Origin of the sequence: Aeromonas sp. XH, from assembly GCF_033348475.1 — a bacterium.
Taxonomy (GTDB): domain Bacteria; phylum Pseudomonadota; class Gammaproteobacteria; order Enterobacterales; family Aeromonadaceae; genus Aeromonas; species Aeromonas sanarellii.
The window spans coordinates 3,406,970-3,495,000 of record NZ_CP137630.1 but is presented as its reverse complement, the minus strand read 5'-3'; the positions used below and the strand labels follow the sequence as shown (position 1 = coordinate 3,495,000).

Annotated in this window: 75 protein-coding genes, 2 rRNA genes, 1 pseudogene and 1 riboswitch (2 of these 79 running past the window's edge); of the genes and pseudogenes, 47 read left to right on the top strand and 31 right to left on the bottom strand. The window is 63.2% G+C overall.

The features are described from left to right. From R2B70_RS16015 to R2B70_RS15990, 6 genes are all read left to right on the top strand, one after another. Positions 1 to 2,374: ribosomal RNA gene (locus tag R2B70_RS16015) — 23S ribosomal RNA — on the top strand; it begins 515 nt to the left of the window's first position. Between the two features lie 124 nt (positions 2,375 to 2,498). Beyond that, a 5S ribosomal RNA gene (gene rrf, locus R2B70_RS16010) occupies positions 2,499 to 2,613 on the top strand. Between the two features lie 290 nt (positions 2,614 to 2,903). After that, positions 2,904 to 3,356 carry a pullulanase gene (locus R2B70_RS16005; protein WP_042078267.1) on the top strand — a complete coding sequence of 151 codons (453 nt, stop codon included), beginning with the start codon at positions 2,904 to 2,906 and terminating at the stop codon, positions 3,354 to 3,356. A 207-nt stretch (positions 3,357 to 3,563) separates the two neighbouring features. Then, positions 3,564 to 5,711, top strand: coding sequence for an adenosylcobalamin-dependent ribonucleoside-diphosphate reductase (locus R2B70_RS16000; protein WP_042078339.1), 2,148 nt, complete (start codon positions 3,564 to 3,566; stop codon positions 5,709 to 5,711). Between the two features lie 9 nt (positions 5,712 to 5,720). After that, the gene (locus R2B70_RS15995) at positions 5,721 to 6,404 is read left to right on the top strand and encodes an NrdJb (RefSeq protein WP_318161967.1); all 684 of its coding nucleotides are present in this window, start codon (positions 5,721 to 5,723) and stop codon (positions 6,402 to 6,404) included. 206 nt (positions 6,405 to 6,610) lie between these two features. Continuing rightward, entirely contained in the window at positions 6,611 to 7,981 is a 1,371-nt protein-coding gene (locus R2B70_RS15990) for a PhoH family protein (protein WP_042078269.1), read from the top strand. Between the two features lie 69 nt (positions 7,982 to 8,050). On the opposite strand, the gene thiQ is transcribed toward R2B70_RS15990, so the two are convergent. The 3 genes from thiQ to thiB all read right to left on the bottom strand — a co-directional run bounded on the left by thiQ (position 8,051) and on the right by thiB (position 11,403). Next, entirely contained in the window at positions 8,051 to 8,755 is a 705-nt protein-coding gene (gene thiQ / locus R2B70_RS15985; protein WP_219142777.1) for a thiamine ABC transporter ATP-binding protein, read from the bottom strand. A 63-nt stretch (positions 8,756 to 8,818) separates the two neighbouring features. Next, a complete protein-coding gene (thiP, locus tag R2B70_RS15980; RefSeq protein WP_318161966.1) occupies positions 8,819 to 10,447 on the bottom strand; it encodes a thiamine/thiamine pyrophosphate ABC transporter permease in 1,629 nt (542 codons plus the stop codon). Then, positions 10,423 to 11,403, bottom strand: a complete 981-nt coding sequence (thiB, locus tag R2B70_RS15975; RefSeq protein WP_318161965.1) for a thiamine ABC transporter substrate binding subunit — start codon at positions 11,401 to 11,403, stop codon at positions 10,423 to 10,425. Before thiB ends, thiP begins: the two co-directional genes overlap by 25 nt. A 99-nt stretch (positions 11,404 to 11,502) precedes the next feature. Continuing rightward, positions 11,503 to 11,593: riboswitch (TPP riboswitch) on the bottom strand. A gap of 91 nt (positions 11,594 to 11,684) precedes the next feature. On the opposite strand from thiB, the gene R2B70_RS15970 reads away from it, so the two are divergent. Next, positions 11,685 to 11,975, top strand: a complete 291-nt coding sequence (locus R2B70_RS15970; protein ID WP_042078273.1) for a PilZ domain-containing protein — start codon at positions 11,685 to 11,687, stop codon at positions 11,973 to 11,975. 87 nt (positions 11,976 to 12,062) lie between these two features. On the opposite strand, the gene R2B70_RS15965 is transcribed toward R2B70_RS15970, so the two are convergent. The 5 genes from R2B70_RS15965 to leuA form a co-directional block, all read right to left on the bottom strand. Then, entirely contained in the window at positions 12,063 to 12,992 is a 930-nt protein-coding gene (locus tag R2B70_RS15965; protein WP_318161964.1) for a transglutaminase domain-containing protein, read from the bottom strand. Positions 12,993 to 13,148: 156 nt separating this feature from the next. Beyond that, positions 13,149 to 13,748: a 3-isopropylmalate dehydratase small subunit gene (gene leuD / locus R2B70_RS15960; protein ID WP_318161963.1), complete on the bottom strand. Its 600-nt coding sequence runs from the start codon at positions 13,746 to 13,748 to the stop codon at positions 13,149 to 13,151. 99 nt (positions 13,749 to 13,847) lie between these two features. Further along, positions 13,848 to 15,245: a 3-isopropylmalate dehydratase large subunit gene (leuC, locus tag R2B70_RS15955; RefSeq protein ID WP_318161962.1), complete on the bottom strand. Its 1,398-nt coding sequence runs from the start codon at positions 15,243 to 15,245 to the stop codon at positions 13,848 to 13,850. A gap of 27 nt (positions 15,246 to 15,272) precedes the next feature. Then, positions 15,273 to 16,358 carry a 3-isopropylmalate dehydrogenase gene (leuB, locus tag R2B70_RS15950; RefSeq protein WP_318161961.1) on the bottom strand — a complete coding sequence of 362 codons (1,086 nt, stop codon included), beginning with the start codon at positions 16,356 to 16,358 and terminating at the stop codon, positions 15,273 to 15,275. 106 nt (positions 16,359 to 16,464) lie between these two features. Beyond that, positions 16,465 to 18,027 (bottom strand): 2-isopropylmalate synthase, encoded by a 1,563-nt coding sequence (gene leuA / locus R2B70_RS15945; RefSeq protein ID WP_318161960.1) that lies wholly within the window; start codon positions 18,025 to 18,027, stop codon positions 16,465 to 16,467. Between the two features lie 405 nt (positions 18,028 to 18,432). On the opposite strand from leuA, the gene R2B70_RS15940 reads away from it, so the two are divergent. The 6 genes from R2B70_RS15940 to ilvN all read left to right on the top strand — a co-directional run bounded on the left by R2B70_RS15940 (position 18,433) and on the right by ilvN (position 23,580). Further along, positions 18,433 to 19,056, top strand: a complete 624-nt coding sequence (locus R2B70_RS15940; protein ID WP_042078279.1) for a TetR/AcrR family transcriptional regulator — start codon at positions 18,433 to 18,435, stop codon at positions 19,054 to 19,056. A 126-nt stretch (positions 19,057 to 19,182) separates the two neighbouring features. Further along, positions 19,183 to 19,686, top strand: a complete 504-nt coding sequence (locus R2B70_RS15935) for a phosphatase PAP2 family protein (RefSeq protein WP_042078280.1) — start codon at positions 19,183 to 19,185, stop codon at positions 19,684 to 19,686. After that, the gene (locus R2B70_RS15930) at positions 19,683 to 20,789 is read left to right on the top strand and encodes an MJ1255/VC2487 family glycosyltransferase (RefSeq protein WP_042078281.1); all 1,107 of its coding nucleotides are present in this window, start codon (positions 19,683 to 19,685) and stop codon (positions 20,787 to 20,789) included. The genes R2B70_RS15935 and R2B70_RS15930 overlap by 4 nt, the downstream gene beginning before the upstream one ends. Positions 20,790 to 20,824: 35 nt before the next feature. Continuing rightward, positions 20,825 to 20,977: a hypothetical protein gene (locus R2B70_RS15925; protein WP_084202933.1), complete on the top strand. Its 153-nt coding sequence runs from the start codon at positions 20,825 to 20,827 to the stop codon at positions 20,975 to 20,977. 390 nt (positions 20,978 to 21,367) lie between these two features. Further along, positions 21,368 to 23,086 carry an acetolactate synthase 3 large subunit gene (locus R2B70_RS15920; RefSeq protein WP_042078282.1) on the top strand — a complete coding sequence of 573 codons (1,719 nt, stop codon included), beginning with the start codon at positions 21,368 to 21,370 and terminating at the stop codon, positions 23,084 to 23,086. After that, positions 23,086 to 23,580 (top strand): acetolactate synthase small subunit, encoded by a 495-nt coding sequence (ilvN, locus tag R2B70_RS15915; protein ID WP_010673160.1) that lies wholly within the window; start codon positions 23,086 to 23,088, stop codon positions 23,578 to 23,580. Before R2B70_RS15920 ends, ilvN begins: the two co-directional genes overlap by 1 nt. Before the next feature lie 467 nt (positions 23,581 to 24,047). On the opposite strand, the gene pta is transcribed toward ilvN, so the two are convergent. Together pta and R2B70_RS15905 are read right to left on the bottom strand one after the other, a co-directional pair. Further along, positions 24,048 to 26,201, bottom strand: coding sequence for a phosphate acetyltransferase (gene pta / locus R2B70_RS15910; protein ID WP_043758167.1), 2,154 nt, complete (start codon positions 26,199 to 26,201; stop codon positions 24,048 to 24,050). Between the two features lie 70 nt (positions 26,202 to 26,271). Next, positions 26,272 to 27,474 carry an acetate kinase gene (locus R2B70_RS15905; protein ID WP_318161958.1) on the bottom strand — a complete coding sequence of 401 codons (1,203 nt, stop codon included), beginning with the start codon at positions 27,472 to 27,474 and terminating at the stop codon, positions 26,272 to 26,274. Positions 27,475 to 27,775: 301 nt separating this feature from the next. Here R2B70_RS15905 and yfbV point away from each other — a divergent pair, with 301 nt between their 5' ends. Beyond that, positions 27,776 to 28,216: a terminus macrodomain insulation protein YfbV gene (gene yfbV, locus R2B70_RS15900; protein WP_042078286.1), complete on the top strand. Its 441-nt coding sequence runs from the start codon at positions 27,776 to 27,778 to the stop codon at positions 28,214 to 28,216. Between the two features lie 48 nt (positions 28,217 to 28,264). Here the strand turns inward: yfbV and R2B70_RS15895 are convergent, their stop codons facing one another. From R2B70_RS15895 to R2B70_RS15885, 3 genes are all read right to left on the bottom strand, one after another. Further along, positions 28,265 to 28,765 (bottom strand): YfbU family protein, encoded by a 501-nt coding sequence (locus R2B70_RS15895; RefSeq protein ID WP_318161957.1) that lies wholly within the window; start codon positions 28,763 to 28,765, stop codon positions 28,265 to 28,267. Positions 28,766 to 28,962: 197 nt separating this feature from the next. Further along, complete coding sequence (gene bcp / locus R2B70_RS15890) at positions 28,963 to 29,427, bottom strand: thioredoxin-dependent thiol peroxidase (protein ID WP_042078289.1); 465 nt, start codon at positions 29,425 to 29,427, stop codon at positions 28,963 to 28,965. A gap of 17 nt (positions 29,428 to 29,444) precedes the next feature. Then, positions 29,445 to 29,978 (bottom strand): glycine cleavage system protein R, encoded by a 534-nt coding sequence (locus tag R2B70_RS15885; protein ID WP_042078290.1) that lies wholly within the window; start codon positions 29,976 to 29,978, stop codon positions 29,445 to 29,447. A 200-nt stretch (positions 29,979 to 30,178) separates the two neighbouring features. Here R2B70_RS15885 and dapA point away from each other — a divergent pair, with 200 nt between their 5' ends. From dapA to R2B70_RS15870, 3 genes are all read left to right on the top strand, one after another. After that, positions 30,179 to 31,066, top strand: a complete 888-nt coding sequence (dapA, locus tag R2B70_RS15880; protein ID WP_042078292.1) for a 4-hydroxy-tetrahydrodipicolinate synthase — start codon at positions 30,179 to 30,181, stop codon at positions 31,064 to 31,066. Then, positions 31,059 to 32,183, top strand: coding sequence for an outer membrane protein assembly factor BamC (gene bamC, locus R2B70_RS15875; protein ID WP_318161956.1), 1,125 nt, complete (start codon positions 31,059 to 31,061; stop codon positions 32,181 to 32,183). The genes dapA and bamC overlap by 8 nt, the downstream gene beginning before the upstream one ends. Before the next feature lie 150 nt (positions 32,184 to 32,333). Beyond that, a complete protein-coding gene (locus R2B70_RS15870; protein ID WP_042078295.1) occupies positions 32,334 to 33,437 on the top strand; it encodes a phosphoribosylaminoimidazolesuccinocarboxamide synthase in 1,104 nt (367 codons plus the stop codon). Between the two features lie 117 nt (positions 33,438 to 33,554). On the opposite strand, the gene R2B70_RS15865 is transcribed toward R2B70_RS15870, so the two are convergent. Next, complete coding sequence (locus R2B70_RS15865) at positions 33,555 to 34,157, bottom strand: short chain dehydrogenase (protein WP_209794617.1); 603 nt, start codon at positions 34,155 to 34,157, stop codon at positions 33,555 to 33,557. A 99-nt stretch (positions 34,158 to 34,256) separates the two neighbouring features. On the opposite strand from R2B70_RS15865, the gene R2B70_RS15860 reads away from it, so the two are divergent. The 4 genes from R2B70_RS15860 (at position 34,257) to R2B70_RS15845 (ending at position 37,197) form a co-directional block, all read left to right on the top strand. Beyond that, positions 34,257 to 35,159, top strand: a complete 903-nt coding sequence (locus R2B70_RS15860; RefSeq protein WP_219142769.1) for a LysR family transcriptional regulator — start codon at positions 34,257 to 34,259, stop codon at positions 35,157 to 35,159. Between the two features lie 76 nt (positions 35,160 to 35,235). After that, positions 35,236 to 35,868, top strand: coding sequence for a DUF2057 domain-containing protein (locus tag R2B70_RS15855; RefSeq protein ID WP_318161955.1), 633 nt, complete (start codon positions 35,236 to 35,238; stop codon positions 35,866 to 35,868). Between the two features lie 70 nt (positions 35,869 to 35,938). Further along, complete coding sequence (locus R2B70_RS15850; protein ID WP_042078340.1) at positions 35,939 to 36,385, top strand: HIT domain-containing protein; 447 nt, start codon at positions 35,939 to 35,941, stop codon at positions 36,383 to 36,385. Positions 36,386 to 36,504: 119 nt separating this feature from the next. Continuing rightward, positions 36,505 to 37,197 carry a DUF3334 family protein gene (locus tag R2B70_RS15845; protein ID WP_042078301.1) on the top strand — a complete coding sequence of 231 codons (693 nt, stop codon included), beginning with the start codon at positions 36,505 to 36,507 and terminating at the stop codon, positions 37,195 to 37,197. A gap of 66 nt (positions 37,198 to 37,263) precedes the next feature. Here R2B70_RS15845 and R2B70_RS15840 read toward each other — a convergent pair whose 3' ends face one another. Then, positions 37,264 to 38,262, bottom strand: a complete 999-nt coding sequence (locus R2B70_RS15840; RefSeq protein ID WP_318161954.1) for a DUF2860 family protein — start codon at positions 38,260 to 38,262, stop codon at positions 37,264 to 37,266. Between the two features lie 202 nt (positions 38,263 to 38,464). On the opposite strand from R2B70_RS15840, the gene arcB reads away from it, so the two are divergent. From arcB to R2B70_RS15810, 6 genes are all read left to right on the top strand, one after another. Further along, complete coding sequence (arcB, locus tag R2B70_RS15835) at positions 38,465 to 40,777, top strand: aerobic respiration two-component sensor histidine kinase ArcB (protein ID WP_042078304.1); 2,313 nt, start codon at positions 38,465 to 38,467, stop codon at positions 40,775 to 40,777. A 33-nt stretch (positions 40,778 to 40,810) separates the two neighbouring features. Then, positions 40,811 to 42,187, top strand: a complete 1,377-nt coding sequence (gene dgt, locus R2B70_RS15830; RefSeq protein WP_042078306.1) for a dGTPase — start codon at positions 40,811 to 40,813, stop codon at positions 42,185 to 42,187. A 291-nt stretch (positions 42,188 to 42,478) separates the two neighbouring features. Next, the gene (locus R2B70_RS15825; protein WP_042078308.1) at positions 42,479 to 42,682 is read left to right on the top strand and encodes a hypothetical protein; all 204 of its coding nucleotides are present in this window, start codon (positions 42,479 to 42,481) and stop codon (positions 42,680 to 42,682) included. Positions 42,683 to 42,826: 144 nt separating this feature from the next. Beyond that, positions 42,827 to 47,095: a transporter substrate-binding domain-containing protein gene (locus R2B70_RS15820; RefSeq protein WP_318161953.1), complete on the top strand. Its 4,269-nt coding sequence runs from the start codon at positions 42,827 to 42,829 to the stop codon at positions 47,093 to 47,095. After that, positions 47,088 to 48,299 (top strand): EAL domain-containing response regulator, encoded by a 1,212-nt coding sequence (locus R2B70_RS15815; protein WP_318161952.1) that lies wholly within the window; start codon positions 47,088 to 47,090, stop codon positions 48,297 to 48,299. The genes R2B70_RS15820 and R2B70_RS15815 overlap by 8 nt, the downstream gene beginning before the upstream one ends. Before the next feature lie 37 nt (positions 48,300 to 48,336). After that, complete coding sequence (locus tag R2B70_RS15810; RefSeq protein ID WP_318161951.1) at positions 48,337 to 50,313, top strand: methyl-accepting chemotaxis protein; 1,977 nt, start codon at positions 48,337 to 48,339, stop codon at positions 50,311 to 50,313. Between the two features lie 151 nt (positions 50,314 to 50,464). Here R2B70_RS15810 and R2B70_RS15805 read toward each other — a convergent pair. From R2B70_RS15805 to metN, 5 genes and pseudogenes are all read right to left on the bottom strand, one after another. After that, positions 50,465 to 50,557: pseudogene (locus R2B70_RS15805) on the bottom strand (transcription/translation regulatory transformer protein RfaH); the annotation flags it as partial. Positions 50,558 to 50,801: 244 nt separating this feature from the next. Then, positions 50,802 to 51,302 carry a transcription/translation regulatory transformer protein RfaH gene (rfaH, locus tag R2B70_RS15800; protein ID WP_202211660.1) on the bottom strand — a complete coding sequence of 167 codons (501 nt, stop codon included), beginning with the start codon at positions 51,300 to 51,302 and terminating at the stop codon, positions 50,802 to 50,804. 97 nt (positions 51,303 to 51,399) lie between these two features. Then, entirely contained in the window at positions 51,400 to 52,200 is an 801-nt protein-coding gene (metQ, locus tag R2B70_RS15795; protein WP_318161950.1) for a methionine ABC transporter substrate-binding lipoprotein MetQ, read from the bottom strand. Between the two features lie 26 nt (positions 52,201 to 52,226). Then, a complete protein-coding gene (locus R2B70_RS15790; RefSeq protein WP_318161949.1) occupies positions 52,227 to 52,880 on the bottom strand; it encodes a methionine ABC transporter permease in 654 nt (217 codons plus the stop codon). 58 nt (positions 52,881 to 52,938) lie between these two features. Continuing rightward, positions 52,939 to 53,982: a methionine ABC transporter ATP-binding protein MetN gene (metN, locus tag R2B70_RS15785; protein WP_042078318.1), complete on the bottom strand. Its 1,044-nt coding sequence runs from the start codon at positions 53,980 to 53,982 to the stop codon at positions 52,939 to 52,941. A gap of 474 nt (positions 53,983 to 54,456) precedes the next feature. On the opposite strand from metN, the gene R2B70_RS15780 reads away from it, so the two are divergent. Continuing rightward, entirely contained in the window at positions 54,457 to 54,912 is a 456-nt protein-coding gene (locus R2B70_RS15780) for a hypothetical protein (RefSeq protein WP_209794630.1), read from the top strand. A gap of 51 nt (positions 54,913 to 54,963) precedes the next feature. Here R2B70_RS15780 and ppgK read toward each other — a convergent pair whose 3' ends face one another. Together ppgK and queG are read right to left on the bottom strand one after the other, a co-directional pair. Next, positions 54,964 to 55,707, bottom strand: a complete 744-nt coding sequence (gene ppgK / locus R2B70_RS15775; RefSeq protein ID WP_209794631.1) for a polyphosphate--glucose phosphotransferase — start codon at positions 55,705 to 55,707, stop codon at positions 54,964 to 54,966. Between the two features lie 83 nt (positions 55,708 to 55,790). After that, entirely contained in the window at positions 55,791 to 56,945 is a 1,155-nt protein-coding gene (queG, locus tag R2B70_RS15770) for a tRNA epoxyqueuosine(34) reductase QueG (RefSeq protein WP_318161948.1), read from the bottom strand. 99 nt (positions 56,946 to 57,044) lie between these two features. Here queG and R2B70_RS15765 point away from each other — a divergent pair, with 99 nt between their 5' ends. The 10 genes from R2B70_RS15765 (at position 57,045) to R2B70_RS15720 (ending at position 67,685) form a co-directional block, all read left to right on the top strand. Continuing rightward, entirely contained in the window at positions 57,045 to 58,547 is a 1,503-nt protein-coding gene (locus tag R2B70_RS15765) for an NAD(P)H-hydrate dehydratase (RefSeq protein WP_318161947.1), read from the top strand. A gap of 17 nt (positions 58,548 to 58,564) precedes the next feature. Then, positions 58,565 to 59,038 (top strand): tRNA (adenosine(37)-N6)-threonylcarbamoyltransferase complex ATPase subunit type 1 TsaE, encoded by a 474-nt coding sequence (gene tsaE, locus R2B70_RS15760; RefSeq protein WP_202211656.1) that lies wholly within the window; start codon positions 58,565 to 58,567, stop codon positions 59,036 to 59,038. Beyond that, positions 59,029 to 60,591, top strand: a complete 1,563-nt coding sequence (locus R2B70_RS15755) for an N-acetylmuramoyl-L-alanine amidase (RefSeq protein ID WP_042078324.1) — start codon at positions 59,029 to 59,031, stop codon at positions 60,589 to 60,591. Before tsaE ends, R2B70_RS15755 begins: the two co-directional genes overlap by 10 nt. A 109-nt stretch (positions 60,592 to 60,700) precedes the next feature. Beyond that, complete coding sequence (gene mutL, locus R2B70_RS15750; RefSeq protein ID WP_318161946.1) at positions 60,701 to 62,587, top strand: DNA mismatch repair endonuclease MutL; 1,887 nt, start codon at positions 60,701 to 60,703, stop codon at positions 62,585 to 62,587. A gap of 96 nt (positions 62,588 to 62,683) precedes the next feature. Further along, positions 62,684 to 63,601, top strand: coding sequence for a tRNA (adenosine(37)-N6)-dimethylallyltransferase MiaA (gene miaA / locus R2B70_RS15745; RefSeq protein ID WP_084202939.1), 918 nt, complete (start codon positions 62,684 to 62,686; stop codon positions 63,599 to 63,601). A gap of 72 nt (positions 63,602 to 63,673) precedes the next feature. Further along, on the top strand, positions 63,674 to 63,937 hold the full coding sequence (hfq, locus tag R2B70_RS15740) for an RNA chaperone Hfq (RefSeq protein WP_005304228.1): 264 nt from the start codon (positions 63,674 to 63,676) through the stop codon (positions 63,935 to 63,937). A 63-nt stretch (positions 63,938 to 64,000) separates the two neighbouring features. Then, positions 64,001 to 65,287, top strand: a complete 1,287-nt coding sequence (gene hflX / locus R2B70_RS15735) for a ribosome rescue GTPase HflX (RefSeq protein WP_042078327.1) — start codon at positions 64,001 to 64,003, stop codon at positions 65,285 to 65,287. Positions 65,288 to 65,380: 93 nt separating this feature from the next. Then, the gene (gene hflK, locus R2B70_RS15730) at positions 65,381 to 66,532 is read left to right on the top strand and encodes an FtsH protease activity modulator HflK (RefSeq protein ID WP_042078329.1); all 1,152 of its coding nucleotides are present in this window, start codon (positions 65,381 to 65,383) and stop codon (positions 66,530 to 66,532) included. Between the two features lie 3 nt (positions 66,533 to 66,535). Continuing rightward, complete coding sequence (hflC, locus tag R2B70_RS15725; RefSeq protein WP_025328124.1) at positions 66,536 to 67,420, top strand: protease modulator HflC; 885 nt, start codon at positions 66,536 to 66,538, stop codon at positions 67,418 to 67,420. 76 nt (positions 67,421 to 67,496) lie between these two features. Then, complete coding sequence (locus tag R2B70_RS15720) at positions 67,497 to 67,685, top strand: DUF2065 domain-containing protein (RefSeq protein WP_209794635.1); 189 nt, start codon at positions 67,497 to 67,499, stop codon at positions 67,683 to 67,685. A gap of 67 nt (positions 67,686 to 67,752) precedes the next feature. Here R2B70_RS15720 and ispB read toward each other — a convergent pair whose 3' ends face one another. Next, positions 67,753 to 68,724, bottom strand: coding sequence for an octaprenyl diphosphate synthase (ispB, locus tag R2B70_RS15715; RefSeq protein ID WP_290436401.1), 972 nt, complete (start codon positions 68,722 to 68,724; stop codon positions 67,753 to 67,755). Positions 68,725 to 68,966: 242 nt separating this feature from the next. Between ispB and rplU the strand changes: the two genes are divergently transcribed. The 4 genes from rplU (at position 68,967) to R2B70_RS15695 (ending at position 72,684) form a co-directional block, all read left to right on the top strand. Then, on the top strand, positions 68,967 to 69,278 hold the full coding sequence (gene rplU / locus R2B70_RS15710) for a 50S ribosomal protein L21 (protein WP_005304210.1): 312 nt from the start codon (positions 68,967 to 68,969) through the stop codon (positions 69,276 to 69,278). A 17-nt stretch (positions 69,279 to 69,295) separates the two neighbouring features. After that, positions 69,296 to 69,553 (top strand): 50S ribosomal protein L27, encoded by a 258-nt coding sequence (gene rpmA / locus R2B70_RS15705; protein ID WP_010673199.1) that lies wholly within the window; start codon positions 69,296 to 69,298, stop codon positions 69,551 to 69,553. A 189-nt stretch (positions 69,554 to 69,742) separates the two neighbouring features. Further along, positions 69,743 to 70,945, top strand: a complete 1,203-nt coding sequence (gene cgtA / locus R2B70_RS15700) for an Obg family GTPase CgtA (RefSeq protein WP_209794637.1) — start codon at positions 69,743 to 69,745, stop codon at positions 70,943 to 70,945. Between the two features lie 368 nt (positions 70,946 to 71,313). Continuing rightward, positions 71,314 to 72,684, top strand: coding sequence for a YjiH family protein (locus R2B70_RS15695; RefSeq protein ID WP_042078336.1), 1,371 nt, complete (start codon positions 71,314 to 71,316; stop codon positions 72,682 to 72,684). A gap of 73 nt (positions 72,685 to 72,757) precedes the next feature. Here R2B70_RS15695 and R2B70_RS15690 read toward each other — a convergent pair whose 3' ends face one another. Then, positions 72,758 to 75,640, bottom strand: coding sequence for an HD domain-containing phosphohydrolase (locus R2B70_RS15690; protein ID WP_318161945.1), 2,883 nt, complete (start codon positions 75,638 to 75,640; stop codon positions 72,758 to 72,760). 236 nt (positions 75,641 to 75,876) lie between these two features. On the opposite strand from R2B70_RS15690, the gene R2B70_RS15685 reads away from it, so the two are divergent. Together R2B70_RS15685 and R2B70_RS15680 are read left to right on the top strand one after the other, a co-directional pair. Then, a complete protein-coding gene (locus R2B70_RS15685; protein ID WP_318161944.1) occupies positions 75,877 to 76,866 on the top strand; it encodes a luciferase-like monooxygenase in 990 nt (329 codons plus the stop codon). Positions 76,867 to 76,995: 129 nt separating this feature from the next. After that, positions 76,996 to 77,475, top strand: a complete 480-nt coding sequence (locus tag R2B70_RS15680) for a 2TM domain-containing protein (RefSeq protein WP_318161943.1) — start codon at positions 76,996 to 76,998, stop codon at positions 77,473 to 77,475. Between the two features lie 74 nt (positions 77,476 to 77,549). On the opposite strand, the gene R2B70_RS15675 is transcribed toward R2B70_RS15680, so the two are convergent. Genes R2B70_RS15675 through lptD form a run of 6 tightly spaced genes read right to left on the bottom strand, consistent with a single transcriptional unit; the run spans position 77,550 to position 84,297 of the window. Further along, positions 77,550 to 78,371, bottom strand: coding sequence for a symmetrical bis(5'-nucleosyl)-tetraphosphatase (locus R2B70_RS15675; protein ID WP_318161942.1), 822 nt, complete (start codon positions 78,369 to 78,371; stop codon positions 77,550 to 77,552). Positions 78,372 to 78,377: 6 nt separating this feature from the next. Then, positions 78,378 to 78,740 carry a Co2+/Mg2+ efflux protein ApaG gene (gene apaG / locus R2B70_RS15670; RefSeq protein WP_318161941.1) on the bottom strand — a complete coding sequence of 121 codons (363 nt, stop codon included), beginning with the start codon at positions 78,738 to 78,740 and terminating at the stop codon, positions 78,378 to 78,380. 4 nt (positions 78,741 to 78,744) lie between these two features. Continuing rightward, positions 78,745 to 79,557, bottom strand: a complete 813-nt coding sequence (rsmA, locus tag R2B70_RS15665) for a 16S rRNA (adenine(1518)-N(6)/adenine(1519)-N(6))-dimethyltransferase RsmA (RefSeq protein ID WP_042074239.1) — start codon at positions 79,555 to 79,557, stop codon at positions 78,745 to 78,747. After that, positions 79,547 to 80,542 (bottom strand): 4-hydroxythreonine-4-phosphate dehydrogenase PdxA, encoded by a 996-nt coding sequence (gene pdxA / locus R2B70_RS15660; protein WP_216990908.1) that lies wholly within the window; start codon positions 80,540 to 80,542, stop codon positions 79,547 to 79,549. The genes rsmA and pdxA overlap by 11 nt, the downstream gene beginning before the upstream one ends. Beyond that, positions 80,542 to 81,834 (bottom strand): peptidylprolyl isomerase SurA, encoded by a 1,293-nt coding sequence (gene surA, locus R2B70_RS15655; RefSeq protein WP_042074237.1) that lies wholly within the window; start codon positions 81,832 to 81,834, stop codon positions 80,542 to 80,544. Before surA ends, pdxA begins: the two co-directional genes overlap by 1 nt. Positions 81,835 to 81,864: 30 nt before the next feature. After that, complete coding sequence (gene lptD / locus R2B70_RS15650) at positions 81,865 to 84,297, bottom strand: LPS assembly protein LptD (protein ID WP_318161940.1); 2,433 nt, start codon at positions 84,295 to 84,297, stop codon at positions 81,865 to 81,867. 174 nt (positions 84,298 to 84,471) lie between these two features. On the opposite strand from lptD, the gene R2B70_RS15645 reads away from it, so the two are divergent. Genes R2B70_RS15645 through djlA form a run of 3 tightly spaced genes read left to right on the top strand, consistent with a single transcriptional unit; the run spans position 84,472 to position 86,985 of the window. Next, positions 84,472 to 85,485 (top strand): aminoglycoside phosphotransferase family protein, encoded by a 1,014-nt coding sequence (locus R2B70_RS15645; RefSeq protein ID WP_318161939.1) that lies wholly within the window; start codon positions 84,472 to 84,474, stop codon positions 85,483 to 85,485. Continuing rightward, positions 85,482 to 86,150, top strand: coding sequence for an N-acetylmuramate alpha-1-phosphate uridylyltransferase MurU (murU, locus tag R2B70_RS15640; protein ID WP_318161938.1), 669 nt, complete (start codon positions 85,482 to 85,484; stop codon positions 86,148 to 86,150). Before R2B70_RS15645 ends, murU begins: the two co-directional genes overlap by 4 nt. Before the next feature lie 19 nt (positions 86,151 to 86,169). After that, on the top strand, positions 86,170 to 86,985 hold the full coding sequence (gene djlA, locus R2B70_RS15635; protein WP_042074232.1) for a co-chaperone DjlA: 816 nt from the start codon (positions 86,170 to 86,172) through the stop codon (positions 86,983 to 86,985). Positions 86,986 to 87,055: 70 nt separating this feature from the next. On the opposite strand, the gene R2B70_RS15630 is transcribed toward djlA, so the two are convergent. Continuing rightward, on the bottom strand, positions 87,056 to 88,031 hold the 3' portion of the coding sequence (locus tag R2B70_RS15630; protein WP_042074230.1) for an NCS2 family permease. The gene runs 380 nt beyond the window's last position; the window shows 976 of its 1,356 coding nt (coding positions 381-1,356); its start codon lies beyond the right edge, outside the window; its stop codon occupies positions 87,056 to 87,058.

The following is an 88,031-nucleotide window of genomic DNA, read 5'->3' as shown; positions in this document are numbered from 1 at the left end:
CGTACAAGCAGTGGGAGCCCTTCGGGGTGACTGCGTACCTTTTGTATAATGGGTCAGCGACTTACATTTTGTAGCGAGGTTAACCGTATAGGGGAGCCGTAGGGAAACCGAGTCTTAACTGGGCGTCTAGTTGCAAGGTGTAGACCCGAAACCGGGTGATCTAGCCATGGGCAGGTTGAAGGTTGAGTAACATCAACTGGAGGACCGAACCCACTAACGTTGCAAAGTTAGGGGATGACCTGTGGCTGGGGGTGAAAGGCCAATCAAACTCGGAGATAGCTGGTTCTCCCCGAAAGCTATTTAGGTAGCGCCTCGGACGAATACTACTGGGGGTAGAGCACTGTTTGGGCTAGGGGGTCATCCCGACTTACCAACCCCATGCAAACTCCGAATACCAGTAAGTACTATCCGGGAGACACACGGCGGGTGCTAACGTCCGTCGTGAAGAGGGAAACAACCCAGACCGCCGGCTAAGGTCCCAAAGTTCTGGTTAAGTGGGAAACGATGTGGGAAGGCTCAGACAGCTAGGATGTTGGCTTAGAAGCAGCCATCATTTAAAGAAAGCGTAATAGCTCACTAGTCGAGTCGGCCTGCGCGGAAGATGTAACGGGGCTCAAACCAGGCACCGAAGCCGCGGATTCACACTAAGTGTGAGTGGTAGGGGAGCGTTCTGTAAGTCTGCGAAGGTGTGTCGAGAGGCATGCTGGAGATATCAGAAGTGCGAATGCTGACGTAAGTAACGATAAAGGGGGTGAAAAGCCTCCTCGCCGGAAGACCAAGGGTTCCTGTCCAACGTTAATCGGGGCAGGGTGAGTCGACCCCTAAGGCGAGGCCGAAAGGCGTAGTCGATGGGAAGCAGGTTAATATTCCTGCACGACTTGTAATTGCGATGGGGGGACGGAGAAGGCTAGGTGGGCCAGGCGACGGTTGTCCTGGTGAAAGTGCGTAGGTGGTGTTTCTAGGCAAATCCGGAGACACAACACTGAGACACGAGACGAACGCACCACGGTGCGGAAGCCATTGATGCCCTGCTTCCAGGAAAAGCCTCTAAGCTTCAGATTACAAGTCATCGTACCCCAAACCGACACAGGTGGTCGGGTAGAGAATACCAAGGCGCTTGAGAGAACTCGGGTGAAGGAACTAGGCAAAATAGAACCGTAACTTCGGGAGAAGGTTCGCTCTTGTTGGTGAAGTCCCTTGCGGATGGAGCTGACGGGAGTCGCAGTGACCAGATGGCTGGGACTGTTTATCAAAAACACAGCACTCTGCAAACACGAAAGTGGACGTATAGGGTGTGACACCTGCCCGGTGCCGGAAGGTTAATTGATGGGGTTAGCGCAAGCGAAGCTCTTGATCGAAGCCCCGGTAAACGGCGGCCGTAACTATAACGGTCCTAAGGTAGCGAAATTCCTTGTCGGGTAAGTTCCGACCTGCACGAATGGTGTAACCATGGCCATGCTGTCTCCACCCGAGACTCAGTGAAATCGAATTCGCCGTGAAGATGCGGTGTACCCGCGGCTAGACGGAAAGACCCCGTGAACCTTTACTACAGCTTGGCACTGAACATTGAACCTACATGTGTAGGATAGGTGGGAGGCTTTGAAGGCGTGACGCCAGTTGCGCTGGAGCCGTCCTTGAAATACCACCCTTGTATGTTTGATGTTCTAACGCAGGGCCCTGAATCGGGCTCGCGGACAGTGCCTGGTGGGTAGTTTGACTGGGGCGGTCTCCTCCCAAAGAGTAACGGAGGAGCACGAAGGTTGGCTAATCCTGGTCGGACATCAGGAGGTTAGTGCAATGGCATAAGCCAGCTTAACTGCGAGACGGACAGGTCGAGCAGGTACGAAAGTAGGTCATAGTGATCCGGTGGTTCTGAATGGAAGGGCCATCGCTCAACGGATAAAAGGTACTCCGGGGATAACAGGCTGATACCGCCCAAGAGTTCATATCGACGGCGGTGTTTGGCACCTCGATGTCGGCTCATCACATCCTGGGGCTGAAGTCGGTCCCAAGGGTATGGCTGTTCGCCATTTAAAGTGGTACGCGAGCTGGGTTCAGAACGTCGTGAGACAGTTCGGTCCCTATCTGCCGTGGGCGTTGGATGATTGAAGGGAGTTGCTCCTAGTACGAGAGGACCGGAGTGAACGAACCTCTGGTGTTCGGGTTGTCACGCCAGTGGCACTGCCCGGTAGCTAAGTTCGGAATCGATAACCGCTGAAAGCATCTAAGCGGGAAGCGAGCCCTGAGATGAGTCATCCCTGACCCCTTGAGGGTCCTAAAGGGCCGTTGGAGACCACAACGTTGATAGGTGGGGTGTGTAAGCGCGGCGACGTGTTGAGCTAACCCATACTAATTACCCGTGAGGCTTAACCATACAACACCCAAGAAGTGTTCGAAGACTTGTAGCAAGTGCATGAACTACTTACAAATTCAGTGGTAATGACAAAGCAAACTAGCCGAGTTGTTATTCACGTCAGCTTTCTGGATTGAAGAATTTGCCTGGCGGCAATAGCGCAGTGGAACCACCTGACCCCATGCCGAACTCAGAAGTGAAACGCTGTAGCGCCGATGGTAGTGTGGCATTCGCCATGCGAGAGTAGGACACTGCCAGGCACCCAACACGAAAAACCCCGCTCATTTGAGCGGGGTTTTTTATTGTTTCAGAATCAGCCAGATTGGCTGGTCTTGGCCCTTCGCACTCCCCATCACTCTTGCTGCGTACCATCTGCGATCCAATAACCTACCTGGTTTTCTGTTCGATATTTATCCATTGACGCCGTGTGCTGGATATAAAAAGCACAGAATGTGATACCCCTACCTTTCTTGCCGGTCCCGCTCTGCTTTAATTCGTCTGCCCACATTCGATTGGGCCAAGGAATCACAATAATATGAGGAATGGACACATGTTCAAAAGAACAGTAACGATGATGCTGGCGGCGGGAACCCTGGTATTAGGCGGTTGCGCATCCAATGGTGGTGCAGAGCAGGCAGCGGCGGACAACAGCGACTTCGGCGGCAAGTCCATCTACCTTCGTGGTGAGATGAACGACTGGATGGCGACCGATGAGAGCAAGGTGGTCAAGGTTGCCGACAAGCTCTACATGGCCAAGGGCACACTCAAGAAAGAGTGGGCTCCTTACAAGTTCAAGTTTGCCGACTCCGGCTGGAGCTGCGGCACCAACTTCGGTTACAAGAGCCCGAGCGATGGCGTTGCCGTGCTCGGCGGGGAACCTGTACCGGTCAACCCGTGCTCCAAGTATGAGGACATGAAGTTCTCACCGGATGCGGATGGCGTCTACGAGTTCTATCTGAATATGGCTGGTGAGACACCGAGCGTATACGTCAAGAAACCCTGAGATAGCCCTTCGCGTTAAATCTCTCGGGAATTGAACCGGTTGAATGCCCTGGCCCAGAAATCTGCTGGCCGGGGCATTTTTTTAGGATAGAATCTGCGCCCTTATCACGACAGAATTACTATATATTGTGTTTGTGGTGTAAATGTTCACTATTAGTAGTGTTTTTGACATCGAGATGCTGCTGCATTCATATGAGGTTGATTGAACATGGCCAAATCCATCCCTGTGCTGGAGGGGGTCACCGCCGCCCGCCAGATCCCCCTGCAGGAGACGTCCCTCGAGATCTGGGACAGCAAGTATCGCCTCAAGAGCAAGGACGGTACGCCCATCGACGGCTCCATCGACGAGACCTACCAGCGGGTCGCCCGTGCCTTGGCGGCGCAAGAGCGTGAACCTGACGCCTGGTATGAGCCCTTTCTCTGGGCCCTGCGCAACGGCGCCATCCCGGCGGGCCGCATCACCTCCAACGCCGGCGCCTTCGAGCACAAGCCGGCGACCTCCACCATCAACTGCACCGTGTCCGGCACCATTGAAGATTCGATGGACGATATTCTCGGCAAGGTGCACGAGGCGGGGCTGACCCTGAAGGCGGGTTGCGGCATCGGTTACGACTTCTCGACCCTGCGACCGCGCGGAGCCTTCGTCTCGGGAGCGGGGGCCTATACCTCGGGGCCGCTCTCCTTCATGGATATCTACGACAAGATGTGTTTCACCGTCTCCTCTGCCGGTGGTCGTCGTGGCGCCCAGATGGGCACCATGGATATCCGTCATCCCGACGTGGTCGAATTCATCCAGGCCAAGCGGGAGGATGGTCGCCTGCGCCAGTTCAACCTCTCCCTGCTCATCACCGAAGAGTTCGTGAACGCGGTGAAGGCGGATGCCCCCTGGCAACTGATCTTCCCCTACACCGCCAAGGAGGTGGAGCAGGACGGCATCGCGCTGGATGACCCCGCGAGAGTGATCTGGGCGGACTGGCCCAACAAGGAGGGGGTGGTCATCAACGAGCTGGGCCAGGTGGCCTGCAAGGTCTACAAGACCCTGCCTGCGCGCAAGCTCTGGAACGTCATCATGACCTCCACCTACGACTATGCGGAGCCCGGCTTCATCCTGATCGACAAGGTCAACGAGATGAACAACAACTGGTTCTGCGAGGAGATCCGTGCCACCAACCCCTGCGGCGAACAGCCCCTGCCGCCCTATGGCGCCTGTCTGCTCGGCTCGGTCAATCTGACCACCTTCGTGCGTGACCCCTTTACCGAACAGGCAGCCTTCGACTGGCCCGCGTTTCGCAAGGTGGTGGCCATCTTCACCCGCATGCTCGACAACGTGGTGGAGATCAACCAGCTGCCCTTGCCTCAGCAACGCGAGGAGATCCTCAGCAAGCGCCGCCATGGCATGGGCTTCCTCGGCCTGGGCTCGACCCTCACCATGCTGCGGCTCACATACGGCTCCGCGGCTTCCATCGCCTTCACCGAGCAGGTCTCCCAGGAGCTGGCCATGACCGGCTGGCAGGAGTCTCTGCGTCTGGCGAAGGAGAAGGGCCCGGCGCCCATCATGGAGCAGGAGTTCGAGGTGACCGGCAAGATGCTGCGCCTGCGCCCCGAGATGGCGGCGGACGGCATCAAGCTCGGCGACAAGGTGAAGGGCAAGGTGCTGCACGCCCGCTACAGCCGCTACATGCAGCAGGTGGCCGAGGTGGATCCCGCCCTGGTGGCCGAGCTGGCCGAGGTGGGCGGGCGTTTCACCCACCACAGCAGCATAGCGCCGACCGGAACCATTTCCCTGTCGCTGGCCAACAACGCCAGCAACGGCATAGAGCCGAGCTTCGCCCACCACTACAGCCGCAACGTCATCAAGCCGGGCAAGAAGAGCAAGGAGAGTGTGGACGTCTACTCCTTTGAGCTGCTCGCCTATCGCGAGCTGGTGAACCCGGGGGCCATGCCCTATGGGGAGGATGAGGGGAGCCGGTTGCCGGATTACTTCATCACCGCCGACGACATCAGCCCGACCGGGCACGTGGACATCCAGGCCGCCGCCCAGCGCTGGATTGACTCCTCCATCTCCAAGACCGCCAACGTGCCGACCGATTTCCCGTTCGAGCAGTTCAAGGATATCTATCTCTATGCCTCGGACTCGGGCCTCAAGGGCTGCACCACCTTCCGCTTCAACCCCGAGGCCTTCCAGGGGGTGCTGGTGAAGGAGCAGGATCTGGAGAACACTCAGTACGAGTTCACCCTGGAGGATGGCTCCGTCATCACGGCGAAAGGGAACGAAGAGATCGAATACGATGGCGAGCTGCACACCGCCGCCAACCTCTACGACGCCTTGAAAGAAGGCTATTACGGCAAATTCTGAGAACGACACATGGTCAAGAAGATCGACAGGAAAATCGTCGCCTACAAGGTGAAAACCAGGGATGAGCCGCAAGAAGCGCCGGCCCCCAAGGATGACGTGGTGCATATGCACGAGACGGTGCTGCGCCCTGAGCGGCTGATGGGCACCACCTACAAGCTGAAGACGCCGGAGCATGTCTCCGAGCACTCGCTGTTCATCACCATCAACGACATCATTCTCAACGAGGGCACGGTGCACGAGACGCGCCGTCCGTTCGAGATCTTCATCAACTCCAAGAGCCTGGAACACTACCAGTGGATAGTGGCGCTGACCCGCATCATCTCGGCGGTGTTTCGCAAGGGGGGGGATGTCACCTTCCTGGTGGAGGAGCTGAGGTCCGTGTTCGATCCCAAGGGGGGCTACTGGAACAAGGGCAAGTACGTGCCGTCGCTGATTGCCGAGATTGGCAACGTGATCGAAACCCACCTCACCGAGATCGGCATGCTCAAGGTGCCCGGGCTGGACGAGCACCAGCAGGCGTTTCTGGCCGAGAAGCAGGCGGAACTGCAGGCACAGCAACAGGCAGAAGAACAGCAGGCGGGCAGCGGTTTCCCGCCCGGTGCGGCGCTCTGCTACAAGTGCCACACCAAGGCGCTGGTGCTGAAGGATGGCTGCATGACCTGCCTCAACTGCGGCGATTCCAAGTGCGGTTGAGCCGCTGACAGCGAGAGAAGGCCGGCGCAATGCCGGCCTTTTCATTGCCGCTTTTATGTTCGAACGACGCCTATGGCGGCAGCGATTTGTTGCGTGCTGGTAAATTCGGGCGTAGCGTTGGGGGTAATAAAACTGTCACGGCCGTGTGGTTTCAATGACATCTGAGATTCACACACGTGGCACCTTCAGTGCCAAGGAGGATGCTTATGGACAACACGGACCGAAAGCTGTTTATCCTGGATACCAACGTTCTGCTTCACGAACCCCTCGCCATCTACTCCTTCAAAGAGCACGACGTGCTCATCCCCATGACGGTGCTGGAAGAGCTCGACAACATAAAGGATCGCCACAAGGACGTCAGCCGCGATGCCCGCATCGCCATCCGCGCGCTGGAGGACGTATTCCGTGACGCGACCCCCGAGCAAATAGTGCAAGGGGTAGCGCTGGCCGGTGAGGCGAGCGGCCATATCTCCATCTTCAGCGATCACCATCTGCCCCAGGATGCCGAGGTGTTCACCGACAAGGAGGCGGACAACCGCATCATCAACGCCGCCCTCTACCTGCAAAAACACGAGATGAAGCGCCAGGTGGTGCTGGTCACCAAAGACATCAACATGCGCCTCAAGGCCAAGGGGGCGGGACTTGCCCATGTGGAGGACTATCGCAGCGACCAGCTGATCGATGACATCCGTCTGCTGGCCAAGGGCTTCCAGGTGGTGCCCGGCAGCTTCTGGGAGCGGGTCGGCGAGTGCGACAGCGAGACCCATGGTCGCGATACGGTCCACGTCATCGACGCCAATCTGCTGGAGGGCGTGCACGTCAACCAGTACCTGCTGGACGAGGAGAACTTCTTTGCAGCCAGGGTGCTGAGCCACGACGGCAACAAGATCCGCCTGAAAGATCTCGGCCGCGAGCGGTTGATGTCCCGCAAGGCCTGGGGGGTGCACCCCAAGAACGTCTATCAGGGCATGGCGCTGGATGCCCTGCTGGATCCGCACATCGACCTGGTGATCCTGACCGGCCCGGCAGGCTGCGGCAAGACCCTGCTCGCCATGGCGGCGGCCCTTGAGCTGGTGATCGAGAAGGGGATCTACGAGAAGGTGATCGTCACCCGCAATACCCCGGAGATCGCCGAGAGTATCGGCTTCCTGCCCGGCACCGAGGAGGAGAAGATGATGCCCTGGCTGGCGGCGGTGACCGACACCCTGGAAGTGCTGCACAAGCAGGACGAGAACATGAGCGGGTCCCTGAGTTACATCATGGAGAAGGCCAATATCCAGTTCAAATCGGTCAACTTCATGCGCGGGCGCAGCATCCAGAACACCTTCGTGCTGCTGGACGAGTGCCAGAACCTGACCGCGTCCCAGATCAAGACCATCATCACCCGCTGCGGCGAGGGGACCAAGATCGTCTGCTCCGGCAACCTGGCCCAGATCGACTCCAACTACCTGAGCCCGGTGACCTCGGGTCTCACCTACATAGTCGAGCGTTTCAAGGACTTCGACGGCAGTGCCAACATCTTCCTGAACGGGGTGGTGCGCAGCCGGCTCGCCTCCTTCGCCGAGGAAAATCTCTGATTTAACGTAATCTCTGCATGAGAAAGGGGAAGCCGTCCGGCTTCCCCTTTTTTGATCCCCTTGGCCTCGTTATCCCTGCGCGCGACCTAGGTAGCGCAGCAGCCCCGGGTGATCGCTGTTTTGCAGTATGTCTGGAGTCCCCTGCAAGGCGATGCGCCCCTCGTCCACGAACAGTACCTGATCGGCAATCAGCTGGGCATCCTCAGGGTTGTGGGACACCATCAGCACCGTGATGCCCTGCTCGCAGGCGAGACGGGCGACTTCCGCCAGCATCTCCCGGCGCAGGGCGGGATCGAGCGCCGAGAAGGGCTCGTCCAGCAGCAGCAGGGGCTTGCCCCGCACCAGGGCGCGGGCAAGCCCGACCCGCTGCTGCTGGCCGCCGGAGAGCTGCTCAGGCAGGCGGCTCAGCATCTCGCCAAGACCGACCCGTCCGGCCGCATCGATCACCTGTGCCCGCTGGGCGGCACTCAGCCGCAGGCCGGGGTGCAGGCCGATAGCGATATTGTCGAATACCGACAGGTGCAGGAAGAGGTTGTGATCCTGGAACAGGGTGGTGACCGGGCGCTCGGCGGGGCCGAGCGGCAGCAGATCCTGGCCATCGAAGGCGAGGGTGCCGGACTCCACCGGGACGAAGCCCGCTATCATACCGAGCAGGGTGGACTTGCCGGCGCCGCTCGGACCGATGAGGGCGGTGATCTCTCCCCTGGGCAGGGTGGCGGTAAAGCTGACCCGCCAATCCGGGTAGCTGGTGATCAGCTCGTCAATGATCAGCATGCTTTCCTCCCGTCTTTCGTTCCACCAGCCAGAACGTAAGACATGGGAACACGGGACTGGGTATCAATGATCGACATTTCTTCCTCCTAGCCCCCGCTCCACCAGCCAGAACAGGGAGAAGCAGAGGGTGAGCAGCAGCAGGGCGGTGGCGGCCGCCTCGGTCAGCCGGTAGCTGCCGAGCTGCTGGTAGAGCAGCCAGGGCAGGGTGGTGAGGGTCTGGCTGCCGAACATGGCGATGGCGCCTAGATCCCCGAGGGACAGTATCATCGAGAGGGCCATGGCGAGCGCCAGCGGACGGCGCAGCAGGGGCCACTCCACCAGACGCAGGCGATGCAGGCCGCGCACCCCCAGGCTGTCCGCCAGCCGATCGTACTGGCGCACCACCAGCTGCATGGGGGCGCTCAAGGTACGCAGCACATAGGGCAGCGCCATCAGGGCGTTGACCAGCACCACCAGCCAGGGTCCCAGGGCGAAGACATCGGTGAACGGCATAAACAGGATAAAGAGGCCCGTGGAGAGCACCACCGCCGGGATCATCAGGATCATGGAGCCGCTGGCCTCCCACAGGGCGGCGGCCCGCCGCTTGCGATCCCGCACCCTCAGGTGACGGCTGGTGATCAGCAGGCCGGCGCCGAGCAGGGTCGCCAGGGAGCCGGCGGCGAGGGCGAGCATGAGCGACTGGCCCCCCGCCTGCCACAGCTGGTGTGACCCCAGCGCCGTCAGCAGGCCGGGATTGAACCCGGCGACGACGATGGCCAGCAGCGGCGGCAGGAAGATGGCAAGGCCGAGGCCGAGCGCGGCCAGATCCACCCAGAGGGTGCCCGCCTGGTGGCGATCCGGCCTCAGGCAGGGGCGGCGACTCTCGCTCCGGCTGGCCGGGGTGGTCTGCAACTTGTGCTGCAGCAGGAGCAGGACCAGGGTCAGCAGCAGCTGCACCAGGGCGAGTCCGCCGGCGGTGGCGAGATCGAAGTCAAAGCGCAGGGCCTGGTAGACGGCCACCTCCAGGGTGGTGGACTTGGGACCGCCGCCGAGGGCCAGCACTGTGGTGAAGCTGGTGAAGCAGAGCATGAAGATGAGGCTGGCCAGCCCCGGCAGTATGGCGCGGATGAGCGGCCACTCCAGCAGGCGGAAGATATGTGAGGAGCGCATGCCGAGCTGGCTGGCGAGGCGCCAGGATGACTCGGGGATGCTCTCTATGCTCTGCAGGATGAGACGTGCGGCCAGCGGCATGTTGAAGAAAACGTGGGCCAGCAGTATGCCGAACAGGCCGTACAGATAGTTGCCTGGATCCAGGCCCAGGCCCTGCAGCAGTTGCGGCAGCCACCCCTGGCGGCCGTGTACCGCCACCATGCCGAAGATGGCGATGATGACGGGCAGCACCAGGGAGAGGCCGAACAATTTCAGCAGCAGGCGGCGGCCGCGAAAACGGCGCCGCGCCAGGGCTCGCGCCACCGGGATGGCGATACCTAAGCTCAGCAGGGTGGAGAGCAGGGCCTGCCAGAGGCTGAAGCCCAGCACGTGGCGCAGGTAGGGATCGGCCATCAGGGTGCGGGGCGACAGGGTGCCGGCCTGCCACAGCAGGGCCACGAGCGGCCCCAGAGACAACAGCAGGATCAGGCTGGTGGCCGCACTGCCGGGCAGCCACCAGAGCGGGCGAGCGTGAGGTCTCACTGGGTGACGGCTTGCAGCCATTCGCGGATCCACCCCTTGCGGTTGGCGGCCACCTCATCGGCAGTGAAGGCGAGCGGCCTGGTAACGGTGATCATTTGCTCGAAACCCTTGGGCAGCGCCACGTCTGTCACCGGATACATCCAGTTGCCGGAGGGGATCTCGTTCTGGAAGGCGGGGCTGACCATGAACTGCAGGAACTGGTCCGCCAGCTTGTCCTGTTTGGTGCCCTTGAGCTTGGCGGCTACCTCCACCTGGCGATAGTGCCCCTCCTCGAACGCGGCAGCCCGGTACTGGGGCTTGTTCTCGGCGATCAGGTGATAGGCGGGGGAGGTGGTGTAGGAGAGCACCATGTCCGCCTCGCCATCGAGGAACATGCCGTAGGCCTCGGACCACCCCTTGGTGACGGTGACTGTCTTCTTGGCCAGCTGCGCCCAGGCGGCGGGTGCCTGGTCGCCATAGACGGACTTCATCCACAGCATCAGCCCCTGACCCGGGGTGGAGGTGCGGGGATCCTGGTAGATCACCTTGAGATCGGGGCGCTCCACCAGCTCCTTCAGGCTCTTGGGAGGCTGCTTGAGCTTGCCGCCGTCGTAGACGAAGGCGAAGTAGCCGTAGTCATAGGGGACGAAGATGTCGTCCTGCCAGCCACCGGGCACCTTGAGGGTGGCGAGTTCGGTCTTGTGGGGGGCGAACAGGCCGCTCTGCTTGGCTTCGCTGATGAGGGCATCGTCCAGCCCCAGCACCAGGTCGGCCTTGCTGTGCTGCCCTTCCAGCCGCAGCCGGTTGAGGATGGCGACGCCGTCTTCCAGCGCCACCAGGTTGAGGGTACAGCCGCACTCCTTCTCGAACGCTGGCTTGATCTTGGGACCCGGTCCCCATTCGGCGGCGAAGGAGCCGTAGGTGTAGACGGTGAGGGTGTCGGCGGCAAACGCCTGGGCAGAGAGCAGGCCGGTGGCGAGCAACAGCAAGGTCTTCATCAATGGCACTCCTGTGGGTCCTGAGGTGCCATGGGCAGCGGGCTGCTCATCGATGGCACGTCTCGTGTGGTGAGGGCCAGCGGATGAGGGCGCAAAAACGCGCGCCATGCCTCAAATTCCTCCGCCAGCATTATCTGGATCAGGTTCACGGGTATAATCTCAGCGGTAAACCGCACCCCGTTTGAGCAACACTCCGCATTGTATTGGCGTTCCTGGGGGGAGGCCAGCACTATGTTTCACGGGCCGCATCGTGCGCGCCACCACCGAGGAGGAAGCCCCAAGTGATTACCAGCACCAAGGAAAGACGAGCCTTCCAGCGCATGGTCATCAATGCCCCCGTCACCCTGTTCCAGCATGAACAGGTGCTGGAGGGGATCTGCCGGGATCTCAGCGCCAACGGCATGGGCGTCGAGGTGAATGAACACGGGTTCGATCCGGAGCAGCCCATCCGGGTGAGCCTGGCCACCAGCAGCAACCTGCTGCCCCCCTTCGAGGCCCAGGCCCGCATCGTGCGGGTGCTGGAGGAGGAGGATGGCCTCCTGCTGGCCCTGGAGTTCCAATCCCTGGCCTGAGGCGCCTGCCTCATCCTGCCCCCGTCATCGGCCAACCCCGTGCTGGCCGGTTTCCCCTGTTAACGTCAATGCCCGCGGGCAGATGCCTCACTGGCTGGCCAGCACCGGCTGTACGCTCAGCTGCCCGCTGTCGACCAGAACCCGGCTGGCGGGGGCGAGCTGGCCCATGGGGAGCTGGGCCGGGCCGGTCGGCTCCATCAGCAGATAGGTTTCACCCTCGTGGCTCAGGGTGGCATCCCCGGGCCCGGCCGGCAGGGCCACCCCCAGCAGGGCATGACCCGGCACGAACACCATGGCCTGCTTCAGTTCGGGGAAGAGCTGGGCAAGCAGGGCGGCCATCAGGGTCACCTTGCTGTCGCAATCCCCCCGGTTCTGCTCCAGCACCTGGCGCGGGCTTAAAAAGCCCTTGCCCGAGCGCCCCGACTGGCTGTCGAGCAGCTGATAGGGAATGGCCTGGATGAAGTCGAGGATGTACACCACCGTCTTCTGGCGCGCCTCGGTCTCCGTGGTGCCCTGCTGCTTGAGCTGATCGGCGAGCGGCGCCAGCTCGGACCGGCTCTCCAGGGCGATGCGCACATGATCCTGCTTGATGGCGGGGGCGCCGTCGGGAGTGGTGAACGGCTGGAAATAGTGTTGCTTGAGCCACTCCTGCTCCAGCCTGGCCTGCTCCGGCTTGACCCATTGGGAGGCTTCCCTCGCCTTGTCGGCGTTGCGGCTCTTGAGGCTCAGGGTCATGCCGGGGCGGACGAGGGAGAACTGCACCTCGGGAAATTCGGTGGCGGCCTGTTGCAGCAGGCGCTGCAACACTTCCTCCTGCATGCGGGCCGGGCGATAGGCGATGAGGGGTGGCAGCTTGCCCGGCTCCAGCCGGTAACCGAGCTGCTGCGCCTGGCCCTCCCTGTCCTGCCAGTCGACGCTGAGCAGGCCCCCATTGTTGCCAAAATGGGTCTGTCCTGCTCTGGCCGGCAGGGCAAGCAGCAGGCTGAGCAGCAGGGGGAGGGGGCGTCTCTTCATCATGCCTTCCTGAGCGGTGAACCCCAGTGGCGGGGTGGAAAATAGAACAGGGAGCCTGGGCTCCCTGTGGATTCTACTCGTTTTATGGCACCGGGTGCGTCAGGTCCCGTTCGGTTGTCTCACCTTGTCACGAAGGCACTTATGCCGGTCTTGAGCCCGTCAGATCCAGCTCGGCTGCTTCGCCTCGAAGGCACTGATGGCGGCCTCGTGCTGCAGGGTCAGGCCGATGGCATCCAGCCCGTTGAGCAGGCAGTAGCGGCGGAACTCGTCGATCTCGAAGCCGAACGTGAGGCTGCCTGCGCGCACCTGGTTGGCCTCCAGATCCACTTCGATCTCGATGCCCGGTTGGGCGGCGACGAGCTGGAACAGGGCCTCGACCTCCTCCTCCTTCAGACGCACCGGCACCATGCCGTTGTTGATGGCGTTGCCGTAGAAGATGTCGGCAAAGCTCGGGGCGATCATGGTCTTGAAGCCGTAGTCCGCCAGCGCCCAGGGGGCGTGCTCGCGGCTCGAGCCGCAGCCGAAGTTCTCGCGGGCCAGCAGGATGCTGGCACCGGCGAATTGCGGCTGGTTCAGCACGAACTCGGGGTTGGGCTGCTCCCCTGCATCGTCCAGGAAGCGCCAGTCGTGGAACAGGTGCTTGCCAAAGCCGATGCGGTTCACCTTCTGCAGGAACTGCTTGGGAATGATGGCGTCGGTGTCGACGTTGGCGCTGTCGAGGGGGACGACGATCCCTTTATGCTGTTTGAAACCTGTCATGTACGTTCCCTCTTACAGTGCACGAATGTCGGCGAAGATGATGTCGGTGACGGCGAAGGGCCGTCCGTGTTGTTTGAATGCTTTCATCCTCAACCCCTCTTACAGCGCGCGAATGTCGGCGAAACGGCCGGTGACGGCGGCGGCGGCAGCCATGGCCGGGCTCACCAGGTGGGTGCGGCCGGCGCGGCCCTGGCGCCCTTCGAAGTTGCGGTTGCTGGTGGAGGCGCAGCGCTCCCCCGGTTGCAGCCGGTCGTTGTTCATGGCCAGACACATGGAGCAGCCGGGCAAACGCCACTCAAAGCCTGCCTCGATGAAGATCTTGTCCAGCCCCTCGGCTTCGGCCTGGGCCTTCACCTGCTCGGAGCCCGGCACCACCAGGGCCTGTACCCCGGCGGCGACCTTGCGGCCACGGGCGATGGCGGCGGCAGCGCGCAGATCCTCGATGCGGCTGTTGGTGCACGAACCGATGAACACCTTGTCGATGGCGACGTCGGAGAGCTTCTGGCCTGGTTGCAGGTCCATGTAGGCGAGGGCCTTGCGGGCGGACTGCTGCTCTACCGGGTCGGTGAAGGATTCCGGCGCCGGGATGGGCTCATTGACGGCGATGACCTGGCCCGGGTTGGTGCCCCAGGTGACCTGAGGGGCGATGTCGGCGGCGTCCAGCACCACTTCGGCGTCGAACTTGGCATCGGCATCGCTCTTGAGGGTTTGCCAGTAGGCGATGGCCTGCTCCAGCACCTCGCCCTTGGGAGCGAACTCCTTGCCGCGGATGTAGTCGATGGTGGTCTGGTCGGGGGCAATCATCCCTGCCTTGGCGCCGAGCTCGATGGCCATGTTGCACACCGTCATGCGCCCTTCCATGGTGAGCCCTTCGATGGCCTCACCGGCGAACTCCACCACATAGCCGGTCCCGCCAGCGTGGCCGACCTTGCCGATAATGGCCAGCACCACATCCTTGGCGCTGATGCCTTCGGCCAGCTTGCCGTTGACCGAGATCCGCATGGTCCTGGCGCGACCCTGTTTCAGGGTCTGGGTGGCCATCACGTGCTCCACTTCGGAGGTGCCGATGCCGAACGCGAGCGACCCGAAGGCGCCGTGGGTGGCGGTGTGGGAGTCACCGCAGACGATGGTGGTGCCGGGCAAGGTGATGCCGAGCTCGGGACCCATCACGTGGACTATGCCCTGGTATTTGTGGTTCAGGTCATAGAGCCGGACCCCGAACTCCTTGCAGTTGGCGGCCAAGGTCTCCATCTGGATGCGGGCCATCTCGCCGGAGGCGGCGATGTCCTTGGTGGTGGTGGAGACGTTGTGATCCATGGTGGCCCAGGTCAGATCCGGGCGACGCAGCCGGCGGTTCATGGCCCGCAGGCCGTCGAACGCCTGCGGGCTGGTCACTTCATGCACCAGGTGGCGGTCGATGTAGATGAGGGGGGTTTCCCCTTCCACTTCCCGCACCACGTGGGCGTCGAACACTTTCTGATAGAGGGTCTTGGACATTGCTCTCTTCCTTGTTATCTGGTGGCGTCAGATGCGCGCGGCGATCTGGCTGCCCATGTCGGCGGTGCTCTGCACCGGGTGCTTGGCGCTCGCCTGGTGCAGGTCGGCGGTGAAGTAACCTTCTGCCAGCGTCTGGGCCACGGCCTGCTCGATGGCCTGGGCGGCGGCCTCCTGGCCGAGGCTGTAGCGCAGCATCAGGGCGGCGGAGAGGATCTGGGCGATGGGGTTTGCGATCCCCTTGCCGGCGATGTCCGGGGCGGAGCCGCCGGCCGGCTCGAACAGGCCGAAGCCGGATTCGTTCAGGCTGGCGGAGGGGAGCAGGCCCATGGAGCCGGTGATCATGGCGCACTCGTCGGAGAGGATGTCACCGAACAGGTTGGAGCAGAGCAGCACGTCGAACTGGGACGGATCCTTGATGAGCTGCATGGTGGCGTTGTCGATATACATATGGTTCAGTTCGACGTCGGGATAACCCTTGGCGACCTCGTTTACCACCTCGCGCCACAGGATGGAGGAGGCGAGCACGTTGGCCTTGTCGATGGAGGTGACCCTGGCCTTGCGCACCCGGGCCGATTCAAACGCTATCTTGGCGATGCGCTCGATCTCGAAGCGGTGGTACACCTCGGTGTCGAAGGCTTTCTCGGTGGCCCCTTCACCCTCGCGCCCCTTGGGCTGGCCGAAGTAGATGCCGCCGGTCAGCTCGCGCACGCAGGCGATGTCGAAGCCGCGATCCGAGATGTCGGCACGCAGGGGGGAGAACTGCTCCAGACCTGTGTAGATGCGGGCCGGGCGCAGGTTGCAGAACAGTTTGAAGTGGGCACGCAGGGGCAGCAGGGCACCGCGCTCCGGCTGATCGTTGGGGGGCAGGTGCTCCCACTTGGGGCCGCCCACCGACCCGAACAGCACCGCATCGGCCGCTTCGCAGCCTTTGATCGTGCTCTGGGGCAGCGGTGTGCCGTGATTGTCGATGGCGATGCCACCCACGTCGTGACGGTCATAGTCGAGGGAGAAGCCGAATTTGGTCTGCACCTTTCCCAGTACCTTGATGGCCTCTGCCATCACTTCCGGGCCAATGCCGTCACCCGGCAATACCGCGATCCGATAACTGCTCATACTCTCTCCGTCTTGATAGTGTTATTCCATTTCATCTGCGAGGCCCGGATGCTGCCCGGGCGGCTGTCGCTTTGATGTTGTGCTGTCATCTCGTCCGGCGGCGGGCTCAGACGGTTTCCGATCTGATGGTGTGGTTGCGTTCCATCTGCTCGGCCACCTGATCCGCGCGCCAGATGCTGTTGATCACGTGGACCAAGGCCTGGGCCGAGGATTCGATGATGTCGGTGGCCAGCCCCATGCCGTGGAACTTGCGCCCCTTGTACTCGGCGACTATGTCCACCTGGCCGAGGGCGTTCTTGCCCTCGCCCTTGCCCTTGAGTTCGTATTTGTCGATGCGGATGTCGTAGCCGGTGATGCGATTGATGCACTGGTAGACCGCATCCACCGGGCCGTTGCCGGTGGCCGCCTCGCACACCAGATCCTGGCCTACCTTCAGTTTCACCGAGGCGGTGGCCAGCACCGAGCTGCCGCTCTGCACCCCGAGGTACTCCAGCTTGAAGTGCTCGGGCTCCTCGTGGATCTGGCTGAAGAAGGCCAGCGCCTCGAGATCGTAATCGAACACCTGGCCCTTCTTGTCCGCCAGCACCAGGAACTTGCCGTAGAGATCATCGAGGTCGTAGCTGCTCTCGGCGTAGCCCATGGACTCCATGCGGTGCTTGATCACGTGGCGGCCGGAGCGGGAGGTCATGTTGAGGTTGTTCTGGGTGAGACCGATGCTCTCGGGGGTGATGATTTCGTAGGTGTTCTTTGCTTTGAGCACCCCATCCTGATGGATGCCGGAGCTGTGGGAGAAGGCGTTGGCGCCGACGATGGCCTTGTTGGGCTGCACCGGCATGTTGCAAATTTGACTGACGAGCGTGCTGGTGCGGTGGATCTCGCTGTGGCGGATGTTGGTGTGGACCCCGAGCAGGTCGGCGCGGGTCTTCAGGATCATCGCCACCTCTTCCAGGGAGCAGTTGCCCGCCCGCTCGCCGATGCCGTTGATGGTGCACTCGATCTGGCGGGCCCCCATCTGCACGGCGCCGATGGAGTTCGCCACCGAGAGGCCCAGATCGTCGTGGCAGTGCACCGAGATGATGGCCTTGTCGATGTTGGGTACCCGGTTGAACAGGGTGTGGATGATGCCGGAAAATTCGGTCGGCACCGTGTAGCCCACGGTGTCCGGAATGTTGATGGTGCGGGCGCCGGCCTTGATGGCGGCCTCCACCATGCGGCAGAGGTTGTCAATCGGTGTACGACCCGCATCCTCGCAGGAGAACTCCACGTCGTCGGTGTAGCGCAGGGCGTGCTTGATGGCGCCGACCCCCATCTCCAGCACGTCCTCGAAGCTCTTCTTCAGCTTGCTCTCCACGTGGATGGAGGAGGTGGAGATAAAGGTGTGGATGCGAAACGCCTCGGCCACTTTCAAGGCCTCGCCGGCGGCGTCGATGTCTTTTTGCAGGGCGCGAGCCAGGGCGCAGACCCGGCTGTTCTTGATGTGGCGGGCTATGGTTTGCACCGATTGAAAATCGCCGGGGGAGGAGACGGGGAAACCCACTTCCATGATGTCGACACCGAGCCGTTCCAGCGCCTGGGCAATCTGCAGCTTCTCCTTGACCGTCAAGCTGGCCGACAGCGCCTGCTCGCCATCACGCAAGGTGGTATCGAATATGATGACTCGATCTGACATGTGACTTCCCTCTTCCTAAGTTCGGTGCGTGCATCCTGCATGGCATAAAAAAACCCGTGCGGGGTGCACGGGTTTCTGTAAATTCCGGCTATGCCTTAGCCCGGCTACAAGGATCCCGCGCGAGGAGTCGCGATTAGGGAGAGCAGTAGTAGCGGGGCGGCAATACGCATGATGACTCAATCCTTCCAGTCGATAACGCTACTACCAATATCGAGATTTTTATGCTGTGTCAACCTGAACGGACAGGTTCAATTCACTGGGTTATTTAATCGGATTGTAAAGGAGTGCAAATTCTCTTGTCCCATATTCGGTTCATGCCTGATTATCTGGTCATTCCTGCTGTACTCGATCACCCGCACAATCAGATCGACTTATCAGCCCTTGCTGAATTATCTGAGGTATTCCATGGAAAAACGCAGACCTGGCCGTCCGGTCGGACGTTCCGACATTCGTGACAAGCTGCTTGCCGCCGCACGCGAACGTTTTCTCAACACCCCTTACAGCAAGGTGACGACCCGCGAGATTGCCGAGTTGGCCGGTTCCAATCTGGCGATGATCCACTACTACTTCGGCAGCAAGGAAGGCCTCTACAAGGCGGTGCTGGGGGATGTGGCCGAGCCGCTGGATCAGGCCTGGCACGACGAGAGCAGCAATCGCAGCCTGACCGATCTGCTCAACACCTATTACCAGGTGATGGCGCCGAACAGCGAGCTGACCTCCGCCATCTCCAGCGCATTGTCGACCGAGAAGAGCCCGGGGCGGGATTTTGTGCTGAACCGTCTACTGGAACGCCAGCTTCCCCAGTTCGATGCCCTGCTCGATACCATGCGTTCCAACGGCCAGCTGGCGGACAACCTGGATCCCGAGATGCTGAAGATCTCCTTCCTCAGCATGATGTGGCAGCCGTTCGTGATGAAGGATCTCTACGAGCAGGTGTTCGGTCTGACCGTGGACGAGAGCTTCATGAGCCGCTTGGCGGCCCACAACTGCCAGTTGATGGAGAACGGTCTGCGCGGTTCCCTGAACTGAGGTGTGCCGGAAATCGATGAAAACAGGGCCGCAGGGCCCTTTTTTCATCGATCTGTTATTTGAACGTCAATGAAGTGTCACGCCGCTCCCCTAGTCTGCATCCAAGACTCAAGGGAAGGGGGCGTGATGAACAAGATCCAGCAATGGGACCTGCGGGTGTGCCGTGTCTGCCTGCTCCATCCCTACAACCGGCCGCAGGCCAGTATCAGCCGGTTCGTCTCCCGTACCGGCGACGGTCCCCTCTATGGGGTACTGGCGGCCCTGCTCTGGTGGCAGGGAGAGAGCGGGCGAGCCGTGGTGCAGACGGCGCTGTGGGCCTTTGCCCTCGAGCTGCCGCTCTACCTGCTGCTCAAGAATGCCCTGAGGCGCCAGCGCCCGGCGGGCCTGCCTGTCTTCATCACTCCCTCCGATCGCTACAGCCTGCCATCCGGTCACACGGCGGCGGCCTTCCTGATGGCGACCGTGCTGGCCGCGGGCTTCCCAGGCTGGGCTCCATGGCTGTTCGTCTGGGCGACGCTGGTGGGCGCCTCCCGCCTGCTGCTCGGGGTGCATTATCTCAGCGATCTGGTGGCCGGTGCCCTGCTCGGCGGCGGTTGCGCCCTCTGGGCGCTCGGCTGGAGCCAGGGATGAGAATACTGTTCGGGGTGCAGGGGACCGGCAACGGCCACATCAGTCGCAGCCGTACGCTGGCCAGGGCGCTGAAAGCCAGGGGGATCGAGGTCGACTACCTGTTCAGCGGCCGTGCCGCCGACGGCTACTTCGAGATGGGGGAATTCGGGGACTATCGCACCTTTCCCGGTATCACCTTCGCCAGCCATCAGGGGCGCATCTCGGGCTGGCGTACCCTCAAGGGTCTCTCGCCCCTGCGTTTCTGGCAGGATCTGCACGCCCTCGACTGCCGCGACTACGATCTCGTCATCAGCGACTTCGAGCCGATCACGGCCCATGCCGCCCGGCGTTGGGGCAAGCCCAGCCTCACCATCAGCCATCAGGCCAGCTTCGACTGGCCCATTCCGCGTTGGGGAGAGAGCCGCTTCAATCACCAGCTGATGCGTCATTTCGCACCGGTGAGCCGGTCACTCGGCCTGCACTGGTTTCACTTCGGCCAGCCCCTGCTGCCGCCCATCATAGATCCTCTGGCGCCGACCCCAGACAACCAGCAGATCCTGGTCTATCTGCCGTTCGAGCAGACCGAGGCCATCGCGGCCCTGCTGTCGCGTTTCAGCCAGCAGCGCTTCGTCTGCTTTCATCCGGCCATTCGCAGTGCCAGCCAGTGGCGCAACATCCGCTTCGAGCCCCAGGCGAGGGAGGGGTTCAAACAGGCGCTGGCGGGTTGCCGCGGCGTCATCAGCAATGCGGGGTTCGAGCTGGCGTCCGAAGCCTTGTCGCTGGGCAAGAAACTGCTGGTCAAACCCCTGGTCGGCCAGTTCGAGCAGTTGACCAACGGCAGGACCCTGGAACTGATGGGGCTGGCCCAGCTGATGGAGGCGCTGGATGCCAATGGGGTGAGAGCCTGGCTGGATGCGCCAGCCCCCGGCAGGGTGTGCTATCCCGATGTGGCGGGGGAGCTGGCCGACTGGTTGGCCGCAGGGGCGGTGGAAGAAACCGAGTCACTCTCCCGCCGGTTGTGGGCCCGCACCCTCTTCCCGGAGGAGGTGTGCGATCGGCTCAGCGAATTGGCGGGCAACCCCCTGGCGCGACCCTGGTTATCCCAACTCAGCGCCTTTGACTAAACTGAGTTGATCCCATCACGGAGAGGACGGACAACATGCGCTTTACCAATGAAAACGGCGACACCATGACCCTGGCGGACAATCTGACGCTGCACGAGCTGATCGACATGGGCGTCAGCATCTCGGTCTGCGAAGAGACGGACCCAGATCAGCAGATCTGGCTGGCGGAGCCCGAAGACGAGCAGTGAAACTGACCTGTCTTTGACGGCCCACCCCCTGGGGGGGGGCCGTTTCTTTTGGTCTCTTCGCAGATTGGCAGCATGATCCTCTGGTTTGCTCCCCATACACCCCTCTTTGTTGCAGGTCGTCTGACCAAGTCACTGAATGTTAATGGCTGTTTGAAATTTCTGACTGTTCTCGCCAGACAAAGCCGTGGACAAGCGTTCACGGGCGGGTTAAGTTGGTTTTTCACCCGCTTTTCGGGTGAATGATGGAAAACCCCTACTTTTCTACTATCGACGGCTCCGAACTCGCCAGATCTGCCTGCAGACAACAACAAGACTCGGATCGGCGCTGCCGGGAAGCAGCGGACTGTCGATAGCTTTCGCTTAACGGAGCAAAGCCTGGAGGGCTTTATCATGGAGATGTTATCAGGCGCCCAGATGGTGGTTAGAGCGCTGGAAGATCAGGGAGTTGAGCACGTATTCGGCTACCCTGGTGGCTCAGTGCTCGACATCTATGACGCTCTCTTCGAAAACGGCAAGATGGAGCACGTCCTGGTGCGGCACGAGCAGGCCGCGGTACACATGGCGGACGGTTACGCCCGCTCCACCGGCAAGGTGGGCACTGTGCTGGTGACCTCGGGTCCCGGCGCCACCAACTGCATCACGGGCATCGCGACCGCCTACATGGACTCCATTCCCCTGGTGATCCTGTCCGGCCAGGTGCCGACCAGCATGATCGGGGAGGATGCGTTCCAGGAGACCGACATGATCGGGATCTCCCGCCCGGTGGTGAAGCACAGCTTCCTGTGCAAGAAAGCCAGCGACATTCCCGAGGCCATCAAGAAGGCCTACTACATCGCCGCCAGTGGCCGCCCGGGGCCCGTGGTGGTGGATCTGCCCAAAGACGTGCAGAATCCGAAAGAGAAGTTCCCCTATCAGTATCCCGAGTCCGTTTCCCTGCGTTCCTACAACCCGACCAAGGCCGGACACAAGGGCCAGATCAAGCGTGCCGCCAAGCTGCTGACCGAGGCGAGCCGTCCGGTGATGTACGTGGGCGGCGGCGCCATCAACGCCAATGCGGATCACCTGGTGACCAAGCTGGCGGAGCAGCTGAACCTGCCGGTGACCACCACCCTGATGGGGCTTGGCGCCTTCCCCGGTACCCACCCGCAGTTCATCGGCATGCTCGGCATGCACGGCACCTTCGAAGCGAACAAGAGTATGCACAACGCAGACCTCATCTTCGCCGTGGGAGCCCGCTTCGACGACCGCGTCACCAACAACGTGGCCAAGTTCTGCCCCAATGCCACCGTGGTGCACATCGACATCGATCCCACCTCCATCTCCAAGACGGTGCAGGCCCACGTGCCCATCGTCGGCTCGGTGGATACCGTGCTGGAGCAGATGCTGGAAGTGATCCGCGAGTGCGGCTTCGACAACGACAAGCAGGTGCTGGCGGACTGGTGGAGCCAGATCGATCAGTGGCGTTCCCGCCACTGCCTGGCCTACGAGACCCATCCCACCCTGATCAAGCCGCAGCAGGTCATCGAGGCGCTCTACAAGGTGACCAAGGGGGAGGCCTTCGTCGCCTCCGACGTGGGCCAGCACCAGATGTTCGCCGCCCTCTACTACCCGTTTGCCAAGCCGCGCCAGTGGATCAACTCAGGGGGCCTCGGCACCATGGGCTTCGGCATCCCGGCCGCCATGGGCGCCCAGTTTGCCAATCCGGATGCGGTGGTCTGCTGCGTCACCGGCGACGGCTCGGTGCAGATGAACATCCAGGAGCTCTCCACCTGCATGCAGTACGGGGTGCCCATCAAGATCATCTCCATCAACAACCGTGCGCTGGGCATGGTCAAGCAGTGGCAGAAGATGTTCTACGGCGGCCGTCACAGCCACTCCTACATGGAATCCCTGCCGGACTTCGTCAAGCTGGCGGAAGCCTATGGTCACGTCGGCATGGCGGTGAGCGATCCCGCCGAGCTGGAGAGTGCCATGGAGAAGGCCTTCGCCATGAAGGACAGGCTGGTGTTCATGGATATCTCGGTTGACCCGGACGAGCACGTCTATCCAATGCAGATAAAGTTCGGCGCCATGGACGAGATGTGGCTGAGCAAGACGGAGAGAACCTGATGAGACACATCATTTCAGTACTGCTGGAGAACGAATCCGGCGCCCTGAGCCGCGTGGTGGGCCTCTTCTCCCAGCGCGGCTACAACATCGAGACCCTGACGGTGGCCCCCACCGAGGATCCCACCCTGTCTCGCATGACCATCGTCACCATGGGGGACGAGCGGGTGCTGGAGCAGATCCAGAAGCAGTTGCACAAGCTGGTGGACGTGCTCAAGGTGTGCGACTTGAGCGAAGGGGAGCACATCGAGCGGGAGATCGCCCTGGTGAAAGCCCGCGCCGCCGGCGGGGCCCGTGACGAGCTGAAACGGCTGGCGGACATCTTCCGCGGCCAGATCGTGGACGTCACCCCCGAGCTCTACACGGTGCAGCTCGTCGGAACCAGCGAGAAGCTGGACGCCTTCATCAAGACCGCCGCCCAGACCAACGAGATCATCGAAGTGGTGCGTTCCGGCGTCTGCGGCATCTCCCGGGCGGACAAGTCACTGCGCCCCTGATCGGGAATCCGGTCCGATAGTATTCCAAAGGGCTCCTCGGAGCCCTTTGTCATGTCTGCCCCGGGCGTATCCTTCGGCCTGGCGAGTCCTCCCTGTTGCCCGAGAGGGGCATGCCTCGGCGTCATGCCCAAGAGGGGGCTGAGCGAATCTGTCATTTTCTTTCAAATGATCGGTAAACTATCCACAAAAGCTGTGGAAAACTCTGTAGATTAGCGGTGTTTCTGGCGTTAGTAGCTTGATCTTAAAGAGGTATTTCAAGTTGATCCCGGCTGGATCGCATTTGCGCAATCCTCTGGCGAGGGTGTGAGTGTTTGCTTATCGTCCGCGCCTTGCGGCAGGGGCTATGGGGATCCGCCCTTGGATCCCGGCGGGATCCTTTCCTGATCTTGCCGATCAACAGATCTTCCACCAGACATAAAAAAACCCGCCTCTCGGCGGGTTTTTCACGGGACAGGCAGAAAAGGCGATTACTCGGCCTGGGCTGCCTGGATACCGGTCAGGGCGATGGTGTAGACGATGTCGTCCACCAGGGCACCGCGGGAGAGGTCGTTGACCGGCTTGCGCATGCCTTGCAGCATGGGGCCGATGGAGACCAGCTCGGCGGAGCGCTGTACCGCCTTGTAGGTGGTGTTGCCGGTGTTCAGGTCCGGGAACACGAACACGGTGGCCTTGCCCGCTACCGGGGAGTTCGGGGCCTTGGACTTGGCGACGTTCTCCATGATGGCCGCATCGTACTGCAGCGGACCGTCGATGATGAGGTCGGGACGCTTGGCCTTGGCCAGCTCGGTCGCTTCACGCACCTTCTCCACGTCCGCGCCGGCGCCTGAGGTACCGGTGGAGTAGGAGATCATGGCCACGCGCGGCTCGATGCCGAAGGCGGCAGCGGAGTCAGCGGACTGGATGGCGATCTCGGCCAGCTGCTCGGCAGTGGGATCCGGGTTGATGGCGCAGTCACCGTAGACCAGCACCTGATCCGGCAGCAGCATGAAGAAGATGGAGGAGATCAGGGACGAGCCCGGTGCTGTCTTGATGATCTGCATCGGCGGACGGATGGTGTTGGCGGTGGTGTGCACCGCGCCGGAGACCAGGCCGTCGACCTCGTTGCGCTCCAGCATCATGGTGCCCAGCACCACGTTGTCTTCCAGCTGTTCGCGGGCCACTACTTCGGTCATGCCCTTGTTCTTGCGCAGCTCGACCAGACGGGCCACGTAGCGCTCGCGCACGGCCACCGGATCGATGATCTCGACGCGGTCGGTCAGGATCACACCCTGCTGTTCGGCGACGCGGCGGATCTCGTCCGGGTTGCCCAGCAGCACCGGACGGGCGATGCCACGCTCGGCACAGATGGCGGCGGCCTTAATGGTGCGCGGCTCTTCCCCTTCCGGCAGCACGACGCGCTTGTTGGCCTGGCGGGCCAGCTCGGTCAGCTGATAACGGAAGGCCGGCGGGCTCAGGCGACGGGAGCGGGTGGACTTGGCAGAGAGAGACTCGATCCAGTGCTTGTCGATGTGGCCAGCCACGTAGTCTTGCACCAGCTCGATCCGCTCGCGGTCATCTTCCGGGATATCGACGTTGAAGTTCTGCAGGCTGACGGCGGTCTGCCAGGTGTTGGTGCCGGTGATCATGATCGGCAGGCCGGTGGCCATGGCCTGTTGGCACAGGGCCATCACCTGGGGTTCCGGATGATAGTTGCCGGTCAGCAGCAGGGCTCCCAGCTTGACGCCGTTCATGGCGGACAGGCAGGCGGAGACGATGACGTCGGAACGGTCGCCGGAGGTGACCAGCAGGCTGCCCGGACGGAAGTGCTCGATCATGTTGTGGATGGAGCGGGCGCAGAAGGTCACGGTCTGCAGGCGGCGGCTCTCCAGCTCACCCTTGTTGATGATCTTGGCGGCCAGGTGCTTGGCGAGATCCTTGGCGCGGGGGGCGATCAGCTGGGTGTTCCAGGGGATGCAGCCCAGGATGCGCAGCGGGCTCTTGCCGAACACCTGCAACACTTCCAGGTTGTGGCCGGTGTCGGCGCCGTGGTGGTGCGCCTCGAACATCTCGGTCAGGTCGGGACGGGTCACGCCGTGCTCGTCAACCGGGGCACCCACCTTGTTGATGACGCAGCCCACGATGCGCGGGTTGCTGACGCCACCGAAGTTGGAGCAGGCCAGCTCGATGCGCTCTTTGAGCTTCTGGCTGGAGTCGTTGCCCGGATGAGTCACGAACACCATGTCGGCGTCCAGCGCCTTGGCGACGTCGTAGTTCAGCTTGTTGGCAAAGGGTTGCTTGTCGGTCGGCACCAGGCCCTCGATCACCACCACTTCGGCACCGCTGCTCTTCACGTGCTCTTCGAAGCGGGCCACGATCTCTTCCAGCAGGATGTCGGTGTTGCTGGAGGTGATCATGTTCTCGGCGTAGGAGAGGGCGAACGGCTCGGGCGGGTTGATGTTGGCGGCGGCGCGGATCACGGCGGTGGAGCGCTCGGTACCGGTTTCACCCGGACGCGGCTGAGCGACCGGTTTGAAGAAGCTGACATTGACACCGTGACGTTCCATGGCGCGAACGACGCCAAGACTCACGGAAGTTACGCCGACACCAGTGCCGACCGGGATGAGCATAATAGTGCGTGCCACTTATTACCCCTTGTTCATTTTTTGGGATCAGGAAAAGGCCGCCCTGGGGCGGCCTTGCTCTACAGCTAATTTATGCGCCGACCAGTTCCAGCGCGTCGTGGGCGATGACCCACTCTTCGTTGGTCGGGATGACCAGGGCCTTGGTGGAACCAGCCTTGGTGATCTCGCCGCCCTTGCCGAAGCGTGCTTTCAGGTTGGCGTCGTGGTCGACGTCAAAGCCCAGCAGGCCCAGCTTGTTCAGGGTGATCTCACGGATCGGGGCGGAATTCTCGCCGATGCCACCGGTGAAGACCACGGCATCCAGACGACCGTCCATGGCGGCGGCGTAGGCACCGATGTACTTGGCCAGACGGTAGCAGTACACGTCCATGGCGCGCTTGGCTTCTTCCTTGCTGTCGTAGTTGTCTTCAACGAAACGGCAGTCGGAGGTGACTTCGGTCAGACCCTGCAGGCCGGACTCCTTGGTCAGCATGGTGTTGATCTCGGCGACGCTCATGCCCAGCTTGTCGTGCAGGAAGAAGATGATGGCCGGATCGATGTCACCGGAACGGGTCCCCATCACCAGGCCTTCCAGCGGGGTCAGGCCCATGGAGGTGTCGACGGACTGGCCATTCTTGATGGCGCAGACGGAGCCGCCGTTGCCCAGGTGGCAGTTGATGATGTTCAGCTCGGAAACCGGCTTGTTCAGCTGCTTGGCCGCTTCCAGGCTGATGTAGTAGTGGCTGGTGCCGTGGGCGCCGTAGCGACGGATGCCGTTCTCCTTGTAGAGCTTGTACGGCAGGGCGTACAGGAAGGCTTCTTCCGGCATGGTCTGGTGGAAGGCGGTGTCGAACACGGCCACGTTCTTCTCGGCCAGCTCCGGGAAGACCTTCAGGGCGGCACGGATACCGATCAGGTGAGCCGGGTTGTGCAGCGGCGCGTAGGGGATGGCGGCTTCGATGCCGGCGATCACGTCGTCGCAGATCCGCACGGAAGAGGTGAAGCGCTCGCCGCCGTGTACCACGCGGTGACCGATGGCGATCAGGTTCTTGGATAATTCAGGGTTGAGCGGCAGGATCTTGTGGACGATGAAGTCCAGCGCCTCCTGGTGAGCGGCACCGGCACCCAGATCGGCGTTGCCTTTCTCACCGTTCAGCTTCCACTTGATGCGGGCATCGTCGAGGTTGAAGCATTCGGCCAGGCCAGACAGCAGATCATCACCGGTGGTTGCGTCAATGACAGCAAACTTCAGGGACGAGCTGCCACAGTTAAGAACAAGAACCAGCTTACTCATGAATAAATCCTATCGCAGATTGGGTTGGGTTGGAGGATGCGCCGGACGCGGTGCGTCCAAAAACAATCAACTTATCCTTATGAGGGTTGGCAATCTGTTGCTTGCCCCTTGTATAGTGATACAAGACCCGAAACTCAGACGTCCCTGACTGGCCGGCGGCGATGCGCCAGCGTAAAAATGGGCGTACAAAGGATAACCTGATTGTTGAAAAATAACAAAGTCATCCTCAACCTTTGTTATTGCTTCTCAAATATTGTCGAGGTTTTGCCGTTAATGCGTTCGAAAAGAGCTCGGAGGTAGCATGAGCATGAACATTTTTGGAACTAAATTACAGCAAGGCCGTCATTATATGACTCTTTGGCCGCGCCGTCCCGAGCTTAATTCCATGTTCCCGGAAAACCGGGTGATCAGGGCGACCGAGTTCGCCCTCAAGGTGATCCCGGCCCTGGCCGTGCTCAGCGTCATGGTGCAGTTCCAGTTCGGCGAACTGCATTACTGGCCCTCCGTCATGGCATCCGTCCTCTTCCTGCTCAGCCTGCCGCTGCAGGGCTATTACTGGCTCGGCCAGCGCGCCGACACCCGGTTGCCCCCTTCCCTCGCAAACTGGTACCGGGAGATCAACGGCAAGATGAACGAGCAGGGTGGCCAGCGTCAGCTGGTGGCTCGTCCCCGTTACGAGGAGCTGGCCGATACCCTCAACGCCGCCTTCAAGCAGCTGGACAAATCCTTCCTCTACGAGTGACCCTGGTTGCTCATTCGACAAAGGCGCCCCGGGGCGCCTTTTTCATGGTCAGGCCGCCAGCACCTTGCTGATCTCCTGGATGGAGAGCTTGTACTGACGGGGGCACTGGCGCCAGAGCGCCAGCATGCGCTGGTACTTGTCGCGCATGGCGATGTCGCTGGAGAGCTCGTCGCAGGGGCAGGGCAGTTCGGGGAAACGCTTGTCCACCTCCAGCAGGAAGCAGACATAGTCCGCTAGCTCCCGCTCCTGACTGCGGCTGTAGCCGTTGAAGGCCAGACGGCTTTCATTCACCTCGGCCCGGGCGCCGGCGTCCAGATTGCCCCAGGAGATGGCCAGCGCGTGGTGCATCTCCAGGGTGTCTATCACCTCCTGGCAGGTGGCGAGATCCAGGTGGCCGAAGCTCTTCTCCAGCTCGAGGATCTGCAGGCAGTAGCCGCGCTCGACTATGGTGCTGGCCCGCTGGTAAAACGCCGCCTTTTCCGGATTGAGTTTGGCCAGGATCTCGTACTGGTTGCTCAGGATCAGGCGTTCGGTGTGGCTCATGTTCATGGGCTTTCTCACTGGAAAATGAAACTGGGGTCACGTTAACCCATATCCAGGATGAATTTTTTGATCTGGCAGGGGAGGTTGGCGAGAAAATGGAGGGGAGACATGCTGGCAAGCCGTCCTGGATGGCCACCCGATGCCGCGCCGAGACGGGCAGGGCCCGCGATGGCGGGCCCTGCTGCAGCGTCGAGGTGACGGCGTTACCCCTTGACGAGGTCGAGCACCACCTGATGGTGATCGCTGGTCTTGAACTTGTCGAAGCGATGGGCCACCTTGCCCTCCTCGTCGATAAGGAAGCTCAGGCGGTGGATGCCGTCATACTCCTTGCCCATGAACTTCTTCGGGCCCCAGACGCCGAACGCATCGGCCACCGCGTGATCCTCATCGGCCAGCAGGCGGAAGTTGAGGCTGTCGCGCTCCTCGAACTTTTTCAGGCGCTTGGCGCTGTCCGGGCTGATGCCGAGCACCACCACGTTCAGAGCCGCCAGTTCGGCGTTGACATCGCGCAGGCCGCAGGCCTGGGTGGTGCAGCCCGGGGTCATCGCCTTGGGGTAGAAGTAGACTAGCACCTTCTTGCCGCGCAAATCGGCGAGGCGCACCTGGTTGCCATCCTGGTCGGAGAGGGAAAAATCGGGGGCCTGGGTACCAGCTTCTAGTGGTGACATGGGGTCTCCAAACGCCATCAGGCGTACTTGTGATTGACGATGAATTCGAAGGACTCTGCGCCCAGCTCGCGACAGAAGCCGGCGAAGGCGGCCTTGGAGCCACTCTCTTCTCCCTGCTTGGAAAGATTCAACTGGAAGTTTGCCTTGAGCAGGTTGAACGGCTGTTGTTCCAGGGTCATGGTCTGCATGGCCTGGATGTCCCAGCCGTGATCGCTGAAGAACTGGGTACACTGGCTTACGATGCCGGGCTGATCCCGGATCAGCACCTCTGCGCTGGCGCTGATGTCATATTGCAGCGACTGGTGGCGCTCGGTGCGCTTCATCATGGTGATGAGATCCCACTCCTGACTGCGCAGGGGGAGGCTGATTTCAAGCTGCATCAGGCTGTTCCAGTCACCGGACAGCAGCATGATGAAGGTGAATTCGTTGCCGAAAATGCCAAGACGGCTGTCGACAATGTTGCAACCGCAGCCACTGACGTGACGGGTCACCTCATTGACGATGCCAGGCCTGTCCGTGCCGATGGCCGTTACGACCAGGTAGTGAGTCATAAATCGTCTCTCGTCCATTATTGTGAATGCGGTGACAGCGGGCGCCGCTGACGGGCATGGCGCCCTGCTTCGGGCCCTGTCCTGCCCTGGTGCATCCATACGTTTTGTGGCGGATGGTAACACGGCTTGTCCCTTGCCTCCCTTGTTTTTCAAAAGGGGCAGCTTTACCATTACGCCCCTGAAAATCGGGAGAATTATCCATGTTACGCGGTAGTATTGTTGCGCTCGTTACCCCCATGCTGGCCTCGGGTGACATCGATTGGAGCAGTCTGGCTGAGCTGGTCGAGTATCATGTGGATGCCGGCACCAGCGCCATCGTCGCGGTGGGCACCACGGGGGAGTCGGTCACCCTGAGCGAGCAGGAACATATCGCCGTCGTCGAAAAAACGGTGGAATATGCCGCAGGGCGCATCCCGGTCATCGCGGGGTGCGGCTCCAACAACACGGCGCATGCCATCGCCCTCTCCAGGCGTCTCGCCAGCACCGGCGTGGTGGCGGGTCTCTCGGTCACCCCCTATTACAACAAACCCACCCAGGAAGGCCTCTATCGTCACTATTGTGCGATCGCCGAGGCTAGTGGTCTGCCTCAAATTCTCTATAATGTGCCCGGTCGCACCTGCTGTGACCTCAAACCGGAGACGGTGGCCCGTCTGGCCAAGGTGCCCGGCATTATCGGTTTGAAAGAGGCAACCGGCGATCTCGGCCGCACCCCGCTGCTGCGCGAGCTGTGCGGGCCGGATTTTGCGCTTTATAGTGGCGATGACGCCAGCGGATGTGATTTCATGCTGCAAGGGGGTGATGGTGTCATTTCGGTCACCACCAATATTGCGGCGCCCCAGATGGCCGACATGTGTCGTGCTGCGCTGGCCGGAGATGCCGGACGGGCGCATGACATCAACAATCGATTGATGCCGTTGCATCAGACTCTGTTCTGTGAACCGAGTCCCATCCCGGTGAAGTGGGCCTGTGCCCGGCTGGGACTGATGGCGACGGCGACCTTGCGCCTGCCCCTGACCGACCTCACCCCAGAGGGAGAGCAGGCGATGGCGCGAGCACTGACGACTGCGGAGTTGATGGCGAGTGTTTAAAGCAAATGGAAAGGGAAATGCAGGGCGCCTGGTGCTGAGTGTCGCGACGGTTGCCGTGCTGGCAGCCTGCAGCTCACCCCAGGACCGCAAGATGGCCAACCGTGGCTTCGAGTATGAAGAGAGCCGCCTCGAAGGCCGTGCCTTCCTTGTGCCCGCCGGGTTGAGTACCCCCGCCTTTAACAACGGTTTCGACATTCCGGCCCTGCCAGAGAGCAGCCGCGAGGGCGCCATCGGCGCCAAGGTGGATGTGCGTCCGCCCGCCCAGCTGCTGACCGTGGTCCCGGGCAGCCAGGTGGTGGCCAATGCCGAGGAGCCGACCATCGCCTTCTATGCCCTGAGCACCAGCCAGAGCGTGGAGCGCGACACCTGGGCCTTCCTGATGAACTTCCTGGCCGAGCACAAGGTGACCACCGAGAAGCTGGATCAGCAGGCTGGGGTATTGCAGACCGGCTGGTTTGACAACACCGCAGTGCTCGATGGCTGGGCGGAAGAAGACGATGACTTCAAGATCCGTCAGCGTTACCAGTTCGTCTTGAAGAATGATGTGCAGCGCCACGCCACCATGATGTCGGTCCGGGTGCTGGAGCACGAAGAGACCATCGACGGCGAGACCAGCACGGCGCTGACGCCGGCCGATGCCCAGCGCTACGCGACCCGTGCCCTGAACCAGTTCTCCCTCTATTACGACAAGCAGCTCAAGGCCCGCGAGCAGCACAAGTCCAGCGATGGCATGGGGCTGGAACTGGGGCTGGACAACAACGAGCTGAGCGCCTGGATTGCCGAGGGGTCGTTTGACCAGGTCTGGCGCCGCCTCAACCAGGTGCTGCCGGCCTATGGCTTCACCATCAAGGACACCCAGCAGTCCCTGGGCTGGATCGACGTGGAGTACGACGAGCCGGATGCCGAATTCTGGAAGGCCAAGGGGGCCGAGCCGTTCAAGCTGGAGGAAGACCAGTACCGCTTCCAGCTCGGCGAGATGGCGGGAGGCAAGACCTCCATCACCCTGTTTGACAAGGACAAGAAGCCTGTCTCATCCGGCGTCATTTCCCAGATGTACATCAGCCTGTCCGAGGCATTCGCCAAGGGTCTGGCTGACCGAGCTGCAAACACAGAATAGAAACAGGGGCCTCGTGCCCCTGTTTTGTTATGCCCGACCCGCCGCTGCCCCTGTCGGCCCGGCAGCACGGGTGTCTGGCGAGCTGAATCCCCACAGACAGGGGCCTGTGCGCCTGTCCAACTAGTCCCACAACAGGAAGTGTTATTAGCCATGAGTCTTGCAGATCAAGTATTGGCGGTGAACGACGATTTGCCGATCCGTACCGATAAACCTGTCCATTCCGGCAAAGTGCGCAGCGTCTACTGGTTGACCCCGGCAGACAGTGCCCGGCTCATCAGAGAGAAAGGCTATGATGTGCCGGCCGACACGCCGCTCGCCCTCATGGTGATCAGTGATCGCATCTCGGCCTTCGACTGCATCTGGCAAGGGGTGGACGGCCTGAACGGCGTCCCCGGCAAGGGGGCGGCGCTCAACGCCATCTCCAGCCACTGGTTCAAGTTGTTCAAGGAGAAGGGGCTGGCGGACAGCCACATCCTGGACATCCCGCACCCCTTCGTCTGGATAGTGCAAAAAGCCCGTCCCGTGATGATCGAGGCCATCGCCCGTCAATACATCACCGGCTCCATGTGGCGTGCCTACAAGGACGGTGAGCGCGAGTTCTGCGGCATCACCTTGCCGGAAGGGCTGAAGAAGGATCAGAAGCTGCCCGAGATCCTCATCACCCCGTCCACCAAGGGGATCCTCAAGGGGCTGGACGGCGTGCCGGAGGCGGACGACGTCAATGTCTCCCGCGCCGACATCGCGCGCCACCATCAGGCCTTCGGCTTCCGCTCCGCGGCGGACATCGACCGCTACGAGACGCTGCTCAAGGAGGGCTTCAACGTCATCAGCGAGGCGCTGGCCGCGCTGGATCAGGTCTTCGTCGACACCAAGTTCGAGTTCGGTTACGTGACCGACGCCGCCGGCCGCGAGAAGCTCATCTACATGGATGAGGTCGGTACCCCCGACAGCTCCCGCATCTGGGACGGTGCCGCCCTGCGCCGTGGCGAGATCGTCGAGAAGTCCAAAGAGGGCTTCCGCCAGTGGCTGCTGAACCACTTCCCGGATCCGGACATCCTGCTCAACAAGAACCGCATGCCGGAACGTTTCGCCCTGGCCCGGGACAACAAGCTGCCCACCGAGGTGATGATGGACATCTCCCACACCTATGTGGGGATCGCCGAGAAGATCATCGGCCAGCCGCTGGTACGCAGCGCCAACCCGAAGCAGGAGATCATCGAGGTGCTGCGCGAGCAGTACGGCCTGATCGACTGAGGCTGACCGCCTTTTTTGCCGCCCGGGAACAAACGTTTGCCGGCGGTGAAAACCGCAGACCGACAAAGACGCGGGCCCCATGACGGGGCCCGCTTTTTATTGCTCTGTCTGCCGGGCTCAGCCGTTGACCCTGAATACCTGGCCGGTCTGCACCCCCAGCACCGACTTCCTGTAGGCCTGCGCCACCCGGGCGGCGGGTACCGGCACAAAGCCCGGGAAGAAGTCGGCGTACTTGTCCATGGACTCTGCCAGCACGGTGGGGCTCACCACGTTGATGCGAAGTCCTCTGGGCAGCTCGCAGGCGGCCGCCTTCACGAAGTGCTCGATGGCGCCGTTGATGGTGCTGGCGCTCACCCCCCAGTTGATGGGCTCCTCGCTCAGGATGCCGCTGATGAGGGTGATGGAGCCCCGATCGCTCAGGTGGGGGATGGCGGCCCGGGTCAGGTTGATCTGGCCCATCAGCTTGCTCTGGAGCCCCAGCTGCCACTGCTCGTCGCTCATCTCGGTCAGGGCGTTGAAGGCGACGCTGCCGCTGGCGACCACCAGGGCGTCGAAGGGCCCGATCTGGGCGAACAGCGCCTCGATGGAGGCCTTGTCCCGCATGTCGACCCTGGCGTCCCCCCGGCTATGGCCGACCCGGATCACCTGGTGGTCCTGGGCGAGCAGGTCGCTGACGGCGGAACCTATGGTGCCGGAGGCACCCACGATCACGATTTTCATCTTGGTCACTCCTGTTTGGGATATTGATGATTCTAGTCGTCTCCGACAGGAGAAAAAGCGCTTATGATGAACCCATTGTTTCCGTTTTGGAGCTAATGAATGGACATCGCCCATCTGGCCAGTTTCTACGAGGTGGTGCTGCGGGGCAGTTTCTCCGCCGCCGCCGATGCCCTGGGGGTGAGCAAGGGGATGCTGAGCCGCCACGTCGGCGCCCTGGAGTCGTCCCTCAACGCCCAGCTGCTGCAGCGCACGACCCGCCGCCTCAGCCTGACCGAGGCGGGCAAGACCCTCTATCAGCAGGCGGGGGAGATCTTCGCCCTGGCCCGCCAGGCGGAGCAGGACATCCAGGCCCTGACCGAGGAGGACAGCGGCCGGCTGAGGTTCACCTGCCCGGTCAGCACGGGGGACCGCATGGTGAGCGAGCTGATCGCCCGCTTTGCCGAGCTCTGTCCCGGTGTCCAGGTGGAGCTCAACTTCACCAACGCCACGATCGACATGAGCCAGGGGGAGCACGACATCGCCCTGCGGGCCATGAGCCAGATCCCTGACAACCTGGTGGCGCTGCCTCTCGGGCGATTGAAGGACGTGGTGGTGGCCAGCCCAACCCTGCTGGCCCGGGAGGGGAGCCCCGCCACCCCCTATGAGCTGGGGGGGCGCCCCTGCCTGCTGCAGGGCCACAATCCGGCCTGGGAACAGTGGCATTTTCGCAGGGGAGAGGAGGAGGCGCACATCCTGGTGCAGGGCAGGGTGCGGGCCAATCACTACAGCACAGTGCTGCAGCTGGCCCGGGCTGGCATGGGCTTTGCCAAGTGCCCGCTGATGCTGGTGGAGGCCAGCCTGGCCAGGGGAGAGCTGGTGGTCGTGCTGGACGAGTGGCAAACGGGGCTGCATCCGCTGCACGTGCTGCACGCCCAGCAGCGGCGGGTGCCGCGCAAGATCCGGCTGTTCAAGCAGGTGCTGGCCCAGTGGTTCGCCGAGCGGCCCCATTATCTGCTGCGGTGAGTCAGAGTCCCGTTATTTTTCTGTCATCTGGGGTTGCTACCCTGCCCCATCATCGCGAACGCAAGAGAGGCAGGGAATGAAGGGTCATCAGGGTTGGGTCGGAGTCATGTCGTTGTGTGCCGGCTTGTTGTGTGCCGGCTCGGTGCAGGCCGAGGTCAGGGTCGAGGTGCCCCGGGATTTCCAGATCCTGGCGGTGAGCGCCGGCAAGGTGCAGGACGAGCAGCACGCCCTGCTGGCGGACGGGGAGCAGCAACTGCTGGTGCGTTATGAGGGGGTGATCCCGAGCCGCAGCAGCAGCGACAACGATCGCCTGGTTCGCTCCGAGCCCCAGGTGATCCGCTATGAGGCCCGCGGGCAGTCGGTCCGCCTGCAGGCCGCCGTACCCACCGATGAGGCAGGCATGGAGCGTTATGCCAAGGCGCCCACCCTGAGCCTGCTGGCGGGAGGGCAGCCCCTCGAGGTGCGGCAGGAGCCGCTGGTGGTGCAGGGGATGCAGATCGGCATGGACTGGCATGCCAGGCTGGCGGAATACAACCGCGGCGCCGGACAGGCGGTGCCGGCGGCCGGTGCGGTGGCGGCCACGGCTGCGGCGACGCCGGCTCAGGCCCTTCCCGCCAGCGAGCTGGAGGGGCAGTTGCAGCAACTCTTCCTGAAGGCGGACCCCGAACTTCGCAAGCGCTTCATCGGCTGGGCCGTGCCCCGTCTTTAAGTTTGTCCCTGGTTGCAGTAACGTGGGCACTCTCATCTCCCGAGTGCCCAAGTTGACCAGCGAGGCCCCCATGTTCGAATTGCATCCCCGCCTGCAGGCGGATACCCGGATTCTCGGGGATCTGCCCCTGTGCCGCGTCCTGCTTGCCAAAGACAGCCAGTATCCCTGGCTCATCCTGGTGCCCAGGGTCGCCAACCTGCGGGAGATCCACCACCTGCTCCCCGAACAGCAGCAACAGCTGATGCAGGAGTCCTGCGCCGTCGCCACCCTGATGGAGCAGGTGCTGCGCCCGGACAAGATCAACGTGGCGGCGCTCGGCAACCTGGTGCCCCAGCTGCATCTGCATCACGTGGCCCGTTTCAGCTCCGATGCCGCCTGGCCCGGCCCCATCTGGGGAGCCTGTCCCGCCATTCCCCATGAGGCGCAAGCATTGCAAGCGGCGGCCGATAACTGGCGTGCCCGCTTGGCCACCCTGGATGGATTCCAGCCCTGGCTGACTGATAATCCAGTCAAGTGAGAGGTGGCTCGCGCTTTGCGCACAGGGATAGCGCAATCTGTTAGCGTCTCGCGCCCGTGCGTGATGACATGGGCGCTGAGACAGACCCGTCTATTTTTTTCGATCAGCAGGAAGGTTCCATGATAGTGACAAGATCCGAGGATGATGCCGTATTGACCACAGAGGATGTGCTGCTGAGCCTGTGCAATTCGGTGACGAGCGTATTGAGTGCGGCGACCCAGACCCAGGTGCGCTTCTCCGGCATGGTGCAACGGATCAGCAAGACCTGCCTCAAGCCGGACATCGGCTGCTTCGTGCTGTTTGACGGCGGCTTCTCCGGGCTGGTGGTGATCAACTTCTCCGCCGCCGCGGCCATGGAGCTCTACGAGCGCTACATGCTGAGCATGGGGCTCTCCAAGGAGGATCTCGCCATCTCCCACACCTCGGACGAGGTGAGCAACGTCATGGGCGAGCTGATGAACCAGATCGTCGGCAGCTTCACCACCAAGGTGGGGCGCGAGTTGCAGACCCACATCACCCAGAACCAGCCCAAGATGCTGGCCCTGAACAAGCAGGTGATGCTGAGCGTCGATACCAACCTGGACAACCCCGAGACCCGCAGGGTCACCTTCTTCACCGCCAGCAACAACATCTTCTATCTGGAGCTGGCCATGGACAAGACGGAGTTCATCCGGATTCATGATGGCGGCGTGCAGGAGGAGGTGGATCCGGACGAGCTGATCGCCCAGGCCAAGCTGGCAGCCAAGCCGGCCCAGGCCATCGCCCCGGCGAGCAACGAGCACGACGATCTGCTGGACTCCCTCGGCATCTGATGGCGACGGGCACCACGAATGAAGAGGCCACCCCCGGGGTGGCCTCCTTGTTTGCGGGGGACCGCGTTAGAAGTTGTAGAGCAGGCCGGTGCTGAAGCGGCTGGCCTGGCTGTCGTAGAAGTCGATGTCGGAGTCGGCGCTGGAATAGGCCAGGGTGAAGGTGGCGGAGAGCGGCTTGACCCCGAACAGGTTGTGCCAGAAGAAGGTGCCGTTGAGGGCGAACTCGCTGGCGTCGGCATGCCGGCCGAACAGGGGGTTCGCCTCGTCATACTTGCGCTTGCCGGCATAGAGGTTGCTCACGATGGACCACTGGGACGCGCGCCTGGCGTAGGTCAGTTGCAGGCCGGTGTTCTTGAAACTCTCGGCGCTGCCATCGAGGTCGGCCTGTCGGTAGAGGAGCGCGGGCTCCAGCAGCTGGTTGTCGGCGAAATGGAACTGGTAGGAGAGCTCCATGGCGTGGACCTTGCCGTTGCGATCCAGCATGGGGGCATACTGGGTGCCGTGGGTCTGGTCGTATTGCTGGCCGCTGCGCTCCTCGTCGAGCTCCACTTCCCGGCTGGTGAGGCTGCCGTAGAAGTTGCTGCCCCAGATCCTGTCCCAGGCGAACCGCACCCCTTTCGACTCGAGATCGGTGGAGCTGCGATCCACCCCGGTGGCGAAGGGATCGCTCCACAGCTCCACCGGCATGACGTTGAACACCAGGGAAGTGGCGACTATGCCCTTGTCGCCCATCTCCTGGCGCAGGCCGAGCTGCTGGGTGAAGTCGAAGCGCACCGCGTCCTGGATCAGGTTGCCGAGGAACACCTGGGTGCGGGTGTCGGCGAAGGTGTAGCGGATGTCGGCGTTGATGAGCGGGCTCAGGCCGCTCTCGCTGTCGGGGGAGCCGAGATCCTGGATGCGGCTGTCGCTGTCATCGCCGGCGTAGAAGTTGGACTTGTGGCTGCCGACATTGACCCCGCCCAGCAGGAATCCGGACCAGCCGGATTGGCGGGGGATCTCCCCCAGATCGGCGTGGGCGACGTTGGCGACCAGCAGGCCAAGACTCAACAGAACATGATTGCGCATCGGGAGTGCTCCTGACATAACGGATGACATGGGTGGCAGCGGGGTCCGGCCTGGTTGGCTGAACCGGAGCTGACTGACTCATGGCAGGCATGCTACCCCAGCCGGAGTGTGACGTTAATCAATAATTTAAGATGCGGCGGGCAAGAGTTCAGGGCGCCGTACTGGTATTCTGTTTGCGCAATCGAGAGGGGAAAGCAACGAGATGAAGCAGATCAAATCCTGGGCGCAATATTACGTCGACCTGATGACCAAGCTGGGACTGGTGCGCTTCAGCATGTTCCTGGCGACCGCCATCATAGTGCTGGCGGTCTCCATCCAGATGGGGGTGACCCTGTTTCTGCGCGGCACGGTGGACGTTGTCGACCTGGTGCGTTCGGTCTTCTTCGGCCTGCTGGTAACCCCCTGGGCCGTCTACTTCCTCTCCATCGTGGTGGATCAGCTGGAGGACTCCCGTCAGCGGCTGACCCGCATGGTGCGCAAGCTGCAGGACATGCGCGAGCGGGACCTCGAGCTCAACAGCCAGCTGCAGGAGAACATCAGCCGCCTCAACGCCCAGATCGCCGAGACCAACCGGGCCGAGACCCTGCGTCAGCAGGCCATAGAGGATCTGGAGAACGAGGTGTTCCAGCGGGAGAAGGCCCAGCTGCACCTGGGGGAGCGCACCGCCCTGCTGCGCTCCTTCATCGACTGCTCGCCGGATCTGGTCTACTACCGCAACGAGGACGAGCAGTTCTCCGGCTGCAACCGCGCCATGGAGGAGCTGACCGGCAAGGTGGAGGCGGAGCTCATCGGGCTGACGCCGTTCGACGTCTACAAGCACGACATCGCCAGCAAGGTGGTGGAGACCGACAAGCAGGTCTTCGCCAGCAACGAGCCGCTCACCTATGAGCAGTGGCTGGAGTACCCGGATGGCCGCAAGGCCTACTTCGAGCTGCGCAAGGTGCCCTTCTTCGATCGCTTCGGCAAGCGCCTCGGCCTGCTCGGCTTTGGCCGCGACATCACAGAGCGCAAGCAGTACCAGGACAAGCTGGAGAAGGCGAGCCGGGACAAGACCACCTTCATCTCCACCATCAGCCACGAGCTGCGTACCCCCCTCAACGGCATAGTGGGCTTGAGCCGGATGCTGATGGACACGCCCCTCGATGCCAAGCAGCAGCAGCAGCTCAAGACCATCCACCTGAGCGCGGTGACGCTCGGCAACATCTTCAACGACATCATCGATCTCGACAAGCTCGACCGGCGCCGGCTGGAAATCGCGCCGGCCCCCCTGGATCTGCCCGCCTTCCTCGACGAGCTGGAGACGCTGTCGCGCATCCAGGCGGAGCAGAAGGGGCTCTATCTGCACTTCGACCGGGATGGCGACATGCCGCAATTCGTGATGGCGGACGGCACCCGGTTGCGCCAGGTGCTGTGGAACCTGGTGGGCAACGCGGTCAAGTTCACCGACGAGGGGGGGGTGACCATACGCTGCCTCGCCCACGCCGCCGAGGTGCCGGGCAAGCTGGCGCTGCACTTCGAGGTGGAGGACACCGGGGTGGGCATTCCCCGAGCCCAGCAGGAGAAGATCTTCGCCATGTACTACCAGGTGCAGGGCAAGAAGCACGCCACCGGCACCGGCATCGGCCTCGCGGTCTCCCGCCAGCTGGTGCAGGCCATGGGGGGGCAGCTCTATGTGGACAGCGATCCGGGCGAAGGCGCCTGCTTCACCGCCGAGCTGGAGGTGGAGTGCGTCGAGCCCCAGGCCGCGGCCGCGGAGCCGGAGATGCCCTCCCTCGACATCCTGCTGGTGGAGGATGTGGAGCTCAACGTGACCGTGGCCTGCGCCCTGCTGAACAAGCTCGGCCATCAGGTCAAGGTGGCGCGGGACGGCGCCCAGGCGCTGGCCATGGCCAATCCCGATGACTTCGACCTCATCCTGCTCGACATCCAGCTGCCGGATATGACCGGATTCGACGTGGCGGAGCAGCTGCTGGCGCGCTACGGCGACAGCCTGCCCCCCATGGTGGCACTCACCGCCAACGCCACCGGGGATCGTCAGTACTACCGGGATCACGGCATGCAGGACGTGATCAACAAGCCGCTCGGCTCCAGGGCAGTGCGGGAGGTGATAGGCCACCTGTTTGCGGATCTCGCCGACGACGAGGCGGACGAGCAGGACGATGCCCACCACCAGGATGCCCTGCTGGACCTGCCCTTCCTCACCGATTACGCCAGCACGGTCGGAAAACCGGTGCTGATCTCCAGCGTGGATCTGTTCGAGAAGATGATGCCGGACTACATGGCTGTGCTCGACTCCAACATGATTGCCCGGGATCAGGCCGGCGTGGTGGAGGAGGCGCACAAGATAAAAGGGGCGGCGGGCTCCATCGGCCTGCGCCGGCTGCAGCAGACGGCCCAGCTGATCCAGAGCCCGGATCACCCGGCCTGGTGGGAGAACGTGGAAGACTGGATTGAGACGCTGCGCCGGGAATACCCGGGCGACATCGCCCGCCTGCGGCGCTGGTTGCTGTCGTGAGGCGGGCAAAAAAACCGGGCAAGGAGCCACAAGATGTATAGCCGTTTGATTACCCCGGAGCGGATCCACCCCTGGGGCGATGACGACCTGCTGGAGGCGACCGAGCAGGATCGCGCCCGCATCGTGCAGGCGGCACCGGTGCGCCGGCTGCAGCAGAAGACCCAGGTCTTCCCCCTCGACGTGAAGGCCTCGGTGCGCAGCCGCCTCACCCACTCCCTGGAGGTGCAGGAGACCGGCCGCCAGATCAGCCGGCGCATCCTGGCGGCCCTGCCCCCGGGGTCGGTTTGCGAGGGGGCCTTTATCAATCTGGTGGAGATGTCCTGCCTGCTGCACGACGTCGGCAACCCGCCGTTTGGCCACTTCGGGGAGCAGGTGATGAGCCAGTGGCTGGCGCAGGAGCTGGACAGTCTCTTTGCCCGTGCCCACGACCAGTTGCCGAGTGCCCAGTGGGCAACGCTTCGCCAGGATCTGCTGGTGTTTGACGGCAACGCCCAGAGCCTGCGGCTGGTGCACAGCCTGCACGAGCTGAACCTCACCCTGGGCCAGCTGGCGGCCCTGTGCAAATACCCGCAGCAACCCCAACCCGGGCTGCACAGCCCCCAGGGCTATGGCCAGCATCACGGCTGGGCCAGCAAACGCGGCATCTTCTTCAGCGAGCAGCCCCTCTACCGGGCCCTGGGCGAGAGTCTGGGGCTGGCGCCGGGATGCCGCCATCCGCTGGTCTACATCATGGAGGCGGCGGACGACATCTCCTACTGCATCGCCGATCTGGAGGATGCGGTGGACAGGCGCATCCTCACCCAGGGCGAGCTGCTGGCGGCGCTGAGGGCCGCCGATGAGAGCGACTACATGACCACCCTGCTCGATGAGGCCCTCGCCTCTGGCCGCGGCTTCTTCCCCCATTTCCGCCATCGGCTGACCCGGGATCTGGTGGCGCTGGCGGCCCACACCTATGTGAGCGAGCACGACGAGATCCTGAGCGGTGCCTACCCCAGGGCGCTGCTGCACGGCCAGGCCCCGGCGGCCAGGGTGCTGGATGTGCTCAAACAAGTCGCGAAGGCGCAGGTGTTCATGCGCCCCGAGGTGGAGGCGCTGGAGCTGGAGGGCTATGCCGCCCTGCGCGGCGTGCTCTCCACCTATGCCTGCCTGCTGGCCCTGCCCGCCAGCCAGTTCGAGCGGCTGCTGGCCGGCGACGGCGGGAGCGAGCTCTTCTTCGCCCGCCGCCTGTATCACAGGCTCTCCGCCCGCCACCTCAAGGCATACCGGCTGGCGGTGGCGAGCCGGGATCCGCGCTTTCACGAAGGGGCCGAGCAGGAGTGGTACTACCGGGTGCGGCTGCTGCTCGACTATGTGAGCGGCATGACGGATACCTATGCGCTGGAGGAGTTCCGCCTGCTGTCCGGGATATGAGGGGGCCTCGCCCGGACGGCCCCCACCCATATGGGTGGGGGAGAGATTGCGTAAAATTCGGTGTTTTTTTACACTGTGGCAACTTGTTCAACTTTCACACGGTAAGGAGACGAATATGCAACATTCCATGTTCAACGTTGCGTTCGATCGCTGCTCTGGCAGCGCGAAGACTCGTGCTCTTTATTCGCCGCGTGGAGGGAACAGGTAACACCTGCTTTTCCATCACCCGCGGTTGTCCCGCAGGGTGATCACCTCTCTCCGGGGGAACCGCACGTTCAACTGGAGAATATCATGTCTATCGAACTCACCCTGCTGCGCCACGTCGAGACCCTGGTTCAAAAACGGATCACCCGGTTGGAGCGTCGCGTCAGCTATCTGCATCTCTCCCCGGCCCTGCTCAAAGACATCGGGCTGGAGGGGCAAAACGTGCAGATCGCCCACATCCGTGAGCGGGAGTTTCAAACCGGTTTCCGGCTCGGGAATCGAATAACCTGAGGGGAGGGGGCCCGGCCCCCGACCTCGCGGATGGCAGGCCTGGGCCTGCCATTTTTCTTTTCTGCCGTGAATGGCCTCAAATTATGTGTCGCACACAGGGCCAAACACTCTATGATCCCCCTCCAGTCTGTAAGGGAGCTGATTATGTTCTGCCGCTGCTGTCGCCTCATCCTGTTGTGCTGGTTGACCTGCTGGAGCCTGGTGGCGACGGCCCATTCGTCGCAGCTGGACGCAAGCGCCTTCACGCCGGCGGAGCAGGCCTGGCTCGCAACCCACCACGAGCTGGTGATCGGCATGCCGGCGACGGCCTGGCCCCCTTATGTCTATACCGATGGCCGTGGCAACTTCACCGGCCCCCTGAATGAGTTCGCCTCCCAGATTGCAGGCAGGTTGGGGCTGGGGGTGCGCTACCGGGCCTATGCCAACAATGCGGGGCTCCAGCAGGCCTTGATGGACGGCGAGGTCGACATGCTGATCGGCGTGGCGCCTAGCCCGACCCGCACACTGCGGATGCGGTTCACCTCCGAGCTGATGGCGCTGCCTCGCGCCATCCTGCTGACGGGAGGGCGGGAGAGCCTCTCCCTGGAGGAGGCCTACGGCGTGCGCTGGGTCTGCGTCTTCGGCGTCAGCGCCTGCGACGAGTTGCAGCGCCTCGGCATCTCGAATCTGGTCACGGTCGACAGTCGGGACGAGGCGGTCTTCCTGCTCAAGGAGGGAAAGGCGGACGCCTATCTGGCCGAGTTGCCCATGCTGAGCCGTCTGCAGGTCATGGCGGGCATGACGCTGGTCACGGTGGACTGGATGAGGGATACCTCCCTCGCCATGGCGGTCGCGCCGGAGGGAGACGTCCTGCAGGGATTGCTGGAGCGGGCCCTCGACGACATCTCTGCACTGGAGCGGCGCAGCATCCTGGAGGCGGGGGGCATCCTGGATTACGCCCTGGTCAAAGGAAACAGGGAGATCGTCTTCAGCCCGCAGGAGCAGGCGTGGTTGCAGGCGCACCCGGTGATCCGGTACGGGGTCGCCCCCAACTGGTCCGGCATGAGCGAGATCGACGAGCGGGGGCGTCTCAAGGGGTTTATTGCCGAGCTGCTGGCGATGATGAGTCAGCGTGCCGGGCTCCAGTTTACCCTGGTGCCGACCGAAAGCTGGACCCAGAGCCTGGCGCTGTTCCAGGCCCGCAAGCTGGATCTCATCCCGGCCATGACGCCGACCGCTGAGCGTCAGCAGTTTGCCCGCTTCACCCCCAATTATGCCTCCCTCAACCGGGTGGTTGTGGCCAGGAAGGGGATGGAAGAGTTGACCAGCCCCAAGGATTTGAAAGGGCACCCCGTGGGCATGGTGGGGGGCTCGGTGGAAAAAATGCTGCTGACCGAGGTGGGGGCCGTCTCCGTCCCGGTGGCCAGCGATCCCGAGCTGCTGCCGCTGCTGGATCGGCAACAGGTCGACTATGTGCTGATGGGGATGACCACCCTGGAGCAGTCGTTGAAGAAGGGATTCAGCGATCGCTATCAGGTGGTGTATTCCGGCAACGATCTGCGGGTGCCCGTCGCCATGGCGACCCAGCGGCAGGATCCCATGCTGCAGCAGATCCTGACCAAGGTGTTGCTCGCCATCCCTCCGGAGGAGCTGACCGCCCTGGAGAAGAAGTGGCTCTCCCTGACCATACAGACGGGGCTGGATCCGCAGAAGGTGCTGCTCTGGTCTTCCCTCGGTGGCGGACTCTTCCTGCTCAGCCTCCTGCTGTTCCTGGGGTGGAACCGGACGCTGCGCCGTCAGGTCAGCCAGCGACGGGAGGTGGAGCGGCGGCTCGAGGAGCAGCTTGCGTTCGTCCAGATGATGCTCGACGCCCTGCCAAACCTGGTGGTGCTGACCAACGAGCACTACGAGGTCGCGATGACGAACCGGGCATACCGGCAGATGTTCCTGGGCGGGGAAAACCTGATGGGCTCCTATGAGCGGCTGCTCAAGGATCGGCTGCCGGAGGCGATCCGGGCCCGGGTCGTGGAGGAAGATGCCAGGGTGTGGGAGAGCGGGGAGGAGTTTCATGGCCGTGGTGAGCTCCTGCGGGATGACGGCAGCCTGCACCAGATGATCTACACCAAGCGGCTGTTCGTGGGGCCGGACGGCAAGCGGCTCGGGATCCTGACCGTGCTGACCGATGTGACCGAGCTGGAGCAGGCGCGGTTCGCGGCCCAGGAGGCGCAGACCCGGCTCACCCAGATCACCGACAGCATGCCGGGGCTGGTCTACCAATACCACTGGTTGGGGCCGGGCAACGGGCGCTTCCTCTACACCTCGCAGGGGCTGAAGGAGATGGTGGGTTATGACATGGATCCCGTCGGGGAGAAGGTGACCGGGGCCGCCATCCTGGGGTTGACGGGGCAGGCCCATCAGGAGTTCGTGGCCACAGTGGAGCGCCATGCCAGGGCCATGGAGCCGCTGGATCTCGAGGTGGAGATCCAGCGCCAGGGACAATCGGGCTATCTGCAGATCCGGGGGCACTTCGTGCACCAGGAGGGGCTCGAAGGGGTGGTGCTGAACGGGGTGGTGCAGGACATCACCAAGTTGAAGCGCCAGGAGCTGGAGCTGCGCCAGGCCAGGCGGGTGGCGGAGGAGGCGACCCAGGCGCGCAGCCGCTTCCTCGCCACCATGAGCCATGAGCTGCGTACCCCCATCTCCGGCATGCACGGCATGCTGGAGCTGCTGCAGATGAGCGCCCTCGACGACGACCAGCGCTACATGCTGCGCAACATCTCGACCTCCACCAACCACCTGCTCTACCTGGTCAACGATATCCTGGACTTCTCCAAGATGGAGGCGGGGCAGTTGCAGCTGCATCCCCATCGCTGCCGGCTGACCTCGGTGATCTGCGACGTCATCCGGGGGCATGCCGCCCATGCCTATGGCAAGGGGCTCAATGTGACGCTGGCATGGGGGCGGGAGGTGCCGGATCAGGCCTGCATCGATGGGGTGCGGGTGGGGCAGGTTGTCTCCAACCTGCTGAGCAATGCGGTGAAGTTCACCGAGGCGGGAGGGGTGGCCATCCAGGTGGCCTACCAGGATCACAGGCTGACCCTGAGGGTGCGGGACACGGGGATCGGCATCGCGAGGGAGAAGCAGGACAACCTCTTCATCCCGTTCAGGCAGGTGGAGTCAGACATCAACCGGCGCTTCGGCGGGACCGGGCTCGGACTCGCCATCTGTCATCAGCTGACCCAGAAGATGGGGGGCAGCCTGACCCTGGAGAGCGAGCCCGGGGTGGGGACCACGGTGACTTTTGCCATTCCGCTGGTCGACTGCCAGTGGGACGCGCCGCCGCTGGCCGAGCAGGCGTGGTGGTGGTTCGGTGAGGACGAGGCGCTGCCGGCCATGATGGAGCGCTTCGGTGCCCGGCTGCACCGGCTGACGGCCAGCCAGTGGCAGCAGCCCCTCGAGGGCTACCTGCTGGCCCAGGAACGCACTCTGGAGCAGGCCCTGGGCAGCGACTGGCTGGCGCATTTGCAGCGCTCTTCGCTCAAGGGCATAGTACTCTCGCACCATGAGGCGCTGCGCGGACGCATGGGGAGCGACGCCTGGTGGCGACTCGGCCAGTCTCCCCTCTATCCCGACCTGCTGCTGGAGACCTGCCATCAGCTGTCGAGCCAACGGCCCAGCGAGGCGGCCAGGGTTCAGGGGGAGGCGCTCAGGGGGCGGGTGCTGGTGGCGGACGATCACCCCGTCAACCGGGCGCTGCTGACCCGCCAGCTCGCCATCCTGGGGCTCGAGTCCGAGGTGGTGGAGGACGGGGAGCAGGCGCTGCTCGCCTGGCAGGGGCAGGGGTTTGCCCTGCTGCTGACGGACTGCCACATGCCGGTGATGGATGGCTATGCATTGGCACGCTCCTTGCGAGAGTCTGGTGACCAGACGCCCATCATAGGCATCACCGCCGATACGTCGGAGGAGGCCAGCCAGCAGATGCGGGAGGCGGGCATGAACGATATGCTGTTCAAGCCCTACAGCCTGGATGCGTTGCGCCAGATCCTGGTGCGCTGGCTGCCGGCCCGGGAGCCCCGGCCAATGGCCTCCCGGCAAGCCAGGGTTCAGGTGCCGGGCATAAGCTGGTTGACCCTGTTCGGGGACGAGGAGGTGGCCCGCAGCATGGCTGCCGAATACCTGGAAGCCAATGAGCAGGACAGCGAGGACATGAGGCAGGCCCTGGCCAGGCAGGATAGCCAGGCGCTGGTGGAGACGGCCCATCGCATCAAGGGCGCCGCCCGCATGGTGGGGCAGCAGGCATTGGCAGAGGAGGCCGCCCGGCTGGAGGCGGCGGCCAGGTTGAAGCAGTGGGACAGACTCGACGAGCTGGCCCTGGCAGTACAGGCATTGATGAACGGGATCAGAGGTGAAACGGGGTTATGGCTAGATGAATAGTGCACGGCAAGAGTGGGTGATCATGGTGGTGGAAGATCACAACTTCCAGCGCAAGGCCCTGATGCACCAGATCCGCGGGCTTGGCTACCCCCACCTGCTGGAGGCCCAGGACGGGGAGGAGGCGCTGGCCCAGTGCCAGCATCACCAGGTGGACATCCTGTTCTGCGATCTGCGCATGCCCGGCATGGATGGCATGGCCCTGCTGCGTCGCCTCTCCCTCGGCGGGTTTCGCGGCGGCATAGTGCTGTGCAGCGCCCTGGAGGATGACGTGGTGGATGCGGTGCTGCGCATGAGCCGGGCCTATGGCCTGCAGGTGCTGGGGCGCATCGACAAGCCCGCCTCCGATCAGCAGATCGCGCAGATGATCGGCGCCTGGCGCCCCCAGCAGGTGCGCAGTCAGGAGGAAGACGGCTTCCAGCTCACCCTGGACGATCTGGGCCGCGCCCTGGAGCAGGATCAGCTGCTGCCCTGGTATCAGCCCAAGGTGAGCTTCGACAACGGGCGCTGGACCGGCATGGAGGCGCTCGCCCGCTGGCAGCACCCCCTCTACGGCCTCATCTCCCCGGCCCGTTTCATTCCGCTGGCGGAACACAACGGGCTCATCGACCCGCTCACCGAGGTGATCATCGGCAAGGCGCTGCGCGATGGTCACCTCTGGGAGCAGACCGGACTCTCGCTGAACCTGTCGATGAACCTCTCCACCACCTCGCTGATCGAGGGGGATCTGTGCAACACCCTGCTCAGCCACTGCCAGCGCTGGAGCATCAACCCCGAGCTCATCACCCTGGAGGTGACCGAGAGCGCCTTCGTCAAGGATCTCGGCAAGTCGCTGGAGGTGCTGACGCGCCTGCGCATGCACGGCTTTGGCCTCTCCATCGACGACTTCGGCACAGGCTACTCCTCCATGCAGCAGCTCGCCCTGCTGCCCTTCACCGAGTTGAAGCTGGACAGATCCTTCGTCGATCGCTGCTACGAGGATCCCTCCCGCCTTGCCATCATCGAATCCAGCATCGAGCTGGCGCGCAAGCTGGGGTTGAAATCGGTGGCCGAAGGGGTCGAGGACGAGGCCACCTGGCAACTGCTGGCGAGGCTCGGATGCGATCAGTGCCAGGGGTTCTTCTCCGCCCGTCCCATGCCCCGCGAGGAGCTGAGCGTCTGGCATGAGAGCTGGCTGGCACGGCTACCCACGCTGATCAGGCGCTAATTCAGGGCAGGATGCCCGCAGTCACACAAGGATGGCCATGAAACTATCAAGCAAGCTGTTGTTGAGCTTCTGTTTTATCAATCTGCTCATCATTCTCTCGTCGACCCTCGTCTACCATCAGCTCGGCCGGATTGAGGGCTCGCAGGATGCCTTGCTGGCCCAGGCCCTGCCCGCCCTGCAGCGGGACGAGGCGAGCCAGAAGGCGCTGATCGCCACCGTCTCCTCCCTGCGTGGCTACCTCATCCTCGGCAAGGACCCAGCCCAGTCGGCGCGCCTGAAACAGGAGTGGGAAGGGGCCTGGCGGCTCATCGAGCGGCAGTCGTTCACCCCGGATCTGACCCGCTCCCTGAGGGGCTTCAAGGAGGCGCAGGAGAAGGTCTGGGCCCTGGCCCATACCGAGGATAACCTGCCTGCCCACACCCTGATGCTGCTGGAGGCGGGCCCCCTGGCGGAGGCCGCCCTGGACCAGCTGCAATCCATTGCCAACGAAGAGGTGGTGACCCCGCAGGATCAGCTGCCGGGGGATCGCCGCCTGCTGCTCAAGCAGGTGGGGGATGCCTACAACGGCCTGGCCAATGCCCTCTCCGCCCTGCGGGACTTTCTCATCTCGGGGGAGAAGGCGTATCGCGACAAGTACCAGGACTACTACCAGTTCCATCTGCAGCGGGTGGCCGAGATCAAGCAGCAACAGGCCAGCTTCACCGAGGCGCAGAAGGGGCTGTGGACGCTGTTCGAGGAGATGTCCGCCCCCTTCGCCGAGCTGGTCGGCCAGGTGATCGAGAAGCGCCAGGCGCCGGACTGGGACAGGGCCAACCACCTGATGGCCACAGAGATAGAGCCCGCCCTGACCCGGCTCGCCGACCAGCTGGCGGCCCAGGTGACCCATACCCGGGGGGATGTGGACAAGATGGCCGGCGAGATGACCGCGGCCGGCCAGACCATTCATCGCACCCTGCTGCTGGCGACCACCAGCGTCATCCTGCTCGGCACCCTGGTGGCCCTGCTGTTCAGCCGGCGTCTGACCCGGGAGATTGCCAGCCTGGTGAACCGGGCCGGTCAGGTGGCCGATGGCCGCCTGCCGCTCGCCCCCCTGCCGGTGCTGCGCCAGGATGAACTGGGCGGCCTGACGGGCTCCATCAATCGGATGTCGGCCCAGTTGCGCGAGCTGGTGGGGGAGATCCAGGGGGCGGTCGGCCAGGTGGAGGGGGCTGGTCGCGAGGTCGGCCAGACCACCAACGCCATCGTGGACGACCTGGCGAGCCAGAGCCAGAGGCTGGATTCGGTGGCCGCCGCCATCGAGCAGATGTCGGTCAGCACCCGGGATGTGGCCGGCAACATTGCCGACGCCGCCGGGGCGGCCCGCCAGACCGAACAGCAGGCCAGGCAGGGTGAGCAGGTGCTGGGACGCATGGGGGACACCATGGCGCAGATCGCCGCCATGATCACCCAGGCGGATCAGGCGATGGAGAAACTCAGCAGCCAGAGCGAACAGGTGGGGCGCGTCACCGAGGTGATCGCCACCATCGCCGAGCAGACCAACCTGCTGGCCCTCAACGCCGCCATCGAGGCGGCGCGGGCCGGTGAACAGGGGCGCGGCTTTGCGGTGGTGGCCGATGAGGTGAGGCAGCTGGCGAGTCGTACCAGCGCATCGACCATGGAGATCAACCAGACCATCGCCAGCATCCAGCAGCAGACCCGGGAGACCGCCGATACCGTGGGCGACGGCACCCGGCTGGTGGCGCAGGGACGGGGGGCCCTGGCCTCGGTGACCGAGACCCTGGAGGCGATGACGGCGCTGGTGCAGGACCTCAGCGGCCGGCTCGCGGCCATCGCGGCGGCGACCGAGCAGCAGTCCAGGGTGGCACAGTCGGTCGCCGGCACGGTGGAAGAGATCGCCGGGCTCAGCCATCAGTCCAGAGAACACAGTCAGCAGGGGGAGCAGATCGCCGCCAGGTTGACGCGGGAGACGGGCAGGCTGACCTCGGCCATCAGCCGCTTCGCGCTGGATGCCTGACGCCGACCGGGCGGCAACAAAACGGGGCAGACCGGCGGGTCTGTCCCGTTTTTTTCAGCCCCAAGGCCGGCATGTCAGGTGGTCGATGCCGCCAGTGTTCTCCTGATTGAGCAGGGTGACCCGCGGGGAAGTTGATCACCGTGGGACGCGGTCACTCCAGACGGCGGAAGGTCTGGTTCTCGAAGCTGCTGCAGGTCTCCTGATTGAGCAGGGTGACCAGCAGGCGAAGGGGGCGCTTCTCGCCGCGAATCAGACGCTGCGCAGTCACTCCAGACGGCGGAAGGTCTGGTTCTCGACGCTGCTGCAGGTCTCCTGATTGAGTGGGTGACCAGCAGGCGAAGGGGGCGCTTCTCGCCGCGAATCAGACGCTGCGCAGTCACTCCAGACGGCGGAAGGTCTGGTTCTCGACGCTGCTGCAGGTCTCCTGATTGAGTGGGTGACCCGCAGGCGAAGGGGGCGCTTCTCGCCACGAATCAGACGCTGCGCGGTCACTCCAGACGGCGGAAGGTCTGGTTCTCAAAGCTGCTGCAGGTCTCCTGATTGAGCAGGGTGACCAGAAGGATGGCCCGTTTCTCCCCATCCGGCTCCAGATAGATGGCCTCGAAGCCGGCGAGGGGGCCGGATTCGATAAGCACCTTGTCTCCCTGGGTCGGCAAACGGGCATAGCTGGCGCGGGCCTCGTCGCTGTCGTCCCGGCTCATCAACTGGTAGATCAGCTGGCTGCTGACGGGGGTCCACTCCTTGCCGAAGTGGATGATGCGGCTGATGCCGCGGGTCGACTTCAGGGTGACCGGGGTCACCTCCTCCAGATCCACATAGATGAAGAGGTAGTTGGGAAACATGGGCTCCCGCACCGGCACCCGTTTGCCCCGTTTCAGTTTCTCGATCTCGACCATGGGGTAATAGGATTCGACGCCCTGGGCTGCCAGATGTGCGCGGGCGCGGGCCTCTTCCTTGGGCTTGCAGTAGGCCAGATACCATTTCTTCATTGTTGTTCTGTTTTTCGTGTTGCCGTGCTTCCGACTATGATAACGGGGGCAAAAAAAAAGGCCACGCTTGGCGTGGCCTTTTTTACAGAGTGAGTGATTACCAACCTTTCACCAGACCGCCCTTGAACAGCTCGGTTCCCTTCTTGTAGACCTCGTCGGTCTGGAAGGACTGGACGAACTCCTTGACCTTCTCGTCGTCCTTGTTGTTCTCGCGGGCGACGATCAGGTTGACGTAGGGGGACTCCTTGTCTTCGACAAACAGGCCGTTCTCGGTCGGGGTCAGCCCGATCTGACCGGCGAAGGTGTTGTTGATGATGGCCAGATCCACGTCTTCCAGGGAGCGCGGCAGCTGGGCGGCTTCCAGCTCGACGATCTTGAAGTTGCGCGGGTTGTCGACGATGTCCAGCACGGTGGCTTCCAGACCGGCGCCTTCCTTCAGCTTCAGCAGGCCCTGCTTCTCCAGCAGGATCAGGGAGCGACCCAGGTTGGTCGGATCGTTCGGCACCGCGATCTGGGCGCCGTCCTTGATCTCGGACAGCGCCTTGAGCTTCTTGGAATAACCGGCGATCGGGTAGACGAAGGTGTTGCCGACCGGCACCAGCTTGAAGCCGCGATCACGGATCTGGGCGTCCAGGTAAGGCTTGTGCTGGAAGGCGTTGACGTCGACGCTGCCGTCGTTCAGGGCCACGTTCGGGGTGACGTAGTCGGAGAAGGTGACCACTTCGACGGTCAGACCGTATTTCTCCTTGGCCACCTTGGCCGCGGTCTCCACCAGCTCGGTCTCGGGGCCGGCGATGGCGCCCACCTTCAGGGTCTTGTTCTCTTCCTTCTGGCCGCAGCCGACCAGTACCAGGGTTGCCAGCAGCGCGGCTGCCGCGGATTTAATGCCCAATTTCATAAAAACCTCCTGTCAGAAATCGACGATTAACGATGATCACATTGTTTGACCAGGCGCTCACCCGCGCTCTGGATGAGTTGAACCAGCACCACCAGAATGACCACGGTGACCAGCATGACGGTGGGATCGAAACGCTGATAGCCGTAGCGAATGCCCACATCCCCCAGACCTCCCCCCCCGATGGCGCCGGCCATGGCGGAGTAGTTCACCAGGGTGACGAGGGTGATGATGATGCTGTTGAGGATCCCCGGCAGGGCCTCGGGCAGCAGCACCTTGGCGATGATTTGCAGGGGCTTGGCCCCCATGGCCTTGGCCGCCTCCAGCAGGCCGTCCGGCACCTCCATCAGGGCCCCTTCCACCAGACGGGCGATGAAGGGGATGCAGCCGACGGTCAGCGGCACTATGGCGGCTATGGTGCCGATACTGGTGCCGACGATGAATCGGGTCAGCGGTATGATGGCCACCAGCAGGATGATGAAGGGCACGGAGCGTCCCACGTTGACGATGACGCCGAGGATCTTGTTCAGCAGCGGGTTGGCCAGGATCTGGCCCGCCTTGGTCACGTGCAGCGCCACGCCGAGCGGCAGGCCGAGCAGGCAGCCGAACAGGGCGGAGGCAAACACCATGATCAGGGTGTCGCCGAGGGCCGAGACCAGCAGATTGATCATTGCTTCGGACATGAGTCATTACCTCCAGCTGGATAGGATGGCTGAGTCGCCGAGGATGGGGCGCAGCAGATTAGTCATTGCTTCGGACATAGCCCATTACCTCCAGCTGAATGTGGTTGTCGATGAAGAACTGCTGGGACGCCTCGCACTGGGCCTCGTCCCCGAACAGCTCGGCCAGCAGGAAGCCGAACTTGACGCCGCCGGCGTATTCGATATCCGCACTCAGTATGCTGATGTCGATGTTGAAACGGCGGCTCACCTCGGAAATCAGCGGCGAATCGACGGTGGCACCGGTGAAACCCAGCTTGACCAATGGGTAGCTGCCGGGCACACGCTCCGCACTCATCCGCTCCTGATACTCCTGGGGTACTTCCAGGTGGATGGTGGAGTGGATGAAATCCCGAGCCAGCTGGGTCTTGGCGTTGCTGAAGAACCAGGCGACCTCGCCCTGCTCGATCAGACGGCCGTCGCTGATGATGGCCACTTCGTCACAGATCCCCTTCACCACGTCCATCTCGTGGGTGATGAGCAGTATGGTGAGCCCCAGCTTGACGTTGATCTCCTTGAGCAGGCTCAGGATGGAGCGGGTGGTCTGCGGGTCCAGGGCCGAAGTGGCCTCGTCGCACAGCAGTACCTTGGGGGCCGGCGCCAGGGCGCGGGCGATGGCGACGCGCTGCTTCTGGCCGCCGGAGAGCTCGGACGGATAAGCGTGGGCACGGGCTTCCAGCCCGACCAGGGCCAGCAGTTCGCTGACCCGGCTCTGGATCTGCGCCTTGCTCCAGCCCGCGAGCTCCAGGGGGAAGGCGATGTTGGCGGAGACGGTGCGGGAGGCCAGCAGGTTGAAGTGCTGGAAGATCATGCCGATCTGGCGGCGGGCCTGGGTCAGATCCCGCTCGCTCAGGGCGACCAGATCCTGGCCATCGACGATGACCTGGCCCTCGGTGGGGCGCTCCAGCAGGTTGACGCAACGAATGAGGGTGCTCTTGCCGGCACCGGAGGCGCCGATCACCCCGAAGATCTTGCCTTGCGGCACATGCAGGCTCACGTCACGCAGGGCGTGCACGGCATCACTGCCTTTACCGTAGACTTTGTTGAGACCGATCAACTTAATCATGGATTCTTCCGTGCTAACAGCCTTAAAGCACAGGGCGCTACAGGCGGGTAAATTGGGCAGAGGTTTCACTGGGTAGCTCTGTCATCATGGAGGATGATGCTAAGATGTCCGGATGGCTGTGTCAACGCATGTTTTTACGTCTAGACGTCTAAAAAATGGATAAGGATTTCCGTCCACCGACTATGGCGGCGAGGGGGGCTCGGGAGTCTCAAGATTAGATTCTGACTTGATGATTCATGACCGAATATAACCTGGAAAATTAACCACAACTTGTCTATTCGATGCTTTTCTCAGAGCCCGCCTGTGATAGACCGGCCCCTCGCCCCCCCGGCGCCGCCTCTCGCCCACTGCGCATCCCGCGGCTTTTTTTCTTCACCATCCCCTTGATGCAGAACAATAAATGACCATTTTTCGATCGGGACCAGGCGCCACCTCCTTATACTGGCAGAAGGTGGATGCCAGGAGGAGGGAGAGATGCGATTTCAACAGATCAAGGATCTGATGCTCTATCTCGAGCAGCTTCATCATCAGCAGGGGCTCAGCTACGGGCGCCAGATCCCCAGGGTGGACGGGGAGCGCAGCCGGATGCTGCTGGCCTATCTGCAGGGACGGGAAGACGCGGCGGCGGCTCATCTGCACGACTATCGCGAGCAGATGGGGAAGGCGGTCAAGGAGACCTGGCTGGATCAGGGATTCGGCGAGGATCTGCTGGTGGAGTGCGAGCGCCTGGCGCTGGCGGCCGGCACTCAGCCGGAGGAGATAGTGGCCCTGGTGTCGCAGCAGGAGGAGAGGCTCATCGCCGAGCTGGAGCGCCTTGCCCGGGAGTGCCCCACGCCTGACACGGGGGCACTGCTGAAGGCCCTGGCCTCGATGGCGCGATCCCGGTTGACCCGGCTGGTGCACGGGGCTCATCGGCTCGACGACATCTGAACCAAGGGACCCGACAGGGGCCGGATCTGTCGGGGGCATGACGGGGAGGGATCAGCCCTTCTGCCGGGCGGCGCCGTAGAGGGCGGCTCCTATGATGCCGGCCTGGTTGAGGTTTGCCGCCGCGACCAGCGGGGCCCGGGTCTCTATTCGGTCGATGAACTTGTCGAGCTTGGCGGCGCTGCCGCCTCCCAGGATGAAGAGGTCGGGGGAGAAGAGGAATTCCAGGCGGGCCAGGTACTTGTTGAAGCGCTTGCCCCAGCGGCTCCAGGAGAGATCCTCGCGCTTGCGCACGGCGTCGGAGCAGTAGTGCTCGGCCACCATGCCTTCCAGGATGAGGTGGCCCAGCTCGGTGTTGGGCAGCAGCTGGCCGTTGACGAATACCGCGGTGCCGATGCCGGTGCCCACCGTGATGAGGATGATCACCCCCTGGCGATCCCGCCCGGTGCCAAAGCGCATCTCGGCGAGGCCCGCCGCATCGGCATCATTCAGTACATAGCAAGGCAGGCCGGTCACGTCGGCGAACAGGTGGGCGGCATCGGTCTCGATCCAGCTCTTGTCGATGTTGGAGGCGTTCTTGGCGATGCCGTTGTGGATGGTGGCGGGAAAGCCGCATCCCACCGGGCCCTTCCACTGGAAATGCTCGACCAGCGCCTTGAGGGTGTGCGCCACGGCGGCCGGGGTGGCCGGTTGCGGCGTGGCGATGCGGTGGCGCTCGCCAATCAGCTCCCCGGTCTCGGTGTCGACCAGGCAGCCCTTGATCCCGGATCCGCCAATATCTACTCCCAACATCTGCATCCGAATCTTCCTTTTATTGTGCCGATGGTCAATGGTCGGCAGAGCATGAAAAAATGCCTGCGATCCGGCAAGGGCCAGATCGCCTATGCGTGATCCGGCAGACCTTTTTCGATGCAGCGGATCAGCAGGCGGGTCTTCTTGTGGTCTTCCTGCTGGCGGTTGGCCAGGGTCGCCAGCGCCCACTCGATATGTTCGGCCACCATAGGCTCGGCCTCGCCGAGCGCCTGCTGCAGGGCTTCGATGACCTGCGGGCTGGCGGGACCGTTGCCAAGAGCCACCGCCAGGTTGCGGCGCCAGCGCCGGTAGCCGATGCGGCGGATCGGGCTGCCCTCGGTGTGCTTGAGAAAATCGCTCTCGCTCCAGCCCCACAGATCAAGCAGGGGCGGGCGGTGCAGAGTGGGGCGCGGGCTGAAGTCGGGCTCTGGGCTCGCATCCACATAGCGGTTCCAGGGGCAGATGAGCTGGCAGTCGTCGCAGCCATAGATGCGGTTGCCCATCAGCGGCCTGAACTCCTCGGGGATGGGGCCGTCGTTCTCTATGGTGAGATAGGAGATGCAGCGACGGCCGTCCACCACATAGGGGGCGATGATGGCACCGGTCGGGCATATGTTGATGCAGGCCACGCACTTGCCGCACTGCTCCTTCTCCACCGGGGCGTCCAGGCGCAGCGGCAGGCCGACCAGCAGCTCCCCCAGGAAGAAGAAGGAGCCCGCCGACTCGTTGAGCAGCAGCGAGTGCTTGCCCACCCAGCCGAGCCCCGCCTTGGCCGCCAGCGGGCGCTCCAGGATGGGAGCGGAATCGACGAAGGGACGCCACTCGCCCAGGGTCTCCTGTGAACCTTGCAACAGCGCCTCGCAGCGCCGCTCGATGCGCTCCCCCAGCTGCTTGAGCCGGTTGCGCAGCACCTTGTGGTAGTCGCGGCCGAGGGCGTAGCGGCTGATATAGCCGAGCGTGGGGTCGCGCAGGGTTGCGGCGAAGCCCGCCTCGAACGGGAGGTAATTCATCCGCACCGACAGCACCCGCAGGGTGCCCGGCAGCAGCTCGTGGGGGCGGGCCCGCATCATGCCGTGGCGCGCCATGTAGTCCATGGTGCCGTGGTGGCCGGCGTCCAGCCAGGCCTGCAGTCTGGGCTCCTCCAGGGCGAGATCCGTGTCTGTGATGCCGACCTGGTCAAATCCTAGCTCCCGTGCCCAGAGCTTGATATCGTGGGTCAGCTGTGCGAGTTCGGCGGCCGTCATGCTGCGTTGCCCCTCTGCCGACAGGGCTGTGGCAGGCGCAGGGTGGCAATATGGCGTGCCAGTTGCCGGGTCATGGGATGATGAAGCTTGGGGGCCGTCATGGTACAGGTGTTCGAGGACGCTATCCGCAGGAAAGAGGGCGACAGTCTAGCACAACCCCTGTGGCGGGCCGAACAGATCCGCCGCCTGGAGCGGCGCTGGGCCGAGCGCGAGGGGCTGCCCCTCTATGTGCTGATGGAGCGGGCGGGGGCCGCCCTGTGCAACTATGCCCGTCATCATTGGCCCGAGAGCAGCCGCTGGTGGATCTTCGTCGGCCCGGGCAACAACGGCGGGGATGGCTATGTGCTGGCCCGCCTCGCCAGGCGCCTCGGCCTCGAGCCCCTGGTGATCGCCGCCCGGGCCCCCGGCCTGCTCAAGGGGGACGCCAGGCGGGCCGCCGAGGAGTGGCTGGCCTCGGGAGGCAGCTTGATGATGGCCGATGAGCTGGCACACTCGGCACTGCCGTTGCCGGAGTTGGTGATAGACGCGCTGCTCGGCACCGGTGTCCAGTTCTCCCTCTCCCCTTCCATGGCAAAGATCGTCGCAACCATGAACGGCCTGGGGGTTCCCGTGCTGGCGGTGGATCTGCCCTCCGGGCTCAATGCCGATACAGGTCGCGCCATGGGCGCCCTGGTGCACGCCACCCGCACCCTCACCTTCATCGGCATCAAGCAGGGTATGCTCACCGCGGAGGGGGTGGACGGGGTCGGCCACCTCGACTGGGATCCCCTGGGGGTGGGGCCCGAGGATGGTGTCATCCCCGCCGCCGAGCGGATCGATTATCCCCGCCTCAAGGGACTCTTGGTCCCGCGTGCGCGCTCGGCCCACAAGGGACGCTGCGGCCGGGTGCTGCTGACGGGCGGCAACCTGGGGATGCAGGGAGCCATCTTGCTGGCGGGTCAGGCCTGCCTGCGGGCGGGGGCGGGCCTGGTGCGCCTGTGCCAGCATCCGGACGCCCCCCCTGCCAGCCTGGTACAGCCCGAGCTGATGGGGTGCCCGGCCGGCATGGACGAGGCCTGGGCCTCGGTGCATGTGCTGGGGCCCGGACTCGGTCAGGATGAGTGGGCCCGGGCCCGGTTCGAGCACCGCCTCGCGGCCCCGGAGCCACTGGTATTGGACGCCGATGGATTGAATTGGCTGGCGCAGGCCCCCCGTCATCGGGATAATTGGGTGCTTACCCCCCACCCCGGGGAGGCCGCCCGCCTGCTGGGCTGCACCATCGACGAGGTCGAGGCGGATCGTTTCGCCGCCGTTTCGCGGCTGCAGCGGCGCTACGGTGGCGTGGTGCTGCTCAAGGGGGCCGGGTCGCTCATCTGCGATGGCCCGACCATCGCCCTCTGCGACGAGGGCAATCCGGGCATGGCCAGCGGCGGCATGGGCGACCTCTTGTCTGGTATAATCGCCGCCCTCCTGGCCCAGGGCTGGCCTGCGGGGATGGCCGCCCGACTCGGGGCCGTGATCCACGGCGAGGCGGCCGACCTGGCTGCGGCCGAGGGGGAGAGGGGCATGCTGGCATCGGATCTGCTGCCCTGGATCCGCCGTCTGGTCAATCCGACACAGTAACAAGTTAAAAGAAGAACATGGCAAAAACGTTGATGATGACACTGCCGGACGAGGCAGCAACAGTGGCCCTGGGCGGCCGGCTGGCGCAGGCGTGCCAGCAGGCGACCACGGTCTTTCTGCACGGCGCCCTCGGGGCCGGCAAAACCACCCTGACCCGAGGCTGGGTGCAGGGGCTCGGCCATCAAGGCAAGGTCAAGAGTCCGACCTATACCCTGGTGGAGCCCTATGAACTGGCCAGGTGGCAGGTCTATCACTTCGATCTCTATCGACTGGCCGACCCGGAAGAGCTGGAGTTCATGGGGATTCGCGACTACTTCGGTGCCGATACCCTCTGTCTGGTGGAGTGGCCGGAGAAAGGGGAGGGCTGGCTGCCCGCCCCGGATCTCGAGATCACCCTGACCTATGTTAACGAGCAGCGCGAGGCCCAGATCGTGGCCCGCACTGCTATCGGCGAAGCCATTCTGGAACGGTTGTCATCTCAGTGCGCTTGATCCTCGTCTTTGTTCTCTCCTTGATGGCCTTACCCACCTGGGCGAATCAGCTCAAGAGTGTGCGGGTGTGGCCGTCGCCGGACAACACCCGGGTGGTGCTCGACATGAGCAGTGCCCCCAATTTCAACTACTTCACCCTGACCGGCCCGAGCCGCCTGGTGATCGACCTGAAGGGCGCCAGCAATGCCGCCAACCTGGCCCGCATCGAGAACAAGAGCGAGCTGGTGCGCAAGATCCGCGAGAGCACGCCCCTTGAACAAGGCAGCCTGCGCCTGGTGCTGGATCTCAGCTCTTCCATCAAGCCAGTGGTCTTCCCGCTGGCGCCGGCCGGTCCCTATGGCCACCGGCTGGTGATCGATCTGCCCTACGAAGAGAAGGGCAGCGCCACGGCACAACCCGCGCCCGTCGGGGGACAGGGCAAGGCCATCGTCATCGCCATCGATCCCGGCCACGGCGGGGAAGACCCGGGCTCCATCGGCCCGCGCCGCACCTACGAGAAGCGGGTGACCCTGTCGGTGTCGCAGAAGCTGGCGGCCCTCATCGATCGCGAGCCCGGCATGCGTGCCGTGCTGACCCGGCGCGGCGACTACTTCGTCGACCTGAACAAGCGCTCCGAGATCGCCCGCAAGGCCAAGGCGGATCTGCTGGTGTCGGTGCACGCCGACAGCTTCCACAACTCGACGCCGCGCGGCGCGTCCGTGTGGGTGCTGTCGACCAACCGTGCCAACCGCGAGATGGGCAGCTGGCTCGAGAAGCAGGAGAAGCAGGGGGAACTGCTCGGCGGCGTCGGCAAGGTATTGGCCGAATCCGATCCCAACCCCTATCTGGCACAGACCTTCCTGGATCTCTCCATGGACAAGTCCAGGGCCGAAGGTTATGAGGTGAGCCGCCAGATCCTGCGCTCCATGGGCAGGGTGGCCCGGTTGCACAAGAAGGCGCCGGAGCACGCCAGTCTGGCGGTGCTGAAGGCGCCGGACATTCCCTCGGTGCTGGTGGAGACGGGCTTCATCTCCAACCACGCGGAAGAGAAGCTGCTGGCCACCGCCAGCTATCAGGATCAGCTGGCCCGCGCCATCTTCGAGGGGATCCGCGCCTATTACCGCAGCCATCCGACCAAGGGCCCCATGCTGACCGGCAAGGGACAACAGGTGGCCAGCAAGCAGGCGACGAGTCGTCCTGCCCCCGCGAGCAGGCCCGTGGCCGCCAGCAAACCGGCGACACAACCGGTGCAGCAGGTGGTGACCAACCGGATGCCGGCGACCGAGCCGTATCGCGTCGGCGACGGCGGTGCCCCGGTCAGCAGCGTCGGCAGCGCCTCCGGCGCCGGGGTGATCAAGCCCTACAAGGTGGCGGCGAAGGAGCCGAGCGCCCCGGTCAGCAGCGTGCAGAGCAACGACAAGTCCAGGATGATCCGCCACGTGGTCACCCGCGGCCAGAGCCTCTCCCGCCTCGCCGAGAAGCACGGGGTGAGCCAGGCGCGGCTGGTGGAGATCAACAAGCTCAAGTCACGGGAAATCCAGATAGGGCAGGTGCTCTACATCCCGCAGGACTAGTGCCGGATGAACGCCGCGCCCGTCCCTCTGCCGGTGGCAAGGACGGATGCGGCGAATGTTCATGGTGTCAAGCCCATCCCCTCACACCCTCAACCTTCAGGAGTACGCGATGCCAATCCGTATATTGCCGCCGATTCTGGCCAACCAGATTGCTGCCGGTGAGGTGGTGGAGCGGCCCTCCTCCGTGGTGAAGGAGCTGGTGGAGAACAGCCTGGATGCGGGGGCCGACCGGGTCGAGATCGACATCGACAAGGGGGGCGCCAAGCTCATCCGCATCCGTGACAACGGCTGTGGCGTCGCCAGGGATGAGCTGGTGCTGGCGCTGTCGCGCCACGCCACCTCCAAGGTCGCCACCCTGGACGATCTGGAAGGGATCAACAGCCTGGGGTTTCGCGGCGAGGCGCTCGCCTCCATCAGCTCGGTGGCTCGCCTCACCTTTACCTCCCGCACGGCGGAGCAGGCCGAAGCCTGGCAGGCCCAGGCGGAAGGGCGCGAGATGAGCGTCACCGTCAAGCCGGCGGCCCACCCGGTGGGCACCACTGTGGAGGTGGTGGACCTCTTCTTCAACACCCCGGCGCGGCGCAAGTTCATGCGCAGCGAAAAGACCGAGTTTGCCCACATCGACGAGCTGGTGCGGCGCATCGCGCTCTCCCGTTTCGACGTCACCCTGATCCTGCGCCACAACGGCAAGGTGGTGCGCCAGTACAAGGCCGCGAACACGGTGGCGGAGCAGGAGCGCCGGCTCGCCGCCGTCTGCGGCTCTCCCTTCATGCACCACGCCCTGGCGGTGTCGAGCGAACATAGCGACGTGCGGCTCTGGGGCTGGCTGGCCACGCCCGCCGGCGCCAGGCCGCAAAACGATCTGCAATACACCTATGTCAACGGCCGCATGATGCGCGACAAGCTCATCAACCACGCCATCCGGCAGGCCTATGACGAATTGCTGCCGACCGACCGGTTCGCGGCCTATGTGCTCTACATCGAGCTGGATCCCCGTCAGGTGGACGTGAACGTCCACCCCGCCAAGCACGAGGTGCGCTTCCATCAGGCGCGCCTCATCCATGACTTCATCTTCCAGGCGCTCTTTACCGCCCTGCGCCGTGAAGGGGTTGGCGCGGCCACCGAGGAGCCGCTGGCCGAAACCCTGGTCGAGCTGCCTGGCAGCCCGGAGGTCACTTATCCCGGTCAGGCGCCGCGCACCGAGTGGTATGGCGCCGAGCACAGTTACCGGCCCCCCGCCCAGACGAGGGACGAGGGCGCCGTGCGGGAAGGCGGTGGCGGCAGAGGCGGAAACTACCAGCCCCCCGAGCCCCCGAGTCGGGCGGCGATGCGGGGCATGGGGGCCCTGCTCACCACCCTGCCGGAGGTGGCGACGCCGGAACCCCTGTCCGGAACCGAGAGCCCCGCTATGTCTCCCGTGGCCGCACGCTCTGGGGAGTGGCGCGCCCTGACCCTAGTGGAACAGGCCTATCTGCTGCTGGAGCGCAGCGGCCAGCTGGCGCTGCTCTCCCTGGTACGGGCGGAGCGCCTGCTGCTGCGCCACTGGTTGCTGGACGCCTGGGGCCAGGGGCTGGCAGCCCAGCCTCTGCTGCTGCCGGTCTCCTTCAAGCTGCCGAAACACCTCGTCGCCCTGGTGGAGGCGCGGGAGCGCCTGCTCAAACGCATGGGGCTGGAGTTGAAAAGCGGCGGACGCGACACCATGATCCTGACTCGGGTGCCCGCCCTGCTGCGCCAGACCGATCTGGTGCGCCTCTTACCCGAATTGCTGCAATTGATCGAGAGCGGATCTGACAGTGATGCCGGCGAGCAGGCTGGGGTACTATGCCAATGGCTGGTGGAGCAAGGCATAAGTGCCGATAAAATATACGATTTTGCCACCGCCAACCGGCTGCTGACGGAACTTGTTGCCGATTTCAGTGACCAACTGGCAGACGTGCGCCTGGTGCGCCCGCTGTCGCTGGCGAGCGTGCTGGCCGCCTTTACCGAAGGCGATTGAGGATTAGCCCGCCGTCGCTTGCATTTATTGACCAGTTTTTTGCCGGTGCGCCTTCGATGGGGCGACCGTGCCAGGGGAGTGTTTCACGTGGCTGACTTGCCGACTGCAATTTTTCTGATGGGGCCCACGGCCTCCGGCAAGACGGATCTCGCCATCGAACTGTGCCAGGCGCTGCCCTGCGACATCATCAGCGTGGACTCCGCGCTCATCTATCGCGGCATGGATATCGGCACCGCCAAACCGAGCGCCGCCGAGCTGGCCCTGGCGCCGCACCGGCTGATCGACATCCTGGATCCCGCCGTGAGCTATTCGGCGGCGGATTTTTGCCGCGATGCGCTGCGGGAGATGAAAGAGATCGCCGACCGCGGCCGCATTCCGCTGCTGGTGGGCGGCACCATGCTCTACTTCAAGGCGTTGCTGGAGGGACTTTCTCCGCTGCCGTCAGCCGATCCGACCGTGCGGGCCGGCATCGAGGAGGAGGCGGCCCGCCTCGGCTGGCAGGCGCTCCACGACGAGCTGGTGCGCATCGATCCGGTGGCGGGGGCCCGCATCCACCCCAATGACCCACAGCGGCTCAGTCGGGCGCTCGAGGTGTACCGCATCAGCGGCAAGACCCTCACCGAGCTGACCCGGGTGCAGGGGGAGGGGCTGCCCTACCGGGTGGCACAGTTTGCCATCGCCCCGAAGGATCGCGCCGTGCTGCACCAGCGCATCGAACAGCGTTTCGACAAGATGCTGCAGAGCGGTTTCGAGCAGGAGGTGAGGGCGCTGTACGAGCGGGGGGATCTCACCCCGGATCTTCCCTCCATCCGCTGTGTGGGCTACCGCCAAATGTGGGACTACCTGGCGGGGGAAGTAGAGTATGATGAGATGCGCTATCGCGGCATTGTTGCCACCCGCCAGTTGGCCAAGCGTCAGATGACCTGGTTGCGCGGTTGGTCTGATGTGACCTGGTTGGAATCTGGTGAGTCTGACAATCTGGCAAGGGTCGTCGCCCGAGCTGGTCCGGCTTGACACTCCTGTATAATCAGGTTGTTATATTGAATATCCGGTGTTTAAAAACAACAAACTATAAGGAAAAGAAAGATGGCTAAGGGGCAATCTCTCCAAGACCCGTTTTTGAATGCGCTGCGCCGTGAGCGGATTCCTGTTTCTATCTATTTGGTGAACGGCATCAAACTGCAGGGTCAGATCGAATCGTTTGACCAGTTTGTCATTCTGCTGAAGAACACCGTGAGCCAGATGGTCTACAAGCACGCCATTTCCACCGTGGTGCCGGCCCGTGCCGTCAACCACCACCAGCACGCCCAGGGCGCCGCCGGTGAAGAGCAGGGTGAAGCCGAGGCGTGATATCCCGCGGCGAGCCCACTCGCCAACTCAGATCCATCATGATACCTGTCAAGGAGCAAGCGCTTGTTTGACCGTTACGAAGCTGGTGAACAGGCCGTTCTGGTACATGTCAACTTCAGCGATGAGGGGGAGCGGGAGGATCTGGACGAGCTCAAGATGCTGGTGAGCTCGGCCGGGGTCAATGCGCTGGCGGTGATCACCACCAGTCGCAGCGCACCCAGCGCCAAATTTTTTGTCGGCAGTGGCAAGGCGGAAGAGATCGCGTCCCAGGTCCAGATGCTGGATGCGGACGTGGTCATCTTCAACCATGCCCTGACCCCCGCCCAGGAACGCAACCTGGAGCGTCTGTTCCAGTGCCGGGTGGTGGACAGGACCGGCCTGATCCTCGATATCTTCGCCCAGCGCGCCCGCACTCACGAAGGCAAGTTGCAGGTCGAACTGGCCCAGTTGCGCCATCTTTCCACTCGCCTGGTGCGAGGCTGGACCCACCTCGAACGACAGAAGGGCGGGATTGGTCTGCGCGGCCCGGGTGAAACCCAGCTTGAAACCGACCGCCGCCTGCTGCGCGAGCGCATCAAGGCGATTCTGCGCCGACTCGACAAGGTGGCCAAGCAGCGGGAACAGGGGCGACGCGCCCGCAACCGCAACGAAGTGCCGACCGTTTCCCTGGTGGGTTACACCAACGCCGGAAAATCCACTTTGTTCAACCAACTTACAGATGCCAGCGTGTATGCTGCCGACCAATTGTTCGCAACCCTGGATCCCACCCTGCGCAAATTGGTGATCCAGGATGTGGGTGATGTGATCCTGGCGGATACAGTTGGATTTATTCGGCACTTGCCCCATGATCTGGTCGCGGCCTTCAAGGCGACGCTGCAGGAGACCCGCGAGGCGGACCTGCTGCTGCACGTGGTGGACTGCGCCGATGAGCAGATGCAGGAGAATATCGACTCAGTCCAGCGAGTCCTGGCCGAGATCGAGGCGGACGACCGTCCCCAGCTGATGATCTGCAACAAGATCGACAAGCTGAGCGATCGCCCGGCCGGTCTTGAGCGGGATGAGGCAGGGCGTCCGGTGCGGGTCTGGCTGTCGGCCCAGACCGGGGAAGGCAGCGAATGCCTGTTCCAGGCCCTGACCGAACTGCTGGCCGGCTCCATGGTCCATCACACCCTGCAGTTGCCGCCGTCGGCCGCGAGATTGCGCAGTGCGCTCTATCGGCTCAAGGGCATCGAGCAGGAAGGTTTCAGCGAGGAGGGGGATTTTGTCTTGGAGGTGCGCCTGCAACTGGCCGACTGGAACCGCCTCATGAAACAAGAAGGTGAGAGTTTACAACGCTTTATCAGGCATTGATGGGTCGATGAACATAAATGGTTTGCTGATTTCATCGCCCCTCTGTGGCCCGATAGAGATGATATCCATCCGCATGTATTAATGGAGACGCTGATGGCTTGGAATGAGCCTGGTAACAATGGCAAAGACCGTGACCCCTGGGGGAACAACGGCAAGAATCAGGGGCCCCCTGATCTGGACGAGATGCTGCGCAAGGTGAGCCGTCGTTTCGGCGGCCTGCTCGGTGGCGGCAAATCCGGTGGTGGTGACGTGGGCAAATTTGGCCTCTCCATCGCGCTGGTGGTGGCCGTGGTGGTGTGGGTCGTCAGCGGCTTCTACACCATTCGCGAAGCCGAGCGGGGCGTGGTGCTGCGCTTTGGCGAGTACTCCCACAACGTGGATCCGGGCCTGCGCTGGAAGCCGACCTTCATCGATCGGGTGATCCCGGTGGACGTGGAGTCCGTCCGTTCCCTGCCGGCCTCCGGCTTCATGCTGACCCAGGACGAGAACGTGGTGCGGGTCGAGATGGACGTGCAGTATCGCGTGGTCGATCCCGAGCAGTACCTGTTCAGCGTGACCAACGCCGACGAGAGCCTGAGTCAGGCCACCGACAGCGCCCTGCGCTACGTGGTGGGCCACACCCGGATGGACGACGTGCTGACCACCGGCCGTGAGAAGGTGCGCCAGGAGACTTGGCAGGTGATCGACAGCATCATCGAGCCCTATCACATGGGCCTGCAGATCGTCGACGTCAACTTCCTGCCGGCGCGTCCGCCGGAAGAGGTGAAGGACGCCTTCGATGACGCCATCTCTGCCCAGGAAGATGAACAGCGTTTCATCCGTGAAGCGGAAGCCTATGCCCGCGAAGTGGAGCCGAAGGCCCGCGGCCAGGTCAAGCGTCTGGAGCAGGAGGCCGAAGCCTACAAGTCCCAGATCGTGCTGAAGGCTCAGGGTGAAGTGGCCCGCTTCAACGAGCTGCTGCCCCAGTATCAGGCTGCCCCCGAGCTGACCCGTGATCGTATCTACCTGGAAACCATGGAAGAGCTGTATCAACAGACCAGCAAGGTGGTGGTGGACATGCCGGCCGGCAACAACAGCATGATCTATCTGCCGCTCGACAAGCTCTCTGGCAAGGCCAATGCCGTGCAACCGGCGCGTCCGGCCGGCACCCCGGCAGTCGAGCCGACCCCGCCGTCCAACGAAGGGGCCAACTCCACGCCGACCCCGCTCCGTGGCGGTGACCGTTTCAGCTCAGGGAGAAACTGATAGATGAAGAAAATAGCTATTGGTGTCATCGCTGTGGCCGCCATGGTCTGCTTCTCTTCCGTCTTCATCGTCGATGAAGGCCAGAAAGGCATAGTGGTGCAGTTTGGCAAGGTGAAGCGGGTCGACTCCGGTGAGCCGCGACTCTATGAACCGGGCCTGCACTTCAAGGTGCCGCTCATCGACCAGGTGCGCAAGATGGATGCCCGCATCCAGACCCTGGAAGGCCAGGCGGACCGCTTCGTCACTTCCGAGAAGAAAGACCTCATCATCGACTCCTACGTGAAGTGGAAGATCGAGGACTTCTCCAAGTACTACCTGGCGACCGGCGGTGGCAACAAGATCCAGGCCGAAGACCTGCTCAAGCGCAAGATCAACAACGGTCTGCGTTCCGAGATCGGTAACCGCACCATCAAGGACATCGTCTCCGGCGAGCGCAGTACCGTGATGGAAGATGCCCTGATGAAGATGGCGCGCTCCTCCGAGCTCGGCATCAAGGTGGTGGATGTGCGCATCAAGCAGATCAACCTGCCGGTGGAAGTCTCCAGCTCCATTTATCAGCGGATGCGGGCCGAGCGGACCGCAGTCGCCCGTGAACACCGTTCACAGGGCCGCGAGCAGGCCGAGATACTGCGCGCCGACATCGACCGCAAGGTGACCGTCATGATCGCGGATGCCGAGAGCAACGCCCGCCAGCTGCGCGGTGAAGGGGATGCCGAGGCCGCCAGGATTTACGCCGACAGCTACAAGAAGGACCCGGAGTTCTTCAGCTTCGTGCGCAGCATGGAGGCCTATCGCAAGAGCTTCGCCGGTGGCAACGACCTCATGGTGTTGAAGCCGGACAGCGAGTTCTTCCGCTACCTCAAGTCGCCGCACGGTGACAAGCAGTAAGCACCGAGTGGTGATCGCAAAGGGCCTGAGCATTCAGGCCCTTTTCCATGGTGAGGCTATTTCATGAGGAGGAGGGATGCTGACATCCATCCTGATGGGTCTGGGCTTGTTGCTGTTGTTCGAAGGGCTTGGCCCCTTGCTGGCGCCTAAGGCCTGGCAGCAGATGCTGCGGCTGCTGAGCGATCAGCCGCCTGAACAGTTGCGCCGCATCGGCGGCTGTCTGGTGGTGGCGGGGGCCGTCATCCTCTGGGCGCTGGGCCACTAGCCGCCCCGACGATAGAGCATGAAAAAAGAGGCCAATGGCCTCTTTTTTCATGGATGCGCAACACGACTCAGGCGCTGCGCTGTACCGCCATGTGGGCCAGAGTGGCCAGGGCCTGCTTGTGCTGCGAATCCGGCAGGATGGCGAGGGCGGCGATGGCCTTGTCGGCCTCTTCCCGGGCCCGCTCGCGGGAGTACTCCAGGGCGCCGGTGCGATCAAGGATGGCCAGGATGCGCTCCAGGTGATCCATGCCGTTGCGGTGCTCAATGGCGTCGCGCACCAGCTGGCGCTCTTCCGGGGTGCCCACTTCCATGGCGCGCAGCAGCGGCAGGGTCGGCTTGCCTTCGGCCAGATCGTCGCCCACGTTCTTGCCCATCTCGTCGCTCTGGGAGCAGTAGTCCATGACGTCGTCGATGATCTGGAAGGCGGTGCCGAGATACTTGCCGTAGTCGGTCATGGCCTGTTCGATGGGGGCGGGCTGATGGGTCAGCACGGCGGCGAGGCGGGTGGCTGCCTCGAACAGCTTGGCGGTCTTGCAGTAGATGACCGTCATATAGCTCTCTTCCGTGGTGTCCGGATCGTTGCAGTTCATCAACTGCAGCACTTCCCCTTCGGCGATGGTGTTGGTGGCATCCGACAGGATCTCCATCACCTTCAGATTGGAGAGCTCGCTCATCATCTGGAAGGAGCGGCTATAGAGGTAGTCGCCCACCAAGACGCTGGCGGCGTTGCCAAACAGGGCGTTGGCGGTCTCCCGGCCGCGGCGCAGGTCGGACTCGTCGACCACGTCATCGTGCAGCAGGGTGGAAGTGTGGATGAATTCGATGATGGCGGCCAGTTTCAGGTGGTCTTCACCCTCGTAGCCCAGGGCGCGGGCGGCCATCACGGTCAGCATGGGGCGCATCCGTTTGCCGCCGGCACTGACAATATAGAAACCCAGCTGGTTGATCAGGCTGACATCGGACTGGAGCCTCGCCAGGATCAGTTCATTGACCGCCGTCATGTCGGCGGCACAGAGCGCACGGATAGTCTGTTGGTCCATAAGTCTCGTAACGTGACGGCAGCATTTACTGCGTTTTTAGCAATGGCGGGGATTCTACACGATTTCACAATGGGTTACAGTTAGGCGTTTATTCACGGCGGCAGATATGCGCACAAAATAAACTTTTTGCTAAATTGGCCTTGCCTCGGCAAATCGTTCTGCGTAGAATGCCCGCCCATTGTTATAGGTTTTTGCGCGTGTCTGGCCTTGAGCAAAAGACACGCCTTTACGGAGTTAATCAAATGTACGCGGTATTCCAAAGCGGCGGAAAACAACACCGTGTGGCCGAAGGTCAAATCGTTCGTCTGGAAAAGCTGAACGTTGAGACTGGCGCTACCATCGACTTCAACGAAGTGCTGATGGTTGCTGCAGGCGACACTTTCAAAGTAGGTGCTCCTTTCGTTGAAGGTGGCAAGGTTGTAGCTGAAGTTGTGGCTCATGGTCGTGGCGAGAAAGTGACTATCGTCAAGTTCCGTCGTCGTAAGCACCACCGTAAGCAAGCGGGCCACCGTCAGTGGTTCACTGAAGTCAAAATCACTGGCATCAGCGCTTAATTAGAGGAGTCCGATAGATGGCACACAAAAAAGCTGGCGGTTCATCCCGCAACGGTCGCGATTCTGAAGCTAAACGCCTGGGCGTGAAGCGTTTCGGCGGCGAAACAGTTCTGGCTGGCAGCATCATCGTTCGTCAGCGCGGCACCAAGTTCCACGCTGGTGAGAACGTTGGTCTGGGCAAGGACCACACTCTGTTCGCTACCGCGAACGGTAAAGTGCAGTTCGAAGTTAAAGGTCCGCAGAATCGTAAGTACGTCAGCATCGTTGCTGAGTAATTACGGACCGCAAGGATCCGAAGCCCCGCCAACCTGGCGGGGCTTTTGTTTTTCTGATGAGTTTGACGAAAAAACGGCACGCGGATGAGCCGGCGCAGACGGGCCTCATCGGCCAGATGCGCCTCGCCCGAAGGGGCCCGTATCACTATAATTGCGTATCGGTTTTTCGAATTAAGGTGACGGTTACCTATGAAGTTTGTTGATGAAGTCCAGATTCGAGTCGATGCCGGTGACGGTGGTAACGGTTGTGTGAGCTTCCGCCGCGAGAAGTACATCCCGAACGGTGGCCCGGATGGCGGTGACGGCGGTGACGGCGGTGACGTCTATCTGGTTGCCGATGAAAACCTGAACACCCTGATCGACTACCGCTTCGAGCGTTTCCACGCCGCCGAGCGGGGCGAGAATGGCCAGAGCGCCAACTGTACCGGCCGTCGCGGCAAGGACAAGATCCTGCGCGTGCCTGTGGGGACCCGCGCCACCGACGAGGATACCGGCGAGCTGCTGGGGGATCTGACCAGCCATGATCAGAAGCTGCTGGTCGCCAAGGGCGGCTTCCACGGCCTTGGCAACACCCGCTTCAAGAGCTCGGTCAACCGGGCGCCGCGCCAGAAGAGCAATGGCACTCCGGGTGAAGTGCGCACCCTGAGGCTGGAACTGCTGCTGCTGGCGGACGTCGGCATGCTGGGCCTGCCCAATGCGGGCAAGTCCACCTTTATCCGCGCCGTTTCCGCGGCCCGTCCGAAAGTGGCCGACTACCCCTTCACCACGCTAGTGCCAAACCTCGGCGTGGTGCGTGGCGAGAACTCCCGCTCCTTCGTCATCGCCGACATTCCGGGTCTGATCGAGGGGGCCGCCGAAGGCGCCGGCCTCGGGATCCGCTTCCTCAAGCACCTGGAGCGCTGCCGCGTGCTGATCCACCTGGTGGACATCTGCCCGGTGGATGGCTCCGATCCTGCTGAGAACGCCGTCACCATAGTCCGGGAGCTGGAGAAATACAGCCCCGAGCTGGCGGGCAAGCCGCGCTGGCTGGTGTTCAACAAGATGGATCTCATCCTGGAGGAAGAGGCGGGCGAGGTGATGGAGCGCGTCAAGACCGCCCTGAACCACGAAGGCCCTGTCTACGCCATCACCGCCATCAGCAAGGAAGGCACCAAGAAGGTGTGCTACGACATCCTGGATCTGCTGGACACCATGCCCCGTCAGCTGGCGGAGGATGCCAGGGAGGCCATCGAGAAGGTGGAGTTCAAGTGGGACGACTACCACAAGAACCAGCTGGCCAAGGCGGAAGCCGACGCCCTGGCGGCTTCAAAGGCCTTTGATGACAGCCTGGATGACGATGACTGGGACGATGAGGACGACGACGGGGTCGAAGTGATCTACGTCCGCGACTGAGCCTCTCTCTCGTGACAAGACCGGAGCCCTGACAGGCTCCGGTTTTTTTATGGGAGGATCGACGGGATCACCCTATAGATATATTTCTCATGTCATTTATTGCCTGCCAGCCGCAACCCATTATACTGCGCACCTGAACTTAACCTGTATGAAACATTATGCTAACCATCAAAAATGAATTGATATGCATGACTGTTTTGGTTTGTTCTTATGGATGGTTCACCTGATAAAATATTTATGCTTGAAATAATGTATTAAAAGCTTGTTTGTGCAGTTTTTTGCGTTATTCTTGCGCCCGTTTGCCGGGTGAGGGCATGGATATGCAGGTGGCCTGGCTGAAGGAAAAGTCACATTTAAGGTTGTCTATCATGTTGGAAAAGACCCTGGAGGCACCGGCGATCCGTACTCGCCGCAACGTGCTGATGTTTTTGATCCCGTCGCTCATCGGGATCCTGCTGTTCATGACCCCGGTCATCTATGACGGCAATGTCACCATCCCCGTGGCCGTGCTGGCGAAGCTGGTGCAGACGGTGTTTGCCGACCACCTGGTCGCCATGGTCAGCGCCATCATCACCACCACCATGCTGATGACCCTGGTCGCCTGGCTGTTCAAGCCGGCGATCCTGGTGAGGCGCCCCTTCCTCAACAGCCTGTTCAACGTCTCCCCCTTCTGGGCCTGCGTGCGGGTGCTGGGGGGCATCTTCGTCTTGCTGACCTTCTTCGAGGCCGGTCCCGAGGCGTTGCGCTCCGGGGCGACCGGTGGCCTGGTGCTGCACGACCTGCTGCCCGTGCTGTTCTCGGTGTTCATCTTCGCCGGCCTGCTGCTGCCGCTGCTGCTGGACTTCGGCCTGCTGGAGTTCGTCGGCACCATGATGACCCGCATCATGCGCCCTGTGTTCCGCCTGCCGGGGCGTTCCGCGGTGGACTGCTTCGCCTCCTGGCTCGGGGACGGCAGCGTCGGCATCCTGCTCACCAGCAAGCAGTATGAAGGCAAGTTCTATACCCAGCGGGAAGCCGCCGTCATCGGCACCACCTTCTCCGCGGTCTCCATCACCTTCTGCCTGGTGGTGATCTCCCAGGTGAAGCTGGAGCACATGTTCGTGCCCTTCTACCTCACCGTCTGCCTGGCCGGCGTGGTGGCGGCCATCGTGGTACCGCGCCTGCCGCCGCTCTCCTGGAAGAAGGATGTCTACAGCGACGGCACCCCGCTGTGCCGCAAGCAGGAGGCGATCCCCCACCAGCACAGCGTGCTGAGCTATGGCTATCAGCGCGCCCTGGCCAAGGCCGACAGCATGACCGACATGGGCGCCGTGGCGCGGGAAGGGGTGAAGAATGCCCTGGACATGGTGTTCGGCGTGCTGCCTGTGGTGATGGCGATCGGCACCTGTGCCCTGATGCTGGCGGAGCATACCCCCATCTTCAACTGGCTGGGGGCGCCGTTTGTTCCCTTGCTGGAACTGCTGCAACTGCCGGAGGCAGAAGCCGCGTCCAAGACCATCATGGTGGGCTTCGCCGACATGTTCATCCCGGCGGTGCTGGCGTCCACCATAGAGAGCGACATCACCCGCTTCGTGATCGCCGCCATGTCGGTCACCCAGCTTATCTATATGTCGGAAGTGGGAGCCCTGCTGCTGGGCAGCAAGATCCCGGTCAAGCTGTGGGAGCTGTTCGTCATCTTCCTGCTGCGCACCCTGATCACCCTGCCGGTGATCGCCGGCGTCGCCCACCTGCTGTTCTAAGAGGCGGCCCCACACGAAAAACGGTCAACCTGGGTTGACCGTTTTTTTATGGGCTTATGCGGGCAGGGGCGGCTCAGTGCGCCTCCGCCAGCAGGGCCTGACAGGCCGCCTCGTCCAGCTGCTGGGGGGCGAGGAAGCGCTTCGCATAGTCCCGCCAGATGCCGCTCTCGATGAAGAGGGCAAACAGGGCCGGGTCTATGTGATGCTCCTGCACCATCTTCTGCATGATGGCCAGGGACTGGGAGACCGTCTTGCCCGACTTGTAGGGGCGGTCGCTCGCAGTCAGCGCCTCGAAGATGTCGGCGATGGCCATGATGCGAGCGGGGATGCTCATCTGCCCCCCCTGCAACTGGCGCGGATAACCGGTGCCATCCATCCGCTCGTGATGGCCTCCCGCTATCTCCGGCACCTTGCGAAGGTGCTGGGGGAAGGGGAGCCGCTCCAGCATGCGGATGGTCTGGATGATGTGCTCGTTGATCTTGTAGCGCTCCTCCTCGGTGAGCGTACCTCGGCCGATGGCGAGATTGTAGTGCTCGCCCCTGTTGTAGAGGTGGGCGGGCACCCGCACCTTGAAGCCCCAGGGGTTGTGGCGGGCGAGGTTGTCCTGGGCGGGGCGGGGGATCAGGTGAACCGGCTTGTCGGCGAGCAGCGTCTCGCGGCAGGGCAGGGGGGAGGGGCCGGGGTGGCGCCTGAGCTCCTCCTGGCTGATGCCGAGGCGATCGTCCAGGGTGCGCAGCCAGGTGCGGTTGGCGATGGTGGCGAGTCGCTCCAGCTTCTCCGGTGCCATCCACTCCCCACCCAGATTGCATTCGGCGACGAAGGCGAACTCCTCGTCCAGGGCGTGCCAGCGCGGGCCGGCCTCCTCCTCGGCCGCCTGCCGCTCCGAGGCCGGCAGCCGGGCCGCCAGCGCGTCGATATGGGCGTCGCGCTTGAGCACCTCGAAGCGGGTGCGGATCTCGTGGATCCTGTCGTAGATGGTCTCCAGCTTGGTGGCCTTGTCCACCACGAACTCCGGGGTGGTGACCTTGCCGCAGTCGTGCAGCCAGCTCGCGATATGGATGGCCTCCCACTCCTCGTCGTCGAGGCGAAAGTCCTTGAAGGGGCCTTGCTGCTGGTCGCAGGCGGCCTGTGTCAGCATCCGGGCCAGCTCGGGCACGCGCTGGCAGTGGCCGCCGGTATAGGGGCTCTTGGCGTCGATGGCCCCCGCGATCAGTTCGATGAAGGCCTCCAGCAGCTGCTTCTGCTCCTCCAGCAGGCGCTGGTTTTCGATGGCGGAGGCCGACATGCCGGCCAGCGCCTCGATGAGGCTGATGCGCGATGCCAGCTCCCGGGGGGCACAGTCCGGCAGCACCAGCAACAGGCAGCCGATCAGCTCCTGGCGATGGTTGTACAGGGGCTCGGCCAGCAGTTGGCGTGGGCCGGGGAAGGGACCCCAGTCGGCGAGGTAACGGGACCACTGCTCCTCATCGAGGGGCAGGCTGAGGCGATCCGTGTGGTAGAGTCCGCCGAGCAGCGCCGTCTGCCAGTGCACCCGTTCACAGGCCAGCGGCTGCGACTGCCAGATGGCCTGCACGGCCTGCATCTGTTTCTCCTTCGCCAGGTAGAGACAACCCCCTTCTGCCTGGGCCGCCGCCACCGTCTCTTGCAGGATGCGGTTGAGCAGGGAGTCGAAGCGGTGTTCAGCCGTCAGCGCCCGCCCCATGTTCATGAAGTTGCCCAGGGTCAGGCGCATGCTGGACATGGCGCGGGCCAGGTCGTCTATCTCCCGGATCGCCGAGTCCGGGCCCTCGCTCTCGCCGAAGTCGAAATGCTGGATCCGCTCGGCCTCCTGGGTCAGTGCCAGCAGGGGGGTGGCCGTGCGCCGCGCCGCCAGCCAGATGACGGGCAGCAGCAGGAGCAAGCCGGCACATGCCCAGGCCAGGTTGCGCAGGGCATCCTGACGGGCCGGCGCGGTCAGCACCTCCGCCGGCACCAGCAGGGCGAGGTAGAAGGGAGATCCCTCCCCGAGGGCCGAGAGGTTGACGAGCCAGTCGGAGCCATTGCCATCGTTCAGCGTCAGCTCGGCGGGCTGGTGCAGCAGGGTGGGCTGGGTGGCCATCTCCTGTTGCAGCTTGGCGAGGATCGGGTGCTGGAGCGCCGACAGCATGGGCAGGCGGCTCAGCTGGTCGAAGCTGGGCAACCGCTCGGGATCCGTTGCCAACAGGGTGCCGGCCTCGTCGAACAGCACCAGCTGGCTGTGGCTGGGAAGAGGCAGCTCACCGATGAGGGAGGAGAGCTCCTCCACGCCGGCGTCCAGCCCGATCACCGCCCGGCGATCGTCGCTCTCCACCGCCAGCGTCATGCCCGGCTCCCGGGTGGTGAAGAAGAGATAGGGATGGGTCACTATGATGCCGGTGCTCCAGCGTGCCTGCTTGTACCAGCCACGGTCGCGGGGATCGAAACGGTAGTCCGGCATGGGACGCCGCTCCAGCAGCCGCTGCCGCTGGTCAAAATAGAGAAACTCCCCCCGGCCCTGGCTCAGGCTCTGGACCAGCAGGCGGCTCTCGGGCGGCGGGTTGTCCAGCGCCCCCTTTGCCCGCTCGGTCAGCTTGCGCACCAGGAAGAAGTCGCCGTTCTCGTAACCGGCATAGATGGCGCCATAGCTGGCGCTGTTTGCCAGCACTTCGGCCAGTTGGGGCAGATAGGCGAGCCGCTCCTCCAGGCGGGTCATGGCGGCCAGCTGGCCGCTGCGCAGGAGGCTCAGTGACATGTGCGCCGGGCGCTGGTTCAGCTTGAAGGCGAGCGCCAGCTGCTCCCGGTAGTGCTGGAAGCTCTGTCGTTCGTGCTCCAGCCCCTGCCGCATGCCCTGCTGGAACTGCAGCACGATGAGGGCCCCTCCCAGCAGGGAGAAGAGCAGAATGAAGAGGGTGGCAATGTGTACGTAAAAGGGTTTTCGACTGAGGCGTGCTGTTGTCATGGACCTGTCCTTGTCCCGGCGATCGCCGTGATGATCTCCTGAGAGTGTGCTCGTATGATGACAAAAAGCATAGGGCCTTATCGGGTGGTGTGTGAGGACGGCGTGCATCCTGAGTCTGAGCTTGGGACGGGAGAGGGCGCCCAGTCCGGCACACTCCTGTGGTCACGTGATTCATTCAGATATCTCGTGCTACATTGCTCCACTGGCAAATGGCCTGTGAATCAATGGAGTGTCCCATGTCTGTCGTTCCCTATTCCGTGCTGGATCTGGTGCCCGTGCCCGAAGGCACCTTGCCGGCCGAGTCGTTCCGCCATTCGCTGGATCTGGCCCGCCATGCGGAGCGCTGGGGCTATCACCGCTACTGGCTGGCGGAGCATCACAACATGCCGGGGATCGCCAGCGCCGCCACCGCCGTGCTCATCGGCCACCTGGCCGGCGGCACCAACACCCTGCGGCTCGGGGCGGGCGGCATCATGCTGCCAAACCACTCGCCGCTGGTCATCGCCGAGCAGTTTGGCACGCTAAGTTCCCTCTATCCGGATCGGATCGAGCTCGGGCTGGGGCGGGCCCCCGGCACCGATCAGCGCACCATGCAGGCGCTGCGCCGCCAGCGCAGCGGCGAGGTGGACGATTTCCCGGCGGATGTGCGCGAGTTGATGGGCTACTTTGGGGACGAGATTGGCGCCGTGCAGGCGGTGCCCGGTCAGGGGCTGCACGTGCCGATCTGGCTGCTGGGCTCCAGCCTCTATAGCGCCCAGCTGGCGGCGGCCATGGGGCTGCCGTTCGGCTTCGCCTCCCACTTCGCGCCCGGCTTGCTGCTGCAGGCGCTGGAGCTCTACCGCACCCAGTACCGCCCCTCGGCGCGCTGGCCCAGGCCTTATGCCGTGGTCTGCGTCAACCTGATCGCCGCCGACAGCGATCGGGAGGCGCGCTTCCTGTTCACCACCTTGCAGCAGCAGTTCCTGCGGCTCTATCGCGGCGATGCCGGCAAGCTGCCGCTGCCGGTGCAGGATCTGGGGGAGCAGTGGTCGCCGCGCGAGCTGATGGCCATGGAGCAGACCCTGGCCCGCTCCCTGGTGGGGGATCCGGATCGGGTGCGCCACGGTCTCAAGGCCCTGCTGGCCGAGACCGGTGCCGACGAGCTGATGTTCAACGGCCCCATCGTCGATCACCAGGCGAGGCTGCGCTCGTTCGAGCTCGGCGCCGAGCTGATGCAGAGCCTCTGAACCAAACGGCGGGATGATATATAAGCCATTGGTTTAAAACGATAGTCAGATTGCTGTCAGGCCTCTGTCGTGTCGCCTGTTGCCACTCGACCCTATGCTGGCCCTGTCCAATATCACGAGGAGCCGATGATGATAGTCAGGAAATTGAGATTGCAGCGGGGCTGGTCACAGGAGCAGTTGGCCGCCTTTACCGGCCTGAGCGTTCGCACCATTCAGCGGATCGAGCAGGGACAGCAACCCGGACTGGAATCCCTCAAGGCCCTGGCCTCCGTCTTTGAGCTCGATGTGACTCAACTGCAGGAGAGCGAGATGAAAGGGAATGAGAGAGAGGGTGGGGTGAACCTGGCCAGGGATGAGCGGGAGGCGATGAAGTTTGTCGAGGGGCTTAAGGGCTTCTACGGCCACCTCATCAGCTATGTGCTGGTGATGACGGGCCTGTTCGTCATCAACTACCTGAGCAACCCGGACCATATCTGGGCCTGGTGGCCCATGCTGGGCTGGGGCCTGGGGCTGATGTCCCATGCCATCAACCTGTTCCAGCCGTTCAGGCTGCTCGGGCCGGAATGGGAGCGACGTCAGGTGGAGAAACGGCTGGGGCGCAGGCTGTGAGGTGTTTCTCTATTCCATAAAGAGCGGGCCCGGCAATGCCGGGCCCGTTTTATTTCCCATCCCTGTTCCTTGCCTCACTTGGCATAGGCGGGGCAGGGGGTCGCTATCAGGGCGTCATCCTCGTAGCGCCACATCGTGAGGCTGTTGCCCCAGACGCAGCCGGTGTCCAGCCCCTTGATGTCGTCCTTGCCGGTCTTGCCCATCAGCGCCGCCCAGTGGCCGAACACCAGTATGGGGTCGTCGTCGTGGTGCTCGCGTTGCTCGAACCAGGGGCGCAGGCCTGGTGTGGACTCCTTGGGGCCCTTCTTGCACTTGAAGTCGAGCCGGCCATCGAAGTAGCAGAACCGCATGCGGGTGAAGCTGTTGATGATGTAACGGTAACGCTCTATCCCCACCAGACTGTCGTTCCAGCTGTCCGGCAGATCGCCATACATGTTGTGCAGCAGCCAGCTGTACTGATCCCCGCGCAGCAGGGTTTCCACTTCCCGGGCACAGCTGCGGGCGGTGTGGGCATCCCAGGCGGGGGAGAGGCCGGCGTGGATCATCATGATGGGCAGATCCGGGTGCTCCGCCAGCAGCGGGCGGTGGCGCAGCCATTCCAGCAGATCTTCCCGATCCGGCGCCTCCATCAGCTCCTGCAGCTTGTCCTTCTTCTTGAGCGGGGCGACCCCGTGGGCGACCGCCAGCAGGTGCAGGTCATGGTTGCCGAGCACGGTCACGGCCTGCTGTCCCAGTGATTTGACGAAACGCAGGGTGTTGAGAGAGTCCGGTCCGCGGGCGACGAGATCGCCGCACAGCCAGAGCGTGTCGTTATCGAAGTCGAACTCGGCAAGATCCAGCAGACGGCGCAAATCGTCGTAGCAGCCCTGGATATCACCGACGAAACAGTTCGCCATGAAACCTCAGTTGATAATGTTGGGAATGGCCAGCGTGAAGGGGGCTATGGGGGCCTCGAATCGTTGCCCCGATTCATCCTGCAGGATATAGCTGCCTTCCATCACGCCGAGCGGAGTGGCGAGGGGGACGCCACTCTGGTAGGTGAAGGTCTCGCCGGGGGCGATCAGGGGTTGTTCACCGACGACCCCGGGCCCCTCTACTTCCTGCATCTTGCCATTGGCATCTGTGATGAGCCAGCGTCGATGCAGCAGCTGCACGGTCCCCGGCCCCAGATTCTCTATCTCGATGAGGTAGAGAAAATGGTAGGGATCCTGGGTGCCCGCCACATAGCTGGGGTGCGGGCGAACCACTATCCGGGGTGTGGCCATGGGATCAGGCCTGCTGCTGATCGGCCAGCCAGTTGGCGATCGTGACGAACTGCTCGAGGGAGAGGTTCTCCGGGCGCAGGTTGCCATCGATCCCGAGCTCGGTCAGCTGGGCGTCGGTGATGAAGTTGGCGAAGCTGTTGCGAATGGTCTTGCGACGCTGGCCGAAGCCCTCGGTGCAGACCCGGTTCAGGCAGCGGATGTCCTTGGCGACGATGGTCGGGTTCTTGTGCGGCACCAGGCGCACCACGGCGGAGTCCACCTTGGGGGCCGGCTTGAAGGCGCCCGGGCCGACTTCCAGCACAGGGATCACCTGGCAGTAGTACTGGGTCATCACGCTCAGACGGCCATAGGCCTTGCTGCCGGGACCTGCGGCCAGACGCAGCACCACTTCCTTCTGCAGCATGAAGTGCATGTCTTCGACCCGATCGGCGAACTCGCACAGGTGGAAGATGAGCGGGGTGGAGATGTTGTAGGGCAGGTTGCCGAAGATGCGAAGCGGCCCCTTGCCTTCTCCCATCAGGGTCGCGAAGTCGAAGCGCATGGCGTCGGCCTCGATCACGGTTAATTTGTCTTTAAGAGTGGGATGCTCGCGCAGGCGCGCCGCCAGATCCCGGTCCAGCTCGACCACCGTCATCTTGTCCATCTGGGCGGCGACCGGCTCGGTCAGCGCCGCCAGACCCGGCCCGATCTCCACCAGGTTCTGGCCCGGCTGCGGGTTGATGGCGGCCACTATCTGGTCGATCACGTAACGGTCGTGCAAGAAGTTCTGACCGAAACGCTTACGGGCCGTGTGGCCCATGTGCACCTTACTGCTCATATCTTTTTTTCTCTACCATCTGGATGGCGTGGTTGATCGCGGTGATCAGGCTACCGGGATCGGCGAGGCCCTTGCCTGCCAGATCCAGCGCGGTGCCGTGATCCACCGAGGTACGGATGAAGGGAAGTCCGAGGGTGATGTTGACCGAGTTGCCAAAGCCCTTGTATTTGAGCACGGGCAACCCCTGGTCGTGGTACATGGCGAGTACCGCATCCGCATCCTTGAGGTATTTGTCCTGGAACAGGGTATCGGCGGGCAGCGGACCGACCAGATCGATCCCCTCCTGGCGCAGGCCGGCCAGGGCGGGTTCGATCACGTCGATCTCCTCCCGGCCGAGATGGCCCCCTTCCCCGGCGTGGGGATTGAGGCCGCAGACGTAGATCCGGGGGTGTTCTATGCCGAACTTGCCCTTGAGATCCGCATCCAGGATGCGGATCACCTTGCCGAGGCGCTCCTCTGTGATGGCCATGGCCACGTAGGCCAGCGGGATATGGGTGGTCGCGAGCGCCACCCGCAGCCCTTCGGTGGCCAGCAGCATCACCACGTCGGCGGTGTCGGACTGCTGGGCGAAGAATTCGGTGTGGCCGCTGAACGACACCCCTGCCTGGTTGATGATCCCCTTGTGCACCGGCCCGGTCACCACGGCGGCAAACTCGCCGCTCAGGTTGCCGTCGCAGGCGCGCTGCAGGGTGGCCAGCACATAGGCGCCGTTGCCCTCATCGAGGGTGCCCGGCACCACGGGGGCACCGAGGGAAACCGGACAGACCGTCAGGGTGCCCGCCCGCTGCGGGCGGGCTGGGGCGCAGGGATCGTAGGGTTCCAGCTCGATGGAGAGCCCCAGCAATCCGGCCCGCTCGCGCAGCAGGGCCGGGTCGGCGATCACCACCAGCTGGTGGGGCCACGCCCGCTGGGCGATGTGCAGCACCAGATCCGGGCCTATGCCCGCCGGTTCACCCGGGGTGATGGCAAGACGATGGCAGGCCATCAGTTCGGTTCTATCTGGATGTAGGCTTCGTCGCGCAGTTCATCCAGCCAGGCCTGGGACTCTTCGGTGAAGCGGCGGTTGAAGATGAGCTGGTAGGCGCGCTGCTCCTGGGCCTTGCCGGTGGCGTCCTGGCTGCGACGATCCTCGAGCTGCACTATGTGCCAGCCGTGGGTGGTGCGGAAGGGTTCGCTGATCTGGCCTGGTTGCAGGCGATTGACCATGTCGCGGAACTCCGGCACATAGACGTTGGGATCGGACCAGCCCAGTTCGCCGCCCTGCACCGCGGAGCCCGGATCCTCGGAGTACTTCTCCGCCATGCTGGCGAAGCTGGCCTTGCCGCTCTTGATGTCGTGCAGTATGCCGTCCAGGGTGCCCTTGGCCTTCTCCTCGCTCAGGATGATGGAGGGCTTGATCAGGATGTGGCGCGCCTTCACCTCGGTCTGCATCACCTGCTGCTGACCCTTGGTGTCGAAGATCTTGACGATGTGCAGACCGGCGCCGGAGCGCAGCGGGCCGACGATGTCGCCCTTCTTGGCGCCCTGTACCGCCTCCGCCATCAGGGTGGGCATCTCCTGCTGGCTCATCCAGCCCCAGTCACCCCCTTCCAGGGCCTTGGGACCGTTACTCTCGGCGATGGCCAGCTTGCGGAAGTCCGCCCCCTCTTTCAGGGCGGCCAGGATGCGTTCAATCTTGGCCTTGGCGGCGTTGAGCTGCTCGGCGCTCGGGTTGTCCGGCAGGGCGACCTGGATGTGGCCGATGTGGTATTCGGTCTGCTGCTGGCCCTGCTTGCCCAGCGCCTCGACCACCTGCTTCACCTCCTGCTCGGAGATGTTGATGCGGCGGCGCACCTGGCTGCGGCGCACCTCGTTCATCAGGATCTCGCGGCGTACCTCTTCCCGGTACTGGGCATAGGTCAGCCCCTCCCGTTCGAGCTGGGCACGCAGCTGCTCCAGGGTCATCTTGTTGTCGGCGGCGATGCTCTGGATGGCCTGCTCCAGCTGGGTGTCACTGATCTTGAGCCCCTGGCGCTCCGCCAGTTGCAGTTGCAGGCTCTCCTGGATCAGGCGATCCAGCGCCTGCTTGCGCAGGGTGACGTCATCGGGCAGGGACTGGCCGCTCTCCTGGGCGGAGGCCTTCACCTTCTGCACCAGGGCCTCCTGCTGACTGGCCAGCACCACGTCCTTGTTGACCACGGCCAGCACCTTGTCCACCAGCTCGGGCGCGGCGAGGGCGCCCTGGCTCATGACACCGAACAGGCCTGCGGTCAGCAGGGAAATCAACGTCTTCTTCATATCCATCTCTCAAGGCGTTTGCCAGACCCGTTACTGGTCTCGCAGGTTAAACGGACGAATGTAAGGCAGTGCTTCGGTGTCCAGGGACGTGCCCTTGGAGCCGGTACCCACGCTACCCAATCCTTTCATTTCAAATTGAATGCCGAGGCTGCGCTCGGACGTCGGGGCCAGGTTCACGTTGTCTGGCGTATTGACCCACTCCAGGTTGAAGTTGATGCTCCAGCAGCAGGAGTCGTACTTCAGGCCCACCTTGCGGTCCACTTTGACGTTCTGGTCGAGCTCCTGATAGTAGCCTCCGTAGAGATGCCACTGGTTGTTCAGCGGCGTGGTCAGCAGCAGGCCTATCTGGTTGAGATCCGTCACCTGGCCCTTGTGGTCCAGGTCGTAGTTGGCGTCCCGCACGAAGCGGTGGTTCAACTGGCTGATCAGCTTCTCGTGGCGATATTCCAGGGCGCTGTTGGCGGAGCTTATCTGGCGCTGCTCCACATCATATTGCGCCCCGGCATGGGCATACCACTGCTCGTTGATCTTGGCGTCCCCCTCGAACGACAGCGGCGAGCGGGTATTGGTGCTCAGCTCGTCGCTGCTGTAGAGCTTGACCCTGGGGGCCACGAAGTCGAAGGCTTGGGCAACGGCCAGCCGGATTCGTTCATCCCCGGCCGGATCATAGATGCGGGTGGTGACCCCCACTGAGAGCCGGTTGGAGTCGCTGATCCGGTCAAGACCGGCGTAGCGGCGATCGCTGAACAGGCTGTAGTAGTCCTGGCGCATGGTGGTGGAGTCATAGACGCCTATGTTGTCCTGATCCTTGTAGGGCACGTAGAGGTACTGGAACTCCGGCTCCAGGGTCTGGTTGGCCCCTTCCCCGAACCACTGCTGGTCGCGCTCGAAGGTCATGCCGCCCTTGAGGCGGAACGAGGGCAGCACCCGGGTGATGACGCCTTCTTCCAGGGTGACGTCTCCCCCTTCTCGCGGGGTAAAGCGGTTTGTGAAGGTGCTGCTCATGTTGTCAGGCACCGTCTGATCGTAACGGGTGTACATCAGCTTGTACTGGCTGTCGAGGAAGTAACCGGCTTCGTCCACCAGGGGGATGGTCAGGGTCGGGGCCGTGTAGAAGCGGGTGCCGGTGTAGGCCTCCCCCTTGTTCTGCTCGACGGCCTGGTCGTTGTTGTAACCGAAGTTGGTGAGCTCGGTGTTCCAGGCCAGATCGTACCAGTTGCCCTGCTGGTAGTAGTTGTGGTTGATGCGCGGCATCAGCTCGTGGGGCTGCTGGGCGCTGGCCAGCAGGATCTGGTAGGTCCGCACCTCGGCGTTGAGGTTCCAGTTCTGCTGGAAGTAGCCGGCTTTCAGGGACTGCTGCAGCTGGTTGTCGACCTGGGTCCCCACCTTGGGGGAGAAGTCGTTGAAGTAGTTGTAATCCTGATCCCGCACCTTGGTGTAGTCCACCGACACCTGCAGGGCGTTGTCCAGGAACCTGGAGGTGTGGCGGGCGTTCAGCAGGTAGCGGTGCCCATCGGACAGGTAGTCGTTGAGGCTGTCCGTCTCGTCGTACTGCTTGTCGTCCGCCAGGTTCTCGAAGTAGAGGCTGCCGGTATGGGCCGGATCCGGCATGTAGCGGAACTCGACCTGTTCCATCAGGCCCCGTCTGTCCATGAAGCGGGAGGTGATGGTGGCATCGTAGTTCGGCGCTATGTTCCAGTAGAACGGCTGGGTGATGTCCATGCCGTTCTTGGAGCTCTGGGTATAGCCGGGGTAGAGCAGACCGGTCTTGCGCTCGTCCTTGATGGGGAAGTTGATGTAGGGGAAATAGAAGACCGGGTAGTCATAGAGCCAGAGGCTGGCATTCCAGGCTTCCCCGAATACCTCCGACTGGTCGATGTCGATGCTGCCGGCCTTGAGGGTCCAGGCTTCCTGACCTGGCGGGCAGGTGGTGTACTGGGCGCCCTCCAGGGTGATGTTCTGGTTGTTGTTGGTCATGGTCACCTTCTCGGCGAAGCCGCGTACCGGTGAGCCATGAACCTGATACTTGCCCTCCTCCAGTTCGGAGTTCTTGGTGTCCAGGTTGGACTTGAGGGTCTTGTCGCTGGTGACCGTGATCTGGCCGTCATTGTAATAGATGTTGCCGATGGCGATGACATCCCGGCTCTTCTGGTCCAGCTGGGCATAATCGGAGTCGAATTTGCGCACGCCCTGGCGAACCTTGACGTCACCCTCGTAGACGGCGGTCTCGCCCTGCTTGGCTTCCAGGCGATCGGCATCCACCTCGACGGGCAGGGCGTTGGCGTCCTCGTTTGCGCTGGGTTTCTCTATCTTGGGCACATAGTCATAGCAGAGGCTGTCGAGGATCCCGGTGGCGGGTGGCGCATTGAGTGGCGCTGCCTGGACCATGAGCGGACTCAGGGCAGGAACAAGGCTGATGGTCAGGGCGATGGGACAGGAATACCCCAGTGTCCATTTTGTCATGTGAAAGGCTCGCGCAATCCGTAGTAAAAACGGTTGATTCAGGGCATGCATTTTATGTCAGGATCCATCGAGTTGACATTGCATGTCATTGCTTTATGTTAGCCGGCAATGATAAAGCATTATTGCGGCCAGGGCTAACAACCAAGTGCTGCTTTCCAATTTGGTTCCCGACTCATGCACGATCGCGCTTCCCTGCTTTTGCAATGGGCACGCCGGATTTCCGGTGACGCCAACCTCCCGTTGACCCTCATTTCCGGTGACGCCAGTTTTCGCCGCTACTTCCGCGGCGGCGGTCTGGTGTGGGTGGATGCTAATCCGAAAACTGAAAAAAATCATGAATTCGTTCGCAATGCGGCCGCCCTGCATGCCGTTGGGCTGCTGGCGCCAGAGGTGCGGGCGGTGGATTACGAGCAGGGGCTGCTGGTGGTGACGGATCTCGGGGATACCCAGCTCATCGGCTGCCTGAACGATGACAGCGTATTGGCCTGGTACGGCAAGGCCATCGCACTGCTGCCGAGGCTGGGGGCGGTCGAGCTGGCGCTCGAGCCCTTCGATGAGGCCTTCATGGCACGGGAGAACAGCATTTTCCCCGAGTGGCTGCTGGGCCACCACCTGCAGTTGACGCTGAGCGCCGAGGAAGAGCAACTGCTGGCGGAGACCTTCGCCTGTCTCACCGAGAACAACCTGGCCCAGCCCCAGGGGGTGATGCACCGGGACTTCCACAGCCGCAACCTGATGGTGTGTGGTGGGCAGACCCCGGGCGAGAGCGAACTCGCCATCATCGACTTCCAGGACATGGTCACGGGGCCGCTCAGCTACGACCTGGTCTCCCTGCTGAAAGACTGCTACGTGCGCTGGCCGGACGCGGTGATTGAGCAGGGCATGAGTCATGGCTTCGAGGTGCTGAGCCAGGCGGGGCTGCTCGACGGGCTCGACTATGCCAGCTTCCGCCGCCACGCCGACCTCACCGGCATGCAGCGCCACCTCAAGGCGGCGGGGATCTTCACCCGCCTCTGCCATCGCGACGGCAAATCCGGCTACCTCAAGGACATCCCCCGTACCCTGGGCTATGTGGTGGATGTCTGCCGCAGCCATGGCGCGACTTACCCGGTGCTGGCCCGCTTCGACGCCTGGTTGCAGCAGGCGGTGCTGCCGGGTCTGGCCCGTGTCGATGGGGCATCGTCATGAAGGCGATGATCCTGGCCGCCGGTCGCGGCGAGCGGATGCGCCCGCTCACCGACAGCCTGCCCAAACCGCTGCTGGCGGTGGGGGGCAAGCCGCTCATCGTGCACCATATCGAGAAGCTCAAGAGCGCCGGGGTAAGCGAGCTCGTCATCAACCACGCCTGGCTCGGCCACAAGCTGGTGGAAGCCCTCGGCGATGGCAGTCAGTACGGCGTGGCTATCCGCTGGTCGGCAGAGGAGAGCGCGCTCGAGACCGCAGGCGGCATAGTGCAGGCGCTGCCGTTGCTCGGCAGCGACCCCTTCCTGGTGATCAACGGCGACACCTGGATAGATGTCGACTATGCCACCCTGGTGCGCCAGCCCCTGGGAGAGGAGCTGGCCCACCTCTGGCTGGTGCCCAATCCACCCCAGCACCCGCAGGGGGACTTCTCCTTGCAAGGGGGGAGAGTGCTGGACGCACCTGCCCTCACCTTCAGCGGCGTGGGCCTCTACCACCCCTCTGCCTTTGCCGGCCTCCCCTCTGGCGCCCGCAAGCTGGCGCCCCTGCTACGCGACTGGATGGCGCAAGGCCGGGTCGGCGGCAGCCTGCTCGCCGGCGAGTGGCGCGACATCGGCACAGTGGAGCGGCTGCGCGCGCTGGATGAGCAACTGCTTGCCGGCACTCACTAACATCACGAGGTCTTGAACCATGCGTATTTGGGGTAAGGTGCTTGGCGCCTTCTTCGGTTTTCTGCTCGGCAACATCTTCGGTGCCCTGCTCGGCCTCTGGATAGGCCACCGTTTCGATCGGGGCATGGGCATGAGTTTCCGCCGCGCCCCCAGCCAGCAGCAACAGGCGGTCTTCTTCCACGCCACCTTCGCCGTCATGGGCCACATCGCCAAGGCGAGCGGCCAGGTCACGGAGCACGAGATCCGGGTCGCCTCCAACCTGATGGACAGGATGCGCCTTTCTGGCGAGCAGCGGGTGCGGGCCCAGGAGTCCTTCCGTCAGGGCAAGGAGAGCGACTTCCCGCTGCGGGACACCCTGGCGGAGTTTCGCCAGGCGAGCCAGGGGCAGCGGGACATCCTGCGCTTCTTCCTCGAGGTGCAGCTGCAGGCCGCCTTTGCCGATGGCAAGGTGGAGGCCAACGAGCGCGCCATCCTGCAGACCATAGCCGACGAGCTGGGCTTCAGCCGCATCGAGCTGGCACGGATCCTGGCGATGGCCGAGGCCCAGATGAACTTCTTCCATCGCCAGCAGCAGGGCGGCGGGCAGGGGCAGCAATACCGGCAGGAGCCCCCTTCCCGGGACCGCCTCAAGGACGCCTACCAGCTGCTGGGGGTGAGCGAGAGCGACAGCGATCAGGAGATCAAGCGCGCCTATCGCAAGGAGATGAGCAAGCACCACCCGGACAAGTTGGCCGCCAAGGGGCTGCCGCCGGAGATGATGGAGATGGCCAAGGAGAAGGCCCAGGAGATCCAGCAGGCCTGGGAATGGATCCGAGAGGCCCGCGGCATCCGTTGAGTCCTCGCCGACTCCAGTCCATAAAAAAATGCCCGTCGATGACGGGCATTTTTGTCTGCGCGGGTCGGGATCAGTGGCTGTCGACCCAGACGAACTTGAGCACGAACAGCAGGGCGACCACCAGCACGCAGGGGTTGATCTCGCGCCAGCGGCCGGTGCCCGCCTTCATCACGCAGTAGGAGATGAAGCCCACGGCGATCCCCTCGGTGATGGAGAAGCTGAACGGCATCATGACGGCGGTCATGAAGGCCGGCACCGCCTCGGTCAGATCTTCCCACTTCACCCGGGTCAGCTCGGAGCACATCAGCACGCCTACGTAGATAAGGGCGCCGGCGGCGGCGTAGGCAGGCACCATGGCGGCGACCGGGGAGAAGAAGATGGCCAGCAGGAACAGCACGCCGACCACGATGGCGGTCAGACCGGTGCGACCGCCGACGGCGACGCCTGAGCTGCTCTCGATGTAAGCCGTGACAGATGAGGTGCCCATAAAGGCGCCACCGACGGAGCTCACGCTGTCCACCACCAGGGCCTGCTTCATGCGCGGGAAGTGGCCCCTGTCATCGGCCAGCTTGGCGCGGTTGGTAACGCCGATCAGGGTGCCGGAAGAGTCGAACAGGTTGACCAGCATAAAGGAGAAGATGATCCCGGCGAGGCTGATGTCCAGCGACCCCATCAGATCCAGCTGGCCGAAGACGGGGGCAATGCTGGGCGGCACCGAGACGAACCCCTTGAAGGTGACATCCCCGAACAGCCAGCCCAGCGCCGTGGTGACCACGATGGCGATCAGCACGGCGGAGTGGACGCCGCGGGCGGAGAAGATGCAGATCAGGAAGAAGCCGAGCAGCCCCAGCAGGCAGGGCAGGGAGGTGAGGTCCCCCACGGTCACCATGGTCGCGGGGCTTGCGACCACGATGCCGGCATTGTGCAGGCCGAGCAGGGCGATCAGCAGGCCGATGCCGGCGGTGATGCCGACCCGCAGGGTGAGCGGTATGTTGGCGATGAGCCAGTAGCGCACCCGCAGCAGGGTGAGGATCAAGAGCCCCAGG

Bases quoted from the DNA above. Each gene is read 5' to 3' on its own strand.
- R2B70_RS15885 (WP_042078290.1), bottom strand. From the start codon at position 29,978: ATGACTCACTACCTGGTCGTAACGGCCATCGGCACGGACAGGCCTGGC.
- cgtA (WP_209794637.1), top strand. From the start codon at position 69,743: ATGAAGTTTGTTGATGAAGTCCAGATTCGAGTCGATGCCGGTGACGGT.
- tsaE (WP_202211656.1), top strand. From the start codon at position 58,565: ATGGCAAAAACGTTGATGATGACACTGCCGGACGAGGCAGCAACAGTG.
- R2B70_RS15895 (WP_318161957.1), bottom strand. From the start codon at position 28,765: ATGAACATGAGCCACACCGAACGCCTGATCCTGAGCAACCAGTACGAG.
- R2B70_RS15690 (WP_318161945.1), bottom strand. From the start codon at position 75,640: ATGACAACAGCACGCCTCAGTCGAAAACCCTTTTACGTACACATTGCC.
- ppgK (WP_209794631.1), bottom strand. From the start codon at position 55,707: ATGCAGATGTTGGGAGTAGATATTGGCGGATCCGGGATCAAGGGCTGC.
- R2B70_RS15925 (WP_084202933.1), top strand. From the start codon at position 20,825: ATGCGCTTTACCAATGAAAACGGCGACACCATGACCCTGGCGGACAAT.
- apaG (WP_318161941.1), bottom strand. From the start codon at position 78,740: ATGGCCACACCCCGGATAGTGGTTCGCCCGCACCCCAGCTATGTGGCG.
- R2B70_RS15940 (WP_042078279.1), top strand. From the start codon at position 18,433: ATGGAAAAACGCAGACCTGGCCGTCCGGTCGGACGTTCCGACATTCGT.
- R2B70_RS15850 (WP_042078340.1), top strand. From the start codon at position 35,939: ATGTTCGAATTGCATCCCCGCCTGCAGGCGGATACCCGGATTCTCGGG.
- mutL (WP_318161946.1), top strand. From the start codon at position 60,701: ATGCCAATCCGTATATTGCCGCCGATTCTGGCCAACCAGATTGCTGCC.
- leuC (WP_318161962.1), bottom strand. From the start codon at position 15,245: ATGTCCAAGACCCTCTATCAGAAAGTGTTCGACGCCCACGTGGTGCGG.
- hflC (WP_025328124.1), top strand. From the start codon at position 66,536: ATGAAGAAAATAGCTATTGGTGTCATCGCTGTGGCCGCCATGGTCTGC.
- arcB (WP_042078304.1), top strand. From the start codon at position 38,465: ATGAAGCAGATCAAATCCTGGGCGCAATATTACGTCGACCTGATGACC.
- R2B70_RS15905 (WP_318161958.1), bottom strand. From the start codon at position 27,474: ATGAGTAAGCTGGTTCTTGTTCTTAACTGTGGCAGCTCGTCCCTGAAG.
- metQ (WP_318161950.1), bottom strand. From the start codon at position 52,200: ATGAAATTGGGCATTAAATCCGCGGCAGCCGCGCTGCTGGCAACCCTG.
- murU (WP_318161938.1), top strand. From the start codon at position 85,482: ATGAAGGCGATGATCCTGGCCGCCGGTCGCGGCGAGCGGATGCGCCCG.
- rsmA (WP_042074239.1), bottom strand. From the start codon at position 79,557: ATGAGCAGTAAGGTGCACATGGGCCACACGGCCCGTAAGCGTTTCGGT.
- R2B70_RS15720 (WP_209794635.1), top strand. From the start codon at position 67,497: ATGCTGACATCCATCCTGATGGGTCTGGGCTTGTTGCTGTTGTTCGAA.
- ilvN (WP_010673160.1), top strand. From the start codon at position 23,086: ATGAGACACATCATTTCAGTACTGCTGGAGAACGAATCCGGCGCCCTG.
- ispB (WP_290436401.1), bottom strand. From the start codon at position 68,724: ATGGACCAACAGACTATCCGTGCGCTCTGTGCCGCCGACATGACGGCG.
- thiQ (WP_219142777.1), bottom strand. From the start codon at position 8,755: ATGCTGATCATTGACGAGCTGATCACCAGCTACCCGGATTGGCGGGTC.
- metN (WP_042078318.1), bottom strand. From the start codon at position 53,982: ATGATTAAGTTGATCGGTCTCAACAAAGTCTACGGTAAAGGCAGTGAT.
- R2B70_RS15965 (WP_318161964.1), bottom strand. From the start codon at position 12,992: ATGATGAAGAGACGCCCCCTCCCCCTGCTGCTCAGCCTGCTGCTTGCC.
- thiP (WP_318161966.1), bottom strand. From the start codon at position 10,447: ATGGCTGCAAGCCGTCACCCAGTGAGACCTCACGCTCGCCCGCTCTGG.
- yfbV (WP_042078286.1), top strand. From the start codon at position 27,776: ATGAGCATGAACATTTTTGGAACTAAATTACAGCAAGGCCGTCATTAT.
- pdxA (WP_216990908.1), bottom strand. From the start codon at position 80,542: ATGGCCTGCCATCGTCTTGCCATCACCCCGGGTGAACCGGCGGGCATA.
- djlA (WP_042074232.1), top strand. From the start codon at position 86,170: ATGCGTATTTGGGGTAAGGTGCTTGGCGCCTTCTTCGGTTTTCTGCTC.
- queG (WP_318161948.1), bottom strand. From the start codon at position 56,945: ATGACGGCCGCCGAACTCGCACAGCTGACCCACGATATCAAGCTCTGG.
- rfaH (WP_202211660.1), bottom strand. From the start codon at position 51,302: ATGAAGAAATGGTATCTGGCCTACTGCAAGCCCAAGGAAGAGGCCCGC.
- R2B70_RS15825 (WP_042078308.1), top strand. From the start codon at position 42,479: ATGTCTATCGAACTCACCCTGCTGCGCCACGTCGAGACCCTGGTTCAA.
- bcp (WP_042078289.1), bottom strand. From the start codon at position 29,427: ATGTCACCACTAGAAGCTGGTACCCAGGCCCCCGATTTTTCCCTCTCC.
- dgt (WP_042078306.1), top strand. From the start codon at position 40,811: ATGTATAGCCGTTTGATTACCCCGGAGCGGATCCACCCCTGGGGCGAT.
- R2B70_RS15855 (WP_318161955.1), top strand. From the start codon at position 35,236: ATGAAGGGTCATCAGGGTTGGGTCGGAGTCATGTCGTTGTGTGCCGGC.
- lptD (WP_318161940.1), bottom strand. From the start codon at position 84,297: ATGACAAAATGGACACTGGGGTATTCCTGTCCCATCGCCCTGACCATC.
- R2B70_RS15995 (WP_318161967.1), top strand. From the start codon at position 5,721: ATGGTCAAGAAGATCGACAGGAAAATCGTCGCCTACAAGGTGAAAACC.
- hfq (WP_005304228.1), top strand. From the start codon at position 63,674: ATGGCTAAGGGGCAATCTCTCCAAGACCCGTTTTTGAATGCGCTGCGC.
- leuD (WP_318161963.1), bottom strand. From the start codon at position 13,748: ATGACAGGTTTCAAACAGCATAAAGGGATCGTCGTCCCCCTCGACAGC.
- R2B70_RS15815 (WP_318161952.1), top strand. From the start codon at position 47,088: ATGAATAGTGCACGGCAAGAGTGGGTGATCATGGTGGTGGAAGATCAC.
- surA (WP_042074237.1), bottom strand. From the start codon at position 81,834: ATGAAGAAGACGTTGATTTCCCTGCTGACCGCAGGCCTGTTCGGTGTC.
- R2B70_RS15695 (WP_042078336.1), top strand. From the start codon at position 71,314: ATGTTGGAAAAGACCCTGGAGGCACCGGCGATCCGTACTCGCCGCAAC.
- leuB (WP_318161961.1), bottom strand. From the start codon at position 16,358: ATGAGCAGTTATCGGATCGCGGTATTGCCGGGTGACGGCATTGGCCCG.
- R2B70_RS15845 (WP_042078301.1), top strand. From the start codon at position 36,505: ATGATAGTGACAAGATCCGAGGATGATGCCGTATTGACCACAGAGGAT.
- R2B70_RS15840 (WP_318161954.1), bottom strand. From the start codon at position 38,262: ATGCGCAATCATGTTCTGTTGAGTCTTGGCCTGCTGGTCGCCAACGTC.
- R2B70_RS16005 (WP_042078267.1), top strand. From the start codon at position 2,904: ATGTTCAAAAGAACAGTAACGATGATGCTGGCGGCGGGAACCCTGGTA.
- R2B70_RS15645 (WP_318161939.1), top strand. From the start codon at position 84,472: ATGCACGATCGCGCTTCCCTGCTTTTGCAATGGGCACGCCGGATTTCC.
- R2B70_RS15675 (WP_318161942.1), bottom strand. From the start codon at position 78,371: ATGGCGAACTGTTTCGTCGGTGATATCCAGGGCTGCTACGACGATTTG.
- dapA (WP_042078292.1), top strand. From the start codon at position 30,179: ATGTTACGCGGTAGTATTGTTGCGCTCGTTACCCCCATGCTGGCCTCG.
- R2B70_RS15860 (WP_219142769.1), top strand. From the start codon at position 34,257: ATGGACATCGCCCATCTGGCCAGTTTCTACGAGGTGGTGCTGCGGGGC.
- hflK (WP_042078329.1), top strand. From the start codon at position 65,381: ATGGCTTGGAATGAGCCTGGTAACAATGGCAAAGACCGTGACCCCTGG.
- R2B70_RS15810 (WP_318161951.1), top strand. From the start codon at position 48,337: ATGAAACTATCAAGCAAGCTGTTGTTGAGCTTCTGTTTTATCAATCTG.
- R2B70_RS15820 (WP_318161953.1), top strand. From the start codon at position 42,827: ATGTTCTGCCGCTGCTGTCGCCTCATCCTGTTGTGCTGGTTGACCTGC.
- R2B70_RS16000 (WP_042078339.1), top strand. From the start codon at position 3,564: ATGGCCAAATCCATCCCTGTGCTGGAGGGGGTCACCGCCGCCCGCCAG.
- R2B70_RS15780 (WP_209794630.1), top strand. From the start codon at position 54,457: ATGCGATTTCAACAGATCAAGGATCTGATGCTCTATCTCGAGCAGCTT.
- R2B70_RS15935 (WP_042078280.1), top strand. From the start codon at position 19,183: ATGAACAAGATCCAGCAATGGGACCTGCGGGTGTGCCGTGTCTGCCTG.
- R2B70_RS15680 (WP_318161943.1), top strand. From the start codon at position 76,996: ATGATAGTCAGGAAATTGAGATTGCAGCGGGGCTGGTCACAGGAGCAG.
- R2B70_RS15930 (WP_042078281.1), top strand. From the start codon at position 19,683: ATGAGAATACTGTTCGGGGTGCAGGGGACCGGCAACGGCCACATCAGT.
- R2B70_RS15870 (WP_042078295.1), top strand. From the start codon at position 32,334: ATGAGTCTTGCAGATCAAGTATTGGCGGTGAACGACGATTTGCCGATC.
- R2B70_RS15790 (WP_318161949.1), bottom strand. From the start codon at position 52,880: ATGTCCGAAGCAATGATCAATCTGCTGGTCTCGGCCCTCGGCGACACC.
- R2B70_RS15990 (WP_042078269.1), top strand. From the start codon at position 6,611: ATGGACAACACGGACCGAAAGCTGTTTATCCTGGATACCAACGTTCTG.
- R2B70_RS15765 (WP_318161947.1), top strand. From the start codon at position 57,045: ATGGTACAGGTGTTCGAGGACGCTATCCGCAGGAAAGAGGGCGACAGT.
- rplU (WP_005304210.1), top strand. From the start codon at position 68,967: ATGTACGCGGTATTCCAAAGCGGCGGAAAACAACACCGTGTGGCCGAA.
- R2B70_RS15865 (WP_209794617.1), bottom strand. From the start codon at position 34,157: ATGAAAATCGTGATCGTGGGTGCCTCCGGCACCATAGGTTCCGCCGTC.
- leuA (WP_318161960.1), bottom strand. From the start codon at position 18,027: ATGTCAGATCGAGTCATCATATTCGATACCACCTTGCGTGATGGCGAG.
- R2B70_RS15685 (WP_318161944.1), top strand. From the start codon at position 75,877: ATGTCTGTCGTTCCCTATTCCGTGCTGGATCTGGTGCCCGTGCCCGAA.
- thiB (WP_318161965.1), bottom strand. From the start codon at position 11,403: ATGAAGACCTTGCTGTTGCTCGCCACCGGCCTGCTCTCTGCCCAGGCG.
- R2B70_RS15920 (WP_042078282.1), top strand. From the start codon at position 21,368: ATGGAGATGTTATCAGGCGCCCAGATGGTGGTTAGAGCGCTGGAAGAT.
- rpmA (WP_010673199.1), top strand. From the start codon at position 69,296: ATGGCACACAAAAAAGCTGGCGGTTCATCCCGCAACGGTCGCGATTCT.